At 69.3% G+C, this 112,549-nt stretch carries 117 protein-coding genes and 4 pseudogenes (2 of these 121 only partly in view); 99 read left to right on the top strand and 22 right to left on the bottom strand.

Annotated elements, in window-relative coordinates; genetic code table 11:
- Both ACIBK0_RS27795 and ACIBK0_RS27790 read left to right on the top strand, forming a co-directional pair.
- Nucleotides 1-155, top strand: the 3' end of a protein-coding gene (locus tag ACIBK0_RS27795) for a hypothetical protein (protein ID WP_399085546.1). Its footprint begins 457 nt before the window's first position; only the last 155 of its 612 coding nucleotides appear in the window; the start codon falls outside the window, past its left edge; it ends in the stop codon at nt 153-155.
- Nucleotides 152-457: a hypothetical protein gene (locus ACIBK0_RS27790; protein WP_399085543.1), complete on the top strand. Its 306-nt coding sequence runs from the start codon at nt 152-154 to the stop codon at nt 455-457. The genes ACIBK0_RS27795 and ACIBK0_RS27790 overlap by 4 nt, the downstream gene beginning before the upstream one ends.
- A 48-nt stretch (nt 458-505) precedes the next feature.
- Here ACIBK0_RS27790 and ACIBK0_RS27785 read toward each other — a convergent pair whose 3' ends face one another.
- The 4 genes from ACIBK0_RS27785 to ACIBK0_RS27770 form a co-directional block, all read right to left on the bottom strand.
- Nucleotides 506-751, bottom strand: coding sequence for a hypothetical protein (locus tag ACIBK0_RS27785; protein ID WP_399085540.1), 246 nt, complete (start codon nt 749-751; stop codon nt 506-508).
- Between the two features lie 381 nt (nt 752-1,132).
- Nucleotides 1,133-1,525, bottom strand: a complete 393-nt coding sequence (locus ACIBK0_RS27780; protein WP_399085537.1) for a hypothetical protein — start codon at nt 1,523-1,525, stop codon at nt 1,133-1,135.
- Between the two features lie 66 nt (nt 1,526-1,591).
- Nucleotides 1,592-2,203 carry a GIY-YIG nuclease family protein gene (locus ACIBK0_RS27775; RefSeq protein ID WP_399085534.1) on the bottom strand — a complete coding sequence of 204 codons (612 nt, stop codon included), beginning with the start codon at nt 2,201-2,203 and terminating at the stop codon, nt 1,592-1,594.
- Nucleotides 2,204-2,283: 80 nt separating this feature from the next.
- The gene (locus ACIBK0_RS27770; protein ID WP_399085531.1) at nt 2,284-3,012 is read right to left on the bottom strand and encodes a GntR family transcriptional regulator; all 729 of its coding nucleotides are present in this window, start codon (nt 3,010-3,012) and stop codon (nt 2,284-2,286) included.
- Nucleotides 3,013-3,222: 210 nt separating this feature from the next.
- Here ACIBK0_RS27770 and ACIBK0_RS27765 point away from each other — a divergent pair, with 210 nt between their 5' ends.
- From ACIBK0_RS27765 to ACIBK0_RS27515, 51 genes are all read left to right on the top strand, one after another.
- The gene (locus ACIBK0_RS27765) at nt 3,223-3,657 is read left to right on the top strand and encodes a DUF6907 domain-containing protein (protein ID WP_399085528.1); all 435 of its coding nucleotides are present in this window, start codon (nt 3,223-3,225) and stop codon (nt 3,655-3,657) included.
- Nucleotides 3,657-3,824 (top strand): hypothetical protein, encoded by a 168-nt coding sequence (locus tag ACIBK0_RS27760; RefSeq protein ID WP_399085525.1) that lies wholly within the window; start codon nt 3,657-3,659, stop codon nt 3,822-3,824. Before ACIBK0_RS27765 ends, ACIBK0_RS27760 begins: the two co-directional genes overlap by 1 nt.
- On the top strand, nt 3,821-4,012 hold the full coding sequence (locus ACIBK0_RS27755; protein ID WP_399085522.1) for a hypothetical protein: 192 nt from the start codon (nt 3,821-3,823) through the stop codon (nt 4,010-4,012). Before ACIBK0_RS27760 ends, ACIBK0_RS27755 begins: the two co-directional genes overlap by 4 nt.
- 172 nt (nt 4,013-4,184) lie before the next feature.
- Nucleotides 4,185-4,397 carry a hypothetical protein gene (locus ACIBK0_RS27750; RefSeq protein ID WP_399085519.1) on the top strand — a complete coding sequence of 71 codons (213 nt, stop codon included), beginning with the start codon at nt 4,185-4,187 and terminating at the stop codon, nt 4,395-4,397.
- A 49-nt stretch (nt 4,398-4,446) separates the two neighbouring features.
- Nucleotides 4,447-4,650, top strand: coding sequence for a hypothetical protein (locus ACIBK0_RS27745; RefSeq protein ID WP_399085516.1), 204 nt, complete (start codon nt 4,447-4,449; stop codon nt 4,648-4,650).
- A gap of 40 nt (nt 4,651-4,690) precedes the next feature.
- Nucleotides 4,691-4,942: a hypothetical protein gene (locus tag ACIBK0_RS27740; RefSeq protein ID WP_399085513.1), complete on the top strand. Its 252-nt coding sequence runs from the start codon at nt 4,691-4,693 to the stop codon at nt 4,940-4,942.
- A gap of 100 nt (nt 4,943-5,042) precedes the next feature.
- On the top strand, nt 5,043-5,531 hold the full coding sequence (locus ACIBK0_RS27735) for an NUMOD4 motif-containing HNH endonuclease (RefSeq protein ID WP_399085510.1): 489 nt from the start codon (nt 5,043-5,045) through the stop codon (nt 5,529-5,531).
- Nucleotides 5,532-5,572: 41 nt separating this feature from the next.
- Nucleotides 5,573-5,719 (top strand): hypothetical protein, encoded by a 147-nt coding sequence (locus tag ACIBK0_RS27730; protein WP_399085507.1) that lies wholly within the window; start codon nt 5,573-5,575, stop codon nt 5,717-5,719.
- An 87-nt stretch (nt 5,720-5,806) separates the two neighbouring features.
- The gene (locus ACIBK0_RS27725; protein WP_399085504.1) at nt 5,807-6,013 is read left to right on the top strand and encodes a hypothetical protein; all 207 of its coding nucleotides are present in this window, start codon (nt 5,807-5,809) and stop codon (nt 6,011-6,013) included.
- 21 nt (nt 6,014-6,034) lie between these two features.
- Nucleotides 6,035-7,333, top strand: a complete 1,299-nt coding sequence (locus ACIBK0_RS27720; protein WP_399085501.1) for a hypothetical protein — start codon at nt 6,035-6,037, stop codon at nt 7,331-7,333.
- Nucleotides 7,334-7,342: 9 nt separating this feature from the next.
- Nucleotides 7,343-9,415 (top strand): hypothetical protein, encoded by a 2,073-nt coding sequence (locus tag ACIBK0_RS27715; protein WP_399085498.1) that lies wholly within the window; start codon nt 7,343-7,345, stop codon nt 9,413-9,415.
- 216 nt (nt 9,416-9,631) lie between these two features.
- Complete coding sequence (locus tag ACIBK0_RS27710; RefSeq protein ID WP_399085495.1) at nt 9,632-10,288, top strand: GIY-YIG nuclease family protein; 657 nt, start codon at nt 9,632-9,634, stop codon at nt 10,286-10,288.
- A gap of 6 nt (nt 10,289-10,294) precedes the next feature.
- Entirely contained in the window at nt 10,295-10,897 is a 603-nt protein-coding gene (locus ACIBK0_RS27705) for a hypothetical protein (RefSeq protein ID WP_399085492.1), read from the top strand.
- Nucleotides 10,898-10,912: 15 nt separating this feature from the next.
- Nucleotides 10,913-11,326 (top strand): hypothetical protein, encoded by a 414-nt coding sequence (locus ACIBK0_RS27700; RefSeq protein WP_399085489.1) that lies wholly within the window; start codon nt 10,913-10,915, stop codon nt 11,324-11,326.
- Nucleotides 11,327-11,452: 126 nt separating this feature from the next.
- Complete coding sequence (locus tag ACIBK0_RS27695) at nt 11,453-11,749, top strand: hypothetical protein (RefSeq protein WP_399085486.1); 297 nt, start codon at nt 11,453-11,455, stop codon at nt 11,747-11,749.
- Nucleotides 11,750-11,896: 147 nt separating this feature from the next.
- Nucleotides 11,897-12,136: a helix-turn-helix domain-containing protein gene (locus tag ACIBK0_RS27690; protein WP_399085483.1), complete on the top strand. Its 240-nt coding sequence runs from the start codon at nt 11,897-11,899 to the stop codon at nt 12,134-12,136.
- Nucleotides 12,137-12,242: 106 nt separating this feature from the next.
- Nucleotides 12,243-12,626: a hypothetical protein gene (locus ACIBK0_RS27685; protein ID WP_399085480.1), complete on the top strand. Its 384-nt coding sequence runs from the start codon at nt 12,243-12,245 to the stop codon at nt 12,624-12,626.
- A 10-nt stretch (nt 12,627-12,636) separates the two neighbouring features.
- A complete protein-coding gene (locus ACIBK0_RS27680; protein ID WP_399085477.1) occupies nt 12,637-13,752 on the top strand; it encodes a hypothetical protein in 1,116 nt (371 codons plus the stop codon).
- Nucleotides 13,749-15,761: a glycosyl hydrolase family 28-related protein gene (locus ACIBK0_RS27675; RefSeq protein WP_399085474.1), complete on the top strand. Its 2,013-nt coding sequence runs from the start codon at nt 13,749-13,751 to the stop codon at nt 15,759-15,761. Before ACIBK0_RS27680 ends, ACIBK0_RS27675 begins: the two co-directional genes overlap by 4 nt.
- Nucleotides 15,762-15,770: 9 nt before the next feature.
- On the top strand, nt 15,771-16,103 hold the full coding sequence (locus ACIBK0_RS27670; RefSeq protein ID WP_399085471.1) for a hypothetical protein: 333 nt from the start codon (nt 15,771-15,773) through the stop codon (nt 16,101-16,103).
- A 634-nt stretch (nt 16,104-16,737) separates the two neighbouring features.
- On the top strand, nt 16,738-16,923 hold the full coding sequence (locus ACIBK0_RS27665) for a hypothetical protein (protein ID WP_399085468.1): 186 nt from the start codon (nt 16,738-16,740) through the stop codon (nt 16,921-16,923).
- Between the two features lie 137 nt (nt 16,924-17,060).
- Nucleotides 17,061-17,651, top strand: coding sequence for a phage terminase small subunit P27 family (locus ACIBK0_RS27660; protein ID WP_399085465.1), 591 nt, complete (start codon nt 17,061-17,063; stop codon nt 17,649-17,651).
- Nucleotides 17,652-17,718: 67 nt separating this feature from the next.
- Nucleotides 17,719-19,362: a terminase large subunit gene (locus ACIBK0_RS27655; protein ID WP_399085462.1), complete on the top strand. Its 1,644-nt coding sequence runs from the start codon at nt 17,719-17,721 to the stop codon at nt 19,360-19,362.
- Between the two features lie 15 nt (nt 19,363-19,377).
- A complete protein-coding gene (locus tag ACIBK0_RS27650) occupies nt 19,378-20,817 on the top strand; it encodes a phage portal protein (RefSeq protein WP_399085459.1) in 1,440 nt (479 codons plus the stop codon).
- Nucleotides 20,786-21,811: a hypothetical protein gene (locus ACIBK0_RS27645; protein WP_399085456.1), complete on the top strand. Its 1,026-nt coding sequence runs from the start codon at nt 20,786-20,788 to the stop codon at nt 21,809-21,811. Before ACIBK0_RS27650 ends, ACIBK0_RS27645 begins: the two co-directional genes overlap by 32 nt.
- 53 nt (nt 21,812-21,864) lie before the next feature.
- Nucleotides 21,865-22,386 carry a hypothetical protein gene (locus tag ACIBK0_RS27640; protein ID WP_399085453.1) on the top strand — a complete coding sequence of 174 codons (522 nt, stop codon included), beginning with the start codon at nt 21,865-21,867 and terminating at the stop codon, nt 22,384-22,386.
- A gap of 56 nt (nt 22,387-22,442) precedes the next feature.
- Entirely contained in the window at nt 22,443-23,387 is a 945-nt protein-coding gene (locus ACIBK0_RS27635) for a phage major capsid protein (RefSeq protein ID WP_399085450.1), read from the top strand.
- 595 nt (nt 23,388-23,982) lie between these two features.
- Nucleotides 23,983-24,390, top strand: a complete 408-nt coding sequence (locus ACIBK0_RS27630) for a hypothetical protein (RefSeq protein ID WP_399085447.1) — start codon at nt 23,983-23,985, stop codon at nt 24,388-24,390.
- Nucleotides 24,391-24,401: 11 nt separating this feature from the next.
- Nucleotides 24,402-24,632 (top strand): hypothetical protein, encoded by a 231-nt coding sequence (locus ACIBK0_RS27625; RefSeq protein WP_399085444.1) that lies wholly within the window; start codon nt 24,402-24,404, stop codon nt 24,630-24,632.
- 15 nt (nt 24,633-24,647) lie between these two features.
- Nucleotides 24,648-25,259 (top strand): hypothetical protein, encoded by a 612-nt coding sequence (locus ACIBK0_RS27620; RefSeq protein ID WP_399085442.1) that lies wholly within the window; start codon nt 24,648-24,650, stop codon nt 25,257-25,259.
- Nucleotides 25,259-25,597: a hypothetical protein gene (locus ACIBK0_RS27615; RefSeq protein ID WP_399085439.1), complete on the top strand. Its 339-nt coding sequence runs from the start codon at nt 25,259-25,261 to the stop codon at nt 25,595-25,597. The genes ACIBK0_RS27620 and ACIBK0_RS27615 overlap by 1 nt, the downstream gene beginning before the upstream one ends.
- Nucleotides 25,597-25,974, top strand: coding sequence for a hypothetical protein (locus ACIBK0_RS27610; RefSeq protein ID WP_399085437.1), 378 nt, complete (start codon nt 25,597-25,599; stop codon nt 25,972-25,974). The genes ACIBK0_RS27615 and ACIBK0_RS27610 overlap by 1 nt, the downstream gene beginning before the upstream one ends.
- Nucleotides 25,974-26,174 (top strand): hypothetical protein, encoded by a 201-nt coding sequence (locus tag ACIBK0_RS27605; protein WP_399085434.1) that lies wholly within the window; start codon nt 25,974-25,976, stop codon nt 26,172-26,174. Before ACIBK0_RS27610 ends, ACIBK0_RS27605 begins: the two co-directional genes overlap by 1 nt.
- On the top strand, nt 26,171-26,593 hold the full coding sequence (locus ACIBK0_RS27600) for a hypothetical protein (protein ID WP_399085431.1): 423 nt from the start codon (nt 26,171-26,173) through the stop codon (nt 26,591-26,593). Before ACIBK0_RS27605 ends, ACIBK0_RS27600 begins: the two co-directional genes overlap by 4 nt.
- 80 nt (nt 26,594-26,673) lie before the next feature.
- The gene (locus ACIBK0_RS27595) at nt 26,674-27,234 is read left to right on the top strand and encodes a hypothetical protein (protein WP_399085428.1); all 561 of its coding nucleotides are present in this window, start codon (nt 26,674-26,676) and stop codon (nt 27,232-27,234) included.
- Between the two features lie 75 nt (nt 27,235-27,309).
- Nucleotides 27,310-27,639, top strand: coding sequence for a hypothetical protein (locus tag ACIBK0_RS27590; RefSeq protein WP_399085425.1), 330 nt, complete (start codon nt 27,310-27,312; stop codon nt 27,637-27,639).
- 29 nt (nt 27,640-27,668) lie between these two features.
- Entirely contained in the window at nt 27,669-28,055 is a 387-nt protein-coding gene (locus tag ACIBK0_RS27585; RefSeq protein ID WP_399085423.1) for a hypothetical protein, read from the top strand.
- Nucleotides 28,056-28,068: 13 nt separating this feature from the next.
- Complete coding sequence (locus tag ACIBK0_RS27580; protein ID WP_399085420.1) at nt 28,069-32,580, top strand: transglycosylase SLT domain-containing protein; 4,512 nt, start codon at nt 28,069-28,071, stop codon at nt 32,578-32,580.
- Between the two features lie 10 nt (nt 32,581-32,590).
- Nucleotides 32,591-34,813, top strand: coding sequence for a hypothetical protein (locus ACIBK0_RS27575; RefSeq protein ID WP_399085417.1), 2,223 nt, complete (start codon nt 32,591-32,593; stop codon nt 34,811-34,813).
- Nucleotides 34,810-35,907 (top strand): DUF5047 domain-containing protein, encoded by a 1,098-nt coding sequence (locus ACIBK0_RS27570; RefSeq protein ID WP_399085414.1) that lies wholly within the window; start codon nt 34,810-34,812, stop codon nt 35,905-35,907. The genes ACIBK0_RS27575 and ACIBK0_RS27570 overlap by 4 nt, the downstream gene beginning before the upstream one ends.
- Nucleotides 35,904-36,533, top strand: coding sequence for a hypothetical protein (locus tag ACIBK0_RS27565; protein ID WP_399085411.1), 630 nt, complete (start codon nt 35,904-35,906; stop codon nt 36,531-36,533). Before ACIBK0_RS27570 ends, ACIBK0_RS27565 begins: the two co-directional genes overlap by 4 nt.
- A gap of 6 nt (nt 36,534-36,539) precedes the next feature.
- Nucleotides 36,540-37,160 (top strand): hypothetical protein, encoded by a 621-nt coding sequence (locus tag ACIBK0_RS27560; protein ID WP_399085408.1) that lies wholly within the window; start codon nt 36,540-36,542, stop codon nt 37,158-37,160.
- 64 nt (nt 37,161-37,224) lie between these two features.
- A complete protein-coding gene (locus ACIBK0_RS27555) occupies nt 37,225-38,070 on the top strand; it encodes a peptidoglycan-binding protein (RefSeq protein ID WP_399085405.1) in 846 nt (281 codons plus the stop codon).
- A 26-nt stretch (nt 38,071-38,096) separates the two neighbouring features.
- On the top strand, nt 38,097-38,459 hold the full coding sequence (locus ACIBK0_RS27550; RefSeq protein ID WP_399085402.1) for a hypothetical protein: 363 nt from the start codon (nt 38,097-38,099) through the stop codon (nt 38,457-38,459).
- The gene (locus ACIBK0_RS27545; protein ID WP_399085399.1) at nt 38,460-38,888 is read left to right on the top strand and encodes a hypothetical protein; all 429 of its coding nucleotides are present in this window, start codon (nt 38,460-38,462) and stop codon (nt 38,886-38,888) included.
- Nucleotides 38,885-39,238, top strand: coding sequence for a hypothetical protein (locus ACIBK0_RS27540; RefSeq protein WP_399085396.1), 354 nt, complete (start codon nt 38,885-38,887; stop codon nt 39,236-39,238). Before ACIBK0_RS27545 ends, ACIBK0_RS27540 begins: the two co-directional genes overlap by 4 nt.
- A gap of 14 nt (nt 39,239-39,252) precedes the next feature.
- Nucleotides 39,253-39,420, top strand: a complete 168-nt coding sequence (locus ACIBK0_RS27535; RefSeq protein ID WP_399085393.1) for a hypothetical protein — start codon at nt 39,253-39,255, stop codon at nt 39,418-39,420.
- 82 nt (nt 39,421-39,502) lie between these two features.
- Nucleotides 39,503-40,333 carry a recombinase family protein gene (locus tag ACIBK0_RS27530; protein ID WP_399085389.1) on the top strand — a complete coding sequence of 277 codons (831 nt, stop codon included), beginning with the start codon at nt 39,503-39,505 and terminating at the stop codon, nt 40,331-40,333.
- 58 nt (nt 40,334-40,391) lie between these two features.
- Nucleotides 40,392-40,616, top strand: coding sequence for a LexA family protein (locus tag ACIBK0_RS27525; protein ID WP_399085386.1), 225 nt, complete (start codon nt 40,392-40,394; stop codon nt 40,614-40,616).
- Entirely contained in the window at nt 40,613-40,810 is a 198-nt protein-coding gene (locus tag ACIBK0_RS27520) for a hypothetical protein (protein WP_399085383.1), read from the top strand. Before ACIBK0_RS27525 ends, ACIBK0_RS27520 begins: the two co-directional genes overlap by 4 nt.
- 20 nt (nt 40,811-40,830) lie before the next feature.
- A complete protein-coding gene (locus tag ACIBK0_RS27515; RefSeq protein ID WP_399085380.1) occupies nt 40,831-41,133 on the top strand; it encodes a hypothetical protein in 303 nt (100 codons plus the stop codon).
- Between the two features lie 161 nt (nt 41,134-41,294).
- Here ACIBK0_RS27515 and ACIBK0_RS27510 read toward each other — a convergent pair whose 3' ends face one another.
- Nucleotides 41,295-41,474 carry a hypothetical protein gene (locus ACIBK0_RS27510; protein ID WP_399085377.1) on the bottom strand — a complete coding sequence of 60 codons (180 nt, stop codon included), beginning with the start codon at nt 41,472-41,474 and terminating at the stop codon, nt 41,295-41,297.
- 34 nt (nt 41,475-41,508) lie between these two features.
- Nucleotides 41,509-41,754 (bottom strand): winged helix-turn-helix domain-containing protein, encoded by a 246-nt coding sequence (locus ACIBK0_RS27505; RefSeq protein ID WP_399085374.1) that lies wholly within the window; start codon nt 41,752-41,754, stop codon nt 41,509-41,511.
- A gap of 157 nt (nt 41,755-41,911) precedes the next feature.
- Between ACIBK0_RS27505 and ACIBK0_RS27500 the strand changes: the two genes are divergently transcribed.
- Entirely contained in the window at nt 41,912-42,244 is a 333-nt protein-coding gene (locus ACIBK0_RS27500) for a DUF6415 family natural product biosynthesis protein (protein ID WP_399085371.1), read from the top strand.
- Between the two features lie 166 nt (nt 42,245-42,410).
- Here ACIBK0_RS27500 and ACIBK0_RS27495 read toward each other — a convergent pair whose 3' ends face one another.
- Nucleotides 42,411-42,653, bottom strand: a complete 243-nt coding sequence (locus ACIBK0_RS27495; protein ID WP_399085367.1) for a helix-turn-helix domain-containing protein — start codon at nt 42,651-42,653, stop codon at nt 42,411-42,413.
- Between the two features lie 451 nt (nt 42,654-43,104).
- Here ACIBK0_RS27495 and ACIBK0_RS27490 point away from each other — a divergent pair.
- Nucleotides 43,105-43,209: pseudogene (locus ACIBK0_RS27490) on the top strand (acyl-CoA dehydrogenase family protein); the annotation flags it as partial.
- A 114-nt stretch (nt 43,210-43,323) separates the two neighbouring features.
- On the opposite strand, the gene ACIBK0_RS27485 reads toward ACIBK0_RS27490, so the two are convergent.
- Genes ACIBK0_RS27485 through ACIBK0_RS27475 form a run of 3 tightly spaced genes read right to left on the bottom strand, consistent with a single transcriptional unit; the run spans nt 43,324 to nt 46,137 of the window.
- A complete protein-coding gene (locus tag ACIBK0_RS27485; RefSeq protein ID WP_399085364.1) occupies nt 43,324-43,845 on the bottom strand; it encodes a cupin domain-containing protein in 522 nt (173 codons plus the stop codon).
- Nucleotides 43,846-43,852: 7 nt separating this feature from the next.
- Nucleotides 43,853-45,067, bottom strand: coding sequence for a cytochrome P450 (locus ACIBK0_RS27480; protein ID WP_399085360.1), 1,215 nt, complete (start codon nt 45,065-45,067; stop codon nt 43,853-43,855).
- A 5-nt stretch (nt 45,068-45,072) separates the two neighbouring features.
- Complete coding sequence (locus ACIBK0_RS27475) at nt 45,073-46,137, bottom strand: type III polyketide synthase (RefSeq protein ID WP_399085357.1); 1,065 nt, start codon at nt 46,135-46,137, stop codon at nt 45,073-45,075.
- Nucleotides 46,138-46,309: 172 nt separating this feature from the next.
- Between ACIBK0_RS27475 and ACIBK0_RS27470 the strand changes: the two genes are divergently transcribed.
- The gene (locus tag ACIBK0_RS27470; RefSeq protein WP_399085354.1) at nt 46,310-47,005 is read left to right on the top strand and encodes a transcriptional regulator; all 696 of its coding nucleotides are present in this window, start codon (nt 46,310-46,312) and stop codon (nt 47,003-47,005) included.
- A 7-nt stretch (nt 47,006-47,012) separates the two neighbouring features.
- Here the strand turns inward: ACIBK0_RS27470 and ACIBK0_RS27465 are convergent, their stop codons facing one another.
- From ACIBK0_RS27465 to ACIBK0_RS27445, 5 genes are all read right to left on the bottom strand, one after another.
- On the bottom strand, nt 47,013-47,252 hold the full coding sequence (locus ACIBK0_RS27465) for a DUF6213 family protein (RefSeq protein WP_362014975.1): 240 nt from the start codon (nt 47,250-47,252) through the stop codon (nt 47,013-47,015).
- 25 nt (nt 47,253-47,277) lie between these two features.
- A complete protein-coding gene (locus tag ACIBK0_RS27460) occupies nt 47,278-48,672 on the bottom strand; it encodes an NADP-dependent succinic semialdehyde dehydrogenase (RefSeq protein WP_399085350.1) in 1,395 nt (464 codons plus the stop codon).
- A 125-nt stretch (nt 48,673-48,797) separates the two neighbouring features.
- A complete protein-coding gene (locus tag ACIBK0_RS27455) occupies nt 48,798-49,262 on the bottom strand; it encodes an NUDIX domain-containing protein (RefSeq protein ID WP_399085347.1) in 465 nt (154 codons plus the stop codon).
- On the bottom strand, nt 49,259-50,797 hold the full coding sequence (locus tag ACIBK0_RS27450) for an ATP-dependent DNA ligase (protein ID WP_399085343.1): 1,539 nt from the start codon (nt 50,795-50,797) through the stop codon (nt 49,259-49,261). Before ACIBK0_RS27450 ends, ACIBK0_RS27455 begins: the two co-directional genes overlap by 4 nt.
- A gap of 243 nt (nt 50,798-51,040) precedes the next feature.
- The gene (locus tag ACIBK0_RS27445) at nt 51,041-52,000 is read right to left on the bottom strand and encodes an NAD(P)/FAD-dependent oxidoreductase (protein WP_399085340.1); all 960 of its coding nucleotides are present in this window, start codon (nt 51,998-52,000) and stop codon (nt 51,041-51,043) included.
- Nucleotides 52,001-52,062: 62 nt separating this feature from the next.
- On the opposite strand from ACIBK0_RS27445, the gene ACIBK0_RS27440 reads away from it, so the two are divergent.
- From ACIBK0_RS27440 to ACIBK0_RS27415, 6 genes are all read left to right on the top strand, one after another.
- Nucleotides 52,063-52,656: a helix-turn-helix domain-containing protein gene (locus tag ACIBK0_RS27440; protein ID WP_399085337.1), complete on the top strand. Its 594-nt coding sequence runs from the start codon at nt 52,063-52,065 to the stop codon at nt 52,654-52,656.
- Nucleotides 52,657-52,762: 106 nt separating this feature from the next.
- The gene (locus tag ACIBK0_RS27435) at nt 52,763-53,740 is read left to right on the top strand and encodes an NADPH:quinone oxidoreductase family protein (protein ID WP_399085334.1); all 978 of its coding nucleotides are present in this window, start codon (nt 52,763-52,765) and stop codon (nt 53,738-53,740) included.
- The gene (locus ACIBK0_RS27430; protein ID WP_399085331.1) at nt 53,737-54,918 is read left to right on the top strand and encodes an acyl-CoA dehydrogenase family protein; all 1,182 of its coding nucleotides are present in this window, start codon (nt 53,737-53,739) and stop codon (nt 54,916-54,918) included. The genes ACIBK0_RS27435 and ACIBK0_RS27430 overlap by 4 nt, the downstream gene beginning before the upstream one ends.
- A complete protein-coding gene (locus ACIBK0_RS27425; RefSeq protein WP_399085328.1) occupies nt 54,915-56,009 on the top strand; it encodes an acyl-CoA dehydrogenase family protein in 1,095 nt (364 codons plus the stop codon). Before ACIBK0_RS27430 ends, ACIBK0_RS27425 begins: the two co-directional genes overlap by 4 nt.
- A gap of 175 nt (nt 56,010-56,184) precedes the next feature.
- Entirely contained in the window at nt 56,185-57,051 is an 867-nt protein-coding gene (locus ACIBK0_RS27420) for a phosphatidylinositol-specific phospholipase C/glycerophosphodiester phosphodiesterase family protein (protein WP_399085325.1), read from the top strand.
- Between the two features lie 112 nt (nt 57,052-57,163).
- Entirely contained in the window at nt 57,164-57,358 is a 195-nt protein-coding gene (locus ACIBK0_RS27415; protein ID WP_369244896.1) for a hypothetical protein, read from the top strand.
- Nucleotides 57,359-57,390: 32 nt separating this feature from the next.
- Here the strand turns inward: ACIBK0_RS27415 and ACIBK0_RS27410 are convergent, their stop codons facing one another.
- Together ACIBK0_RS27410 and ACIBK0_RS27405 are read right to left on the bottom strand one after the other, a co-directional pair.
- Nucleotides 57,391-58,626: a phosphodiester glycosidase family protein gene (locus ACIBK0_RS27410; protein WP_399085322.1), complete on the bottom strand. Its 1,236-nt coding sequence runs from the start codon at nt 58,624-58,626 to the stop codon at nt 57,391-57,393.
- 75 nt (nt 58,627-58,701) lie between these two features.
- Complete coding sequence (locus ACIBK0_RS27405) at nt 58,702-59,061, bottom strand: DUF779 domain-containing protein (RefSeq protein ID WP_399085319.1); 360 nt, start codon at nt 59,059-59,061, stop codon at nt 58,702-58,704.
- Between the two features lie 1,088 nt (nt 59,062-60,149).
- On the opposite strand from ACIBK0_RS27405, the gene ACIBK0_RS27400 reads away from it, so the two are divergent.
- Nucleotides 60,150-61,295 (top strand): glycoside hydrolase family 3 N-terminal domain-containing protein, encoded by a 1,146-nt coding sequence (locus ACIBK0_RS27400; RefSeq protein WP_399085757.1) that lies wholly within the window; start codon nt 60,150-60,152, stop codon nt 61,293-61,295.
- A gap of 317 nt (nt 61,296-61,612) precedes the next feature.
- Here ACIBK0_RS27400 and ACIBK0_RS27395 read toward each other — a convergent pair whose 3' ends face one another.
- A complete protein-coding gene (locus ACIBK0_RS27395; RefSeq protein WP_399085315.1) occupies nt 61,613-63,337 on the bottom strand; it encodes a dolichyl-phosphate-mannose--protein mannosyltransferase in 1,725 nt (574 codons plus the stop codon).
- A 209-nt stretch (nt 63,338-63,546) separates the two neighbouring features.
- Here ACIBK0_RS27395 and ACIBK0_RS27390 point away from each other — a divergent pair.
- A pseudogene (locus ACIBK0_RS27390) lies at nt 63,547-64,701 on the top strand (2Fe-2S iron-sulfur cluster-binding protein); the annotation flags it as partial.
- Nucleotides 64,699-65,259, top strand: a pseudogene (locus ACIBK0_RS27385) (formyltetrahydrofolate deformylase); the annotation flags it as partial. The pseudogenes ACIBK0_RS27390 and ACIBK0_RS27385, both read left to right, overlap by 3 nt.
- Nucleotides 65,260-65,339: 80 nt before the next feature.
- Here ACIBK0_RS27385 and ACIBK0_RS27380 read toward each other — a convergent pair.
- Nucleotides 65,340-65,570 (bottom strand): hypothetical protein, encoded by a 231-nt coding sequence (locus ACIBK0_RS27380; protein WP_399085312.1) that lies wholly within the window; start codon nt 65,568-65,570, stop codon nt 65,340-65,342.
- A 969-nt stretch (nt 65,571-66,539) separates the two neighbouring features.
- Between ACIBK0_RS27380 and ACIBK0_RS27375 the strand changes: the two genes are divergently transcribed.
- From ACIBK0_RS27375 to ACIBK0_RS27275, 21 genes are all read left to right on the top strand, one after another.
- Nucleotides 66,540-68,018, top strand: coding sequence for a sugar transferase (locus ACIBK0_RS27375; RefSeq protein ID WP_399085309.1), 1,479 nt, complete (start codon nt 66,540-66,542; stop codon nt 68,016-68,018).
- 100 nt (nt 68,019-68,118) lie between these two features.
- Complete coding sequence (locus ACIBK0_RS27370) at nt 68,119-69,435, top strand: nucleotide sugar dehydrogenase (protein WP_399085306.1); 1,317 nt, start codon at nt 68,119-68,121, stop codon at nt 69,433-69,435.
- Complete coding sequence (locus ACIBK0_RS27365) at nt 69,425-70,693, top strand: glycosyltransferase family 4 protein (RefSeq protein ID WP_399085303.1); 1,269 nt, start codon at nt 69,425-69,427, stop codon at nt 70,691-70,693. Before ACIBK0_RS27370 ends, ACIBK0_RS27365 begins: the two co-directional genes overlap by 11 nt.
- Nucleotides 70,690-72,060 carry a Wzz/FepE/Etk N-terminal domain-containing protein gene (locus ACIBK0_RS27360; protein WP_399085300.1) on the top strand — a complete coding sequence of 457 codons (1,371 nt, stop codon included), beginning with the start codon at nt 70,690-70,692 and terminating at the stop codon, nt 72,058-72,060. The genes ACIBK0_RS27365 and ACIBK0_RS27360 overlap by 4 nt, the downstream gene beginning before the upstream one ends.
- The gene (locus ACIBK0_RS27355; protein WP_399085297.1) at nt 72,057-73,577 is read left to right on the top strand and encodes a Wzz/FepE/Etk N-terminal domain-containing protein; all 1,521 of its coding nucleotides are present in this window, start codon (nt 72,057-72,059) and stop codon (nt 73,575-73,577) included. Before ACIBK0_RS27360 ends, ACIBK0_RS27355 begins: the two co-directional genes overlap by 4 nt.
- 3 nt (nt 73,578-73,580) lie before the next feature.
- Nucleotides 73,581-75,515 carry an asparagine synthase (glutamine-hydrolyzing) gene (gene asnB / locus ACIBK0_RS27350; RefSeq protein WP_399085294.1) on the top strand — a complete coding sequence of 645 codons (1,935 nt, stop codon included), beginning with the start codon at nt 73,581-73,583 and terminating at the stop codon, nt 75,513-75,515.
- Between the two features lie 16 nt (nt 75,516-75,531).
- Nucleotides 75,532-77,712 carry a bi-domain-containing oxidoreductase gene (locus ACIBK0_RS27345; RefSeq protein ID WP_399085291.1) on the top strand — a complete coding sequence of 727 codons (2,181 nt, stop codon included), beginning with the start codon at nt 75,532-75,534 and terminating at the stop codon, nt 77,710-77,712.
- Nucleotides 77,709-79,652: an alginate lyase family protein gene (locus ACIBK0_RS27340; RefSeq protein ID WP_399085288.1), complete on the top strand. Its 1,944-nt coding sequence runs from the start codon at nt 77,709-77,711 to the stop codon at nt 79,650-79,652. Before ACIBK0_RS27345 ends, ACIBK0_RS27340 begins: the two co-directional genes overlap by 4 nt.
- Before the next feature lie 8 nt (nt 79,653-79,660).
- Complete coding sequence (locus tag ACIBK0_RS27335; protein ID WP_399085285.1) at nt 79,661-81,202, top strand: right-handed parallel beta-helix repeat-containing protein; 1,542 nt, start codon at nt 79,661-79,663, stop codon at nt 81,200-81,202.
- 1 nt (nt 81,203) lies between these two features.
- Nucleotides 81,204-82,436 (top strand): O-antigen ligase domain-containing protein, encoded by a 1,233-nt coding sequence (locus ACIBK0_RS27330; protein ID WP_399085754.1) that lies wholly within the window; start codon nt 81,204-81,206, stop codon nt 82,434-82,436.
- 2 nt (nt 82,437-82,438) lie between these two features.
- Nucleotides 82,439-83,680, top strand: a complete 1,242-nt coding sequence (locus ACIBK0_RS27325; protein WP_399085751.1) for a glycosyltransferase — start codon at nt 82,439-82,441, stop codon at nt 83,678-83,680.
- Nucleotides 83,677-84,927, top strand: coding sequence for a class I SAM-dependent methyltransferase (locus ACIBK0_RS27320; RefSeq protein ID WP_399085283.1), 1,251 nt, complete (start codon nt 83,677-83,679; stop codon nt 84,925-84,927). The genes ACIBK0_RS27325 and ACIBK0_RS27320 overlap by 4 nt, the downstream gene beginning before the upstream one ends.
- Entirely contained in the window at nt 84,924-85,718 is a 795-nt protein-coding gene (locus ACIBK0_RS27315) for a sugar phosphate nucleotidyltransferase (protein ID WP_399085280.1), read from the top strand. Before ACIBK0_RS27320 ends, ACIBK0_RS27315 begins: the two co-directional genes overlap by 4 nt.
- Nucleotides 85,715-86,362, top strand: coding sequence for a PIG-L deacetylase family protein (locus ACIBK0_RS27310; protein ID WP_399085277.1), 648 nt, complete (start codon nt 85,715-85,717; stop codon nt 86,360-86,362). Before ACIBK0_RS27315 ends, ACIBK0_RS27310 begins: the two co-directional genes overlap by 4 nt.
- Nucleotides 86,363-86,365: 3 nt before the next feature.
- Complete coding sequence (locus tag ACIBK0_RS27305) at nt 86,366-87,391, top strand: NAD-dependent epimerase/dehydratase family protein (RefSeq protein WP_399085274.1); 1,026 nt, start codon at nt 86,366-86,368, stop codon at nt 87,389-87,391.
- The gene (locus tag ACIBK0_RS27300; RefSeq protein WP_399085271.1) at nt 87,379-88,662 is read left to right on the top strand and encodes a DUF4910 domain-containing protein; all 1,284 of its coding nucleotides are present in this window, start codon (nt 87,379-87,381) and stop codon (nt 88,660-88,662) included. The genes ACIBK0_RS27305 and ACIBK0_RS27300 overlap by 13 nt, the downstream gene beginning before the upstream one ends.
- Nucleotides 88,659-89,966, top strand: a complete 1,308-nt coding sequence (locus ACIBK0_RS27295) for a hypothetical protein (protein WP_399085268.1) — start codon at nt 88,659-88,661, stop codon at nt 89,964-89,966. The genes ACIBK0_RS27300 and ACIBK0_RS27295 overlap by 4 nt, the downstream gene beginning before the upstream one ends.
- Nucleotides 89,963-90,910, top strand: coding sequence for a glycosyltransferase family 2 protein (locus ACIBK0_RS27290; RefSeq protein ID WP_399085265.1), 948 nt, complete (start codon nt 89,963-89,965; stop codon nt 90,908-90,910). The genes ACIBK0_RS27295 and ACIBK0_RS27290 overlap by 4 nt, the downstream gene beginning before the upstream one ends.
- On the top strand, nt 90,907-92,136 hold the full coding sequence (locus ACIBK0_RS27285; RefSeq protein WP_399085262.1) for a polysaccharide pyruvyl transferase family protein: 1,230 nt from the start codon (nt 90,907-90,909) through the stop codon (nt 92,134-92,136). The genes ACIBK0_RS27290 and ACIBK0_RS27285 overlap by 4 nt, the downstream gene beginning before the upstream one ends.
- Nucleotides 92,133-92,684, top strand: coding sequence for a dTDP-4-dehydrorhamnose 3,5-epimerase (rfbC, locus tag ACIBK0_RS27280; protein ID WP_399085259.1), 552 nt, complete (start codon nt 92,133-92,135; stop codon nt 92,682-92,684). The genes ACIBK0_RS27285 and rfbC overlap by 4 nt, the downstream gene beginning before the upstream one ends.
- A 6-nt stretch (nt 92,685-92,690) precedes the next feature.
- Complete coding sequence (locus ACIBK0_RS27275) at nt 92,691-94,034, top strand: glutamate-1-semialdehyde 2,1-aminomutase (protein WP_399085256.1); 1,344 nt, start codon at nt 92,691-92,693, stop codon at nt 94,032-94,034.
- 17 nt (nt 94,035-94,051) lie between these two features.
- Here ACIBK0_RS27275 and ACIBK0_RS27270 read toward each other — a convergent pair whose 3' ends face one another.
- Nucleotides 94,052-94,726, bottom strand: coding sequence for a phosphatase PAP2 family protein (locus tag ACIBK0_RS27270; RefSeq protein ID WP_399085254.1), 675 nt, complete (start codon nt 94,724-94,726; stop codon nt 94,052-94,054).
- Nucleotides 94,727-95,698: 972 nt separating this feature from the next.
- Between ACIBK0_RS27270 and ACIBK0_RS27265 the strand changes: the two are divergent.
- The 6 genes and pseudogenes from ACIBK0_RS27265 to ACIBK0_RS27240 all read left to right on the top strand — a co-directional run.
- A pseudogene (locus ACIBK0_RS27265) lies at nt 95,699-96,103 on the top strand (chorismate-binding protein); the annotation flags it as partial.
- 500 nt (nt 96,104-96,603) lie between these two features.
- The gene (locus tag ACIBK0_RS27260; protein WP_399085251.1) at nt 96,604-97,689 is read left to right on the top strand and encodes an S-(hydroxymethyl)mycothiol dehydrogenase; all 1,086 of its coding nucleotides are present in this window, start codon (nt 96,604-96,606) and stop codon (nt 97,687-97,689) included.
- Entirely contained in the window at nt 97,689-98,318 is a 630-nt protein-coding gene (locus tag ACIBK0_RS27255; RefSeq protein WP_399085248.1) for an MBL fold metallo-hydrolase, read from the top strand. The genes ACIBK0_RS27260 and ACIBK0_RS27255 overlap by 1 nt, the downstream gene beginning before the upstream one ends.
- A 215-nt stretch (nt 98,319-98,533) precedes the next feature.
- A complete protein-coding gene (locus ACIBK0_RS27250) occupies nt 98,534-98,896 on the top strand; it encodes a bifunctional 3-phenylpropionate/cinnamic acid dioxygenase ferredoxin subunit (protein ID WP_399085245.1) in 363 nt (120 codons plus the stop codon).
- Nucleotides 98,893-100,053 (top strand): NAD(P)/FAD-dependent oxidoreductase, encoded by a 1,161-nt coding sequence (locus ACIBK0_RS27245; protein ID WP_399085242.1) that lies wholly within the window; start codon nt 98,893-98,895, stop codon nt 100,051-100,053. Before ACIBK0_RS27250 ends, ACIBK0_RS27245 begins: the two co-directional genes overlap by 4 nt.
- A gap of 151 nt (nt 100,054-100,204) precedes the next feature.
- Nucleotides 100,205-101,335, top strand: coding sequence for an aromatic ring-hydroxylating dioxygenase subunit alpha (locus ACIBK0_RS27240; RefSeq protein ID WP_399085239.1), 1,131 nt, complete (start codon nt 100,205-100,207; stop codon nt 101,333-101,335).
- An 81-nt stretch (nt 101,336-101,416) separates the two neighbouring features.
- Here the strand turns inward: ACIBK0_RS27240 and ACIBK0_RS27235 are convergent, their stop codons facing one another.
- Nucleotides 101,417-102,163 (bottom strand): IclR family transcriptional regulator, encoded by a 747-nt coding sequence (locus ACIBK0_RS27235; RefSeq protein WP_399085748.1) that lies wholly within the window; start codon nt 102,161-102,163, stop codon nt 101,417-101,419.
- A 201-nt stretch (nt 102,164-102,364) separates the two neighbouring features.
- Here ACIBK0_RS27235 and betA point away from each other — a divergent pair, with 201 nt between their 5' ends.
- A complete protein-coding gene (gene betA / locus ACIBK0_RS27230) occupies nt 102,365-104,035 on the top strand; it encodes a choline dehydrogenase (RefSeq protein ID WP_399085236.1) in 1,671 nt (556 codons plus the stop codon).
- A 3-nt stretch (nt 104,036-104,038) separates the two neighbouring features.
- On the top strand, nt 104,039-104,875 hold the full coding sequence (locus tag ACIBK0_RS27225) for a 5,10-methylenetetrahydrofolate reductase (RefSeq protein ID WP_399085233.1): 837 nt from the start codon (nt 104,039-104,041) through the stop codon (nt 104,873-104,875).
- 114 nt (nt 104,876-104,989) lie between these two features.
- Here ACIBK0_RS27225 and purU read toward each other — a convergent pair whose 3' ends face one another.
- The gene (gene purU / locus ACIBK0_RS27220) at nt 104,990-105,862 is read right to left on the bottom strand and encodes a formyltetrahydrofolate deformylase (protein WP_399085230.1); all 873 of its coding nucleotides are present in this window, start codon (nt 105,860-105,862) and stop codon (nt 104,990-104,992) included.
- 220 nt (nt 105,863-106,082) lie between these two features.
- On the opposite strand from purU, the gene ACIBK0_RS27215 reads away from it, so the two are divergent.
- The 5 genes from ACIBK0_RS27215 to ACIBK0_RS27195 form a co-directional block, all read left to right on the top strand.
- Nucleotides 106,083-107,552: an aldehyde dehydrogenase family protein gene (locus ACIBK0_RS27215; RefSeq protein WP_399085227.1), complete on the top strand. Its 1,470-nt coding sequence runs from the start codon at nt 106,083-106,085 to the stop codon at nt 107,550-107,552.
- 20 nt (nt 107,553-107,572) lie between these two features.
- On the top strand, nt 107,573-108,661 hold the full coding sequence (locus ACIBK0_RS27210) for a glycine betaine/L-proline ABC transporter ATP-binding protein (RefSeq protein ID WP_399085224.1): 1,089 nt from the start codon (nt 107,573-107,575) through the stop codon (nt 108,659-108,661).
- Nucleotides 108,661-110,661 carry an ABC transporter permease gene (locus ACIBK0_RS27205; protein WP_399085221.1) on the top strand — a complete coding sequence of 667 codons (2,001 nt, stop codon included), beginning with the start codon at nt 108,661-108,663 and terminating at the stop codon, nt 110,659-110,661. Before ACIBK0_RS27210 ends, ACIBK0_RS27205 begins: the two co-directional genes overlap by 1 nt.
- Nucleotides 110,662-110,676: 15 nt before the next feature.
- Nucleotides 110,677-111,639, top strand: coding sequence for an ABC transporter substrate-binding protein (locus tag ACIBK0_RS27200; protein ID WP_399085218.1), 963 nt, complete (start codon nt 110,677-110,679; stop codon nt 111,637-111,639).
- Between the two features lie 217 nt (nt 111,640-111,856).
- Nucleotides 111,857-112,549 carry the 5' end (the start) of an FAD-dependent oxidoreductase gene (locus ACIBK0_RS27195; protein WP_399085215.1) on the top strand. The gene runs 1,746 nt beyond the window's last position, so 693 of the gene's 2,439 nt are visible here — the first part of the coding sequence; the start codon lies at nt 111,857-111,859; its stop codon lies off the right edge, out of view.

Below are 112,549 nucleotides of genomic sequence, written 5' to 3'. Positions count from 1 at the left end.
AGAAGCCGCCCATCAAAGTCCCCGTCGCCTGCCCCTGCGGCCAGACCCTCCGGATCACCCTCGACAGCCCCGGCGAGCGCTGCCGCAACTGCGGGGCTCAGTACGGGCACACGGAGCTGATGGGGCTGCCGCTCGCGGAACGGCGGGCGGCGTGAGCATTCGACAGACGTTCTGGCACGACCACGAGCTCATCTTTCCCATGGGCATCCGCAAGACCCGCAACCTCGAACAGGCCCTCGCCACTGGCCAGCCGCTGGACGACTGCTGCCCGGTGCACGACTGGCCTGCCCCCAAGGCCGCGACCGAGGAGTGGCGGTCAGACGGCGTCCTCGTGGTCACCTTCCACCCCTGCGGACACCGCGCCTACCCGCAATGGGACCCGGGCCCGCGCCCCAGCCGCTACCTGAACAGCCCCATCGCCCGCGAACCGAGGCGCAGGAGAAGGCGCCGAGCATGACGAAGGCCCCCGCCCGGAACTCCGGAGCGGGGGCCTTCTGCTGTGCGCCTACGCGGCCTCTTCCACCTCCGCCGGTTTCTTCCCGTTGAGCACCTGCCGGATCCAGCTCGGTGTCAGCCGCATGCGCGCCGCCAGCGTCTCCACCGGCACGCCCCGCCGGTGCGCGCCACGGATCGCCGCATCCCGACGAGCTATCTGCCGCTCCCGCGCAACCCGGCCCGCCACCGTGTGGTGCAGGACTACCGCGAAACGCAGCAGTAGTCGGCCGGCTAAGTCGTCGAACTTGCTCGCCATGAAACCCCCCTGTCGTGGTCCCGCCACCCCGCAGACAGTCCACGGTCAGCGGCGTACACCGCGGCCACAAGGGCGCGAACGTGAAAACCCCGCCCGTGCGAAACGAGCGGGGCTGTGGAGACGTCAGAGCTCGGTCAGACCGCGGGCTGGCCGCTGCCCGGGCACATCTCGCGGCTGCCTTGCGGCTGGTGCGGTGCGCACGGCTCGCCAGGATTCGCGCTGCCGTAAGCCCCGCAGACCGGGCATGAGGCCGAACATTTGCCGGGTTCGAAACGCTGGCCGCTTGCGTGTTGACACACTTCAGTTCTCCCTTGCTCGTGGGGATGGTGCTGTTGTGTGGTGCATTCCGCCGCGCGCCAGCCAGTAGGCCGCGGGGAAATCTCAGATGAGGCGAATGAAGGCCCGCTCGCCGTTGTGGAAGAAGATGGTCAACCCGGGGTCGCTCTTCTTGCCTTCGCGGGTCGACCACACCTCGATGCGTTCGGTGTCTACCGGCTCGGCTGCGCCGATCACCCCGGCCAGCCACGCGTCCGGCGCGCCATCCATCGGCGCCTCCTCGAACGCGGGCGGGCCGGACTCAACCGCCGGCGTCGGCGTGGCGTGCTTCGCCCCCTCGGCAAGCTGGCCGATCACCTGCCAACGCAGCTCACGGCCACCGACTGTCGCGGCCACAGCGAACGGATACTTGCCGCCTTCCAGCACCTCCACCCGCTGCACACCCGGAGTGTTCTTCAGCAGGTCAACGAGGTAGTCGCGGAATTCCAGGGGGCGCATACGTGATCAATTCCTTCCGGGGAATGCGGGCCCGGCCAGACTAGTAGCCGGCTATGACAGGCGGGGTCAGGCGGGGAAGCTGAAGCGCCGGGGCCAGTCGTGGGGGAGTACAGGCCGAGGCTCCTTCGGTACGTAGTAGCCGCCACTGCTGTGCTGAAGTGCTCCGACGTCCGCGAGATCGTCACACGCGCGCTTCACGGTCTCGTAGCTGCAGTTGAACTGCTCGGCGTAGGTGTGAAGTGCTGGTGTCTTGGAGCCAACGGCGATGCTGCCATTCATGATCTGCTGGCGAATGTGTTCCGCCAACGTCTTGTATAGCGGGAGGCTGGACGGTGAGTGGGCGCCAAGGATGGGGGTTCGCGCTGCCGCCGGAATGCCTGCCAGCCGTTTCAGGCTCACCTTGGGTCGAAGCCAGGGCTGATCTTCTACCGCCCATCGCACCAGCCGCACCGGGTCGGCGTGGAACTCGAACCACTCCCCGTGTGACCGCAGGTTCTTGAAGTGCTTGTGGAGGTTCATCTCCAGCTCGCGCCCGCCAGGGTGGCTCCAGAGAATCGCAAGCGGGAGAGGGGACATGCGCTGGATGTCCCTGAGACGTCTATCGGGTTGGTTGGTGGTGCCTATCTTGACGACGTTCACCCCCGGTGTCCCGATGACATAGACGCACTCCTCGGTCATTCGTTCTCCTGATCGATAGGTGGCCTGAGAAGATCTGAAGCGGGGCCCGCTCACCTCATCTGAACGGGCCCCGCAGCTCGCTACTCGTCGTCGACCTGCCAGACGCCCGGTGCATAGACGTCCTCCCAGACTTCCAGCGGACCGTCGTCGTCGAGGAAGACGTTCATCAGGATCAGCACGGGTACAGCTGCGCTGGGTGGCGCTACGACGCCCAGCGCGTCCAGCTCGCTTCGTGCAGCGAGACGTGCGCCGCGCCGTTCCGGCAGGCGTGTGACCTCGCGGCCAGTGCGCTCGGTGTAGAACTCCTGCCAGAACCGGCCCATCGGCTCGCCGCTGAGAAGCTCGGGTACCGGGCCGAGGGCGCGCGGATGGATGGCGGAGAGCGCCACGACTGACGGCACTCCGTCACGCAGGAAGACCCGCGTCCGCAAGATGATCTCGTCATGCAGCTCGATACCGAGTTGCGTGGCGATGTCGGGATCGGCGCAGGAGCGGAGGGCTGCCGTGTGGTTCACGGACGTCTCCCCAACTGCATATGGCTTGCCGCCTCGCTCGATGCGCCGCAGTCGCGCGGCGCCAGTTGAGGCGATCTTGGGGCGAACGGCCACCACTGTGCCGACGCCGGGCTTGGCCAGGGTGAGCCCCTCGGCCTTGAGCATCCTGTAGGCCTTGTTGACCGTCGTGACGGTGATGCCGAACTGCTCGGCCGTAGCGGCCATCGACGGCATTTGGTCGCCAGGGCGCAATGTTCCGTCGTCGATCAGCTGCCTGAAGTGCGCAGCGATCTCTGGGAAGCGCTTTTCTGCCATCTACCTGGGCCTCGCTCTCTCACGTGTAGTACTTCACGAAGTCTCCCACCCCCCTTCGATGAAGGCGCCGGTGAGTCGGTCCATCGGGCTTGCGTAGTACTAAGCATAGTGCTTTACTCGGATCACGGCAACGAAAGAGCCCCGCCCGGCGGTAGCGCGCCAGAACGGGGCTTACGAACTCGACTCCTCTAGCCCAGGGAGACCGAATCCATGACGACCACCGTACAGTCCCCGGCAACGCCGGAACCCGCCGACCAGGCGGCCCCACTGACCGACAAGCACATCGTCCCCGCACTGGTGGACGGGCAGTACGTGTTCCTGGAATGTCCGACGTGGTGCGTCATCGACCACGTCCGCGAGAACCAGAAGTTCCTCGCCGACGTCTGGCACTCCGGCCCGTTCGCGGACCTGGAAGCGCCCCGCCGGGCCGACACCCCGCTGCTCTTCGCCTACGCCCGTCTCGGGATCGACCCGTTCAGCAGCGACGACGAGATGCGCCGGCCGTTCCTCTTCGTCGAGGACGGCGTCAGCGCCGAAGGCTCCTACATGGACGCCGAGCACGCCGAGCAGTTCGCGGACAACCTCGTCGCCTTCGCTGAGAAGATCCGCACGATGGGTCGCGCCCTGAAGGCTGAGGTGGCGTGATGAGCACCGCAACCCCGACTCAGCCGGCCGCCCCGATGTCCGAGGCTGACCGCGCCGCGCATGAGGCCGCGTCTTACGTCCGCCGCCCGGAGCCGACTCCGGACCTTCCGCCGCTGCCCGTCGAGCCGGCTGCCCGCCGCCGCGCCCTGAAGATTCGGGGCTGGTGACCGTGGCCTCCCGCATCGCCCTGGACGAAGCAGACCGCGGGTCTGTGGAGCGTGTCCGCTGGACGCTCGCCGATTCGGGGCGGGTCGATGTCGCGGCAGCGTCCACGACGGAACTGCTGTCGCTGATCGGCGGCCTGCAGGGCGCGCTCGACATCCTCCTCCGCGTCATCGACGGGGGTGCGTCGTGACCGACGTCGAGCGCGAGGCGATGCTCCGCAAGCTGCGCGAGAAGAACAAGGCCAGCGAGAACCGGCCCCGCTAGACCCCCCAAGCCACCGCGGGGTGGCGGATGTCCACGGCTCCCCTCCGTCCCGCCACCCCGCGGTGTTCCACCCCATCCCCTCTTCCCCTGGAGTTTTCATGCCTCGCTACACCCAGCAGCAGCGTTCCGCTATCGCCGCCGACCACGACCGATGGGCCGACGAGAAGCAGAAGATCGCCGACCGCCTGACCGCCGAGGGCAAGACCGTCGCCGCAGGCACCCTGCAGCGCGCTGCTGACGAGCGCCGCGAGGTTGCCGCCGCCGCACGCGAATCCAGCGACGCCCTCAACGACCTGCTCGACCCGCTCTGACCAACCCACCCCCATCCCAGCCCCACCTGACCAGTGAGGAACCACCGTCATGCCTCTGTACCTGATTGCCGACGCTTTGGACGCCTACGAGGCCGCGCAGGCTGCCCGTCTGGACCTGCAGTCCCGCTACGAGATCGCCCTCGACGCCGGTGACCGCCTCGGCGTGCGGCGCATCAAGCGGCTCGCCGCCGACTACGACCTGCGGCACCCCGACGAGCCGCCCGTCCTCGACGACCTCACCCCCGCCGCCTGACCGGCACCACCCCACCCCACACAACCGAGAGGAGCCCGTCATGGGCCGCAAGTTCAGGGACATGGAGACCGCGGAGCAGAAGTTCGCCCGCGAGTCCGCGCAGCGCCCGCACCGCCCGGCCTCACGTGAGGGGGGAGTACCCCGCGGCGAGTGGCGGTCCATGGACGTCCACGAGCAGGCCGCCTACCTGGCCCGCCAGTTGGGTGATGAGGAGAGCGCCCGTCAGCACGAGAGGGAGCGGGCCGAGCGCATCGACCCGCCTGCGAAGAAGAAGGGCGGCTGGTTCTGGTAGCCCGCCCCCCCATCAGCCCCGGCATCCAGCCGTGAGGGCGCGGGAGCGAATCCCGCCCGGGGCACGCACCGCACCATCCACCGACCGAGAGGAGCCCGTCATGGGTCGTAACGCCCACACCACCGAGCAATGGCTGCCAGTTGTCGGCTTCGAGGGTAAGTACGAGGTCTCGGATCTCGGCCGGGTGTGGGCATTGAAGCGGGAAGTTGCGCTCACGGGGTCTGCCGACAAGGACGGCTATCGAGTCGTCTCTTTGGTCGACCTTTCGGGAGCCAGGAAGGCTCGCAAAGTCCACACGTTGGTACTTGAAGCGTTCATCGGCCCAAGGCCCCCAGGTCACGTCTCTCGCCACCTCGATGGCGACCCGGCGAATAACGAGCTCCCCAACCTCGCTTGGGGGACTCAGGCCCAGAACGTGGCCGACGCCATCCGGCATGGGACGCACGCGGGCCTCGCGAAAGTCAGCTGCCCGCGAGGCCACCCCTACGACGAAGTCAACACGTACAAGCGGCCAGACGGCGGCCGGGACTGCAGGACGTGCCACCGCGATCGAGCCAAAGAAGCCCACAGGGATGCCAAGCGCCGCTAACCGGCAGCCCCCACCCAGCACCACCAACCGAGAGGAAAGCCATGGCCATTTTCCGCAAGTCCACCGAGGAGAAGGAAGCGCACCGAGGCAGGGACTTCCGGTACCTGCTCAAGGAGGAGACGAAGCGTCGCCAGAAGGAAGACGCCGCGGCCGAGGCTGCTCGCGCGAACGGTGACACCAAGCGCTGACCAGCTGTCCGATCCGCCCGGCACGTCCGGGCGGTGAGGAGAACTGGCGCAGCACCACCCCACCCCAACTGCCTGAGAGAGGCCGTCATGCGTCGTCACCCCATCCTCTGGCTGCTCGCCGGAACCTACCTGCTGATCGTGGGTCTGTGGCCCGCGGCTGCGACCCCGGTCGAGCTGGCCGCGACGGGCGCGTTCACCGTTCTGGCGCAGCCGGCCGTGCTGCTGCTCGCCGCAGTCGTCGGCCTGATCGCGTCCGCCCGCCGCCGTCCCGCCCACGCCACACGCCGCCACTGACCCCTGAAGGGATTGATCCACGTGACCGCCACATCCGTCGAGAAGGTCAACGGCCGCGCCGTGGCCTCGCCCGAGCCGCGGTTCGACCCGCGAGCGCTGGCCGAGGCGGAGGCGATCCGTACCCGAGCCGCCGCCGAAGCCGACGCTGTCCGCGCCAAGGCCGAGGGTGAGGCGAAGGCCGCCGAGATCCTCGCCGTCGAGCAGGCCGAGAAGGACCGCATCGCCAACGAGCGCGCCCGCATGCGCCTGGAGAAAGAGCAGGCCGACCACAAGGCGCACCTCGCGAAGAAGGCCGCCGAGGCCGCCAAGTCCAAGGCGGATGAGGAGAAGGCGAAGAAGGCTGACGCCGAGCGGGACGCCGCCGAAGCGAAGCGGGACGCTGAGCAGCAGCGGTCCGAGCGTTGGTGGAAGTGGGGCGCCCGCAGCATCTACGCCGTCGGCCTGATCATCGCCGCCCCGGTGCAGTTCATGCACTTCTGGGACCGCGAGCGCCCGTTCCTGCTCGCCGCGCCCGCGCTGCTGGAGGGCTTCGCCCTGGTCCTCGCGTTCGGTGCCGCGTGGGCGGTCGCCCACCGCCGGGATGTCGCCCCCTACCGGGTCGGCATCATGCTCGGCGCCGCGATCGCCGCCGGGATCAACATGTACGGCGGCCTGTCCGACGCCCGGATCGGCTTCAACGCCGGCCTGATCGGCGCCATCGCCTCGCTTGGCGGCCCGATCGTGCTGATGGCCTACGAGCACGGCATCGCGCAGAAAGCCGACGGCATCCCGTCCTTCCGTGAGCGGCGGGCAGCGGAGAAGAAGGCCGCCGCGGAGAAGAAGGCGCGGGAGTCCGCGCGGGCTGAGAAGCAGGCCGCCGAGGCGACGGCTGCAGCCGACAAGGCGGCCCGCGAGAAGGCCGCCGCGGAGGAGCAGGCTCGCCGCGACGCCGACCGCCGTGGCGATCACGACGACGTGTGGGCGGTCGCCGATGCGCTCCGCTCGGCCCGCGGTTCGCAGTACGTCACCGAGCAGATCTGGGCCGAAGCCTGGTACCGCGTGACGGGCTGCAAGACGGTCGGCATCCGCCCCGAAATCGAGGAGCTGTCGCAGGCCGCACAGTTCCGCATGCGGGCCGTCACCGAGGCGCCCATAAAGGGCGAGTTTTCGCTGATCGAATCCCAAAAGGGTCCTCGCTCGAAGCGCGACCCGAACGCCCCCGACGGACGCGCCAGCAATGGCGGCACTCCGCCCGTCCGCAGGGCCGGCGACACCGCCCCGTACACCGCCGGCGCGAAGAAGCAGGCACGCCTTGAGCAGACCACCGAGAAGAAGGACTGAGGACCCGCCATGGCCACCCCGCTGAGCGACGAGCGCACCCCGCTGACGCTCGTCAAGGACGTCCCCGAGACGGCCGACCTGTTCGTCGTCGAGAAGCGTCCCCGCCCGGCCTGGATGCTGTCCGGCACCGAGCTGCGCCGCCGACTCGTCTACATCCGCGACAACGGCATCGACTTCGCGATCCACCACTCGATGCACTCGCTCCACTACCTCGGCTGGTCGATCCGCGGATACCGGCGACTGTGCCTGCTCTGGTGGAAGGCGCACGAGGACAACTACCGGCAGCAGATCAAGTCGGCGAAGCAGATGCTTCGGGCGGCGAAGGGCAAGCCGGCCGACGAGGCGAAGTTCAAGGCTCTGGTCGACGTCCGTCGCGCCGAGTACAAGCAGCACAAGAAGGTCCACTGGATAAAGACCGGCATCAGCGGGCTCATCTTCTTCGCCGGGACCACGGTCGCCGTCGCCGTCGGCAGCTGGTGGGTTCAGCTTCTCCTCGCCCTCGCCTTCATCATCACCGGCGCCTACTTCGGCCGGCCCGACGGACCGACCGTCGCCCCTGTGCAGGCCCCCACTCGCACCTCGCACCTCGGCGAGGAGACCATGCGGCGCATCCTCGTCGAGGCCGGCGTCGTACCGGAGAAGCGGGCCGCGGAGATCCGCGGCGTCGGACTGCCCCACACTGAGGGCCCCGGCATCGCCTACGCCGTCGACCTACCGTCCGGCATGCCCGCCGTGCTCGCCCTCGGTAAGAAGAAGGAGATCGCATCAGCGCTCGCCGTCCACAGTGACTGGCTTGACCTCAGTGTTGGCCGCGGAGCTGGTAGCAGCGAGTCCCGACTGGAGATCTGGGTCTCCCGCGAGGATCCGTTCGCCAGCGCCCACGCCTCCCCGCTCATTGGTCACAAGGGCAAGCTCGACCTGTGGAACGACGGCGCACCGCTCGCCTTCGGAAAGCGAGGGAACACCGTGCTCGTCCGGGTCCGCGACACGATGATGCTCGTCGGCGGCGCCACCCGACGCGGCAAGGGCGTCTTCCTGGCCAACCTCAACCTCGGCGCGGCAAAGGACGTGCGGCTCAACCTGCGCCTCTTCGACGGCAAGGCATCCGGCGAGCACAACGCGTTCTCCGGACTGCTGGCCACGTTCGTCAAGAAGAACCCCGAACGGCTCACCCTGTTCCTGCGGGCCGTCCTGGAAGATCTGGACCGGCGGGCGGACTTCCTCGACGAGCGCGGCAAGGCCAAGCTGACCGAAGACCTCATCGAGGCGATCGGCGGCATCGAGCTCATCGACATCGACGAGCTGGCCACGTACACGGCCAAGGGAACCAGTCCCTACGTCGATGAGATCGTCGAGAGTCTCGCCCAGATCGGCGCCGTCGGTGCCGGCCTCGGCGTGCTCCTGGTGGCAGCGACCCAGGTCCCGGAAGTCGACGTCGTCCGCGGCCGGCTTCGCCAGAACCTGATCTCTCGTGCCGCCATGAACACCGAGTCCCCGAACGCCTCCAACACGATCCTCGGTGACGGCATGGCCGGGCAGGGCTACGACGCGTCGGTGATCCCGCTCGACCAGCCGGGCCGGTTCTGGTTCAAGTCGCCTGACCTCGGCACCGTTTCGCTGCGCTCGTTCTTCATCGACGACGACGACAAGGCGCCGATCATCGCCGACGCCTACGAGATGCGGAAGGCTGCGGGCCGGCTGCCCGGCCAGTGGCACGACCCGATCGAAGCCAAGCTCACCGCCTGGACCGGCATCTCCTCGGCGGCCGGCGGCCCGAAGGGGAACGGTCGCATCGTCCGCGAGGTCAAGCCAACTCTGCTGGACCACCTCGTCGATGCGGTGGGCAGCACTCGGCGCGCCGAGGCAACGCGCGCCGAGGTGTTCGCCTACCTCGCGACTGTCGACGAGCAGTACGAACGCCGAGCCGCCGAGAGTGACGCCCAGTACAGCGCCCGGGTCGGGAAGATCCTCGCCGCCGCGATGACCGCCGAGGGCCTCGACGTCAAGGCTGTGAAGGTCGCGACGGCCGAGGGCAGGGAGTCCCGCGGATTCCGGCTCGACGACCTGACGAGTGCCCGATAGACCCAGTTTGCACCCTGTCTGGACCCTGCCTCGCGCAGAGAACGCCCAGCTCACAGCGTTGAGGACCTTGCCTCGACAGTGTCGCCGCTCGGGCAGGGTCCGGGAGGGCGAAGACCTCCCCAGGCAAGGTCCGGGCAGGCCATGACCTGCACAAACGCAAGGTCGGGACAGTCTCCCGGCACGGTCAATTCCACAGAACGACGATTGAGGGAAAGCATGAGCAGCAACCACTCGGGCCGCTGGGTCTACCTGATCGGATCAGCTCTGAGTCGGCCGGTGAAGATCGGCGTAGCAGGCAACGTTCAGAGCCGACTCGACGAGCTCCGCACCGGCTCTCCAGTGCCGCTGCACGTCATGTGGAAGACGCGAGGCGATCGCGATCTGGAGTACAGCCTTCACGAGTACTTCGCTCCGTATCGCATCCACGGCGAGTGGTTCGACTTCGACAACGAAGACCCTGCCGCACTCGTTGCAACCGCCGCCGTGCTCATGGGGCACCTGACTCATCCGCAACGCGTCACCGAGCAGAGCCGGCTCCGGGTCGTCCACCACATCCTGAAGTCGGATGAGACCACCTTGATCGGCCACCTGATCGACGCCGCGTCCGCCACCGGCCGCGATGTCGTGACCAAGGCCGAAGCGTTCGCCTACCTCGCCACCGTCGTTCCTGGCTACACGCGATCTGACGAGGAGAGCTACATCCAATACGGCAGCCGCGTTGGCGCGCGGCTCGCCAGAGCACTCAAGGCCGAACGGATCGACGTGCCCTCGGTAAAGGTGCCAACGGCGGAGGGAGGGCGGGCCATGGGATACCGACTGGCCGACCTGAGGAACGCCTTTGCCGCCCGCTATGAGCGCCGCGGTAGGAGGTGATCACAGATGCTCACCCTGAAGATTCAGCAGATGACGATCGACGGGCACCCCAACCTGTGCCCCGAGTGCGCCTCCGAGGCCTTCACTCTCGACGGCACCGGCTTCATCGACGCGTTCCCCGTCTACGGCAACTGCTGGAACGGCCACAGCTGGCCCGACGCCCTGATCACCCTCGGCGTGCTCAAGCAGATCCAGGCCGCCAGCACCGGCCGTGAACGCGCCGAGGACGACGACACCTTCCGGGTCGTCATCGGCGGCGCCGTCCTCGAAGGCGTCCTGCACCCCGAGCTCGTCCTCGACGACCTGAAGAAACTCAGCAGCGCCGCCTGGACGCGGATCATCAAGCCCGCCGCCCGCCGCAAGAAGCGCGCCGCCTTCCGCGCCGCCAAGCGGCCCGTCTCCAACGCGGTTGCTGCGGCCAAAGCAGCAGCCATCGGCGCCGCCTGGGGCCTCCAAGCCGGCGGCCACGAAGCCGACCCCGACTACAAGCCCGACCCCGCAAACGCCTGCGCCGCATGCGAAGGCGCAGGCAGCTTCCTCCTCCGCTCCCACGTCCACCACCAAACCCGCGTCCGCTGCTCCGTGTGCTCCGGCACCGGCGAACTCTAAGGGGAACTCACCGTCATGAACCCGCTGTCGCCCGACCGGCTGCCCGATCAGATTGTCGGGCAGCAGCCGGTCCCCGCCCACCACCGCCCGCCGAACGTTGTTTACGACGAGTACGGGCGTCCCGTCCACGTCGTCCTCGGCCAGCCCACCCAGCAGCCGATCATCGTGCAGATGCCCGAACAGCCGCAGCAGCAGGGCCTGGACCCCGCCCTGTTCAGGCTCATCGTCATCACGTTCCTGATCCTCGCCGTGATCGTCGTCTGCACCGCCTGCGTCTGCGCCGTCGTCGTCCTCATGGGCGGCACGTTGATCGGGATCATCGGGGCCGTCGGCCAGAACCTCACCATGCTCGCCGTCTGCCTCGTCGGCGTCATCGTCGCCTGCGGATGGGCCGCATCCAAGATGAAGCCCGCAGGCAAGAAGCGCTAGCCGCCACGGAAGGCCCCGCGGTCTACGGGCCCGGGGCCTTCGCCATGTCACAACCCAGGCACTTCGCCTTCACGGCGTCCACACGCGGACGCATCATGCACAAGCACACCGTTCCAGGGGGGAACCATGAGCCGCAGAACCATCCTGATCGCCGTATCCGCCATCGTCGCCGCACTCGCCATCACCGCGACCATCCTGTGGATGAACGGCGAGCCGTACAGCGAGACCGTCAGCAAGTGCCAGAAGGCCCTCGTCGCGCAGACGAAGGCGGGCGGGGAGGGTAAGCCGGACGCGTGCAAGGACGTGAAGCAGGACGACTACGACGAGATCGTGGTGTCCAACGTGATCGACGGCATGTCGAAGAAGGACCGGGACATGCTCGACTACTACGACAACGGCACGATCGACGGCAGCATCGGCTGACCAAGCGCCGCGAGGACGCTGATCCTGGATCTACTTGCCATACCCGCTGACCTGCTGTAACACTAAGAGCGCGCAGCACAAGTGCGCCCAGAAACCACACGAGCCCCCGTCGCAACTGGCGGGGGTTTTCGCATGTCAGGGGGTGTGATGAGCCGCCTCTACAGCCTGTACGCGAAGAACCTCCTCACGCCGGCGCAAGCCGCCGCCTACGCCGAGGTCGCCGAATCGACGATCCGGCAATGGGTCCACCGCGGGCTCCTCCAAGCCGCGTTGCCCAGCCAAGGCCGCGGCATCCCGGCGCTGTACAACAAGCCCGACCTCGACGAGGTCAAGCGGAAGCTCGCCGAAGCAGAGGCCGAACGGCAAGCGGCCTGGAGCGCCGCCTGAGCTGGGGCGGTCCGCTCATGCCGCCCCGACCCGCCGTCCGCAACGCCCCCGTCGCGGACGGCGGGGCCAATCCCGCGCCGCGCGGCGCACAGCCTAAGGAGGCCGCGTGGCCGACAACTTGACCAACACGGGCGAGAACAGGGCCCTCGACTGGATAAACGGCCTGACAGCCACCGCGCCCACCACGCCGCTGAAGGTGGCGCTGGTGACCGCGGCTGGCGATGACGCGACGGCGGGCACGGAGGTGACGGGCGGCTCCTACGCCCGCAAGAACCTCACCGTCGGCGCGGCCGTCAGCGGGGCCACCACCAACTCGGCGGACCTGTCGTGGACCGGCATGCCGGCGTGCACGATCGTCGGCTGGGAGATCTGGGACAGCGCGGGTACGCCTGTCCGGCTGTGGTACGGGCCGCTGGACGCCAACAAGACGCTGGCTGCGGGCGACGAGTACAAGATCACCGCCGGGAATCTGTCGCTGTCGCTGAGTTGATGGAGGCCGCATGCCGTCCCTCTCGGCGCTCACCGACAACTTCAACGACGGCACCATCGGGGCCGACTGGGGCAACGCCTACGGCGGCGTGTCCGAGACCGGCGGCAAAGCCCACGTCCCCTGCGGCACCGGGTACGCGGGCTACCAGACCGCCTACAGCTGGACCATGGCCGGCGCCGCCTTCTACATCGCCGTCACCACGGTTCCCGCGGCATCCACCGCCACTGAGGCCTACGCCAGCGTCTTCGTCAACGCGCCCGACATTGCGACCTCCGGCACGCGCGTCGGGTTCGTCATCAACACCGTCACCGGGCTGCTGAAGTTCTCGTCCGAGACCGGCTACTACGATCCGGCGGCCGTCACCGTCACCTACAGCGCGGTCACGCACAAGTTCCTGCGGCTGCGTGAGGACGGCACCAACGTCTACTGGGACACCAGCCCAGACGGCAGCACGTGGACGAACCGGCGCACGCTCGCCACTCCGGCCTGGGTGACGTCGTCGATCGACACGTGCGCCCTGGACCTGTCCGCGCACCGCGACGCCGGAACCGCTGACGAAGCTGCCTACGATCTGTTCAACACTCTGTCCGACGGCGCCGTCTACACCGGCAGCGCCACCGGCAGCTCCCAGTCATCGGCCACGGCCACCGGCATCCGTACCGTCGTCGGGGCGGCCACCGGTAGCGCCCAGTCCACGGCGTCCGTGACCGGGGCTGCCGTCTATCACGGCACGGCGGCAGGCAGCGCCCAGTCCAACGCGTTCGCAGTCTCAGCGGGCGACGAGTTCCCGGAGGTGGCCGAGTTGTCCGCGGGAACCCTGGACCTGGTCATCGAGCAGGGCAGCACATACGTGCAGACGTACACGGTCACCGACGCTGGTTTCACGTGGTCGGGCTGGTCGGCTCGTGCGCAGATCCGTTCCGCGGCGTCTGCGAATGGTGAGCTCCTCCTCGACCTCACCCCGTACCTGACCATCATCGGTGCCGCGGTGCGGCTCGCCATCCCTGCCACTGTCACTGAGATCCTTGACCGCAACGGTGTGTGGGACTTGGAGATGTATCAGGGATCCACTGTGGTGCGGATCTTGCAGGGCAAGGTCACTGCATCCCTGGAGGTGACCCGGTGAGGATCCAGGTCACGGGTGAGACCGAGCCGGATGGGATCGAGGTGTCCGGTGGCCAGCCGGCCACCGTCATCGAGGTCGCTGCGGGGCTCGTCTCCGCCGTCAACGGGCGTACTGGCGGCGTTACGCTCGATGCTGCCGCTGTCGGCGCCGACCCGGAAGGTGCAGCAGACGCGGCTCAGGCCGCTGCTGTCAGTGCTGCCGCGGGCGATGCGACGGCGAAGGTTGCCGCCCATGCGGCTGCCGTCGACCCGCACGGCGACCGCGCCTACGCGAACAACCTGGTATCCGTCGACTGGATCAATGTCACCAAGGCGCCCTACGGCGCAGATTCCACCGGGACCGTCGACGCCAGTGCAGCCATCCAGGCCGCGATCACCGCGTTGGGCTCACGGGGCGGCACTGTCTACCTTCCGCCTGGCGACTTCCTGTTGAACGGCTCCAGCCCGATCAACCTCGGCGCGCCGATCACCATCCAGGGCGCCGGTCATGGGGCGACGACGATCCGTATCGGGTCGTCGTTCACCGGCTCCAGCGCGATCACGGTCAGCTCGGATGACTGCATGATCCAGGGCATCCAGATCCGGGGCGCCTCGACCACGACCACGTCCAACCCGGCCTGCCACGGCATCACGTTGACTGGTGCGCAGGAGTTCCGGGTCTTCAACACCACTTTCCAGTGGATCAACGGCTATGCCATCCGGCTCTTCGGCACTGCGGCCACCACGTTGCACGGCACTCAGATCAACATGATCAAGGTTCAGTCGTGTGCCGGTGGTATCCACATCAAGTCGGACCCCGCGGCCCCCGCTGCCAACGTCCAGCTCGGCAACATTTTCACCCGCTTCCTTGGCGTCAACTCCGGTGCCAACGCGAACTTGGACGGCATTCGCATCGAGGACTCGTGGGACGTCCTCGCGCAGAACGTGATGCCGTGGATGCAGGCCACCCTCGGCGGAACCGGGGCGGCCTTCCGGGTGATCGGAAACTGTGCCGCGATCTTCGTGCAGAACCTCGACGCGCTCGGCCCCCAGACCGGAGTGGCCAACGTCGTCATCGAGTCCGGCACCAACGGTGACCCGCAGAACGTGCAGATCCAGGGCGGCGTCATCCAGCAGGGCATCGTCGGCATCCTGATTGCCGGCGCCTCCAACCAGGTCAGGGTCCGCAACATGAGGATCTTGAACAACCAGACGCACAACGTCTCGGTCACCTCTAGCGGCTTCGGGATCTACTTCGACGAGTGCCTGATCTCGCAGGGCGGCCAAGGGGCCACCGGCACCAACTACGACATCAGCTGGAGCGGCAGCGCGGAAGGCTTCATAACAGACTGCCGGTTCGGTACACCCGTGGTAGCCACCGGCACGGCAGGCGTTCAGGGCATCATCAACATCGCCACCGCCGTGGTCCGCGTCCTGGGCGTGAACTTCACCGGCTCGGGAAGCGCCTCCACCAACTGGTATCCGACCGCTCAGCCTCAACTGGCGAGCCGAGTGGACGGCTCGAACTTCGAGTTCTTCGGGAACATCGACTACCGGTTCGCGTCCGGGCAGCGTCACTCCTGGCGCCCCTCAGCCTCGGGCAACCATGTTGCCGCGATCAACGTGGCCGGCACGGACGTCAATGACCGGCTGCGGATCTACGCGGACAGGGTCGAGATCGGTCCCGGCGCCTCTGCCCGCGACACCACCTGGGGCCGTCAGGGAACAGCGCAGATCGGCACCACCGACTCCGACGTCATCATCGGCCTCGCCGGCAAAGGGCTGCGAGTCAAAGAGGGCACCAACGCCAAGATGGGCACGGCCACCCTCAACGGCACCACCGCGGTGGTGATCTCAACCACGGCGGTAACGGCAACCAGCAGGATCTTCCTGACCATTCAAACGCCGAACGCTGGCACAGCAGCAAGCCCCTACGTCTCGGCGCGTACCGCTGGCACCTCGTTCAGCGTCAAGTCCACGGCGGCCGGAGACGCATCGACCGTCGCTTGGATGATCATCGAACCTGCATAAGGAGCCCTCATGCCCCGCACTTCCCTCACCGCAACGCAGGCTTCGCGTGCCGGTACGACGCTTCCGGCCGCGACTGCGGGCGACGCCGTCAACGGCAACAGCGTCGCCAACGACGGCCGCGTCATCCTCATCGTCAAGAACACCAACGCCGCGAGCACGGCCCGCACGGTGACCTTCGCGACGGTCCGCTCCATCGACGGCCTCGTCGCGCCCACGCGCAGCGAGACCCTCCCCGCGGGCGAGACGCAGGTGTTCGGGCCGTGGCCGCCCACCGACTACGGCAGCGTCCTCGCCGTCAACGTCGACAACGCAGAGCTGACCATCCAGGTCGTGCGCGTCTAGTCCTGGAACGAGCCGTCACGCCGCCTCTGATGGCGGCCCATCATGTGCTTGCACTGAGGGCAGTTCCGCAGGAACACAGGCTTGATCAGCCAAGCCATCGTGAACAGATACAGCGTGCTGCGGCCGAGCCTCGCAATCCAGCTCATCGTGCACGTGCGGCAATCACGGCAACCAGTGGCCATCTGAAAGACCCCCTTGCTTCTGGAACCCCCCTGGTTCCGGATGGGCAGGTTAGTGCAGGGCAGGTGATCCGTATGCCCTCACGGCTCAAGCCTCCATGTTCCAAGCCTGGTTGTGACCAGACCAAGCCATGCCCGATGCACGGACGTGACAACAGGGTCAGAGGTACAGCAAGGCAGAGGGGCTACGGCAAGAGGCATGAGGACAGGTTCAGGCGAGGTGTACTGGATGCCCAGCCTGTATGCGTACTGTGCCGACGTGCACCAGCCACTGAGGCAGACCACTGGCCACGCTCACGCCAACAGCTAGAGCAGCAAGGCCTGGATGCTGATGATCCGCAGTACGGACGCGGACTGTGCAAGCCATGCCACAGCAGCCAGACAGCAGCCACGCCTGAGCAGCGAGGCGGATGGCATGCCGAGCAGCAAGCCACACGACGACAGAGGTGATCGCCATGCCGAAGGGCAAGGGCGGACACGTGCGAGGCATCACGGCCGGCCGAGTCAAGGCCTACGAGGCGATGAAGCCGACGATGGGTAAGACGCGAGCCGCGAAGATCGCCAACGCGGGAAAGACTCACGAAGATCGAGTTCGGATGGCGAAGAAGGCCGCTCGAACTCGCAAGAAGCGCGGCGAATGATCATTCCGATTCGATGATTTCAAGATCCTCGCGCGCACGGGTGGGGGCGCACCCGCACGCGCGCCCGCGGGGGACCGCCGGGGAGGGAAATTCGTGACGGCGCAGTTCAGAGCCTTCTGATCTGGGGGTGATCTTGCATGGCCGTGCCTGGCCGCAAGCCGAAGCCCCCGCTCCAGGTCGTCCGCGAGGGCAACCCAGGCCGCCGGCCCGTCCGCGAGGGCGTCAAGCTCCCGCCGGCCGTACTGGTCGAGCCGGAGTGGTCGACGTTCTTCCCCGAGTCGCGTCTGCCGGACAAGCCACGGGCTCCGCGAGGGGCGGACGACGAGGAGCTGAAGGAGTACCGCCGCGAGGTAGCGATCTGGCAGCGGCTGAAGCTGGCCGTCGAGGCGGCTGCGTTCGGCCGCGAGGTCGCCAGCCGTGAGTGGCAGCGGGTGATTCCGGTGCTGCAGCACATGGCGGGTCTGTCGTCGGTGGATCGGTCGACGGCGGTGGACTACTGCGTGTGCGTGGCCCGTCTGGAGTGGTGTGAGCGGCAGCTCTCCATCGAGGGTCTGATCACGATGGGGCAGCGGGGTCCGTGCCGGAATCCGTTGACGACGATTGCGGCGCAGTACCGGACGCAGTTGAAGACCTATATCGGGGAGTTGGGGCTGTCGCCGTCTGCTCGCGGCCGGCTGACGCCGCCGGAGGGTGGCGACGATGGCGACGACGACGATCCCTTCGACTGAGCAGCTCAGTGCGGCCGATCGTGAGGAAGGTCTGCCGGTTCCTCGGGCGGCTCTGCATGAGTTGGGCATGTCGGATGAGGAGATCGCCGACGCGCTCCTGTCCCGGCCTCTCGTGTCTGCGTTCCAGATGCCGGAGCAGGATGGCGCCTGGTTCGATGTGGCCGCGGCGCGGCGTGCGGTGAAGGCGATCGAGTCGTTCAAGCACACGAAGGGCCGTTGGGGCGGGAGCTTTCTGCGGCTGGCGCCGTGGCAGCGGCTGTGGGTGATCCTGCCGGTCTTCGGCTGGCTGTGGCATGACCCGGAGCTTGAGCGGGATGTCCGCGTGGTGCGCGCGGTGTGGATCGAAGTGCCGCGTAAGAACGGCAAGTCGACATTGTCGTCGGGCATCGGCCTGGCGCTGCTGCTGGCGGATCGGGAGACGGGTGCCGAGGTGTATGCGGCGGCCGGCTCGCTGGAGCAGGCGAAGCGTGTGTTCGATGATGCGAAGCGGATGGCGCAGACGTCGAAGGCGGTGAAGGGCCGCGCCGAGGTGCTCACCTCGGTGATCCGGGTGCCGCGGACGGGCGGCGTCTTCCGGGCGCTGTCGAGGATCGCGGAGACGGCGCACGGTCTGAACGTCTCCGGCGCGGTGATCGACGAGGTCCACGTCCATAAGTCGCGGGATCTGATCGATGCGATCGAGACGGGTACGGGCGCGCGCGATCAGCCGTTGATCGTGTTCATCACGACGGCGGATGACGCGCAAGAGGGCTCGATCTATGACGAGAAGCACGCGTACACCCGCAAGGTCGCCGAGAACGTCGTCCAGGATCCCGCGCACTACGGCGTGATCTGGGCCGCGGATGAGACCGACGACCCGTTCGACGAGAAGACGTGGCGGCGCGCGAACCCTGGCCTGGGAACGTCGCCGACGCTGGCGTATCTGCGGCGCGAGGCGAACAAGGCGCAGGCCACGCCCAGCTATTACCCGACGTTCCTGCGGCTGTCGCTGAACATCCGTGAGAAGGCGTCCACGCGGTGGATCGACGTCCGGTCGTGGGATCGAGTGGCCGGGATGGTTGACGAGGCTGCGTTGAAGGGCCGCCGGGCGTGGGGCGGCCTCGACCTCTCGGCGGTGTCGGACCTTTCGGCGTGGGTCCTGGTGGTGGAGTCGAAGCAGCCGGGTGTCGAGGTGGAACTGGTGTCCCGGTTCTGGCTGCCGTCGGAGCGCCTCGAGGATCTGCAGCGGCAGTTGCAGGTGCCGCTTGCGCAGTGGGTGCGGGAGGGCTTCCTGAAGCTGACCGAGGGTGATGCGGTCGACTACGACACGATCGAGAAGCAGGTGCTGTCAGACTGCAAGCACTTCGATGTGCAGTGGATCGGCTACGACCGCATGTTCGCGGGTCAGCTGGTGCAGAACGTGGACCGGGAGACGAAGCGCGGTGTGAAGGTGACGCCGATCTCGCAGACGTTCCTCGGGCTGGGGCCGGCTTCGAAGGAGTTGGACCGGCTGCTCGCGACGAACGCGTTCCGGCATGGCGGGCATCCGGTGCTGCGGTGGATGGCCGGGTGCGTGGAGACGATCGCGGACGGCAACGACAACTACCGGCCGACGAAGCCGGACCGGAAGAAGTCGCAGGCCCGCATCGACGGGATCGCGGCGACGGTGATGGGCCTGGACGGATACCTGCGCAGGCCGAAGGCGAAGTCGAAGAAGGCCGTCGGATTCTGACGCGAGGGGGTGCTTGTGGCGCTCGCGCAGAAGCCGGAGCCGGGGGAGCCGTTGTGGTGGCTGGACAAGCTGTGGGGGGAGTTGGAGGAGCGGCGTAAGTATGCGGAGACGATGCGCTGCTACTACGCGGGCGATCCGCCGCTATCTCAGATCGCAGAGAAGGCGCGGGATGCGTTCAGGCGCCTGCTGAGGCAGGCCCGCAGCAACTACACGGGCCTCGTCGTCGATGCGACCGCGGAGCGCATCCAGGTGGACGGGGTGCGGATCGGCGAGGAGAAGGTCGGCGACGCGGAAGCGTGGCGGATCTGGCAGGCCAACAACCTGGACGCCGACTCCGACCTGCTGATCACCGAGGCTGTGAAGGTGGGCCGGGCGTTCGTCCTCGTCGCCCCTAACCCGAAGGATGCCTCTACGCCGATCGTGACGGCGGAGGATTGCACGCAGGCGATCGTCGCCTACGCCCCGGGCAGCCGCCGCGAGCGTGCTGCCGGGCTGAAGGTGTGGGAAGACGACTGGACGGGCGACCTGATGGCGACCGTCTACCTGCCGGACGCCCTGTACAAGTACCAGGCACCGAAGCCGACGCAGGGCATGCAGGGCAAGCCCCAGTGGGTGGCGCGCGAAGTCCGCAAGGAGGCCTGGCCGGCGCCGAACGCGCTGGGTGTGGTGCCGCTGATCGAGATGCAGAACCGCCCGGATCTGCTTGGCGGCTGCATGTCGGAGATCGAGGACGTCCTCGATATCCAGGACCGCATCAACAAGACCCTGATCGACCGGATGATGGCGCAGGAGTTCGCGGCGTTCCGGCAGCGGTGGATGACCGGCTACGAGGTGCCGACGGACGACAACGGGCAGCCGGTCGAGCCGTTCAAGGCGGCCGTCGACCGGCTGTGGGTGATCGAGGACGAGAACGTCAAGCTCGGCGAGTTCCAGGCCACCGACATCGGCCCGTACCTGAGTGCGGTCGAGTCGGACGTGAAGGACATGGCCGCCCGCACCCGCACGCCCAGCCAGTACCTGCTGGGCTCGATGGTCAACATCAGCGGCGACGCACTGAAGGCCGCGGAGTCGGGTCTGGTGTCGAAGGTCCGGCAGCGGATCCGCCCGTTCGGTGAGGCGATCGAGGACGTTGTGCGCCTGTATCTGCAGGCGGCGGGCGACAGCCGGGATCTCAGCGCGATCGAGGTGATCTGGCACAACCCGGAGTTCCGTACCGAGGGTGAGCTGGTCGACGCGCTGCTGAAGATGTCCACGCTGGGTGTGCCGCGGGAGGCTCTGTGGGAGCGCTGGGGTGCCTCGCAGACAGAGATCGCACAGTGGCGTGAGCAAGCCGACCAGCAGGCCGCCCGGATCCTGGGTGGGGATCCGGCGAGCCTGTACGGGCCGAAACCGGACCCGACGGTGACGGACCCTGCGTCGGCGGATGCGGCGGCTGTCGATGGCAACGCCGGCTGAGTTGGGCCGTACCCGCTATCAGCAGGTGACGACGGTGGTCCGGTCGGTTGTCGAGCGGGTGCAGGAGCTTTGGAAGGGCATGTCTGCGGCGTCGGTCGAAGGCGACCTGGAAGGCCCGGCGGGCGCTGCGATTGTGGCTGCTGTCGCCGAGGGCCAGTTGACGGTGGCGGATGCGGCGCAGGCGTACATCGCGGTGCAGATGGCCGCTCAGGGTGGTTCGGCTCTCGCCGAAGCGACGCTCGTCGCCGCGGCGTTCGCGGGGATCGCCCCGGATGGCGGTCCGCTGGAGACGCTGCTGTTCCTGCCCGCGATCGGTGTACGGCGACGCCTCGCGGCCGGACTGGCACCGGATGAGGCAATGCTGGGCGGCCTCGCGGACATGGCCCGGTATGCGTCGACGGCCATCGCGGATACGGCTCGCTCGGCGGACCAGGTGGGCATGACGGCGAACCCGAACTGCGTGGCCTACGTGCGGGTGGTGCAGCTGCCCGCGTGCGCGCGGTGCATCATCCTGTCCGGCCAGATGTACAGCCGCTCGGAGGGCTTCCTGCGGCATCCGAACTGCGACTGCCAGACGCTGCCCCTGCGGGAGAAGGACTGGCCGTCGGTTCCGACGCCGCAGCAGCTGTTCGACCGGATGCCGGCCGCGGAGCAGCGGCGGGTGTTCACGGTGGCGGGCGCGCGTGCGATCGGCGACGGCGCTGACGTGGGCCAGGTCGTGAACGCGCGGCGCGGCATGTCAACGGCCCACGTCTTCGGCCGCGATCTGCAGGTCACGTCGGAGGGCACGACGAAGCGCGGCCTGTACGGCGGCCGGTTGCGGCGCGCGGGCGGCGAGTTCGCGAAGTTCCCCGGCCAGCGGTACGGCCGGGCCACGTCAACTCGCTACACGCGCGCGACGACGCCCCGCCTGATGCCAGAGGAGATCTTCAGGATCTCTGACGACCGCGCCGAGCAGCTGAGGCTGCTGCGCCGATACGGCTACATCGTCTAGCCGCATGAGTGTCCCTGCCGCGAGGGCGGGGTGATGGGAAGGAGTCGGCCGCGATGGCTGACGACAACAGCACCACAACCGACGTCACCGACGACGCGGGGTCCGCGACGGACACCGGACAGCACGACGACGTCACCGCCGGTCTCGGCGAGGCCGGACAGAAGGCGCTCGCCGCCGAACGCAAGGCGCGCACCACTGCGGAGCGGACGGCGAAGACCAATCAGAAGCAGATCGAGGATCTCAGCAGGCAGCTGCAGGAGTTCCACGACCGCGACAAAACCGAAGCGCAGAAGCTCGCCGAAGCCAAGACGGCGGCAGAGCAGCGCGCCACATCTGCGGAGCAGCAGCTGCTCCGCTTCAAGGTGGCCGCTGCCAAGAACCTGCCCGCGAACCTCGCAACCCGTCTGCAAGGTGCGACCGAGGAGGAGATGGCCGCCGACGCGGACTCTCTCCTGGAGGTTCTTGGCACCCAGCAGCAGCGCAATACCCCGAACTACGACGGCGGCGTGCGCAAGTCCGCGTCCGCCCCCACCGACATGAACTCCCTGATCCGCCAGAAGGCCGGTCTGGGCTGAGTAGTCCCCGGCACGGCGAGGTCCGGCCGGCTGACCAGAAATGAGGAGGCCGGACCATGGCCTACACCAACGTGACCTCGCGGACGGACGCTGCGGCGCTCATCCCGGAAGAGGTTTCCAAGGAGATGCTCGGCAAGGCGCTGGAGCAGTCCGCCACGCTGAGTCTGTTCCGCCGCGTGCCGGTGGGGCGTGCGCAGGTCCGGTTCCCGGTCCTGTCGGCGCTGCCGACCGCGTACTTCGTGTCGGGTGACACCGGCCTGAAGCAGACGACCGAGGTCAACTGGACGAACAAGTACCTCAACATCGAAGAGATCGCGGCGATCATGCCGGTCCCGGACAACGTCCTGGCCGACGTCGACGCCAACGTCTGGGACGAGGCGATGCCTCTCCTGACGGAGGCGTTCGGCCGCACCCTCGACGCCGCGGTGTTCTTCGGAACCAACGCGCCGTCCTCGTGGCCGACGAACGTCGCCTCTGCGGCGACCGCCGCCGGCAACAACGTCACCGCCAACTCGGCGGCGACCGCGGGCGCGTTCTACGGCGACATCGACAACGCCTACGGGCTGGTTGAGGCCGACGGCTACGAGGTGACCGGCTTCGTCGGTGCCACCTCGGTGAAGTCGAAGCTGCGCAAGGCCCGCGACAGCCAGGGCCGCAAGCTCGACGAGACCCGGGTCGCGGGCAACCTGTCGTCCATCGACGGCATGCCCATCGTCTACCCGATGCGGGGCCTGTTCGGCACCACGACCGGCTCGCCGACGCTGTTCATGGGCGACTGGAGCCAGTTCGTCATCGGTGTCCGCCAGGACATCACGATGAAGATCCTGACCGAGGCGGTCATCCAGGACAACACTGGGGCGATTGTTTACAATCTCGCCCAGCAAGACATGACTGCAATCCGCCTCACCTTCCGAATCGGCTGGCAGGTCGCCAACACGATCAACAACGACCAGCCCACCGAAGCCAGTCGGTACCCGGTCGCGCGAATCGACCTGCCGTAACCGCCTGACCGGTAGAATCGGTCACGGCGGAGGCTAGGGTAGCTCCCGAAAAGCGTTCCCTGAGCGCCTGCCTCCGTCCTTGTCATTCAGGGACTCGCCTTCAGGGAGCGAGCAGTGAAAACGTGCAGGGATTGCGGGCTAGAGCTTCCATTCTCGGAGTTCTACAAGAACCGCAACGTCCGCGACGGCCACCTCAACCAGTGCAAGAAGTGCACGGTCGCGAGGTACGGGCCAGGGCGGTCGACTCGGGCCAAGCGGGACCGACTCTACTTCCAGAGGATCAAGCTCGAACGCGGGTGCACCGACTGCGGATATAACGTCAACGCGGTAGCACTCGACTTCGATCATCTGCCTGGGTCGGTGAAGTTGTACCGAGTCTGCACAATGGCAGGGATGAGCCGAAGGCTGATAGACGCAGAGATCGCTAAGTGCGAGGTCGTTTGCGCCAACTGTCATCGGATCAGGACAGCAAACCGCCTGAACGAGGCGGGTGAGGACTCCACGGTGAGCCTTCCCGTCTGACGATCCTTGCCTAAGCGGCGTCCAATTCATTGGGCGCCGTTTGGCATATTCGGGAATTCATCAAGGAGATCTCATGCCCGACACCGCACCCCTGCAGCGGATCCTGGAACAGGACGTGGCCCCCGTCGCCACGGCCGGCAACGACCTGGACAGCGTCGTTTCGCAGGCCCCGTTCGACTGCACCGTCACCAAGGTCGAGTTCGTGCCCGTCGGCGCGATCACCGGCGCCAACACCAACACCCGGTCCGTGACCCTCTTCAACAAGGGCCAGGCCGGCGCCGGAACCACGACGGTCGCCACCCTCCAGTTCGACTCGGGCGTGAACGCGTCCGCGAACGACGAGAAGGCCATCACCCTGTCCGGCACCGCGGCGAACCTCGACCTGTCGGCCGGGGACACGCTGCTGTGGCGGTCCCTGCACGTCGGTACCGGCATCGCCGACCCGGGCGGCCTCGTCCGCGTCACCGTCACCCGCCGCTGAGGAGCAGACCCATGGCAGAGCGTAAGACCACCCAGCCGCCGCAGGACGCGGCGCAGAAGGAAGTCCAGAAGGCCGTCGACGCCGCCGAGGAGAAGGGTTACCTCGGTGTCGAGGTCGACCCGACGCCGGATGCGCATTACACCGTGGCGGGCGTCCTGGCGGGCAAGCCGACGCCGGAGACGGACGGCGACCACGCGCGCGAGGTCCGGCAGCAGCTGGACGACGCGGCCCGGCAGCGCTGACGGAGGGGGGCCACCGTGGCTGTGCTTCCTTCGCTGGTGACGGTGGCCGACTTCGCCGCGCGACTGGGGCGGACCTTCACGCCCGAGCAGGAGCTGCAGGCGCAGGCGCTCCTCGATGACGCATCCAGCGTCGTGCGCGCCTACGTCCGCCAGGACATCACTCAGGTGGAGACCACGGACACGTTCACGATGCGGCGAGCGGATCCGGTCCTGCACCGGTGCGGGGGCATGGTGACGCTGCCGCAGCGGCCGGTCGTCGACATCGCCTCGGTGAGCATCAACGGCACGGTGACCTACGACTGGTGGCAGGACGGCAACGAGGTCGCGCTGCGCGACTGGCCTTGGGTCCGCCCACCGGCCGCGCATCGCCCGCCGCAGGTCACGGTCACGTACACGCACGGCTGGGACCCGGTCCCGGGCGACATCACGGCGATCGTGATGCAGGCCGCGAACCGGGTGATGGTCAACCCCAGCGGGATCCGCTCGGAGACGGTGGGCGGCGAGTCCGTCACCTACCTGATCCCAGCCACCGGCGAGAACCTGGGCGTGCTGCTGTCGCGGACCGAGCAGAAGGTGCTCGACCGGTACCGGCGCACGGCCGGCACCGTGCAGGTACGGAACCGCTGATGCTGTACCTGCAGTCCATCGTCATCGTCCGGCCCGGAACCACCGAGGACGAGTACGGCAACGAACAGGACGACTGGGGCACGGGAGCCACCCGCAGCCCGGTGTCCGGCGTCAACGTGCAGCCGTCGGGCGGGTCGACGGAGGACACCGACGATAAGCAGCTCACGGTGACGGGCTGGCGTTTGTACACGCCGCGCGGCATGGACCTAGACCTGCTGGAGACCGACCGCGTCGAGGCCGAGGGCACGACAATGCAGGTCGTCGGCAAGGTGGCCCGCTGGCCCGCCCCGGGCGGGGGAGTGCACCACGTGGAAGCCGATTTGAGGGAGGTCGCCTGATGGCCCGCACCTCATTCCGGTACGTACCCAACCCCCGCATGTTCCGGGAGTTGGCCCGCTCGCCGGGGATGCGGGACGCCCTGAAGGGCCCCGCAGACCGCGGCGCGGATGTGGCCCGCGCGATCGCACCGAAGTACTCGGGCCCCACCTACGATCCGGCGGTGCAGCGGCACGGCGAGTACGCGGCCAGCATCTACTCCGCGGCGAGCATGCATCCCAACGGCTGGCGGGCCGAGTTCGGGGCGACCGCGGACTGGTGGGGGCAGGTCGAGTTCGGCTCCGGACGCCCGGCCACAACCCGCGACCGCCCGCAGTCGGGCTGGTCGCCGAAGACGCGCACGCTCGGGCGTGCCCTGGACACACTGAGGAGTACCTGATGCCCCGCATCAAGCTCGCGAACTGGTACGGGGACAAGGCCCCTGGCGAGGAGCTCGACGTCGACGACGTGACGCTGAAGGCGTTGAGCCGTGACGGCCTTGTCGCCGAGGTCGTCGAGACACCCCAGGAGAAGCCCGCTGCCGCGCCGGCCGCCGAGGAGCCTGCCGCGCAGCCCGAGACGGGTCGCAGGAAGCGGTGAGCGGCGGCCTGCAGGCGACGGTCATGCCGGACGTCGAGCAGGTCACCGTCGCCTACCTCAAAAGCGTCCTGCCAGCCGGTACGACCGTCGGCACTGAGTGGCCCGCGGACCTTGCGTCGAAGCTTGCCGCTGGCGTGGCGTCGGTGACGTTGGGCGGTGGCGGTTCCCGGCAGAAGGCTGTGACGGCCGACCGGACCATCGATATCGACGTCCTCGGTGCGACGAAGAAGCAGGCCCGCGACCTCGCGGCCGCCGTGTCGGCGCAGATGATTGCCGCGTCCGGCACGGTGCAGGGTGCGGCCTGCATCTATGGCGTGGACGAGACCAGCGTGATCTGGCTGCCCTATCAGGCGTCCACTGAGACCGACACGATCCCGCGGTACGTGCTCGTGATGAGCGCGGTGATCCGCCCCGCATAGCTCGACCAACCCGCACCCCTTGACCATTTCACCCGTCGGCGTGTGGCCGTGCGGGTCCTCGCTATGCCTGGAGGCATCCCGTGGCAAACGACGCCGACAACGTGCGCGTTGGTCTCAACGGTTCCGTGTACATCGCCCCGAAGGGCACGACCGCCCCCGTCGACCTCGACGCCGCGTGGGGTACGGGCTGGGTGGATCTCGGCTACCTGTCTGACGACGGGGTCGAGATGAACTACAGCACGGACACGCAGGACATCAACGCCTGGCAGTCCCTCTCCCCGGTCCGCAAGGTGCTCACCAGCGTCGACATGACGCTCGGCTTCACCGCGATCGAGCTGAAGACGTCGACGATGACGCTGTACTTCCCGAGCGCGACGATGACGGACGTGTCCGGCACCGTCCACAAGCTCGCCATCCCGGCCGCTCCCTCGCCGGACGAGCGGGCGTTCGGCCTGGAGTGGATCGACGGCACGGTCAAGAACCGGCTCATCATCGCGCGCGGCGAGGTCACCGACCGGGGCGCGGTCACCGTCGGCCGGTCGGACGCGGTCGGCTTGCAGATGACCGTGTCCGCCTACGCCGACACCGCCCCCGAGATCGCGGTGTGGCTGTCGAACGACCCGGCCTGGTCCGCGGCGTAACGAAACTCCCCGGCAGGCACGTCAGCGGGTCGTCGCCTGCCGGGGTTCAACCCGCTCACCCGCGAGGAGAACCGCATGCCCAGCAAGACAGTCGGCGCCGAGGTCGTCGACCTCAACTCGCTCGCCCAGCAGCGCCGCGACGCGCTCCCGAAGGCGACCACCTACAACCTGTTCGACGTTGAGTTCACCCTGCCGCCCATCAAGGCCCTGCCGTTCGAGCTGCAGGAGCGCGTCGGCGACCTCGACAACACCGTGGCTATCCTGAAGGACCTCCTCGGTGCGGACAAGGTCAAGGAGATGTACGCGGCCGGGTTCACCTTCGGTGACCTGGAGCTCATTGCGCAGGAGTGGCAGAGGCGCTCCGGTGTCGAGCCGGGGGAATCTCCGGCCTCCGCCGTCTCCTAGAGGAGTACGGGGAGGCCGTCGAGTGGGATATGGCCCGCTACTGGCCGGGCCGGTCGCTGCTGGAGCTGTACCGCGGGGAGATGTCGTGGCGTGAGCTGCGCGTGTTCCTGCGGTATCTGCCCACCGACTCGGCCACGGCCAGGGCGGTACGCGGGTCCACGGCCGAAGAGGACGCCTGGACGCTGGACCGCCAGCTCTTGGCGAGCGTGGTGGATGCGATGCGGGAGAACACGTTCGCCACGGTCAAGCTGCACGGCGACCCGAAGCGCACCGGCCGCCTGAAACCGCCGGACCCGATCCCGCGTCCGGGTGTGAAGCCGCCGCAGAAGACGAACGTCATCCGCTTCGGAGGCCGTCACGGCTCCGGGGCTGCCCAGCTTGCGCAGGTCTTCGGGAGACCCGCCGCGAACCAGTAACAGGGGGTGCGCGGTGGCTTCAGGCGGTGTCCTCGTCGGACGCGGATACGTCTCCATCCGGCCCGAGTTCGAAGGCGACTGGTCCCGCTCCGTCAACTCCCGCGCATCCAGCGCGGGCCGCAGCGGGGCGGGCGCCTTCTCGAAGGCCTTCGGTGCAGGCCTCAAAGGAATCGGCGCCCTGGCTGGGGTGGCGATCGCGGCGAACCTGTCGTCGGCCGCCGCCGGCGCCGCCGCCCTCGCGCCCGCGCTCGCGACCGCGGGCGCCGCTGCGGGCGCGCTGAAGCTGGGGCTCAGCGGCGTGGGCGACGCCTTCAAAGCAGCCTTCGCCGACAGCAGCTCGCAGGCGTCATCCGCAGCCTCCGCGACGAAGGCCGTCGAGTCCGCGCAGCGCGGGCTGGCAAACGCGCAGCGCGCCCTCGCGGACGCGCGCGTACAGGCCGCCCAGCGGGTCGCGGACGCACAGAAGCAGGTCGAATCCGCGGAGCGGGACCTGTCGGACGCGCAGCGCAACGCCAGCGACGTCCAGAAGGAACTGAACGGCGCCCGCGAGGAAGCCTCCAGGGCGCTGGAGGACATGAACACGCGGCTCAAGGAGTCGCAGCTCGACGAGCGGGACGCGGCGATCCGGCTCACCGAAGCACAGAAGGCGCTGGCCGTCGCGCGCGCCAACCCGGGCACGACGCCGGAGCAGTTGGCCAAGCTGCAGCTGGCCTACGACCGTGCCACGCTCAACCTGCAGGAACAGCAGACCGAGACGAAGCGGCTGTCCGAGGACACCAAGAAGGCCAACAAGGCGGGCATCGAAGGCTCGCAGCAGGTCTTGCAGGTCAAGGACAGGATTGCCCAGGCGAACCAGGACGTCGCCGACAAGGAGCGCGCCCTCGCGGACGCGCAAGCGGGCGTCGCCCAGGCCCGCCAGGACGGAGCGCGGCAGATCGCCGACGCCCAGCGCGCCGTCGCCGATGCTGCTGCTGCGGTCGCTGACGCGCAGGCAGCTGCCGCCGCGCAGACGTCGAAGCTCGATCAGGCGATGGCGAAGCTCGCGCCGAACGCGAGATCGTTCGTCAACTCTGTGCGGGGCCTCGCGCCCGCATGGACGGACATGCGCCTGTCCGTACAAAACGAGCTGTTCAAGGGCCTGGACTCCACCGTCACCTCGCTCGGGCGGACGACGATCCCGATCCTGAAGCGGCAGCTCACCGCGACGGCCGGCGTGTGGAACGCGATCGCGAAGAACGCCGCCTCGGGTATCTCCGAGATGGCCAAGTCGGGGATGCTCGACAAGATCCTGTCAGGGGCGACAAAGAACCTCGCCGTCTTCAAAGACACCCCCAAGCAGATCATCACAGCGTTCGGGCAACTGTCGGTTGCCGCCCAGCCCGCCTTCAACAAGCTGCTCACGCAGTTCGCCGGCGCCATCAAGTCGTTCACCGACGGCATCGCCAAGAGCTTCGAGTCGGGCGGCCTCCAGCAGGCCATCGACACGGCGTTCAAGATCCTCTCCCAGTTCGGCACCCTGCTCGGCAACGCATTCGGCGTCGTCGTCCAGATCTTCAAGGCCGCCTCGGATGCGGGCGGCCAGATCGTCGGCGTGCTCGGATCCGTCTTCGGCGAGCTCAAGAAGATCCTCGCCAGCGACGAAATGCAGGCCAGTCTGCGCAGCCTGTTCAAGGCGGTGGCGCAGATCGTGTCCGCGATCGTCCCGGTCATCGGGTCGGTCGTGCAGGCCGTGGTGCCGCTGATGGCGGCAATCGCCCAGCCGATCGCACAACTGGCGACCGTCCTGGGGCCGGTACTTCAGCAGCTGGCGACAACCCTGGGCGCGGTACTGACGCCGATCGTGAAGGCCTTGGGTCCGGTCCTCGTGACTGTCGGCACCGCAATCGTGCAACTCGTCCAGGCGGTAATGCCACTGCTGGAACCCATCGCCGCACTGATCACCGCAGTAATCGACTCGCTGACACCTGCACTAACACCGATCATCTCCGTGGTCAGCTCACTCGTCGACGTGCTGATCGGACCGCTGTACAGCGTCGTGCGGGCACTGACCCCTGCACTGGTCATGGTCGGCGAGATCATCGCCAGCGTCTTCACGGCACTGGAGCCGCTCCTCGCGCCACTTGTCACGCTGATCGGACAGGTCGCCAAGCTGGTAGCCGATGTGTTCGCGGCGGCCCTGACTCAGCTGATGAGCGCCCTCCAGCCGCTCATCCCGGTGGGCATGCAGCTCATCACTACCGTCCTCGGCGCCCTGCAACCCCTGCTGCCGGTGATCGGCGAGGCGTTCAAGGCGATCGGCGACGCCCTGCTCACCATGCTTCCGGCGTGGGGAGGATTCGCTGACGCCGGCGTCGCGCTCGTGAAGGGACTGGCGCCGCTCATCCCGGTGGGCGTGCAGCTCGTCACCACTGTTCTCGATGCGCTGTTGCCCGTCCTGCCGACGGTCGCGGACGCCTTCGTGGGCATCGCGACCGCACTGGCTGGGATCGCCGGCCCGATGGCGGAGATGGCGTCGTCCATCGCCCAGCAGTTCGCGCCGATCCTCGCGGACATCGCCCCCATCCTGGGGGACTTCGTCACCATGCTCGCGGACACCCTCGCGCAGGTGCTGCCGCCGCTGACGACCGCGCTGCTCACCCTGGTGACGGCGTTCACGCCGCTGCTCCCGGTGATCGCCCAACTGGCGGGGATGATCCTGGAGATGGCGGCCGGGGTCCTGGTGCAGCTCCTGCCGTCGATTCTGCAGTTGGTGCAGGCGGGCGTGGACCTCGCGGTGGCACTGCTGCCGCTCGTTCCTCCGCTCGCCCAACTCGTAGTGCTGGTACTGGATTTGGCGATCAACGTGCTGTCGTGGCTGCTGCCGCCGCTGCTGAGCCTCGCGGACTTCCTGATCGGCGGGCTGGCGTCGGCTCTGTCCACGGTCATCGGCTGGATCTCCGGCATGGTCACCGCGATCGCCGGGCTGGTCTCCTGGATTACGAAGAATCTCGTACCCGCCTTCCAGCGGCTGAGGGACAAGGGCATCGAGGCTTGGAACAAGCTGAAGAGCGGCCTCTCCACAGCTTGGGGCGCGATCAAGACCTACGTCCTGTATCCGATCCGGGACTTCTTCACGAAGACGGTTCCCGGCTGGGCCACCACCTTGAAGAACAAGGTGGTCGGCGCGTTCAACGGGGCACGCGACGGCCTCGGCACCGCCTGGGGCGCGATCAAGCGCAACGTCCTTTATCCGATCCGAGACTTCTTCACCAAGACGATCCCCGGCTGGGGAACGACCCTGAAGAACGGGATGGTTGGCGCGTTCGACGCTGCCCGCAAGGGCATCAAGATTGCTTGGGACAAGCTCAAGGACATTGCCAAGGTGCCTGTCGCGTTCGTCGTGAACACGGTATATAACGACGGTTTGCGAAAAGTCTGGAATCTTGTAACCGACGCGTTCGGCGGCAAGCACCTCGACCCGATCAGGGGTTTCGCGACGGGCGGCATCATGCCTGGCTACACCCCGGGCCGCGACGTGCACCTGGTGCCGTCGACCGCGGGCCCCGTCGCCCTGTCCGGCGGCGAGGCCATCATGCGGCCCGAGTGGACCCGCGCGGTCGGCCCCGGCTACGTGGAAGCCATGAACGCCGCAGCCCGCCAGGGTGGCGTCGGCGGCGTCCGTGGTGCGCTCGGCTTCAAGGACGGCGGGATCTTCTCCGGTATCGGCGATGCTCTCGGCGGTGCCTGGGACAAGGTGAAGTCCGGCTACAACTGGCTGAAGGACACGTTCGGCGGCGCCGTGAAGGCTGGCGTGAAGCACGTCGTCTACCCGCTCATCGACGCCATCCCCGGCGGGAAGATCGGGTTCGTTGGCATGCTCAAGGACGCCATGAAGAACCTGGCGCTCAAGCTCGTCGGCGCGGGCGAGGAAGGCGACAAGCGGTCCACACCGAACGTGAAGTACACCCCGTCGAAGGGTGTCGAGCAGTGGCGGCCCGTCGTCCTCAAGGCACTGCACGAGGTCGGACAGCCTGTCGGTCTCGCGCAGTCCACGCTGCGCCGTATGCAGCAGGAATCCGGCGGCAACCCGAACATCGTCAACAAGTGGGACTCCAACTGGCAGGCCGGGCACCCGTCGGTGGGCCTCATGCAGGTCATCCGCGGCACGTTCCAGCACTACGCCGGGAAATACCGCAAAAAGGGGCCGTTCTCCTACGGCGTGTCCGTCGACCCGCTCGCGAACATCTACAGCTCCATGAAGTACGCGCTCGGCGCCTACGGGTCGCTGTCGAGGGCGTATGACCGGCCCGGCGGATACGACTCCGGCGGCTGGCTCGGCCCGGGGCAGAGCGGCGTGAACAACTTGCGCCAGCCCGAAGCCGTCCTCACCCCGGCTCAGTGGAGCACGATGACCACCCTCGCCGCACAGGCGAGCGATCCGGTGGTCGTCGAAATCCACACCCGAGACCGGGCGCTCGCCGACTTCATCGACGTGCGGGTGCACCGCAACAACGAGGATCTGCTGGCCGTCATCAACGCGAGCTGAGGGAGGTCTTGTGGCAATCCCCGGGAACTTCCTCAGCTCGACAACCGAGTCGATCGACCCGAACACCTCGGGCTGGACGAGCAAACTCAACTGCACGATCACGCAGGGCGTTGGCGGCCGGAACGGCAACGGCTGCCTCGCCGTCAAGAGCGTCGCGGCGGGCGAGATGCAGGCTCAGACCGTCTCCTCCTACCCGGTCACCGCCGGAACCGTGTACTACGCGTTCTCCGACACGGCCGGGGTGGTGGGGGAGCGGATCGGGATCCGCTGGAAGAACTGGCAACAGGTCGAACTGGGCATCACCTGGTCAGTGACGACGACCGGCTCCTCGTCCGGATGGCACCGCGTGAGTGTCGCCGGCGCTGCTCCCGCCGGGGCCATGTTCGCGCAGGTACTGCTGTCGTCGACGGAGACCGGCGCCAACATCAACCACTTCTGGGAGAACGTCTACCTCGGCCTGCCGATCCGCACGCAGGGCAACCTGCTGCCCTTCGGTACCGAGAGCAGCGAGATCGACGCCACCGGCTGGGCGGCCGTCGTCAACGCCACCGTCACCCGGCAAGTCCCCGTGATGGCATGGGCCGTCGATAACTACACCGCGGGCGGACACACGCTGGCGATGACCGCGGTCGCCGCAGGCAACGCGAGCATCCTCGCCGTGGACCGGCCGACAGTCACGCCGGGCGTCGAGTATCTCGCCTACGCCTACCTGCAGCCGCCCGTGCTGTCGGCGACGGCATGGATCGAGCTGCGGTTCTACGACAGCGTCGGCAACCAGGTCGGCGCCCAGCGCAGCACACTCGCGGCGCCGGGCACGGGCATGTACCGGCAGCGGGCCTCCATGGTCGCCCCCGCCAATGCCGCATCGTGCTCGGTCGCGGCAGGCCTGGACACGGCATCGGCAGGGCAGGTGCTGCGGCTGGAGACGGTCGTCGTCACTGTGGCGCCGAAATTGCAGGCTGGCAGCGTGCTGTCCTATGCGGACTCCAGCTTCGAGCAGGGCATCGGCGGATGGGCGACCACGGCCGGGGTCGCCACGCTCGCCCGCACCACACCGTGGGGCAACAGCTTCTTTGAAGGCTCCTACGCGCTCGCCGTCACCTCCACCACGGCAACAGCATCCACCATCCGGTCCGCAAAGTTCGGCGGCATCACCGCCGGGCTGAACTTCCGGGCACAGATCATGGCCCATCCGGCGGCAGGCACCTGGCCGAGCGTGTCCGTCCGGATTCGCTGGTACAGCGCCGCCAACGCCGACCTGGGGGCCTCCGGAGTCGCCTGGGTCATCAGCGGCTCCGGCTGGGCAACGCTGCCGGCGGACGCAGTCGCGCCAGCGGGGGCGACACAGGCCGCTGTCGAGCTGGCCTGTACAGCATCGGCAACCAACAGCGTCCTGCACGTCGACCAGGTTGTTCTGTGGCAAGTCCTGCCGCAGACAGAGGCCGTGCCCGTCGACGACGGCGGATACATCAACCTCACCCTCCGCGAGCTCACCGTCGACTACGAACTGTCCGTGTACCGGGAAACAACGGACGGATCACGCTCTCTAGTGCGCGGCGGCGCGGGCCTGGTGGACCATCAGCCCATCACCAGCGACCTCGTCGTCATCGAGGACCATGAGGCGCCGCTCAACACGACCGTCCACTACCTCATCGAGCAGAACCCGCCCGGCTCCATGCCGACATCTCAGCGCACCAGCGGCTACGTGAAGGTCACCCTCGCCGACGGCAATACGTGCTGGCTGAAAGACCCGGGCAACCCGCAGCGCAACTTGCGGGTACTGGTGGCGAAGGCACCGGACTGGCAGCGGCCCATCGAGCAGGCGTCGTTCGTGGTCCGCGGACGCCGCAACAAAGTTGTTCTCAGCGGGGTGCGTCAGGGCCGCGAGGGCGATCTGGCCATCCTGACCCGCTCCGACGAGGAACGCGTCGCACTGCACCTGCTCCTCGACTCGGGCAACACCCTGCTGTGGCAGGCAGCCCCGGGCGCGGGCGTTGACGACATGTACGTCAACGTCGCCCAGGTCACCGAGGCACGCACCGGAGGCTCGGCGCAGGAGCCATGGCGTACCTGGACGTTGCCGCTCACCGAGGCCGACATGCCCGTCACGACCGTCGTCAACGGAGCAGCAGGCAGAACCTGGCAGGACATTTTGACGGAGTTCGCCACCTGGCAGGACGTGCGCGACACGTATGCCACCTGGGAGGACGTCCTCCTCGACAGGCGGAGGTGACGTTGTATCCCGTCTCCGACCGGTTCCTGGCCCGCCTCGCGGAATCCCACGCTGTCGCCACGCAGGTGCAGCTCTTCCTCACCGACGGTCGGGTCATCGAACTGCCCCACACGGGCGGCAGCGTGACAGTGGACCGCGGCAACGCCATCCGCCGCACTTGCAGCGTCACCGTCGCCGACCCGACGGTCATCCCGCGCACACCATCCGACCAGCTCGCCACCTACGGGGCCCGGCTGCGGATCGCTCGTGGCGTCTCCTACGGCGACGGCACCCAAGAGCTCGTACCGATCGGCGTATTCCGCCTCGACAGCGTCGACGGCAACGTCTCCGAAGGGCCCGCAACCCTGCAGGGAAAAGCCCTCGAATGCATCGTCGCCGACGACAAGTTCACCTCGCCGTACATCGCCACCGGCACTGTGGTCGGCGCGGTCGCCGCGGTCATTCAGCGCAGCATCCCGGGCGCCGACGTCATCAGCCTCATCACCGACACCCCCATCGGCTCCCGCACCTTCGACATCGAGGCGGACCCGTGGGCGGGCGCCCAGGAAATCGCGGCGGCCGCAGGTGCGGAGGTGTACACGAACGCCGACGGGGTGTTCGTCATCGCCTCCCTGCCGGACCTCCTCACCACCGACCCGGTGTGGGCGGTAGAGGCGGCCGAGGGCGGCGTCTACATCTCCGGCAACCGGGCCATGACCAGCGACGACGTGTACAACGGCATCCTCGCACGCGGCGAGAACACCGCCGACAACGTGCCCCCCGTGCAGTACCTGGCCGTCGACAACGACCCGAACTCGCCGACGTACTGGAGCGGGCCGTTCGGGCGCCGCCCCGATTTCTACAGCTCGTCCACGCTGACCACGCTGGCCGCCTGCCAGCAGGCCGCCAACCTGAAGCTCGCCGCAGCGCGGGCACCCAACGCGTCCGGCGACATCAGCTCCCTGCCCAACCCCGCGTTGGAGCCCGGCGACGTGCTGCGCGTCATGCACGAGGACGGCAGCCGCGAACTCCACCAGGTCGCCTCGTTCTCCGTCCCGCTCGACGAGGGCGGCGACTTTCCCATCGCCACGATCTCCGCCAAGGAGGACGCGTGAAATCCGGGCACGCCACCAAACGCGAACTGGCGGCCGGCCTACGACGCCAGGCCGTCCGCAGCGGCGAACAGGCGCCCTCGGTACGCGGATCCGACTGGCGCCTCGCCGTCGTCACCGCCGTCAACGCCGACGGCACGGTCACCGCCGACGGCCTGACCATCCGACGCGAAGAGACCTACCAGGCGCCCACCGTCGGCGACGTCATCGCCATCAGCCAGTCCAGCAGCGGCAACCTGCTCGCCCGGGGCCGCATGGCAGGAACCACCGCGCCCACCGGGGCATGGACGAACATCCCGCTCGCCTCCGGGTTCACGAGCACCCACACGGTGTTCGGGCCCGCCCAGTACCGCATCGTCACCGCCTACGGCAGCACGCGGGTGGAGCTGCGCGGGACTGTCGACGCCACCAGCTCGGTGACTACTCAGACCTCCTTCAGCACGGCACTGCCGACGGCAGCCCGCCCGTCGGTACAGCGCACATGGGTGGGGCGCCGCAACTACTCGGCGGACACCGTGGGCGCGATCGCCATGGAGATATCGACTGCGGGCGTCCTGTCCGTCTTCGGCTCCGCCAGCCCGGCGCAGACCGACTGGTTCGCCCTCGACGGCTGCTACTACGACCTGTGAGGACAGATGCCCACCACGGACAACTACGGGCAGGGCGTCAACATCGCCTCCCTGACAGATGCCCCGGACGCGGACAAGCTGGCGACGGACATCGTCAACGCGATCGCCCAACGCAGCATCATGCGGTTCGCTTCGGCATCCGCCCGTGGCGCGACGCTGTCCGGCTCGCTCGCCCCCGTCGAGGGCATGCTGACGTGGCTGCAGGACGTCGACCGCCTCGACCTGTACGACGGCAGCGCCTGGGTGACGGTGTCGGTCGGCAACCGGACCTGGACGACGATCAACCTGGCCAGCGGCTTCACCCAGAACGGCAACAGCAACGGCACGCTCCAGTACCGGCTGCTGAACTTCGCCGGCGAGGACAGCTTGCAGTTCCGGGGTGCCGTGAACCGGACCTCGTATCCGAGCAGCCCGCCGTTCAGCTACGTCATCAACTCGACCGCCCTGCCGTCCTCTGTGCGGCCGTCGACACTGCGCACCGTGCTGATCCCCTGCTCGGATACGAACAGCGACCGCATCGCCCTGAAGCTGGACGTACAGACCGACGGATACCTGCAGGTCTTCGGGTTCGCCAGCAGCATCAAACCTCCGTGGATCGGCTTCAACGGCGTCACCGTCAGCCTGTAGCCCACCCGCACCAACCCGCCCGCGCCCCCGATGGCGCCTTTTTTCATGCCCAGAAAGGGGCCTCATGCCTGACCTGTGGATGCCGGGAGCCGCCCGGCGTGCCGTCGGCAACACCGGAGCGATGACCGGCGGCCCTGCACGGGCCGTCTGGCACATCACGAGTAACGCCAAGGACTGGACGTTCAAGAACGAGCTCGGCTGGTTCGTCGGCGGCGGCAAGGATGTCGCCCCCCACCTGCTGTGGGAGCCGTTCACCGGGGAGATCGCCCAGTTCTTCCCGGCAGACTCCCGCTCCCTGTCGCTGCAGAACGCGGGCAACGTAAGGACCAACCGCACTGGTAAGTACTGCATTCAGGTCGAGACCGTCTTCACGGCGAACGAGACGGTGAACGGCAAGCGGTACGCCACTGTCCGGGACACCCCGTGCAAGGGCCTCGCCGGCATCGTGGCGTGGCTGCGCAGCCTCGGCATCCCGGACGCGTGGCCCGGCGGCGCTCCCACCGCGTTCGCCCGCGACAGCGTGTCCCTCGACACGTGGCAGCACGTGGGCGGGCATTACGGCCACAACCAGATCCCTGGCAACAGTCACGTCGACCCCGGCCCGATGCCGAACCTGTTCGGCACCGCGCCCACCCCGGCCGCGCCGAAGCCTGCCGTGAAGTACGAGCCGTTCCCCGGGGCGAGCTTCTTCGTGACCGGCCGCCGCTCGCCGATCATCGCCGCAATGCACGACCGGCTCGTCGCCGTCGGCTGCAACCAGTACCAGAGCACCACGAACAAGAACGTCTGGGGCTCGGGAGACAAGCGCTCCTACGCCGCGTGGCAGCGCAAGCTCGGCTACGCCGGAACCTCCGCCGACGGCATCCCCGGCCCGACCTCGTGGGCCGCACTCCACGTCCCCAACGTCTGATCCCCTCGCACAGAATCGAGACTCCCATGCGCATCCTCGGCAGAGAACCCGCGGTGGTTCTCGGCGTCGTATCGGGCGCCCTGTCCCTGCTCGTCACCTTCGGCGTCGGGCTGTCCACGGAGCAGGCGGGCGCGCTCGTCGCCGTCATCTCCGCCGTATTCGCCGCAATCACCGCCTGGGCCACCCGGCCCATCGTCCCGTCCGCGTTCACCGGCCTCGTCGCCGCAGTCGTCGCCCTCCTCGCAGCCTTCCACTTCAACGTGGCACCCGAGACCGTCGGCTCCCTCAACGCCCTCGTCCTCGCGCTCCTCGTGTTCATCACCCGCGGCCAGGTGTCGCCGTCGAAGCCTGACGCGCCGGCCTCGGCAGGCACGTCGCAGGCGGTGTAGGTGCCGCGCCGTATCGTCCGGCGGCTGTCCCGCCTGCTCGGCCGCCGGGGCGCGATCCTCCTCTGCTACGGCGTCGTGTGGGCCATCATCGGCTACGGGCAGATCACCGCCCCCGCACCCGACCTGCGCGGACTGAGGCTGCTGCTGCAGACGATGCCGCTCTACGTGTGGGGCTGGCTGTGGGTGGCGTCCGGGCTCATCGCGATCGTCTCCGCATGGCTGCCGCCGGAGAGGGACTGGCCTGGGTTTCTGGCGCTGCCGCTGATGGTGCTGCCGTGGACAGCGTCGTACCTCATCGCGTGGATCATCGGCGATTTCCCGCGCGGCTGGCTGGCGTCGGTGGTGTGGGGGGCGATCGCCGCACCGGTACTGGTTGTTGCCGGATGGCGCGAGCCCGCCCGGCCCAAGAGACTTGAGAGCTACAGATGACGGTGGACACCTGGATTCAGGCCGGGCTGGCGCTGATAGGGACGGGGGGCGGCGTCGTGGCCGCCCGCTCGGCGCGCAGAACGAAACGCCAGGAGAGCCGGGACGACTTCCTCGCCGTGACGACCCAGCAAGGCAAGGCCATCGAACGCCTCGAAGCACGCATCCAGCGCCAGGAGACCGAAGCCGACAAGCAGCGGGAACGCATCGGCGAACAGGACGAGGCCATCGGCTGGCTGCTCCACCGACTGCGCGGCCTCGTCTCCTACGTCAAGAAGGCCGGCCTTGAGCCGCCGCCCGCTGAGCCGATGACGGAGCGGGCCGCACGCTACCTCCGCAACATCGACGTGTGAGAACTGGAGTGCGTATGCCTGACCCCATTCCCCGCCTGCCGCGCCGGGATGACAGTGCGGCGGACGCCCGGTCGCTCGAGCAGCTGGGCCGCCTCGACCCGCAGCCGGTGCCGGCGCCGAGCGTGCAGCCGTTCCTCGAACCCGACCTGCCGCCACCGCTGCTCGACGACGAACCTGAGTGACAGACGCCCCCTCCTTCGGGAGGGGGCGTCCCCCTTTACCTGCAGCGTTACATCTATGCCTATAGACGCGTACAATTGGGGGATGGTGACACCGCGAACTCCCGTACTGCGCTTGATCCTTGTGCGCCGCGTCTCGACAGCCGTCCAAGCGGTCGACGGCTATGGGCTTCCCGCGCAGGAACACGACTGCCGCGCGTGGACGAAGAAGCAATCCGCCCACCGCATCCGCATCGTCCACATGGTCACCGACGGGGACGGCAAGGGCGGAACATCCGGCAAGAGCACACTCGACGAACGGCCCGGCCTCATGGACGCGGTCGCCTGGATCGCCGACGGCCGCGCCGACGGCATCCTCGCGCCGAACCTCGACCGGCTCGCCCGTGAACTCACCGTGCAGGAGGCCGTCCTCAGCTACGTGTGGGCCATGAACGGCCGCGTCTTCACCGCCGACCACGGCGAGCACCTCGAAGACGATGCGTCCGACCCGATGCGCACCGCCATGAGGCAGATGCGTGGCGTCTTCCACCAGCTCGACCGCGGACTCATCGTCAAGCGCCTCACCGAAGGCCGCACCGCCAAGGGCGAGCAGGGCGGATACGCCTACGGCGCACCCCGGTACGGACAACGGTCCGTCGACAAGACCCTGACCGTCGACGAGCAGGAAGAGCAGCACATCCGGCAGATGGAGCGGTGGCGCGACGAGGAGCACCTGAGCATCCGCGCCATCACCGCGAGGCTCAACGAGCAGGGCATCCCGAGCAAGCGTGGTGGGAAGTGGCACCCGACCACCGTCGCCCGACTGCTCTCCCCAGAGGCCCGCGAAAAAGCGCGCCAGCAGTCCGAGCGCGCACGCCTAGCCCGCAAGGAACAGCAGCGCCGCGACCGCGCCGCGCGCCTCCTCAAGCAGCACTGACGCGTCAGCTCAGCCCGCCGACTTGCCCCAATATTCGAACACGCGCTCTAATCGCTGTATGGCCAGACACCGCGTCGAGCACCTCACCGACATCCAGGAGCGCATCCTCCGCATCATCCGCGAAGCCATCGTCGACCGCGGGGAAGCCCCCACCGTGGTGGAGATCGGCGCGGCCGTCGGCATGACCAGCCGCTCCTCCGTCCACTACCAGCTGCGCGAGCTGGAGGCGAAAGGCGCCATCGTCGTCGAGAGTCGCCGGCCGCGCGGGATCCGGCTCACGTGACCGCCGGCCGCTTCCACCTCACGCTGCACGCCGGCGCCCGGCCCGTCATGCACGGCTGGTGGGGCAAGCGCGCGACGGCCGACGACAAGTTCCGGCGCTGGATCGGCGAGCACGGCAGCGTCGACGGCGCCCGCATCACCCTCATCGACGAGCAGGAGCAGCAGCTGCTCAAGACCTGGCCCGACGAGTCGTAGCCGTCTGCGATCCTGGCGGCATGAGCAATGAGGCCGTGCAGCGCCTGACCAGCCAGCAGGTCGCCGACCTGCGCCGCCAGTTCCACGAGCGGGACGAGCATCTCGCCAAGGTCGGGCCGACCGAGATCCCGACCGCCCCGCTGCCGCCCTGTCCGGCGTGCGGCGCGGAGACGGAGCGCATCGACCAGCGGATGGAAGACCCGGAGTTCGGCGTCGACGGGACGGCGCTGCGGCTTCGCTGGCTGCCGTGTGATCACCGGTTCCGCGCCGTAGTTGACCTGGACGCGCCGCCCGTCGACGAGTACCGCATGTCGACCCGCTGACCCTGCCACACTGATCCTGCCCTCCGCCGCAATCCCCCGTCGGCGGAGGGCGCCTCGTTGTCAGTGCGGCCTCGTACAGTGGAACGCAACATCCCAGCTATCCAGTCGGGTTGTTGCTGATGCCCCGCCCGGAGTGATGCCCGGTGCGGGGCTCGCTGCTGTCAGGCCGCGGTCGTCACGTCCCCGCGTTCGACCTGCCGCAGCTCGGCGAGCAGCAGCCGGTATTCCTCCCGCTGCTCATCCGTCAGCCGCACATCCCGATGCGTGAACAGCGCGCGGATGCGCTCGTTCAACGCCGCAGCCGAGCGCGCGGGGCCCGGGTCCGGGGGAGTGGGGGGCATAGATCAAAGCCTAGACGGAGCCACTGACAGGCGGCTACGAGTTCGGCGCCTCGGGCAGCGGGCTCGCGAACGTCCCGATCCCCGGCTCCATGTAGGCGAGCCCGGCCTGCCGCAGCTCCGTCAGCACGCGCTTCGCGGTCACCTGCGAGATCCCGAACTCGTCGCAGATCGCCATCGCGGACGGGAGTCGCTCGCCCGGTGGGTAGGTGCCGTCGACGACCCGCTCCGACATCACGGCGTACACCTGCTTCCAGCGCGGAATCTCCGGCTCCCACTTCATGATCCAGACGCTAGGTGGACCTAGCCCGACAGGCGAGACGAGTCGACCTAGTCGGGCTATACCGCCTATACCGCAGGGGTAAGGTGGCAGGCCAGAACTTAAGCGCCCCTGGGACGCGGTGCAGCATCCCAGGGGCAGCCGACGAGAGAGCGTCGACATGAACCAGCCTACGGATCAGCCCGCCACAGACCAGACCCTCGCCGACCTCATCGACGAAGCAATCGGCGCGAAGCAGGTACTGCTCCCATACGCGCGCTGCCAGGAACTCGACGAGGCGCTGCGGGCCGCCATCGCGGCGATCCTGCCCGCCGTCCAGCAGGAGCTCGGCGGGCTGAAGAAGTACAGCCGCGACTGGTACCAGGTCACCCACGTCCTCGCCGACACCGACGAGGTGCTCGCCGAGGGCTTGGGCTCCGGGCTGCTGTCCGCGGCGATACAGGTCGGCCGGCTCGCGGAGCAGTGCCGGTTCCTGGCGGCGGAAGTCCGCTGACCCGAGAGGCAACGGCGGACCGCTGCTCGTTGCCGCTCAGGCAAACCGCTGGCCAGCGATTTTGCACAGGGTAAGGATTTCGCACCCGGTGTACATGGCGTGCGCAGATATTTTCACGGGACACGCTTGTGGGAACGCTCGTTAACTGCTGTCATTTGAATCCCGTTCAACCCCGGAGGAGGTCGGTGACGTGGACGCGCAGCGCGTGAGCAATGAGCAGCAGGTCCGAGAACTGCGGATCCCGGACGGCGTTCTCGTACCGCTGGATGCTGCGGCGATCCATGCCGGCGAGCTCGGCGAGCTGCTCCTGCGATAAGTCCGCCTGCCGCCGCAGGTCGGCGATGCGGTGACCGAGGGCTCTTCGGCGGTCGAGGACCCAGTCGGGTCGGGGATTGCGGCGGGCTGGCACCCGTGACACGCTTCGGCGTCAATGATCTTGTGTCAGTACCCAAATGGTCGCCACATGAAAAAGATGGGGTTCTGCGCGACGGACCGCCCGGACGCCCCCGTAGAGCAAGCAGAGGCACCGGCGCCCTGCGGTATGGCATATGCCGCAGGGCTCCGTGTAGTGTCCAGGAATCGAACGAGTGTTCGCTCGAAAGAGTGAACAACGGCGTCGACCTGCACTCGTTGGGCACTACGGAAGGTCGAGGGACACAGACGTGCCGACCCCATGACAGGGCGGCCCCCGTTGTGGGAGTCGGCGCGAGCGCGCCCCCAGCTCAGGCTGGGGGCGCGTGCTCGTTTCTGGGAGACGCTTTGGGAGACGATCTTGCACTCGCAACACGGAGGAACACCCAACCAACCCAGAGCAACACGGTTAGAACTCCGTGATACGCAGGTCAATCGACACCCAACCGCAGGCCATGCACCGGGACGCGGCCATCTACACGATCTTCGAGGGTACGAGTGAGGTCCAGCGGCTGGTGATTGCCCGCACGTTGTCCGGGATGCCGATCCGCTGAGCGGCCTCGGGGGCGTGCCTCACTTCCCCGAGGCCGCTCAGAGGTCCCACTCGGGCCGCGGGCCGGATGTGGCCGGCCGCGCAGTTCCCCGCGAGTCTGTTGGGATGTTCCTGGTCACCTGAGCTTCAAGGGTGTCAGCTGCTCGATGTCGTACCTTGCCCGCAGCTCCTCGATCGCCGCCTGGTCGGGTGGGCCCCCCGACCCGAGGATCTCCAACAGCTCGTCGAAGTACCGCTCGTGGTCCGGCGGTGGTGACGCCTGGAAGAACATCTTCGCCGGGGTCTCGGTGGGGTTGGAGAAGGCGTGCGGGCAGCCCGGGGGCACGACGATGACCGTGCCGGGGGTCGCCCGGACCACCCGGCTGCCCGAGCTGGACTCCCACTTCTGCCAGTTGTCGGGGGTCCGTATCCGCGGCTCGAAGGCGAGCACGTCCAGCTCGCCTTCGAGCACATAGAACAACTCCTCGCTGCGGGTGTGCACATGGGCGCCGACGTCGAAGCCGGGCGGCACGCGCACCTCGAAGGTGGACGCCGTACGCGAGTGCGAGCCGGTCACCTTGAACGTCACGTGCTGCGCGGGCGTCTGCACCACGCGCCCGTGACCCGGCGGCACGAGCAGCCCTTCGCTCGTTGTCATCGGCCGCTCACCACGTCACGGGCAGGGCCTCGGGGCCACGGATCAACGCACCCTTCCTGAAGGGGACTTGATCCGCGGGCACGGCGAGCCGCAGTCCCGGGATCCGGTCGAGCAGCACGTCGACCATGAGCTCGGACTCCAGCCTGGCCAGCATCCCGCCCGGGCAGTAGTGCGGGCCGAAGCCGAACGCCGCATGCGGGTTGGGGTTGCGCGCGAAGTCGATGGTCTCCGGGTCCGGGAAGACCTCGGGGTCGCGGTTCGCGGCCAGGTACGACACATAGATCGCGTCGCCCGCCCGGATCCGTACACCTCTGATCTCCACGTCCTCCAATGCGATCCGCGACAGCCCGACCGCATTGCGGTGCGGGATGTAGCGGAGCAGCTCGTCGATGGCCCGGGGGCGGATCTCCGGCTCGGCCCGCAGCTGTTCGGCCAGGTCCGGGCGGGTCAACAGGATGTAGAACAGCTGGCCGCTGTTGTTGGTGACCGCCTCGCCGCCGATCTGGAGGAGCACGGCGAGCCCCACGGCCTCGTCGAGCGTGATCCCGTCCCTGCCCACGGCGGCGCCCAGCAGCGAGGTGACGTCCTCGCCGATGCTGTCGCGCCGATCGCCGATGAGCCTCGCGAAGTACGCGCTCATCTCCTCCTTGGCCTTCTCGCTGACCTCGGCGCCGTGCGACGAGGACAGGATCAGCTGAGTCCAGGTGTGCATGCCCTGCCGATCGATGGCCGGGACGCCCATCAGCTCGCAGATGACGGCGATGGGGAAGGGGCTCAGGACCGTCGCGGTGAGGTCGGCGGGTGGCCCGTCCTGGAGCAGCTCGTCGACCAGCTCGTCGAGCATCCGCCGGGACTTCTCCCGCACCCGCTCCACGCCGCGCGCCGTGAAGGCGGCGGCCACCGCCCGGCGCAGCCGCGTGTGGTCTGGCGGATCCAGGAAGCCCACCGCGCCCCGGGCCGGGATGAAGTGCGGGGCGAGCCGGGTCACCGGCTGGTTCATGACCGCCTCACGGCTGAACCGGGCGTCGTTGGCCACCATGCGCACGTCCTCGTACCGCGTCACCAGCCACGCCCAGCCCTCACCGTTGGGTAGTTGGATCCGGGTGACCGGGCCCTCCCGTATCAGCGTGGCGAGGACCGGGTCGAAGTCCACGCCGGTCAGGTCGACGGCCGGCCAGGGACGGACGGGTGGCAGTGCTTCGGTGAGGGTGTCTTCGCTCATGCCCGTCACGCCGTCTCGTCGCTCGCGTTGTGCCAGCTGCCCAGCGCCATCTCCGCGGTGATGCCGGGGCCGAAGCCCGCGAGCAGACCGCGCGCGTCGTTCTCGGCGCCGCCCTCCTCGAACAGCCGGCGCAGCGCGTCCAGGACGACGGCGCTGGCGATGTTCCCGTACTCGGTGAGGGTGGCCCGACTGAACCGGAAGGCCTCCGGGGGTACCTCGAGGAATTTGCTGAGGTCGTCGAGGATTCTGGGGCCACCCGCGTGGATGATGTAGAAATCCAGGTCGGAGGCGTCCCAGCCGTGTCGGCGCGCGAGGGCGTGGAGCGCGGGGGCGAGGGGTTCCATCGTCCCGGGCACCCGCTTGTCCAGCAGGAAGTGGAAGCCCGTGGCCCGTACGTCGTACATGATCCACTCTTCGGTCTTGGGGATCAGGTACGAGCCGTTGCGCTCCAGCTTGATGCCGGTGCCACCCTTGCCGCGGACGACCGCGGCGGCTATGCCGTCGCCGAAGAGTCCGTTGGAGAGCAGCGAGCCGACGCCGAGGTCGGTCGGCTGGTAGCAGAGCGAGCAGAACTCGCAGGCCACGATGAGCGCGTTGGCGTCGGGGTACGCCGTGCAAAAATCATGCGCCCGGTTGATCGCGGCACCACCGGCCGCACAGCCCAGCTGGGCTATGGGTATCTGCCGGGTGTCGCTGCCGAAGTCCATCGAGTTGATCAGCCAGGCCGTGAGCGAGGGCATCATGAACCCCGTGCACGACACGTAGATGATCACGTCGATGTCAGTGGTGAGCAGCTCGGCGTCGTCCAGCGCCCGCTGCACCACCGCGGGGACGCGGGCCTTGGCCTCGCTCTCGTAGACCTTGTTCCGGTCCTCGAAGCCCGGGTGCTTCAACGTCTCCTCGATGGGCTGCACGATGTGCCGGGTGACGACGCCCGTGTTCTCGATCAGGCGTAGCGCCAGTGGCAGTTGTGGGTGATCGGCGTGACGGGAGCGGCACAGCTCCAGCGTCTCCTCCATCGTGATGACATGTTCCGGAACCGAGACCGAGGGTCTGCACAAAGTCGCCATGGAGCACGCCTTCTTTCCGCCTTCCGGGGAACTCTTCGTCCCCCGGTGGTCCACCCACGATCACCCGGCTGCGCGCGGATATCTCGTCGGATTACTCCATTCCAGGGATCTTTGGAATGGAGTGGGACCCTGGTGGAAAGGGCCCCGGGACCGTCGAACCGAAGGAGTGGCGATGACGCGGACGGCCAGGGAACTGCTGGAGAGCACGACCGGGAAGCTCGCTCCGGACCCGCACGCCAACCGGCTTCTGCCCCTGATCGCCCGGGGTGCGGCGCGGCGCTCGACCCTCGCGGCGCTCGCCCTCGAACAGCGCCATGTGGTCGCCGCGGACCGCCGGGCGTTCCTGCATCTGGCCGAACGGTCGGCGGCCGGCACCGAGACGTCGGCCGCCGCGCCGGAGAGCGCCGCCTTCTTTGCGATGCTCGCGGAGGGTGAAGCCCTGGCTCAGGATCGGCTCGGTGCGTACGTCGCCGCGGTCGGGGTCGACGAGGCGCAGGAGGCCGCGTACCAGCCGCTCGCGGACTGCCAGACCTATCCCGCGTACGTCGCCTGGCTCGCCCTGAACGGTTCACCGGCCGACGTCGTACTCGCGCTGAGCGCCAACTTCGCCGCGTGGGGCGGCTATTGCGCGACGATCGCCCAGGCCCTGCGCCGCCGTTACGGCTTCGCCGACGAGGCCTGCGGCTTCTTCGACTTCTTCGCCGAGCCCGCTGCGGACCTGGAGCAGAAGGCGCTGGCAGCGGTGCAGGCGGGACTCGACACCGGACAGGTCTCGGAAGACGCGGTGCAGCACTACGGGCGGCTGCTCCAGGCCTACGAGGCGAAGTTCTGGCACGCCCTGTGGGAGTGGGACCAGCGGGTGGCCTGACGCACGGTCAGTCGGCCGTCGTGCCGCTGCTGTGCGCGATGCAGGCCACGTCGATGCGGTCGGCGAGCTTCGCGAGTTCGATCGTGAGCGCCGCCACCGTGTCCTCGTCGAGCCCGTCCTGGCCGGCCTCCACCAGATGCAGCCACCGGCCGCCCACCGTGCGCAGCAGCTTGCTGACGTCGGCGGCCGCCACCTGCAACGTGCCGCGGTCGTCGACGATCAGAGGCAGGGTCACTTCGCGGTTCACACAGGGGATCGTAACTGCGGAACGCTCACGCTCCGTGCCATACGGTGGTGATGTTGCAGAACTCGCGGATTCCGTGCTCGGACAGCTCACGCCCGTAGCCGGAACGCTTCACCCCGCCGAACGGGAAGGCCGGGTGGGACGCCGTCATCCCGTTGACGTACACGCTGCCCGCCTCCAGATCGCGGACGAACCGGTCCACCTCGGACCCGTCGCGCGTCCAGACGTTCGAACTGAGCCCGAACGGGGTGTCGTTGGCGAGGGCCACCGCCGCGTCCAGGTCGGCCGCGCGGTAGAGCGTGGCGACGGGCCCGAAGGCCTCCTCCTGGTGGATGCGCATCTCGGGGGTGATGTCGGCGAGGACGGTCGGCGCGTAGAACCAGCCGCGGTCCCGGAAGCCCTCGGGGCGCTCGCCGCCGCACAGGACGGTCGCGCCGTTCTCCACCGCGTCGTCGACCAGCTCCTCCAGGTCGCTGCGACCCTGTTCGGTGGAGAGCGGACCGACGTCCGTGTCCTCGTCCAGCGGGTCGCCCACCTTCAGGGCCCGCATGCCCGCCGCGAACCGCTCGGCGAAGGCGTCGAACACATCGGTGTGCACGATGAACCGCTTGGCGGCGATGCACGACTGCCCGTTGTTCTGCACACGCGCCGTCACGGCGACCTTCGCGGCCCGGTCGAGGTCGGCGGACGGCATGACGACATAAGGGTCGCTGCCGCCCAGCTCCAGGACCGTCTTCTTGACCTCGTCCCCGGCGACCGAGGCGACCGCCCGGCCCGCCGGTTCACTCCCGGTGAGGGTGGCCGCCCTGACGCGCGGGTCGCGCAGGACGCCCTCGACGGCGCCCGAGCCGATCAGCAGCGTCTGGAAGCAGCCCTCGGGGAAGCCCGCCCGGCGGAACAGGTCCTCCAGGTAGAGGGCGGTCTGCGGCACGTTCGAGGCGTGCTTGAGCAGCCCCACATTGCCCGCCATCAGCGCGGGCGCGGCGAACCTGATCACCTGCCAGAGCGGGAAGTTCCACGGCATGACGGCCAGGACCGGGCCCAGTGGCCGGTAGCGCACCAGGACGCGGGAGGCGCCGGAGTCCTTGACGTCGGAGTCCGCCGGCTCCTCGTCGGCGAGCAGCCCCTGGGCATGGTCGGCGTACCAGCGCATCGCCTTCGCGCACTTGGCGGCCTCGGCACGCGCCTGCTTGACCGGCTTGCCCATCTCCGTGGTCATCACCCGGCCGATGTCCTGCTGGTCCTCGTCGAGCAGGTCGGCGGCCCGGTGCAGCAGCCGAGCCCGCTCGGCGAAGGACGTGGTGCGATGGGTGAGAAACGCGGCTTCGGCGGCCGCGAGCCTGCGCTCGATCTCCTCGGCGCCCAGGGCGTCGTACGTCTTGAGTGTCTCGCCGTTCGCCGGGTTCACCGTTGCGATGGGCATGGCCGACCTCCTGAATGCGGGCTGTGCTTCGACCCTCCCGCGCGGCGCGGTGCGGCGCAACGCGGAGGGTACTCCCTCCGGGGCGGGACGCTCGGGTGGGTGACCCGGACGCGCGACCCGGTCTCTCAGCCCGAGTGATCCGCGAGCCGGTCGACAAACTCCGCCTGCGCCTTCACGATCACCGAACGGGCCCGGTCCAGGTCGAACCACTCCACCCGGTCCAGCTCGGGGAACTCCTGCCGCCGTCCCGACTTCGGCGGCCACTCCATCTCGAAGGTGCCAAGGACCACGGTCGCCGGGTCGAGGTCGGCCTCGACCGCCCAGGCCGTGACGACCTTGCCATTGGTCTGCGTGACCTCGCCCAGCGGGACGGCCTCGCCGTCGGGCGGCGGCAGCCCCAGCTCCTCCCGGAACTCGCGGCGCGCCGCGTCCCAGGCGGTCTCGTCGGGCTCGTACTCGCCCTTGGGCACGGTCCAGGCCCCGGCGTCGCGCCGCGCGAAGAACGGCCCGCCCATATGGCCGAGCAATACCTCCATACCGAGGTCGGTGTGTCGGAACAACAACAGTCCCGCGCTCCGCTTCCCGCTCAAGGGGTGACCTCCGGGTGTGCGGCGAGCAGCGTCCCGACGGTATCGGCCTCGGCCGGGGTCTTGTCCTCGCGATAGCGCACGACACGGGCGAAGCGGAGGGTGACGCCGGCCGGGTAGCGGGTGGACTTCTGGAGACCGTCGTACGCGATCTCGACGACGAGTTCCGGTCGTACGGTCACCACGTGGCCGTTGTCCTCGACGGCCAGCTCCTGGAGGCGCTCGGTCTGCCAGCTGAGCATCGCGTCGGTCATGCCCTTGAACGTCTTGCCGAGCATCGCGAAGGACCCGTGCGCGTCGCGCGCGCCGAGGTGCAGATTGGACAGCTTGCCCGTGCGCCTCCCGTGGCCCCATTCGGCAGCCAGGACCACCAGGTCGAGGGTGTGCACGGGCTTGACCTTCAGCCAGGAGGCACCGCGCCGGCCCGCGCTGTAGGGCGCGTCGAGGGCCTTCACCACGACGCCTTCATGGCCGCGTTCCAGGGTGTCGGCGAGGAACCGCTCCGCCGCGGGGAGATCCGCGGGGCCGTGCACGAGCGTGCGTCGCACCCGCATCGGCTCGGGGACCAGCCGCGCCAGCTCCGTGTGCCGCTCGGTGAACGGCAGATCGAGCAGATCCTGGCCGTCGACGGACAGCGCGTCGAAGAAGACGGGGGAGACGGGCACGGCCTTCGCGGCCGTCGCCACGTCCACGCGCGAGCCCACGCGCCCGGCCGTCTCCTGGAAGGAGCGCGGCCGGCCGTCCTCGTCCAGCGCGATCACCTCGCCGTCCAGGATGAACCGCTCGCCCTTCAACACCATTGCTGCGGAAGTGAGTTCGGGCAGCCGATCGGTGATGTCGTCGAGCGTGCGGGTGTAGATCCGTACGTCGTCGCCGTCGCGGTGGAGTTGCACGCGGATGCCGTCCAGCTTCTCCTCGACGGCGCACACGCCCAGCTTCTCGACCGCGTCGGAGACGGACCCCGCCGTGTGCGCCAGCATCGGCAGCACCGGCCGGCCCACGGTGAGCCGGAAGCCGTCGAGGGCCTCCGGGCCGTGGGACAGCAGTGCCTCTGCCACCGTCTGCAGCGAACCGGCGAGCATCACCGCCCGTCGTACGTCCGCGGCGGGCGCACCGGTCGCCTCGGCGAGCCCCTCGACGGCGACCGCGTCCAGCGCGCCTTGCCGTACCTCGCCGCTGATGAGACCGAACAGGAAGCGCTGCTCGGCCTCGGTGGCCGCCGCCATCAACCCGCCCACCAGGCGCGCCCGCTCAGCCTGGGACCCGGTGCCGGTGACGGCACCGAGCTCGGTCAGCCGGGCGTCCACTTCCCGCACCGTGAGCGAGGGGTCCGACGCCGGAGGGACCGGCCGGCTGAGGATCTTCCAGCCGATGCCGAGCCGCCCCTGCGGCAGGCGGCCCGCCAGATACGGGATGACGATCGGCACGTCGTCCGCCTCCGCGCCCCGGAACAGCTCGGCGAGCAGCGCGATCTTCCGGGACCGCGCCGAGGTGGCGGCGACCTCCTGGGACACATGAGCGAGCCGGCTCAGCAGCATGCAGCCATGGTGCAACGCGGAGGCCGGGTCCACACCCGTACGGGTACGGAACGGCACCTCATGCGTGCGGGTACGCAGTGGGGCCTCATCCGTCCGGGCATGAATCGGGTCCCCGGTCGTGGGGCATGGACCGGGCCAACGGTCGCTGGGTCGCGGACCGGGGCAACGGTCGTGCGGTCCCGGACCGGATCCAGGTCCGTAGGGGCACGGCTCGGGTCCCCGCGCGTACGGGCACGGAGATGGCTAGCCGCGCCCCCGTGCGACGGCCGCGTCGAGGTCCGCGAAGAGCAGCTCCCCGTTGAGCGTGGCCGCCGCCCGGTACCCGCCGGCCGCCGCGTTCACGACCTGCTCCGCGAAGCCGATCGCGTTTCCCGCCGCCCAGACGCCGGGCACCGTCGTCAGCCCCGTCTCGTCGATCACCGGATATGTGCCGAACGGCGTCTCCCGCAGCTCGGCGCCCAGCCGTTCGAACAGACCGCTGCGCGGGACGGCGCGGGGTGCGACGAACAGCACCGAGCGGTCGTGTGACGTGCCGTCCCCGAGGCGCACCCCGGTCAGCCGGTCGTCGTCGATCACCAGTCCCGCGACCTCGCCGGGCACCACGGCGACCCCGGCCGCGGCGAGCCTGCGCAGATCCTCGTCCGACAACTCGTCCTTGCCGACGGTGTGCAGGAACAGCGTCACGTCCTTCGACCACTGGCTGACCATCAGCGCCTGGTGCACGCTCATCGGCGTGGTGGCCAGCACGCCGAAGGCCTCGTCGCGGACCTCCCAGCCGTGGCAGTACGGGCAGTGCAGCACGTCCCGCCCGAAGCGCTCGGCGACCCCCGGCACCGGCGGCAGTTCATCGGCCAGGCCGGTGGTGACGATCACTCGGCGCGCATGCACCACGGGCCCGGTGGCCAAGGTGACGTCGAACTCCCCGGCGCCGTCCCGGACCACGTCCACCGCACGGTCCCGGACGAGCTCGACCCCGTACCCCTCGATCTCCCGCCGCCCCTCGGCGAGGAACGCGGCCGGCGGCATGCCGTCCCGGGTCAGATAGCCCTGCATGTGCGCGGCGGGCGCGTTGCGCGGTTCGCCCGCGTCGACGACGAGCGTGCGACGCCGGGCGCGCCCCAGGACGAGCGCGGCCGACAGCCCTGCCGCGCCGCCGCCGATGACTACCGCTTCGTATGTCTCGGTCAAGGTGACCACCTCCACGGAAAAGGTCGCCTGCCCCTGGCCGGATTGACAAATGGCTTTGCCGATTCTGCAATATGGGCATGAGTGGCGACGCGGAGACCGATCAGATGGATGAGGTGCTGGCCGAGGTCGGCCCGCGGCTGCGGCGGATCCGCAAGGAGCGCGGCGCCACGCTCGCGGGGTTGTCCGAGGCGACCGGCATCTCCGTGAGCACGCTGTCGCGTCTGGAGTCCGGGCTGCGCAAGCCCAGCCTGGAGCTGCTGCTGCCGATCGCCCGTGCCCACCAGGTGCCCCTCGACGAGCTGGTCGGGGCGCCTGAGGTGGGTGATCCGCGGGTGCGGTCCAAGCCGATCGTGCGGTACGGCCGTACGCACTGGCCGCTCACCCGGCAGCCCGGCGGACTCCAGGCGTTCAAGGTGCTGGAACCGCAAAGGTCGATGGCCCCGGAACCGCGCACGCACGAGGGGTACGAGTGGCTTTACGTGCTCTCGGGCAGGCTGCGGCTCGTGCTCGGCGACCACGATGTGGTGCTCGGTCCCGGGGAGGCCGCCGAGTTCGACACCCGCGTACCGCACTGGTTCGGGTCGACGGGGGAGGGGCCCGTGGAGTTCCTGAGCCTGTTCGGGCCGCAGGGCGAGCGGATGCACGTGCGGGCCCGCCCCGCCCGGTCGTAGCGGGCCTGGTCGTCACGTGACGGACACGACTGTTCCCTGATGGGCAAGCGACCGCTTAGTATGCTGTCGAGCCCGGTCAGACAGAGCAGTCCCGTGGAGGCCCCGCATGCAGGCATGGCAAGTGCACGAGCTCGGCGAGCCGAGTGAGGTGATGCAGCTCCAGGACGTGGAGCGTCCGCAGCCCGGCGAGGGCCAGGTCCTGCTCAAGGTACGCGCGGCGAACGTCAACTTCCCGGACGCGCTGATGTGCCGGGGGCACTACCAGGTCAGGCCCCCGCTGCCGTTCACGCCCGGCGTGGAGATCTGCGGCGAGACCGAGGACGGGCGCCGTGTGCTCGGCAATCCCGCGCTGCCGTACGGCGGATTCGCCGAGTACGCCGTCGCGGACGCCGCCGCGCTGCTTCCCGCGCCCGACGCCCTCGACGACGCCGAGGCGGCCGCGCTGCACATCGGCTACCAGACGGGATGGTTCGGTCTGCACCGGCGCGCCGCGCTGGAAGCCGGCGAGACGCTGCTCGTCCACGCTGCCGCCGGAGGGGTCGGCAGCGCGGCCGTGCAGCTGGGCAAGGCGGCAGGCGCCACGGTCATCGGCGTCGTGGGCGGCGCCGACAAGGCCGCGGTCGCCCGCGAGCTGGGCTGCGACGTGGTGATCGACCGGCGGAGCGACGATGTCGTCGCCGCGGTGAAGGAGGCCACCGGCGGCCGCGGTGCCGACGTGATCTACGACCCGGTCGGCGGCGAGGCCTACACGCAGTCCGCCAAGGTCGTCGCCTTCGAGGGCCGGATCGTGGTCGTGGGCTTCGCCAGCGGCACCATCCCCAGCCCGGGACTCAACCACGCCCTGGTGAAGAACTACTCGATCCTCGGCCTGCACTGGGGCCTGTACAACACCAAGAACCCGAAGCTGGTCCAGCACTGCCATGAGCAGCTCACCGAGCTGGCCGCCCGGGGCGCGATCAAGCCGCTGGTGAGTGAGCGCGTGCCGCTGGACGGGGCCGCGGCCGCCGTGCAGCGGGTCGCCGACGGCGTCACCACCGGCCGGGTCGCGGTCGTACCGTCGCTGGAGAATGGAGCCGCCGCATGACCGACGCAGCCGAACTCAAGCGCCGTACGGCCGAGTTGCTGGCGGCTCACCCGCCGGCGACCACCGGCCGTGCGGACTTCCTGAAGGCCCGTTTCGACGCGGGCCTCGCCTGGGTGCACTACCCGGAGGGCCTCGGCGGCCTCGGTGCCCCGCGCTCTCTCCAGGCCGTCGTGGACACCGAACTGGAGGCCGCGGGCGCCCCCGACAACGACCCGCGGCGCATTGGCATCGGCCTCGGCATGGCGGCGCCGACGATCCTGCGCTACGGCACCGAGGAGCAGAAGCAGCAGTACCTCAGGCCCCTGTGGACGGGCGAGGAGGTCTGGTGCCAGCTGTTCAGCGAGCCGGGCGCCGGGTCCGACCTGGCCGCGCTCGGTACCCGCGCGGTCCGCGAAGGCGACGGCTGGGTGGTCAACGGGCAGAAGGTGTGGACCTCCAGCGCCCACGTCGCCCGCTGGGCCATCCTCATCGCCCGCACCGACCCGGACGTGCCCAAGCACGCCGGCATCACGTACTTCATCTGCGACATGACCGACCCCGGCGTCGAGGTCCGTCCGCTGCGGCAGATCACCGGCGAGGCCGAGTTCAACGAGGTCTTCCTCACGGACGTCCGCATCCCCGACTCCCGCCGCCTCGGCGAGGTCGGTGACGGCTGGCGGGTCGCGCAGACCACGCTGAACAACGAACGCGTCGCCATCGGCGGCATGCGGCTGCCCCGCGAGGGCGGCATGATCGGCCCGGTCTCCAAGACCTGGCGCGAGCGCCCGGAGCTGCGCACCCACGACCTGCATCAGCGCCTGCTCAAGCTGTGGGTCGAGGCCGAGGTCGCCCGGCTCACCGGCGAACGCCTGCGCCAGCAGCTCACCGTCGGCCAGCCCGGCCCCGAGGGATCCGGCATGAAGCTCGCGTTCGCCCGTCTCAACCAGGAGATCAGCGGCCTGGAGGTCGAACTCCTCGGGGAGGAGGGCCTGCTGTACGAGGACTGGACGATGCGCCGTCCGGAACTGGTGGACTTCACCGGCCGCGACGCCGGCTACCGCTACCTCCGCTCCAAGGGCAACAGCATCGAGGGCGGGACCAGCGAGGTCCTGCTCAACATCGTCGCCGAACGCGTCCTGGGACTGCCGTCCGAGCCGCGCACCGACAAGGACGTCGCCTGGAAGGACCTGGCTCGATGACCGATCTGCTCTACACCGAGGAGGAAGAGGCGCTGCGCGCCGCCGTCCGCGACCTTCTCACCGACCACTGCGACGCGCCGGGCGTCATCGCCCGCACGGAATCCGGCACACCGCACGACCCCGGGCTGTGGAAGTCGCTCTCGGCCGAGATGGGCCTGGCGGGTCTGCTGGTGCCCGAGGCGCGGGGCGGCCAGGGCGCCACGCACCGCGAAGTCGCCGTGGTCTTGGAGGAGTTGGGGCGCGCTGTCGCGCCCGTGCCGTATCTGACGAGCGCCGTCGTCGCGACGGAGGCACTGCTTGCGTGCGAGGGCGAGGAGTCCGCCCGGCTGCTGACGGCGCTCGCCTCCGGCCGCACGGTCGGGGCGCTCGCCGTCTCCTTCGCGACCGCCCCCGGCGCGCCGTTCAAGGCGGTACGCCATGAAGGCGGCGCCCTGCACGGGGAGTTGACCGGCATTGCGGATGCGGCGGCAGCCGATGTGCTGCTGGTTCCGGCGGAGGACGGAGCACTGTACGCGGTGGACGCGGGTGCGGTGACGGTCACTCCGCAGGTGTCCCTGGACCTGACCCGGCCGGTCGCGACGGTCACCTTCGACGGGGCGCCTGCGCGGCGAGTGACCTCCGACGCCCCGGCGGCCGTACGACGTGCCCTGCGCGCCGGTGCCGGTCTCCTGGCCTCCGAGCAACTCGGCCTGGCCGACTGGACGTTGACGGAGACGGTCCGCTATCTGAAGGAGCGCAAGCAGTTCAACCGGCCCGTCGGCGGCTTCCAGGCGCTCAAGCACCGGCTGGCCCAGCTGTGGCTGGAGGTCGTCAACACGCGCGCCGCGGCCCGCAACGCGGCAGACGCGCTCGCCACCGGCAACGAGGACGCCGATGTGGCGGTCGCCGTTGCCCAGGCGTACGCGGCACCGGTCGCCGTCCATGCCGCCGAGGAGGCGCTCCAGTTGCACGCCGGGATCGGCATGACATGGGAGCACCCCGTGCACCTGTACCTGAAGCGGGCGAAGGCCGACTCGATCGCCTACGGCACGGCGGGCGCCCACCGCGAGGCGCTGGCCGCACTGGTCGACCTCCAGGCGCCCACCCGCTGACGCACACCCGTGAGAAGCCCGCCCCGACCGGGGCGGGCTTTTCCGTGTGAACTGCTCCGCCGAAGTGAACGCACAGCGGCAGTCCGGCCAACTCCCCGCACGCCACTGCTCCTTGAGCCCGTTCGGAACGCATACTCGCTGAGGTTTCCGTACGGCACTTCCAGGGAGGCAGAGCATGGCCCTTACCACCCGCCGCAGAGCACTCACCACCCTCGGCGCCGCGCTCGCGGGCTCCGTCGCGCTGCCCGCCGCGTACGCGCGGGCGGGCGAGCAAAAGCACGGCCCGCGCCCGCTGTGGCGCGCCCACGCGCACAACGACTACGAGCACCCGCGCCCCTTGTTCGACGCCCTCGACCACCGCTTCGGCAGCGTCGAGGCCGACATCTACCTGGTCGGCGACCAGCTCCTCGTCGCCCACGACCCCGTCGAACTCGACCCGACCCGCACGCTCGAATCCCTCTACCTCGAACCCCTCGCCGCCCGCGTGAAGGCCAACCACGGTGCGGTGTACCGGGGTTACCGCACGCCGCTGCAACTCCTCATCGACATCAAGACCGAGGGGTCGTCGACCTACCTCGAACTCGACCGCCATCTGCGCTGCTACCGGCATCTGTTCACGACGTACGCGCACGGTCGCGTGTACCCCGGGCCGATCACGGCCGTGATCTCGGGCGACCGGGCCGCCCGTACGCCCATGGAGGCGCAGCGTGTGCGTCGTGCCTTCTACGACGGTCGGCTCGCCGACCTCGGCAGCGCGGCGCCCGCCTCCTTCGTCCCGCTGATCTCCGACAACTGGACGCTCAACTTCACCTGGCTGGGCGACGGCCCGTTCCCCGACGCCGAGCGCGAGAAGCTGCGCGGCATCATCGCGGCGGCTCACGCGCGCCGCCAGAAGGTCCGGTTCTGGGCGACGCCCGACGTGGCGGGCCCGGCCCGTGACGCGCTGTGGGGCGAACTGCTTGCCGCCGGCGTCGACTACCTCAACACCGACGACCTCGCGGGCCTCGAAGCGTTCCTCGACGCCCACGAACGAACGTACTAGCCGGCGCAGACACCACACGTTCGGAGGACACGTCAGCCGCCCGGACGGACCCTCCGCTACGCGACACTTGCGGCCGAAAGCCGCGATGTGGGCGTGGCGGAGGAGGTTGACGATGGCCATTTCCATCTCTGTGGTGCTGTTGCTCCTGATCCTGGCAGTGGTGTTCCTGCGCAACGGCGCATTGAAGATCTCGCACGCTTTGGTCTGCGTACTGCTCGGCTTCTATCTGGCGAGCACGAGCATGGCGCCGACCATCCACGAAGGGCTCACCGCGACGGCGAACATCGTGAGCAGCCTGCGACCGTGACGTGCGAGGCCGTCATGCGCCATGCCGTGCCGTCACGGTCGTGAGAACACGCCGATGCCGTTCGGAACGGGGCGTTCGGCGCCCCCGCTGGGGTGGTTGAGAACGCTGACGGCGGCCGCCCCCGGCTGCCGGGCGACCATCGTGGTTGAGCCTCCGCCGTCGAGGCTGAAGGCATCGTCCGCGCCCAACTCCCGCATGGCCCACGCCACTTCGGCAATGGTGAGTCCGTTGCGGAACTCGGGCGCGCCGTCGAGGGCGAGGAGCAGCAGGCGTCGCCCGTGGTGCGAGATGCCCACGGCGGTCCGCACGGCCGAGGCCGTGTTGTCCAGGCCGGGAAGTGGCGAGCCGTGGACGAGCATCGGGTAGCCGCCGAGCGCGAAGCGGTACGGGATCCTGGTGGTCTTCGCCACCAGACGGTGCCGCACTGTGACCGGTTCGCCCACCGGCAGTTTCCGCAACTGCTGGGCGCCTGCTTCGCGGCCCACCAGCACCGTGGTGCCGGGAGCGATGGGACCGCCGCCGGGAGTGTCGGCCGCTGACACGACCCGACCGTGGTCGACCGTCACCTCATAGGTGTCGGTACTGCACGGCGCGGCCCGGTCGATGTCCGTGCCGCAGGTGGCGCGCACCCGGGAGACGCCGCCCCAGTCCGAGGTGAACGCGCCGATCGAACCCTCCGGCAGCGCGTACTGGTTGAGGCCGCCGAGCGGCCACCGCCCCTCGTCACTGCGTACGGAGCCTTCGAGGGCCATGCTGTCGAGCCGGGCCCTGCGGTCGACGCCCACGCCGAGCACGTCCTCGGTGGTCGTGCCGGGCGGCAGAGCGGGTCCGAAGCGCTGGCCGTTCGGCACCGCCGCCTTGAGCTCGTGGCCGCTCGCGATCGCCGGGCCCACCGTCGCGCCCGTCGCCTCGACCCCCGGATGCTGGGTCTCCGTGATGTTGAAGAAGTCGCCGTTGACACCCGCGACGGCGCCCCGGGAGTCGGCCAGCTGGGAGACGGGCGCCCGGGACGCCACGGCTCCGGGATGCAGAAGGTCGACCCGCACCCGTGGATTGCGCAGATCGACCGTCAGCACATGTGCGTGCGCCACACCCTTGGCGGCCGGGATGTCCAACTGCGTGTATTTGACGCCGGGGGCGAGGGCAGTGCCCTTGGCCTCCTCCGCGCCGCTGGCCGGTGCCGCCCCCATCAGGGCGGTACCGGCCAGCGCACTCCATGCCGTGACAGCGGTCAGTGCCGTTCTGAAACGTCCGTTACGACGCGTCACCGTGCCCCCTGATGTCTCGTCAACTCTCCCAGGACTCAAGGGAAGTGCACCAGATGGCGGCGACCGTGTCGGTGGCTAGACACCGACAACGCGCGAACGGATGAGAAAACGCACTCCTTCGGGTGCCTCGAGAGAGAAGCCACTGCCGCGGCCCGGCACCACATCGACGATCAGCCGGGTGTGGCTCCACACCTCGTACTGACTCCTCGACATCCAGAACGTCACCGGCTCCTCGACGCCCTCGACCGTCAACTCGGCGAGCAGTACGTCGGAGCCGCCGGTACGGAACTCGCCTTCGGGGTAGCACATGGGCGCGCTGCCGTCGCAGCAGCCGCCGGACTGGTGGAACATCAACGGTCCGTGGACCGCCCGCAGTCGCCGCAGCAGGTCGGCGGCGGCGGGGGTCAATTCCACGCGCGGGACTTCCTCGTTCACGCCAACCACCCCAAGCAAGCCGGTTCTTGGTCACCGGATCGTCGTCGGTCCGGTGACTCAGTGAACATCGCGCGAGGTTGCGAGAGGGTTGCGTACGACGGGCCCTGTCACCCACATCCGGCTTTGCCGGCCGGGCCCTGCGCGGCCCTTTGCCCCGAACTCGGTCCTGTCGGCCTGGCAGCGGTACGGCGGTGGAGCGGTGGGTGCTTCAGATCCAGGTGTCGAGCCACGCGCACGGTCGGAGCCGGCTGAGCTGGTTGCCGGCACAGGGGGGAGCGCCGTCTTGGCGTCGCGTCGTCGTTGAGGTGGGCACGGGCGGCTTCGGTGAACGCATGCGCCGCGTTCAGCAGGTCCAGATGGTGGTTGCGGTACTCATCGGGAGCAAGGTCGCCATCGGGCAGGACGAAGAAGGTGTGAGGGACCTCGCCCCAGAGAGCGCCGACATGCACGTTGTGGACAGCGTTGTCGATGCGCCCCGCGATCTCGCGGGTAGGAGATGCCCAATCGGTCACAGGCTTGTAGCGAGCACTCCTCGACTCATTCGGAGCACCCCTTGGACGACATGCGGACGGCGAGAGCAATGAACCGTGGCCCTATGGCCGTCCATGCAGGTCAGGCGGGATGTTCCAAGACGATGTTCGGGGGACTGTAAGGATGCCGGTCGGTGTGACGAAGGCGGGGTCGTGCCGCATCAGGGCGGGCCTGCGGGAGGTGTCGTAGTCGTCTGGTCGACGTAGTCCCTGATCCCCTCTCCTCACTTGGCCGAACTGGACATTCGCCGGATGGTCACTCGTTGAAGGGGTCCCGATCGCCCCGACCGAGTTTCCGGCCGGCTCAGGAGGCGAGATTCTGGTAGTACGCCGACCGAGGAGCTTCGAACAAAAGCGGGCTGAAGCACATCTCATGCTCCGTAGAGCCCTCCTCAGGCTTCTACGGCCCTCAGCGCGACGGGCACCGTCGCGACTTCCCGAAGGAGGCAGACGATGGAACTCCCGTCGTACCGTGCCCACAGAAACGCGACAGCACCGCCGCGGCTCCACGGCCGGGCCAGGAACGCAAGAAGACTGAGCGCTGCCGCCGTGGCGGCGATGCTTCTGGCGGGCTGCGGTGCGTCCGCCCCCAAAGCGTCCGCGCACTCCAGTGGCCCCGCCGCGCCTGCCCGCTTCCCTGCGTCCTTCGCTCCGGACGGCGCCGCAGTCGCCACCGCGTGCACCAACAGCACGAAGCTGGCCGGGTGGTCGAACCGCCGGCTGGCCATGCTGACCATCGCCGTCCCGGTGTCGGAGACCTCGGTATCCGACGTCACTTCCGAGGTGAGCGCCGGTGCGGGCGGTGTGCTGCTGTTCGGCAGCAAGGCGCCGTCCGACCTCGGCTCCCTGCTGACCGCCCTGAAGAGCCACGTACCGGGCCACCTGGGCCTGCTGGTGATGACCGACGAGGAGGGCGGCGGCATCCAGCGCATGGCGAACCTCGTCGGATCCCTGCCCTGGGCCGCGTACATGGGCACGCACTGGACCCCGGCCCAGATCCAGCAGAACGTCACCAAGGTCGCGACCAAGATGTCGGCCGCCCAGGTGAACATGGACCTCGCGCCGGTGGTCGACGTCGATGGCAGGAACGAGGCCCCCAGCCGGACCAACCCCGACGGATGGCGGTCCTTCAGCGGCAGCACCTCGGTGGTCTCCCAGGACGGTGTCGCGTACATGAACGGGTTGCGCGCCGGAAACGTGATACCTGTCGTCAAGCACTTCCCGGGCCTCGGCGGCTCCAGCTACAACTCCGACTTCGGCCCCGCCCGCACCCTGCCCTGGTCCACCCTGCAAAAGGTGGCCATCCCGCCGTTCACAGCGGCCATCAAGGCCGGTGCCCCGGCCATCATGGTCTCCAACAACATCGTGCCGGGCCTGGGCACCAATCCGGCGAGCCTGTCACCCACCGACATCACCTCCGAGCTGCGCGGCAAGCTGGGCTTCAAGGGACTGGTGATCACCGACTCACTCAGCGCCAAGGCGATCTCCGCCGTCGGCTTCACCGTCCCCGCCGCCGCCGTCCAGGCCCTGCGCTCCGGCGCCGACATGGTCCTGTTCGACCTGGGGAGCAACGTCAGCTCCCAGACGTCCTCGATCGCCACGGCGATCACCAATGCGGTGGCCGGCGGACACCTCGCCCGCAGCCGCCTCATCGACGCGGCGGGGCACGTCCTGGCCGTCCGGCACGTGAATCTCTGCTCCTGAGCGCGAGTGGACGGAGCCTTCGGCCAGCCAAGCCGACCACGCCTCTCAACGCCCACAGGCATAGCGGTACTGCAAGCCGCTCACTGGTATGCCTCTGATGTTGAGGCGGCTCATGGGGCTTTTATCGGGCAGTAGCGTGCCTGGAAGCGTAAAAGGCCAGGTCAATGCGTGATCATCGCGTGGCCTGTAAATCTGCCGGGGTGGAGAACCGGGGCCGTCCTGGGGCCGTCCGAGGGCGACCAGCAACAGCCGCCAATGACCACCAACGACAAAGGGGGCGCGGCAGTCTGGCGCGCCCCTTCGCTACGTCTGCCCAGCTAAACCCACGTATCCAGCCACATCCGGGATCTCCACTGGTCGATCGGGATCGCGGTGCCCGTGTACAGCGGCCAGAAATAGATGAAGTTCCAGATGATGAGCAACACAAGAGCGCCTGCGGCCACCGCACCCCGTATGCGGCGTTTTCCCCTCGCCCCCGGCGGACCCAGCAGCGCGCCCACCATCATCGCCAAGGCCAGGCACAGGTACGGCACGAAGACGACAGCGTAGAAGGAGAAGATCGTTCGGTCCTGGTACAGAAACCAGGGGAGACAGCCGGCACCCACCGCACACAGGACGCCGCCCGCGCGCCAGTCGCGGCGCAGCGCCCACCGGTAGAGCAGATACACAAGCGCGCAGCATGCCGACCACCACAGCAGCGGCGTCCCCAGGGCGAGTATCTCCTGCGAGCAGCCGGACGCCGCGTGGCAGCCGTCCTGTCCGGCTTTCGGCGACTCATAGGAGAACAGCACAGGACGGCCGAGGACCAGCCAGCTCCACGGGTTGGACTCGTACCGGTGCGCGGTGTGCAGCCCCACATTGAACTGATAGACCCCGTACTCGTAGTGCCACAGGCTGCGGAGCGGAGCCGGGATCCACGACCATGTGCCACCGCGGCCGTCCGCCCAGTGGCGTCCGTAGCCGTGGTCGGACAGGAACCAGCCGGTCCACGTCGCCAGATAGGTCACCACGGCCACCGGAACGACGGACAGCACCGACCAGCCGAGGTCCCTGCGCAGCAGCGCGCGGTACGGGTGGCGTGCCCCTGCGACGCGGCGGGCGCCGACGTCCCACAGCACGGTCAGGACCATGAAAAAGGCCAGGACATACACCCCGTTCCACTTGCTCGAGGCCGCCAGTCCCAGGAAGACGCCGGCCGCGAGCCGCCATGGACGCAGCCCCGTTCCGGCGCGGTTGCCGGTGTCCTGGTCTGGGCCCACGTGGCCATCCCCGCCCACCGGCAGGGCTGACGCGAGCCGGGCCCGCGCCCTGTCCCGGTCGATCAGCAGGGATCCGAACGCCGCCAGTACGAAGAACATCACGACGAGGTCGAGCAGAGCGGAGCGGCTCATCACGTAGTGCAGGCCGTCCAGCGCCATCAGCGCGCCGGCCACGCAGCCCAGCGCCGTCGACCGGAACAGGCGGCGTCCTATTCGGCACAGCATCAGCACCGACAGCGTGCCCAGGACCGCCGTCATGAAGCGCCAGCCGAACGGGTTGAGCCCGAACATCCACTCGCCGAGCGCGATCACCCACTTACCCGTCGGTGGGTGCGCGACAAAGGCCCCGGTGTCGGAGAGCGGGATCACCTGAGGGTGCGCCAGGATCTGCGGGTCGGAGATCTTGCGGTCCGGCCACGTGCCCTCGTAGCCGAGCCGCAGCAGGGCCCAGGCGTCCTTGGCGTAGTAGGTCTCATCGAAGATGATGTTCTGCGGCCGATCGAGGTGCCAGAAGCGGATCGCTCCGGCTGTGACGGCAACGAGCACCGGCCCGAGCCAGCCCATCGCTTTCGCGAGGCGGTACGCCGGTACCGGGCGGAGACCCATGAACTCCCAGACGCGGGTCCCCGGCTCCGGGAAGGGCGGAACCAGGCGTTCGCGGATGTCGGTACGAGGGCGTCCGGCGTAGCCGAACAGGCGCAGACGGTCCTTCCACTCGCCGGGTGCCGTCGTGGGACGGGTGTCGTCGAGGACATGGGGACGCGTCGCGTCGGTACTCGTCACCGGATGACCCTAGTGCCCCAGCAGGCAACGTTCGCCCCGTCGCGACGCCCGGCACGCCCTCTCGCCGCACCGGCCGAAAGCCCAAGTACGTCCAGTACGAGGACTTCCGGCCGGCACACCGAGAGCACACACCGGACGCCGCTCCTTGACGGGCAAACGTTGCCTGCCGCGGCACTCGTACTCGAGGGCAACCTGGCCGCCGGCCAGTCGTGGACGCGCGAGACGGACGGGAACTGACCGGGCATCCCGGTGACACCGTCGCCTCGGCGATGCTGGCGAACGGGCTCGTCGAGGTCGCCCCGTCGCTCTACCGCGGCCGCCCGCGCGGCATCGTCGCGGCGGGTGTCGAGGAACCCAACGCCCTGGTGCAGCTCGACGGTTCGTGCTCGCAGGGCATGCTCCCCGGCGACCACGGTGGAGCTGTACGACGGCCTGTCCGCCACCACGCTGCCCGGGATGGGCAGGCTCGACCCGACCCCCGACTCCGCCGTCTACGACAAGAAGTACGCGCACACCGACGTCCTGGTCGTCGGCGCCGGACCGGCCGGGCTCGCCGCTGCCGCCGGCTCCGGCGCCCGCGTGATCCTCCTCGACGACCAGCCCGAGCCCCGGCGGTTCGCTGCTCTGGGGACGCACCGAAAGGGCCGGTGCACAGACCGCCCTGGAGTGGGTCGCCGAGGTCCGCGCGGCACTCGACGCCGCCCCCGAGGTCGTGGTCCTGCAGCGCACCACGGCGTTCGGCAGTTACGACGACAACTACGTGCTGGCCCTGCAACGGCGCACCGACCACCTCGGAGTCGACGCCCCCGAACCGTCCGAGGGCGTCTCGCGCCAGCGACTGTGGCACGTACGGGCCCGCCAGGTGGTCCTGGCGACCGGCGCGCACGAGCGTCCGCTGGTCTTCGCCGGCAACGACCGGCCCCGGGGTGATGCTCGCCGCAGCCGTGCGCTCATACGTCAACCGTTACGCCGTGGCCCCGGACTCGCGGGCCGTGGTGAGCATGACCAACGACAGGGCCTATGACACGATCGCCGACCTCCACGCTGCCGGGGTCGACATCGCCGCCGTCGTGGACGCTCCCCGCGCTGTCCCACCGGGCCGCCGAGGTCGCTGCGACGACCGGGGTGCGGGTACTGACGGGCAGTGCGGTGGTCGACACCGAGGGCGGCCGGCTCACCGGCGTCACCGTCAGGCCCCCGACGAGTACGGTCAACTCACCGGTGCCCCCAAGTCGTTCGACTGCGACCTGCTCGTCGTCTCGGGCGGCTGGAGCCCGGTGGTGCACCTGCACAGCCAGCGCCAGGGCCGGCTGCGCCGGGACGAGGACCTGGTCGCCTTCGTCCCCGACGGCACCGTACGGAACTGCCTCAACGACCTGCTTTTCCGCACCCGCAGCGGGGACCTGCCCATCGACGTCGTCGCGGTGGTCTCCAACCACCGTGACCACGAGGCACTCGTCACGTGACACCACATCACGTTCTTCCACGTGCCGGTCACGGCCGCGGCCAAGCCCGAGGCCGAATCCCAACTCCTGGAGATCATCGACTCGTTCGCCGTCGACCTGGTCGTGCTCGCCCGCTACATGCAGGTGCTCTCCGACGACCTGTGCACCCGACTGGCCGGCCGGGTGATCAACATCCATCACTCGTTCCTGCCGAGCTTCAAGGGCGCCAAGCCCTACCACCAGGCACACGACCGCGGCGTCAAGCTCGTCGGCGCGACAGCCCACTACGTCACCGCCGACCTCGACGAAGGCCCGATCATCGCCCAGGAGGTCATCGGCGCCGACCACAGTCACACCCCCGACGACCTGGCCGCCATCGGCCGTGACGCAGAGTCGGCAGCCCTGCCCCGAGCCGTCCGGTGGCACTGCGAAGGCCGGGTGTTCGTCCAGGGCCGGCGCACGGTGGTCCTTCGCTGACGGTCGGACCTTTCCTTCAGGACATCCGCCGTATGAGGCGGAGAGTCGCGCTGCAGAGCCAGGAAGGATCGGCTGGATGGTCAGGCTGCTGCGGTGCGCGCCGACAAGGGCGCCTGCCGGGCATCTGGCCTGGGCAGGCGCCTTTCTTCGGTGTCTGGAAGAAGCCCAGCTTCTTCGGCGAGGTTGCGGTCTGTCGGAGCAAGTGGCCAGGCCACGCCACTGCTTGGCTTGTTGATGCACACCTCGACCGTGCTGCGCTGCTTGTAGATTCCACGGCCGAAGGCCAGGCGGCCGGCCACCGGATCTGCCACGGCGTTTGCATGTGGCGATCTGATGGGCCGGTTGCGGCACCACTGCACGAATGCCCCGCCCGCTGAGGTGAGTTCGCATGGCTCGCGAGGAGGGATGTCTTGTCGGCCAGGACCGCGTCTGGCGTCGTGCGGGGGCGTCCGAGGGCGTGGTCATGCGGCTCGCCGGCCGGGGCCCGTTCGGCCGGGCTCCGGCGGCGTGCTGGTGAGCGTGCACGATCGTGGAGTCGACGGCGACGACCCGGTCGAGGTCGCCCTCGGCGTCTGCCTGCGCGAGCAGAGCGGTGAAGATCCGTTCCCGCGTGCTGTCGATCGTCCACATCCGCAACCGCCGCCCCGTGCTCACCGGCGAGAATCCGCCGAACTGGCCCTGGATGCAGCCCAGTCGGCGGTGCCGGGACGCCCGGGGGTTGCCGGTGCCGGCCTCCCGTTACCGCAGGTCACAGGGCACGTCTTCGTCGTCGAGGCAGCTGTGGCGGTTACCGGGCCGTGGATCCAGCTTCAAATGTTGAGCACAATTTCCACACATCACTCTCTCCAGGAGGGTCCCGATGGTCTAGATTGACCTTGCTTCGCATGCTGGGACACGAGGCGACAAATGATGATCTATAGGTCCGGCGTTACGGACAGCCATTAACGGCGTCTCCGGCGCCAGACGTGGGGGTGATCAATTCTTGGAGCCCGAGAGGGGCTTTGGGTGCGGGGAGCACCCGAGGTTTCGACGGGTTCCCGCGCACCTCGAGAGTCCGGCAGGACATGCGAGCTTGCTGCCGCCAGGGCGGGTGTTCAAGTAGCCCTGAAGCAGCCGGGGTTGTCATGCGCCGGGGGCGAGGGCCTCCCACGGGGAGGAACAGCGCGGCGCGGGGGGCGGGGGCCTCCCGAGGGGAGGAAGCGTGCGGGGGGCGGGGGCCTCCCGGGGGGAGGGACAGTGTTGGGCGAACACGTCGTACCACTGGGGACCGGGGGGTTTCTGTGCGGCAGGGGGGAATAGTCGACCCTTTTTCGTCGGCGCGCGGGCGTCTGGCGAATGAGGCGATCAGCCGGCCCGCGAGCGACTGGGAGCAGCGGTACCGCCGTACCGTGATCAGCAGCGACACCGTGGTCACCGCCTTTGTGGTGGCGGCGATCGGCGAATTCTTCGGGGCCCGGGACGCGGCCAACTGGCATGAGAAGTGGGGAATTCTCGCATTCGGCACCGAGCTGCTGGTGCTGGGAGCGCTTGCGGTGAGCCGGGCGTGGGCTCCGGCCGTGCTCGGCCAGGGTGCCGAGGAATTCCGTCGGCTCGGACGCTCACTGTTCACGGCGACCGTCGTACTCGCGCTCGGCGGGATCGCTCTCACCTCGCGCAACATCAAGCTCTGGATCTTTGTCGCGATCCCCGCGATCGCGCTCGTCACCATGACCGCGCGGTATCTGCTCCGCCTCTCGCTGCACAAACAGCGGAAGGAAGGGCGGTGCCTGAGACCGGTGCTCGCTGCCGGGAGCCCGGCCACCGTGCGCGACCTGATCAGCCGAACCCGCAAGCTCCCGCACCTCGGATGGCGGGTGGACGGAGTGTGCACGACGGACGGTCGCGGGCTCGACGGTGACCAACTGGACGGAGTGCCGGTCGTCGGCCAGCTGACGGACGTCGCCAAGCACGTCGAGCACGACGGCTACCGTGTCGTCGCGGTCACACCGGACCCGCACTGGACACCGGACCGGCTGCAGCGGCTGGCCTGGAACCTCGAAGGCAGCGACGCCGAGATGGTCGTGGCCCCCGTGCTGATGGAGGTGGCCGGCCCGCGGCTGCACGTCGACGCGGTGCTCGGGATCCCGCTGCTGCGGGTCAGCATGCCGACCTTCACCGGGGGGCGCCGGGCGATCAAAGGGGTCGTCGATCGGGTGGGCGCGGCGGTCCTGCTGGTGCTGTTCGCGCCGCTGATGGTCCTCGTCGGGCTGCTCGTGGTGGTGAACAGCCGGGGCGGGGCGTTCTACCGCCAGCGCAGGGTCGGCAAGGACGGCCGCGAGTTCACCATCCTCAAGTTCCGCACCATGGCTGCCGGGGCCCACGGGGCACGTGCCGAGCTGGCCGACCGCAACGAGGGCGCAGGGCTGCTGTTCAAGCTCCGCCGGGATCCGCGGGTGACCAGGGTGGGAGCAGTGCTGCGCCGGTACTCGCTCGACGAACTCCCGCAGCTTTTCAACGTGCTCACCGGATCGATGTCGCTCGTCGGTCCGCGGCCTCCGTTGCCGGAGGAGTCCGCCGCCTACGGCCCGGACATCCGGCGGCGGCTGCTGGTCAAGCCCGGACTCACCGGCCTGTGGCAGATCAGCGGACGCAGCGACCTGCCGTGGGAGGAGGCGGTCCGCCTCGACCTGCGGTACGTGGAGGACTGGTCGCTCGCCCTGGACACAGTGATCTTGTGGAAGACGCTGCGTGCGGTGCTCCACGGGCAGGGGGCCTACTGATGCGCGAGGGTCGTCCGACCCAAGCGCGGACCGCAGGCCACAAGGGCCTGCATTGGGGGACCGCAGGCCACAAGGGTCTGCCTGGGGGGAGAGGCGGGGCATGAGAGTCAGCGTTTTCGGGCTCGGCTACGTGGGCTGCGTGTCGGCCGCGTGCCTGGCCAGCATGGGCCACGAGGTCATCGGCGTGGACGTCAACCAGGTGAAGGTCGACCTGGTCAACGACGGCAAGGCCCCGGTGGTCGAGGAGCGGATCGGCGAGCTCATCGCCGAGGTCGTGCGAACCGGAGCGTTGCGCGCCACCGGCGACGTCCGCGAGGCGATCATGGACAGCGAGGTGTCGCTGATCTGCGTGGGCACGCCGTCGGAGCCCAACGGCAGCCTGTGCACCACGTACTTGGAGCGGGTCACCGAGCAGATCGGCGCCGCGCTCGCCGAGCGGGGTGGGCGGCACACCGTCGTGTTCCGCAGCACCATGCTCCCGGGCACCTGCCTGAACCTGCTGGTACCGATCCTGGAGAAGTACGTCGGCGGCACGGCCGGGGTGGACATCGGGGTCGCGGTCAACCCGGAGTTCCTGCGCGAGGGCACGAGCGTGCGGGACTTCTTCGATCCGCCCAAGACCGTCATCGGCGAGCTCGACCCGGCAAGCGGCGACGCGGTGGCGGCGCTGTACGAGGGCCTGCCCGGCGAGGTGTTCCGGGTGCCGGTCCCGACGGCCGAGGCGATCAAGTACGCGGACAACGCGTTCCACGGCCTCAAGATCGGCTTCGCGAACGAGCTGGGCGCGGTGTACCAGGCGCTCGGGGTGGACTCGCACCAGGTGATGGACGTGTTCCTGGCCGACCGCAAGCTGAACATCAGCCCCGCCTATCTGCGGCCCGGCTTCGCCTTCGGCGGCTCCTGCCTGCCCAAGGACCTGCGCAGCCTGGTCCATGCGGCGCAGCGGGCCGACGTCTCGGTGCCCATCCTCTCCCACGTGCTGCCCTCCAACTCCGACCATCTGCAGCGCGCGGTGGAGCTGGTCGAGCGCACCGGAAAGCGCCGGGTGGGCCTGTTCGGGCTGTCCTTCAAACCCGGCACCGACGACCTCCGCGAGAGCCCGCTCGTCGAACTGGCGGAGAGGCTCCACGGCAAGGGGTACGACCTGCGGATCCACGACGCCAACGTGAGCCTCTCCCGGCTGATCGGCGCGAACCGCGAATACATCGAGACACGGCTGCCGCACCTCGCGCAGCTGCTCGCGGATTCCGTCGAGGAAGTGCTCGACCATGCCGAGGTGTGCCTGGTGGGGACCAAAGACCCGGCTGTCCTCGCGGCCCTGCCTCATGGCGGCGGCCCGGTGATCGTCGACCTCATCCGCCTTCCCGACGCCGAGGCGCGCCGGGCCGAACCGGGGTACATAGGCCTTGCTTGGTAATGCAATCAGCGGTGACGGGTCAAGCCGGCGCGCGCTGATCCTGGTGGAGAACCTGTCGGTGCCGTTCGACCGGCGGGTGTGGCAGGAGTGCACGACCCTGCGCGAGGCAGGCTGGGAGGTGCACGTCATCTGCCCCCGGGGGGAGAAGCGAGACACGGAACCGGAGGCGTTGATCGACGGGGTGCGGATCCACCGCTACCCGTTGCGCGCCGCCACCGGAGGACCGGCCGGCTACCTGCGGGAGTACGGAACGGCGTTGTGGCACACGGCCCGGCTGGCCCGCAAGGTCGGCCCGGTCCACGTGGTCCACGCCTGCAACCCGCCCGACCTGCTGTTCCTGTCGGCCCGGTGGCTGAAGCGGCGCGGCGCGCGGTTCGTCTTCGACCAGCACGACCTGGTGCCCGAGCTGTACCTCTCCCGGTTCGACCGCGGCAAGGACCTGCTCTACCGCGCCGTGTGCGCGCTGGAACGGCGGACCTACCGGGCCGCGGACGTCGTGCTCGCCACGAACGAGAGCTACCGGGACGTCGCGGTGAGCCGTGGCGGTCGGCGCCCCGAGGACGTTTTCGTGGTGCGCAGCGCGCCCCAGATCGATCGGTTCCAACCGGTGCCGCCCGAGCCGGAGTTGAAGCGCGGCAAACCCCATCTGCTGTGTTACCTCGGCGTCATGGGCCCGCAGGACGGTGTCGACTACGCCTTGCGGGCCCTGGCGAAGCTGCGCGACGAGTTCGGGCGGACCGACTGGCATGCGGTGTTCGTCGGCTCAGGCGACGCCTTCGACGCGATGGTGGAGCTGTCCCGGCAGCTCGGGCTCACGGAGCAGGTGCAGTTCACCGGGCGCATTCCCGACGCCGACCTGGTGCGCTACCTGTCCACTGCGGACGTGTGCCTTTCCCCCGACCCGCGGAATCCGCTCAACGACGTGTCGACCATGAACAAGGTCCTGGAGTACATGGCGATGGGCCGGCCGATCGTCTCGTTCGACCTGAAGGAGGCGCGCGTCTCCGCCGGTGACGCCGCCGTCTACGCGTCGGCCAACGACGAGGCCCAATTCGCCAAGCTCATCACGGTGTTGCTGGACGATCCCGAGAAGCGGGCCCGGATGGGCAAGATCGGCCAGGAGCGAATCGGCGGGCAGCTTTCCTGGAGCAACTCGCAGGCATCGCTGCTCGCCGCCTACGCCGCTGCCTGCCGGGACCGCACTGCGGTGTCGGCAGGCGACCCGGTGCGCACAAGGAAGAAGAGGCAGCGCAGTTGAACGAAGACACCATCCGCCTCGTCACGATCGGGCGGATACTCCGTCGGCGGTGGCGGCTTCTCGCCGCCCTCGCCGTGGTGGGCGCACTCGTCGGTTTCGGCACCTCGGTGCTGGTGTTCCCGCCGCGATACACCGCGTCGGCACCGGTACTGCTGCCAGGGGTCTGGGAGGAGCGCGAACTGCTCACCCAGGTGGACATCGCCACCAGTTCGGCAGTGGTCGACCGCGCGGCCGCCGCTCTCCACTGGACCGGCGTCAGCGACACCGAGCTGCAGAAGAACGTGAGCGCCAAGGCCGCTGACGGGAACATCATCACGATCTCGGGTACGGCCGACACCCCGGAGCGCGCGCAGCGGCTCGCCGACCGGGTGGCCCAGCAATTCGTGCAGTTCACCGCGCAGATCGCGGGCGGCGGCACCGACGCCGGAGCGACCACGGAGACCAAGGCGCTGCGGAAGCAGGTGACGGAGACCAACCGCCGCATCAGCGACCTGGCCAAGGCGGCCGATCCGGGGCAGACCGTGGAGAGCGTGCAGGCCCGCACCGCGCTCGAGAACCTGCGCACCTCGCTGGAGGACGCCATGAAGAAGCTGGCCGAGGCCAACCCGGCGACCAGCAAGGCAGGCATGGTCGTCATGGGCCCGGCCGCCCGGCCGACCGGCGAGGCGTCGCCGACGAGGATTCAGCTCATCGTCGGCGGGGCGCTGCTGTTCCTCCTGCTCGCAGTCATCGGCCATCTCGTCGCCGCACGGATGAACCGCCGACTGCGCACCGAACCGGAGATCGCCGCGGCACTGGGCTCGACGCTCCTCGGCACCGTCGACGTACCCGGTGAACGGAACGCGCAGCGGCCGGAAGGCGCGGGCCCACGCGCCCGGATCAGCCGACTCCTCGGCACCGACACCCGGTGGGACGTACCGGCCCCGCAGAAGTCCGGCGACGATGCCGGCCGACGGCTCCGCTACCGGCGGGTGTGCGCTCGCCTCCGGGAGCAGTTGCCGGCTCCCCGGCGGCTGCTGGTCGTCGTACCGGGCGGCGACGAGATCGCCCGCCGGGCCGCCGGGCAGCTCGTCGCCGAGGCCAAGGGCGATCCGCTGCTGCGGGTGATGGAAGTGTCGGTGGACCGGCCGATGGTGCCGGACCGCGACACCGAGTCCGGCGCCCTGGTGGTCCTCAGCGCGAGCAGCTGGACCGCGGAGGAGCTCACCGGCATCGCCGAGGCGTGCGCGGACGGCGGGCACGAGGTCGTCGGCATCGTCCTCGCCGGCACGGTCGAGGCTCGCCCCGCGCGGTCTGCCGACCAGCTTCCGGACGACGCCACTCTGACGTTCGCGGTGCCCGGCCACGTGAGGGGAGGCTCAGCGTGACGACGAGCACGACTACGGAGTCGCCGACCGCCACCCCGCTCCTCGACCTGCAGGCACTGGTGGTCGCGGTGCGCAGGCGCCGCCGCCTGTGGAGCGCCATGGCGCTCCTCGGCCTGTTGGTCGGCGCGGCGGTGGCGGTCCTGATGCCGCCGCCGCCGAGCGCGATGACCAAGGTGCTGGTCGCGCACGCGGAGGACCAGCCGAACGACACCGGAACGCTGATCCGTACCGACGTCGCGGTGCTGCAGACCACCCGGGTCGCCGACATGGCCCTGAAGTCCCTCAAGTCCCCGGAAAAACCCGAGGACTTCATGCGGGACTACCGGGGTACCGGCCTGACCAACAACCTGCTGCAGATCGATGTGACCGGCGACAGCGACGCGGAAGCGGTGGCCCGGGCCAAGGCGCTGGCCGACGCGTTCGTCACGGACCACGTGACGCGGATGCAGGAAACCGCGAAGGCCGAGGCCAAGGCCCTGCTCGACCAGCGTGACCGCACGCGTGACGAGCTCGCCCAGGTCAACAAGGAGATCGGAGACCGATCGCCGGACAGCGACCCGACAGCGTCGGCGAGCATCGAGTCGCTCTTCGCCCGCCGGGCCGAACTCAACTCGCGGATCGCCGATTTCGACCAGCGCGCCGCGGATGCGCGTACCGGCACGCCCAGCGTCATCGCCGGCACGCAGGTCGTGGACGCCCCGCGCGCGGTAGGGCACTCCCTGCCCAAGGCCGCGGTCACCGACGCCGCGATCGGGCTCGTCCTCGGACTCGTCCTCGGGCTCGCGCTGGCCGCGGTGGGCGTGGTGGTGGCGGATCGCCCCGTGCTGCGCCGGGACATCGCGGCGAACCTGGGTGCCTCGGTCATCGCGGAGCTGCCCCGCCGGTCGGGCAGGCCGTGGCAGCGCCGACGGACCCGGGTGGCACGCGAACGGCTCACCGCGTCCCTGGCCCGCACCGTACGCGGCTCCGCGGAACCGGTGTCGCTGCTGGAACTGGGCTGTGCGCGCAGCACGAGCGTGATCGCGCTGAACGTCGCCAGGGCGCTGGCAGAGGAGGGACCGGTGGCCGTCATCGACGGTCTGCCCGGCCCGCAGCTCGCAGGCCGCCGCCCGAAGCCGGGAGATCCCACCGTGGTCAGCGGCGAGCAGGCCGCCGCCATGCCGGATCAGGGACACCTGCTCGGCGTCGGCTCGGTCGCACCCGGCACCGCGTGGACCGACCTCCAGTACCTCGGCACCCAGACCGTGCTCGTCGTGCGTGCCGGGCACGGCAGCGCGGCATGGCTGCACACCGTGGCCCGGCAGCTCGCGGACCAGAGCATTCCGGTGATCGGTGTAGTGCTGATCGACCCCGATCCGCGGGACCGGACCGACGGCACGCTGTGGGACGGGCTGCACATCGCGCTGCGCGGCCAGAACGAGCGGCTGGCCCGGCGGAACGGGACGGGCCGGCGGCGGACGGAGCGGCTGCCGATGTGGGCAGCACGGGTCCCGGACAGCAACGAGGAGGTGCGGTAGCACATGTGTGGCATCGCAGGCACTTACCGATGGCCCGACGGGAAGGTCGTGACCGACCGGCTCACCGACACCCTCGCCCACCGCGGTCCGGACGGGGCGGGCCGGTACAGCCACCCCGTCGGTGACGGCGAAGTGCACCTCGGGCACCGCCGGCTGTCCATCATCGACCTGTCCGAGACCGGCGCCCAGCCGATGGTCAAGGACGGCCTCGTCCTGACGTACAACGGCGAGCTGTACAACGCGCCGGAGCTGCGGGCCGAGCTGGCGGCCGCCGGGGTGGGCTTCCGCGGTACCTCCGACACCGAGGTGCTGCTCGAGGCCTGGCGGCGCTGGGGCACGGACTGCCTGCCCCGGCTGCGCGGCATGTTCGCGTTCGGCATCTTCGACGAGCGCACCGGTGAACTGGTGCTGGTCCGCGACCAGTTGGGCATCAAACCGCTGTTCCTGCTCCAGCGTGGCGAGGGCCTGGTGTTCGCCTCCGAGCTCAAGGCGCTCGCCACCGCGACCGGCGGCAAGCTGGAGGTGGACCACGCGGCACTGGTGGCCTCGCTGCTCTACTACTGGGTGCCGGACTCGCGGTGCGCCTTCCGCGAGGCGGAGAAGCTGCCGCCGGGGAGCTGGCTGCGGTGCCGGCCCGACGGCCGGGTGGAGCGCGGCCGGTTCTGGAACCTCAAGGACGTCGCCGCCGAGGGCCGGGAGCGGGCCCGGAGCGGCGAACTGCCGGACCTGGCAGCCATCGTCGAGGAGTCGACCCGGCAGCACCTGCTCTCCGACGTACCCGTGGCGACCTTCCTGTCCGGCGGGCTGGACTCCAGCTACCTGACCGCGCTGGCGGCCCGCGACCGACCCGGGATCTCCGCCTACACGATCGGATTCCGCGCCGAGGACGCCAAGTTCGAGGCCATGCCCGACGACCTGCGCTACGCCCGGCAGGTCGCCGAGCGGTTCGGCGTCGACCTCCACGAGATCGAGATCGCCCCGAACGTACTTGACCTGCTGCCGCAGATGACGTACCACCTGGACGAGCCGATCGGCGACCCCGCAGCGATCAACACCTTCCTGATCTGCTCGGCCGCCCGGGAGGCCGGCGTCAAGGTGATGCTCTCGGGGATGGGCGCAGACGAGCTGTTCGCCGGGTACCGCAAGCACCTGGCCAACCTCCTTGCCCTGCGCTACCAGCGCGTCCCGCGGCCGCTGCGGCGCGGGGTGTCCGCGGCCGTGGACCGGCTGCCGGTCGCCACCTCCCGCCGGGGATTCCGGTCGGTGCGGTTCGCGAAGCGGTTCCTCTCTTTCGCCGACCTGCCGGAGGAGACCGCGTTCCGGCGCAGCTACACCATGTACGACCAGGACGAGCTGCTCGCCCTGGTCGATCCGGACCTGGCCGGGACGGTCGACGACGTGCTCACCGAACATGCGGACATCTACCAGGACAACGACCTCGACGACTTCGTCAACCGCATGTGCCTGGGCGACGCCCGGATGTTCCTGCCGGGCCTGAACCTCGCCTACACGGACCGCTCCAGCATGGCCGCGTCGACCGAGGTGCGGGTGCCGTACGTGGACGTCGAGGTGGTCAAGGCGGCGTTCGCCGTGCCCGGCGATCGCAAGATCGCCGGACGGCAGGGCAAGGCCGTTCTCAAGGAGGCGGCCACCTCGATCCTGCCCCGGGAGATCGTGTACCGGCCCAAGGGCCTGTTCAGCGCCCCGCTGCGCGCCTGGATGAGCCGGGATCTGGCACCGCTGGTGCGCGAGGTGGTCAACGACGGCGAGCTCGTCCGCTCCGGGATCCTGCGCCGCGACGCGCTGGCGCGGATGGTCGCCGAGGACGCCGCCGGGCAGCAGGACTTCTCCAAGCATCTGTGGCACGTGCTGACCCTCGAGTACTGGTATCGCGACGCGACCTCCGGGTCCGGCAAGAACTCCCCCGTGACGGCGTAGAAACAAGAGGACTTCGGTGAAACAGGTCGTACAGAACTACAAGAGCGGCGAGCTGGCGGTGCTCGACGTTCCGGTGCCGGGGTGCAAGCCGGGCGGTGTGCTGGTCCGCACCGCCTACTCGCTGATCTCCACCGGCACCGAGCTCATGAAGGTGTCCGAGGCCGGCATGTCGATGCTGGGCAAGGCCCGCTCCCGGCCCGACCAGGTGGCCAAGGTCATGCAGAGCGTGGCCACCAACGGAGTGCCCGCCACCTACCGCAAGGTGATGGGCAAGCTGGACTCCTACACGCCGCTGGGCTACTCGCTGTGCGGGGTGGTCGAGCAGGTCGGCGCCGGGATCGACGACGTGAAGGTCGGCGACCTCGTGGCCTGCGCCGGCAACGAGCACGCGTTGCACGCCGAGCTGAACTGGGTGCCCAAGAACCTCTACACCCCGGTCCCGGACGGCCTCGCGCCGCGGCACGCGGCCTTCGGCACCGTCGGGTCGATCGCGATGCAGGGCGTCCGCCAGGGCGAGCCGCAGCTCGGCGAAGTGGCACTCGTCATCGGCCTCGGCCTGATCGGGCAGCTGGTGGTGCAGCTCCTCACCGCCTCGGGAGTGCGCGTCGTCGGCGCCGACCCCGACCCGGCGCGCTGCGAACTCGCCGAGCGCCTCGGCGCCGCGACCTGCGGCGATCCCGGGTCCGCCGCCGTGGAGACCGCCGTCGCTGAACTCACCGACGGCCACGGCGTGGACCAGGTGTACCTGGCCGCCGGCGGCGGCAGCAACCAGCCCGTCGAGCTGGCCGCCCGGCTCTGCCGGGACCGCGGCCGGGTCGTCGACATCGGCAAGTGCCGCCTGGACCTGCCGTGGAACGCGTACTACGAGAAGGAACTCGACGTCCGGTTCTCCCGCAGCTACGGCCCCGGGCGCTACGACCCCTCGTACGAGCTGGAGGGGCGCGACTACCCGATCGGCTACGTGCGTTGGACCGAGCGCCGCAACCTGGCGTGCTTCCTCGATCTCATGGCCCGCGGGCGCGTCGACGTGGAACCCCTGATCTCCCACGTCGCCGACTTCGAGGACGCAGTCGAGACGTACCAGCGCCTGAAGGACGGCGAACTGAAGGCCGTGGCCGTGCTGTTCCGGTACCCCGAACAGGAGGCCGAGAAGGCCGAGTCGGAGGCCCCGGCGGTGGCCGTGCCCGCGGTGACTGTGAAGCCGAGTCCGGCTCGGGCCGCCAGTTCGCCGGTGCGTCTGGCCTTCATCGGCGCGGGGAACTACGCGACGTCGATGCTGCTGCCGCACCTGGCACAGCGCGAAGGCGTGAAGCTGTCGACGGTCGTCACCACGACGGCGCTGTCCGCGGCCAACGCGCAGCGGAAGTTCGGCTTCGAAGAGGCGACCACCGATCTCGACGCCGTGCTCGGCGACAAGTCCGTCGACGCGGTGTTCGTAGTAACCCGGCACAGCTCGCACGCCGAACTGACCCGGAAGGCACTGCTGGCCGGGAAGACCGTGTTCGTCGAGAAGCCCCTGGCTCTCACCGAGGACGAGCTGGCCGGTGTGCTCGCGGCGGTGGAGGAGTCCGGCAACGACCGGCTGCAGGTGGGCTTCAACCGCCGGTTCGCGCCGCTGCTCCAGGAGGCCAAGAACAGGTTCGGCGCCCGGACCGGTCCGGCGAACCTCCGCTACCTGGTGAACGCGGGCCGACTGCAGCATGGCAGCTGGTACCTCCAACAGGGCACCGAGGGCTCACGATTCGCCGGCGAGGGCGGCCACTTCATCGACACGGCGAGCTGGCTGCTCGACGCGGACCCGGTCTCGGTGTACGCGACCGCCACGTCCGGCAACGAGGACCTGCAGGTCGTGCTGCGCTACCCGGACGGGTCAACCGCCACCATCAGTTACGTCACCACCGGCCCGTCCGGCTTCCCCAAGGAGACCCTGGACCTGGTCGCGGACGGCCGCGCACTGCGGCTCGACGACTTCGTGCGTGCCTCGGTGTACGGCCGTAAGAAGTGGGTCAGTTCGCGGCTGCCCAAGGCCCGGGACAAGGGTCAGAACGCCGAACTGGCCGCGTTCATCAAGGCAGTTCGGACCGGCGGGCGGATGCCGGTGCCGCTGGAGTCGCTGGTCGCCACTACGGCGGCCACCCTCGCCGTGCAGGCCGGCCTGCCCGGTGGCGCGCCGGTGACGTTGGCGAGGTCCCGATGACCATGAGCGCGGGCTGGTACCTCCGGCGGCTGTCCCGGATGGGACCGCAGGAGGTCGCGGGCCGGGTGGGCGACGCGGTGCGCAGGCGGCGCTGGCGGTCGGCGCAGCCCGACTGCCCGAGCGTGACCGGCGCCCGGTTCACCGCGGTCCTGCCCGCGGGCACGATCGCCGCCGTAGCTCCGGACGCCGCGAAGCGTCTCGTCGCCGAGGCGGACCGGCTGATGGACGGGCTCGGCGAGTTCTTCGGGGTGGACCGCGACGACCTGGCCGACCCGGACTGGTCGTACGACCCGAAGACCGGGCGCCGGGCTCCGCAGGTGTACGCCTTCGACGTGCCGTACCGCGACGAGGGCACGGTCGGGGACATCAAGCAGATCTGGGAGCCGTCCCGACACCAGTACCTGACCGTGCTCGCCGCCGCCTACGCGATCACCGGGAACGAACGGTACGCCGAGCGCGTGGCCGAGCACCTGCGGTCGTGGTGGGCGGCCAACCCACCCCTGCGCGGCGTCCATTGGGTCAGCGGCATCGAGCTGGGTATCCGGTTGCTGTCCTGGGTGTGGATCCGCCGGCTGCTCGAGGGCTGGCCGGGCGCGGCCGGGCTGTTCGAGGACAACCCGGTGGCGCTGAACCAGATCTGGCACCACCAGCGCTGGCTGGCCGCCTTCCCCAGCCGGGGCTCTTCGGCGAACAACCACGTCATCGCCGAGGATGCCGGGCAGTTGGCCGCGGCCTGCGCGTTCGACTGGTTCCCCTCCTCGGCGCGCTGGCGGGCCGGCGCGCTGCGGTCGCTGGAGCGGCAACTGCGCAGCAACACCTACGTCTCCGGCCTCAACCGCGAGCTGGCCACCGAGTATCACGGACTGGTGCTGGAACTCGGTCTGGCCGCGGTGGCCGAGGCAGATGCCGCCGGAGTGCCGGTCCCCGCCTCCGTCCGGCTGGTACTGCTGCGGATGACCGACGCGCTCGCGGCCGTCGTGGACAACCGGCTCCGGCCGCCGCGTCAGGGGGACGCGGACGACGGGCACGGTCTGATCGTGGACGGCGCGGGCACCGACCGCTGGGGCTCGCTGCTGGCCACCGGGGACGCCGTGTTCGGCCGGCTCGACTGGTGGCCGGCGGTGACCGGTAGTGATGTGCGCACACCGCTGCTGGCCGCGCTCATCAAACCCACCGAACTGTCCGTGACCCGCCCGGCGAGCCGACCGGCACACTTCGCCGACGCGGGCATGACGATCCTGCGCGGCCCGGAAGAGATCTGGTGCCGCTGCGACGGCGGCCCGCACGGTTTCCTGTCCATCGCCGCGCATGCCCACGCGGACGCGCTGTCCGTGGAGGTCCGGCACGACGGGGTCGACGTGCTCGCCGACCCGGGGACGTACTGCTATCACGGGCAGCCCGAATGGCGGCAGTACTTCCGGTCGACCCTCGGCCACAACACCCTGCAGCTGGACGGCGGTGACCAGTCCGTCTCCGGCGGCCCGTTCCTGTGGACCCGGCATGCCCAGACCCGTGTCCTGGTCGCGGACACATCCGGCGAGCGGGTGGCCCGCTGGTCCGCCGAACACGACGGCTACCAGGGCTCCGTGCATCGCCGCCGGGTGGAACTGACGGCCGAGAGCCAGGAGTTGAGGCTGGTCGACGAGGTGAGCGGCCTGCGCCGGACCGTGAACCTGGCCTTCCACCTCGGCCCGGCGATCACCGCGGACCTGGTGGAGAACCGGGCACAACTCACCTGGACCCGGGACGGCGAGGACCGCTCCGCCGTACTCGACCTGCCCGCTCAACTGTCCTGGCAGGCGCATCGCGGCGAGAGCGAGCCGCCGCTGGGCTGGTACTCCGCCGGCTTCGGGCGCAAGGAACCCGCCACCACCCTGATCGGCACCGGCTCCACCGACGGCACGGAGGGTTTCACCACCGTGCTCAGGTTCCGCGGCTAGGGGGGCACGTGGGGATCAAGAGGCGGCCTTGGGCGTTGGCGGTGGCACCGCTGACGCTGGCCCTGCTGGCGGCGACCGGCTGTGACGGCAGCACGCCGGAAGCCAGTGCGAACCCGACCGCCGTGCCGACCACGTCCGGGGCGCGGTCCACGTCCCTGGCCCGGGTGTGCGCCAACCCCGCGGCCGGGCCGACCAAGGCCCCGGCGGGCGCGGTGACGGTCGACCCCGCGAAGGTCGGTGACCTGGCGGCGAAGACCAAGAGCAACCCCCCGAACACCACGTTCTGGCTTCGGCCGGGCAAGCATCGTCTCGACCCGGACCGCTACGCCCAGGTCGTTCCCAAGAAGGGGGACCGCTACCTCGGTGCGCCGGGCGCGGTGCTCGACGGCGGGAAGAAGAACCAGTACGCGTTCAGCGGCAGTGCCCGCGACGTCACCATCCGCTATCTGACCGTCCAGCATTTCGTGGCCCCGATGGACGAAGGCGTGGTCAACCACGACTCGGCCGACGGGTGGATGATCGAGGACTCGACGATCCGGGACAACTCCGGTGCCGGACTGATGGCCGGTGCCCGTCAGCAGGTCCGCGCCAACTGCCTGCGCGACAACGGCCAGTACGGCATGAACGCGTACAAGGGCAAGGGCCGTATCACCGGCCTGGTGGTCGAGGGTAACGAGATCGTGGGCAACAACACCGGCGACTGGGAGCGGCGCAAACCGGGCTGCGGCTGCACCGGTGGCATCAAGTTCTGGGCCGTCGACGGCGCCGACGTGCGCGGCAACTGGGTGCACGACAACCGCGGAACAGGGTTGTGGGCGGACACCAACAACAACGACTTCCTCATCGAGAACAACGTGCTGGAGGCCAACGACGGTGCCGCGCTGATCTACGAGATCAGCTACAACGCGATCATCCGGAACAACACGATCCGGCGGAACAACTGGGTGGAGGGCCGCAAGGCGGCCGACAGCGGCGACAGTTTCCCGTTCGCGACCATCTACCTGTCCGAGTCGGGCGGCGAACCCCGGATCAAGGCCCGCACCGACAAGATCGAGATCTACCGGAACGTACTGGAGAACAACTGGTCCGGGATCACCCTGTGGGAGAACGCCGACCGGTTCTGCAACAGCCCGGCCAACACCTCGTCCGGTGACTGCACGTTGCTGGTGAAGAAGACCGCCAGCTGCGCGAAGTCGGCGATCGCGAAGGCGCCGCTCTACGCCGACTGCCGGTGGAAGACCCAGCGGGTGGACATCCACGACAACCGCTTCGTGCTGGACAAGTCCGTCGTCAAGTGCACGGCGAAGTGCGACCGCATGGCGGTGCTGTCCAACTACGGCACCTATCCGGACTGGTCGCCGTACAAGGGCGAGAAGGTGGCCGACGCGATCACCCAGAAGCAGCACAACCGCTGGCACGACAACGTCTACGTCGGACCGTGGAAGTTCGTCGCCCACGACCCGAGCCGGGTGCTCGACTTCGAGAGCTGGCAGGGCATGCCCTACCAGCAGGACGCGGGCAGCACCCTCGACCCACGGGCCGGTGGTTGAGATGGAGGCGGAGCGCACGCCGAAGATCGTCGGAGTGGTCTGGGGGCTGCTGGTCCTCAACACGCTCGGCTCGGCCGGGGCGAAGACCATCGTCCCGCTGCCCCGTTCCCTCATCCAGCTGGTCACCATGGGTGCGCTGGTCGCCGCGTTCACGCTGGCGCTCGCGGTCAATCTCCGACTGCGCATCCGAGCCAGTGCGTACGTGCTCCTGCTCACCCTGCTGCTGGTGACGAGCCTGATCTCCAGCGTGCAACTGGAGTCCGGGTTCGGTGCGCTGTTCCGCTGCTTCCGGCTGACTCTCTTCGTCTGCACGCTGTGGCTGCTCAGCCGCTGGTGGGACGGCAGCCTGACGTTCGTACGGCACCACATCCGGATGTACTTCGCGGTGCTCGGGTCGGTGGCCGCCGGCCTGGTCGTCTCACCCAGCGCGGCTCTGCCCGACCTCTACGGCGGACGCCTGGTCGGCGCGTTGTGGCCGCTCACCCCGCCGCAGATCGGCCAGTACGCCGCGGTGATCATCGGGCTCACCGTGCTGCTCCTCCTGGGCCGCCGGACCGACAGGACCAGTGCGGCGGTGGTCATCGTGCCGTCACTCGTCCTGCTCGCGCTGACCCATACCCGGACGGCCACGCTCGGCCTGATGCTCGGGCTGGTGTTGGCGATCGGCTCGCTCCTGCTCACCAGCGCCGCGGCCCGCCGCTTCTTCACCTGGGCGGTGGTGTGCGCCACGGTGGCCGCGGTGGGGTTCGCCTCCATGCTGCAGGCGTGGTTCCTGCGCGGACAGAGCAAGGAGAACTTCTCCAGCCTCACCGGTCGGGCCAAGGTCTGGGACGCCCTGCTGGCCGCGCCCCGGTCGACCGGGGAGAAGTTGTTCGGCGTGGGCCTGGGCGACAAGTCGTTCGGCGGGCTGCCGATCGACAACAGCTGGCTGGCCGTCTACAACGAGCAGGGTCTGATCGGCGTCACCCTCGTCGCGGCGATCATCATCGTGCTGGGCGGCGTCGCGTTGCTGCGGCCACCGTCGCTGCAGAGGGCCTGCGCGATCTTCCTGATCAGCTACTGCGCGATCGCGTCGTACACCGAGGCCGGTCTCGGCGACGCCTCGCCGTATCTTCTGCATCTCGCCCTGGCCGCCTCGCTGTTGGCGGCACCAGCCTCGGCCACACCCCTCGCGACGCCCGACGTCGCTCGACGACACGTCCCGCGCTGGGCCCAGAGATCGGAGGCGAGGTGAGCATGTACATCCTCGTGGTGCACAACCGCTACGCCTCGGCGCAGCCGAGCGGCGAGAACAAGGTCGTCGACCAGGAGGTGGAGCTGCTGCGCGCGGCCGGCCACCGGGTCGAGGTCTTCGAGCGGCGCAGCGACGACATCGCCGCCATGTCCCTCCTCGCCAAGGCCGCGGTGCCACTGCGGGTGCCGTGGAACCCGGCGGTCCGCACGGAACTCGCCGCCCGGCTGGGCACCGAGCGGCCGGACGTGGTCCACGTCCACAACGTTTTCCCACTCCTGTCGCCCGCGGTGCTTGCCGCCTGCGCCGACGCCGGCGTGCCCGCCGTCGCCACGCTGCACAACTACACCCAGGTCTGCCCGCCCGGCACGCTGCAGCGGGACGGCCGGCCGTGCACCGAGTGCGTCGGGTCGACGCCGCTGCCCGCCGTCCGGCACGGCTGCTACCGGAACTCCCGCCTCGCGACGGTGCCGCTCGCGGTCAGCCTGTCGGCCAACCGGCGGCGCTGGTGGTCCGGCGTGGAGCGGTTCCTCTGCATCTCCGCGGCGCAGCGCGACGTCCTGGTACGGGCCGGCATGCCGGCCGAACGGCTGGCGGTGAAGCACAACTTCGTGCCCGACCCGGATGCCCTCCGATCAGGCGCCGGAGAACATCTGCTCTATCTCGGCCGGCTCGCGGAGGCCAAGGGCGTACGGCTGCTCATGGCCGCGTGGGACGAGATCGCGGCGAGCGGCGGGGTGGGCGTACCGCTCGTGATCGCCGGCACCGGACCACTGGACGCAGAGGTCACCGCCTGGGCGGCGGGCCGGGACGACGTGCAGTACGTCGGCCTGTACGACACGGCGGAGTGCCAGAAGGCCATCGCGCGGTCGGTCGCCGTGGTGGCTCCCTCGACGTGGCTTGAGGCGTTCGGCCTGGTGGTGGTAGAGGCGATGGCGGCCGGGGTCCCGGTCGTCGCGGCCCGCCACGGCGCCTTCGTCGAACTCGTCGAGGACGGCGTGACCGGGCTGTTGCACCGGCCGGGCGAGCCCGCCTCGCTCGCGTCCTGCATACGCGGGATCGCGGCCGCGTCGGCCCGCAACCGGGAGATGGGCCAGGCGGCCCGGCTCCGTTACGAACAGGGTTTCAGCCCGGAAGTCGGGCTGGAGCGCCTGCTGGAGGAGTACCGCACCGCGATCGCGGGTCGGTCAGCACAGACTCGCGGCGGAGACACCCGCGCGAGCAGGGGGGATGGGAACAGCAGATGACACGATGCCGACTCTGCGGCTCGGCGACACTGGCGAGCGTCGTCGATCTTGGGGCGACCCCGCCGTGTGAGAGCTTTCTCGCCGCGGACCAACTGGACCAGCCGGAACCGGCGTACCCGCTGCACCTGCGGGTCTGCACCGACTGCTGGCTGGCGCAGATCCCGCCGCTGATCACGCCGGAGGAGACGTTCAAGGAGTACGCGTACTTCTCCTCCTTCTCGACCTCCTGGGTGGAGCACGCGCGCACGTTCGTCGCCGACGCCGTGGAGCGCGTGGGTCTCGGCGCCGACGCCTTCGTGGTCGAGGTCGCGAGCAACGACGGGTACCTGCTGCGGCATGTGGTGGACCGGGGGATCCGCTGCCTCGGCATCGAGCCCTCGGTGAACGTCGGGGCAGCGGCGCGGGACGCCGGTGTGCCCACGCTCACGGAGTTCCTGAGCCCGGACACCGGCTCGAACGTCCGCGCCGAACACGGCCCGGCGGACCTGGTCGTGGCCAACAACGTGTACGCGCACATCCCCGACGTGGTCGGGTTCACCCAGGGGCTGCGCGCCCTGGTCGCCGACGACGGCTGGGTCTCCATCGAGGTGCAGCACCTGCTGACCCTGATCGAGGAGAACCAGTACGACACGATCTACCACGAGCACTTCCAGTACTACACGGTCGCGTCCGCGATCCGTGCCCTTGCCAGCGGCGGACTCACACTTGTGGACGTCGAGTTGCTGCCCACGCACGGCGGCTCCATCCGGCTGTGGGCCCGTCCGGCCGAGGTGGCCGGCGAGCCGACGCAGCGGGTGGCCGACGTACTGGCACGGGAGAAGGCCGCCGGGCTGCAGGAGCTGTCCGGATACACCGAGTTCTCCGACCGCGTGGCCAAGGTGCGCCGGGACCTCCTCAAGTTCCTCATCGAGGCGGCCGAGCGCGGCGAGACGGTCGTCGGCTACGGCGCGCCGGGCAAGGGCAACACCCTGCTCAACCACTGCGGCATCCGGCCCGACCTGCTGGCGTACACGGTGGACCGCAACCCCTACAAGCACGGCAGGTTCACCCCGGGCACCCGCATCCCGATCCTGCCGCCCGAGCAGATAGCCGCCGACAAGCCGGACTACGTGCTCATCCTCCCGTGGAACCTGCGGGCCGAGCTGGTCGAGCAGCTGTCCTTCGTGCACGACTGGGGCGGCCGGCTCGTCTTTCCCATCCCGGAACTGAGCATTGTCGAGGTCGCGTCTCGAAAGGTCACAGCATGAAGGTCGTTCTGTTCTGCGGCGGTTACGGGATGCGGATGCGCAACGGAACCTCCGACGACGTACCCAAGCCGATGGCGATGGTCGGCCCCAGGCCGCTGATCTGGCACGTCATGCGCTACTACGCGCACTTCGGTCACACGGAGTTCATCCTGTGCCTCGGGTACGGGGCCCACCACATCAAGGACTTCTTCCTCAACTACGAGGAGACGACGTCCAACGACTTCGTGCTGCGCGGCGGCCGCACCGAGCTGCTGTCCACCGACATCTCGGACTGGACGATCACCTTCGCGCAGACCGGCATCGAGTCACCGATCGGGGAGCGGCTGCGCCGGGTGCGCCACCACCTGGACGGCGACGAGATGTTCCTCGCCAACTACGCCGACGTCCTCACCGACGCCCCGCTGCCGGAGATGATCGACCGGTTCGCCCAGCGCGACGCCGGTGCGTCGATGATGGTCGTGCCGCCTCAATCCTCCTTCCACTGCGTGGAGTTGGGTGAGGACGGCCTGGTGGGCGGCATCACCGCGGTGAGCGAACTGCCGCTGTGGGAGAACGGCGGCTACTTCGTGCTCCGCCAGGAGGTCTTCGACCACATACCGGAGAACGGGGACCTGGTCGCCGACGGATGCGCCCAACTGGCCAAGCGCGGCCGGCTGGTGGCGCACCAGCACCGTGGCTTCTGGAAGCCGACCGACACCGTGAAGGAGCGGGCCGCGCTCGACGAGGCCTACGCCCGGGGCGAGCGCCCGTGGGCCGTGTGGGAACGGGACAACGCCGGGGTGGGCGCGTGATCGGGCTCGGGGCCGGGCGTCCGGACGGGATTGTCGCGGTGGGCGCGCACTGCGACGACATCGCCATCGGCGCCGGCGGCACGCTGCTCGCCATGTGCCTCGCGCGCCCCGGTCTCCGGGTCGACGCGCTGGTGCTCTCCGGCGGCGGCAGCGAACGCGAGCAGGAGGAGCGGGCCGCGCTCGCCGCCTTCTGTCCGGGCGCCGACCTGCGGCTGACCGTGCTCAAACTGCCGGACGGCCGCATGCCCGTGCACTGGGACGAGGCCAAGGCCGCCGTCGAGGAACTGCGTGGACAGACCGACCCGGACCTGATCCTGGCGCCGCGCACCGATGACGCGCACCAGGACCACCGCGGCCTGGCGCAGCTGATACCCACCGCCTTCCGCGACCACCTCGTGCTCGGCTACGAGATCGTCAAGTGGGACGGCGACCTCGGCCGTATGGCGGCGTACCAGCCACTGTCGTCGGAGATCGCCGAGCAGAAGGTGCGGCTGCTGCAGGAGCACTACCCCTCGCAGCGGCACCGGCCCTGGTACGACCGGGAGGCCTTCCTCGGCCTCGCACGGATCCGCGGCATCGAATGCCACGAGCGATACGCCGAAGCGTTCGCCGTCACCAAACTCAAGCTCAACCTGGGGGGTTGAACCATGCGCGTACTGCTGACCGGACACCAGGGATACCTGGGAACCGTCATGGCCCCGGTCCTTGCCGCCGCCGGGCACGAGGTCGTCGGCCTCGACGCCGGCCTGTTCGCCGACTGTGTGTTGGGCCCGGTGCCCGCGGACCCGCCGGGGCACCGGGTGGACCTGCGCGACGTCACGGTCGAACACGTCGCCGGGGTCGACGCCGTGATCCACCTGGCCGCTCTCTCCAACGACCCGCTGGGATCGCTGGCGCCGGAGCTCACGTACGACATCAACCACCACGCGTCCGTACGCCTTGCCCAGTTGGCCCGCGACGCCGGAGTGCGGCGCTTCCTGTACGCGTCGACGTGCTCGGTCTACGGCGCCGCCGGCGGCGACGACCTGGTGGCCGAGGACGCCCCGCTGCGCCCGGTGACGCCGTACGCGGAGTCCAAGGTGCGGGTCGAGGACGACCTGCACGAACTGGCCGACGGCGACTTCACCCCGGTGTTCATGCGCAACGCCACCGCCTTCGGCTACTCGCCCCGGCTGCGTGCCGACATCGTGCTGAACAACCTGGTGGGCCACGCGCTGTTGTCCGGCGAGGTGCTGGTGCTCTCCGACGGCACCCCCTGGCGCCCGCTGGTGCACGCCGTCGACATCGCACGGGCCTTCACGGCCGCGCTGACCGCGCCGCGGGAAGCGGTGCACGACCGGGCGTTCAACATCGGCAGCGAGATCAACAACGTCACGGTCGCCGAGATCGCCGAGCAGGTCGCCGAGGCGGTGGCCGGCGCGAAGGTGAACATCACCGGGGAGAACGGTGCCGATCCGCGGTCGTACCGGGTCGACTTCTCCCGGTTCCGCACGGCGATCCCCGGCTTCGACTGCGAGTGGACGGTGAAGCAGGGCGCGCTCGACCTCGCCGACGCCTACCGCAAACACGGGCTGACCCGGGAGGACTTCGAGCAGCGCTTCACCCGCCTCGCCGTGCTGCGCGCGGCGTCCGACGCGGGCACCGTCGACGACACCCTGCGGTGGCGCCGGTGACCGGGCACGGCGATGAGATGTACGCACTGGTGGAGCGGCTGTACCCGCTCTGCCGGAGCATCACCGGCGACGGTGTGCGCGCCACCCTGGACATCGTCGGCGAGTACATCCCGCTGCAGGTGCACGAGGTGCCGACCGGGACGCAAGTGCTCGACTGGACGGTGCCGCAGGAGTGGAACATCCGGGACGCGTACATCGCCGACCCCGCCGGCAACCGGGTCGTCGACTTCGCCGCGTCCAGCCTGCACGTGCTCGGCTACAGCGTGCCGGTGTCGGCGACCATGCCGCTGTCCGAGCTGCGCGGACACCTGCACACCCTGCCGGACCAGCCGTCCTGGGTGCCGTACCGCACCAGCTACTACAAGCCGGAGTGGGGGTTCTGCCTGGCCCAGGAGACCTTGGACGCGATGCCGGACGGCGAGTACGAGGTGCGCATCGACTCCACGCTCGCCGACGGCCACCTCACCTACGCCGAGCACGTGGTTCCCGGGCAGGTCGCCGACGAGGTGATCGTCTCCTGCCACGTCTGCCACCCGTCGCTGGCCAACGACAACATGGCCGGCGTCGCGGTGGCGACGTACCTGGCCCGGGCGCTGGCCGAGGAAACGCCGTACTACACCTACCGGTTCATCTTCGCGCCCGGCACCATCGGGGCGATCACCTGGCTGGCCCGCAACGCGGAGCGGGTGGAGCGGGTCAAGCACGGGGTGGTGCTGGCCTGCGCCGGCGACCCGGGCTCGTTGACGTACAAGCAGAGCAGGCGCGGCGACGCGGAGATCGACCGGGTGATGCGGCACGTGCTGGCCGCATCCGAACGCCCGCACCAGGTCCACGAGTTCACTCCGTACGGCTACGACGAGCGGCAGTACTGCTCGCCCGGGTTCAATCTGGGCGTCGGCTCGCTCACCCGGACCCCGTACGCGGGCTACCCCGAGTACCACACCTCGGCGGACAACCTGGATTTCGTCTCCCCGGAGGCGATGGCGGACACCCTCGCCGTCTGCCGCGAGGCGTTCGCCGTCCTGGACCGCAACCGTCAGTACGTCAACCTCAGCCCGTACGGCGAACCACAGCTGGGCCGACGCGGGTTGTACGACGCGCTCGGCGGCCGCAGCGACACCAAGCAGGCCCAGATGGCCATGCTCTGGGTGCTCAACCTCTCCGACGGCGAGCACAGTCTGCTGGACGTCGCCGAGCGGTCCGGACTGCCGTTCGACACCGTCGCCGACGCGGCCGGTGCCCTGCACGAGGCCGGGCTGATCAAGACATGACGTCGATGCCCGTCGAGGGGGAGAATCCGCAGACAGTGGCGCCACCGGCCGGATCCGCCAAGCGGGCCCTCGTCGGCCGGCTGTCGTGGGGACTGGCCGACCAGGCGGCCTCCAGCATCAGCAACTTCGCGGTGGGCATCTACGTGGCCCGCTCGCTGGGGGTGACCGCCTTCGGCGTGTTCAGCCTGGCCTGGGTGACCTACGGCGTGGTGCTCAACGTCTCCCGCGGGCTGGCCACCGACCCTCTCACGGTGCGCTTCAGCGGCGTGTCGGACGCGTCCTGGCGCGGGGCGGTGGCCCGCTCGACGGGTACCGCACTCGGCGTGGGCGCAGCCATCGGCGTGGTGTGTCTGGTGGGCGGGCTCGGTCTCGGCGGCCGCGTGGGGCCCGCGTTCGCCTGTCTCGGTGTCCTGCTGCCGGGGCTGCTGCTGCAGGACGCCTGGCGGTTCTCGTTCTTCGCCGCCGGCATCGGACGCAAGGCGTTCGTCAACGACCTCGTGTGGTGCGTCGCGCTCGTCCCCGCCATGGTCGTGGCGGCCCGCGTGGGCAGCGTGGCCGCTTTCGTGCTCGCCTGGGGCGCGTCCGCCACGGTGGCGGCGGGGTACGGCTACCTCCAGTCCGGCATCCGGCCCCGGGTGACCGAGGCGCGCGGGTGGCTTCGCGAGCAGCGCGATCTCGGCTACCGGTACCTGGTCGAGAACACCTGCCTCAGCGGCGCGAGCCAGCTGCGGGCGTACGGGCTCGGCGCGATCGTCGGGCTCGGCGCGGTGGGTGCGGTGCGGGGCGCCGAGCTTCTGATGGGCCCCTTCCTCGCCGTGCTCATGGGTCTCTCGCTGGTTACGGTCCCGGAAGCGGCACGCGTGCTGCGGCAGGCCCCGCACCGCCTCGGCAGGTTCTGCCTCCTCCTCGGTGGCGGCCAGGCCGGTGCCGCGCTGCTGTGGGGCGCGGCGCTACTGCTGATGCCGGACCGGCTCGGCGAACTCGTACTCGGCGACGTCTGGCACTCCGCCTCGCAGCTCATCGCGCCGATCACGCTCGGCGTCGCCGGCGCCGGCCTCGGCACCGGCGCGGCGGCCGGGCTGCGAGCGCTCGGCGCCGCGCGGCGCAGCCTGCGCTCCCAGCTGTTCGCCTCCGCCTGCTACGTCAGCGGCGGGCTCGGCGGGGCGGCCGTCGCCGGAACGGTCGGCTCGGCCTGGGGCGTCGCCACCGCGACCGTCAGCGGCTCGGCCGTGTGGTGGCTGCAACTGCGGTCCGCTCTGCGCGAGCACCGCCACGATTCCATCCGCGAAGTGAGGACCTCATGACCGCCCAACCCAGGCTGACCATCGGCCTGCCCGTGTACAACGGCGAGGAGTACCTGGCGGAATCCCTCGACGCGCTGCTCGGCCAGACCTACGAGGACTTCGAGCTGGTCATCTCCGACAACGCCTCGACCGACGGGACCGAGGACATCTGCCGCAAGTACGCCGCGCAGGACGCGCGCATCCGGTACCTCCGGCTGCCCCGGAACGTCGGCGCCACGCCGAACCACAACCGGGTGTTCGCCGAGTGCCGCGGCGAGCTGTTCAAGTGGGCCTCGCACGACGACCTTTACGCCCGCGATCTGCTGCGGCGCTGCGTCCAGGCGCTGGACGAGCGGCCGGACGTGATCCTCGCGCACGCCGATCAGGCGGTCATCGACGGCGACGGCCAGGTGAAGGTCCCGTACGAGTACACGCTCGCCACCGGCTCACCGCACGCGCCGGAGCGCTTCCGCAGCATGTTGTTCGAACCCGGTGGTGACGACTTCTACGGGGTGATCCGGGCCGACGCGCTGCGCCGGGTGAAGCCGATGGACAGCTACCACCACGCAGACCGCACGTTCGTCGCCGAGATCGCCCTGCACGGGCGCTTCCACCAGGTGCCGGAACTCCTGTACTTCCGCCGCGACCACCCCACCCGCGCCGAGCGGGCCAACCCGTCCAAGCGCTCCCGGTGCGTCAACCTGGACCCGCGCCGGGCGGGCCTGTTGCACCCGACGCCCCGGCTTCTCGCCGAGTACGTCTGGGGCTTCGCCTCGGCGATCCGGCGGGCCCCGTTGTCCGCGGCCGACCGGCGTGCGTGCTACCGCCATATGGCCGCCTGGATGACCAGCCGGGTCCGGCCGGGCGCCGGTGAGCGGGTCGAGGACCGCGCCCCGGTCGACCCGGCCAAGCTGACCGTCTCCGTCGACGCCCTCGTCGCCGGACGTGAGGGGAGGCGGGCGTGACCTCAGCTGAAACGCCGGTGCGCGTCGGAGTGTTCGGCCTGCTCGGCTCCGGCAACCTCGGCAACGACGGGTCACTCGAGGCCGTCCTCGGATACCTCCGCGCCGAGCACCCGGAGGCGGTCGTGGACGCGCTGTGCGGCGGGCCCGAGGCGGTGACGGCGAAGTTCGGGATCCCCGCGACACGGCTGCACTGGTACCGCGGGGAGTACCGGACCGCGTCGCGTGCGGGCGCGATCGCGGGCAAGGGTCTGGGCAAACTCGTCGACGTCTTCCGCACCGCCGCCTGGGTGCGCCGGCACGACGTGGTGATCGTGCCGGGCATGGGCGTCCTGGAGGCCACCCTGCCGCTGCGGCCGTGGGGCTTCCCGTACTCGCTGTTCCTGCTCTGCGCGAGCGGACGGCTGATGCGCACCCGGGTCGCGCTGGTCAGCGTCGGCGCCGCCGAGATCCGCAACCGCCCGACCCGGGCCCTGGTGCGCTGGTCGGCGCGGCTGGCCGCGTACCGGTCCTACCGGGACGCCTCGTCCCGCGACGCGATGCGGGCGATGGGCGTGGACACCGCGCGCGACGAGGTCTACCCCGACCTCGCGTTCTCCCTGCCGACACCACGGGTGAGCGCGCCCGCAGGCTCGCCGGGGCTCGTCTGCCTGGGTGTCATGGACTTCCACGGAGGCAACGACGACCGCGCCCGGGCCGAGGAGATCCACCGGCGCTACCTCGACGGGACGATCCGGTTCGTCCGCACGCTGGTCGAGGAGGGCAGGCCGGTCCGGCTGCTCACCGGCGACCAGTGCGACGAGTCGGTGGTCGCCGCGATCCTCGACGCGGTCGACTCACCGCTGGTCACCGCGGCGGAACCGGCCTCACTGGCCGACCTGATGAACGAGATGGCGGCCGCCGACACCGTGGTGGCCGTCCGCTACCACAACCTGATCTGCGCCCTGAAGACCGGAACGCCCGTACTCGCCCTCTGCTATGCGGCGAAGAGCGACGCGCTCATGGACCGGATGGGCCTCGGCGCGTACTGCCACCCGGCACGCGAGGTCGACGCCGACCGGCTGCTCGAACAGTTCCGGGACCTGGAGAAACACGCGGCGGAGCTACGGCAGACCCTCACCGAGCGAAACGGGGTCGCCGCTCAGCAACTCGCGCAGCAGTTCACCGACTTGACCACGACCCTGTTCCCGGCGAACGACCACGCCCACGCACCACGGAAGGCTCCATGAAAGCGACCGAAGTCCCGGAGATCGCCGGCGCATACCTGTTCGAGCCGACACCGTACGCCGACGAACGCGGATTCTTCTGCCGCACCTTCGACGCCGACGTGATCCGCTCGGTGGGCCTCGACCCGCACGCCTTCGTCCAGGACAGCGTGTCCCGCTCGGTCCGGGGCGTACTGCGCGGCCTGCACCTGCGCTCCGGCGCCGGCGAGGCCAAGCTGGTGCGATGCTCGTACGGGCAGATCTTCGACGTCGTCGTGGACCTGCGCCCGGACTCGCCGACCTACCGCAACCGGGCCTTCTTCGAACTGTCCGGCGAGACGCAGAAGACCGTGTACATCCCGGCGGGATGCGCGCACGGCTTCCAGGCTCTTACCGAAACCGCGGACATCTCTTACCGTATCGACCGTCAGCACGATCCGTCCGAGGACGTGACGATCGCCTTCGACGACCCGGAACTCGCCATTCCCTGGCCACTGCCGGTCACGTCGATGTCCCAACGGGACCGGGAGGCGCCGAGCCTCGCCGAGGTCCTGAAGCACAAGGAAGGGTGAAGTCGGTTGACCACCGAACACACCGAACAGACCGCGGAGTTCGTTCTGCCCCGGTCGCGGACGGCGAACGAGCGGCTGCACGCCATGATCCCCGGGGGAGCGCACACCTACGCCAAGGGCGACGACCAGTACCCCGAGGACCTGGCCCCGGTCATCTCCCGCGGCCGCGGTGCCCACGTGTGGGACGTCGACGGCAACCGCTACATCGAGTACGGGTCCGGCCTGCGGTCGGTCAGCCTCGGCCACGCCCACCCACGTGTGACCGAGGCGGTGCGGCGGGAGATCGACCGCGGCAGCAACTTCGTCCGGCCGTCCATCGTGGAGGTCGAGGCCGCGGAACGCTTCCTGGCCACCGTGCCGACCGCCGAGATGGTGAAGTTCGCGAAGAACGGCTCCGACGCCACCACCGCCGCGGTGCGCCTCGCCCGCGCCGCCACCGGGCGCCCGCGGGTCGCCCTCTGCGCCGACCATCCGTTCTTCTCCACCGACGACTGGTTCATCGGCACCACGCCGATGTCCGCCGGCATTCCGGCGGCGACCAACGAGCTCACCGTGGCGTTCCCTTACGGGGACCTGGCCGCCACGGAGGAGCTGCTCACCCGGTACCAGGACGAGGTCGCCTGCCTGATCCTCGAACCCGCCACCCACACCGAGCCGCCGCCCGGGTACCTCGCCGGCCTGCGCGAGCTGGCCGACCGGCACGGCTGCGTACTGATCTTCGATGAGATGATCACCGGCTTCCGCTGGTCCGAGGCGGGCGCCCAGGGCCTGTACGGCGTCGTCCCCGACCTCTCCACGTTCGGCAAGGCGCTGGGCAACGGATTCGCCGTCTCCGCGCTGGCCGGGCGCCGCGATCTGATGGAGCGGGGCGGGCTGCGTCACTCCGGCGAGCGGGTGTTCCTGCTGTCCACCACGCACGGTGCGGAAACGCACTCGCTGGCCGCCGCGATGGCCGTGCAGACCATCTACGCCGAGGAGGGCGTCACCGCGCGGCTGCACGCCCTCGGCGAACGGTTGGCCGCCGGTGTCCGCGATGCCGCGGCCGGCATGGGCGTCGGCGAGCACATCGTCGTCCGGGGCCGGGCCAGCAACCTGGTCTTCGCCACCCTCGACGAGAACGGGCAGCCGTCCCAGGAGTACCGCACCCTGTTCCTGCGCCGGCTCCTCGCGGGCGGGGTGCTGGCCCCGTCGTTCGTGGTGAGCAGCGCGCTCAGCGACGCCGACATCGATCACACCGTCGACGTGGTGGCCCAGGCATGTGTGGTGTACCGGAAGGCACTGGATGCCGCCGACCCCACCCCCTGGCTGGGCGGACGACCGGTGAAACCCGTATTCCGCCGCTTGGCGTGACGTGACGTGACGTGGCGTCAGCGACGCTCCCGCCGACCGGCGTCGGCCATCCGGTCGGCCATCCGATCGACCAGCCACGCGGTCGCCGGAATCACCGCCAGCGCGGTGCACCAGCCGCCGAGGACGTCGGTCGGATAGTGCGCGCCCAGGGCGACCTGCGCCCATCCCATCGCGGCGCCGGCCAGGAGCGCCGCGGCGAGCACGAGCGACACGCCGGCCGCCCTGCCGAGGCCGAGCCGGCCGGTCGCGAGCAGCGCCGCGACGAGGGCGAGTGCGGTGAAGAAGGCGGTGTGCCCGCTCGGATAGGACAGGTTGCCGGCGCCGTGGATGGTGCGTCCCACCAGATGCTTCAGGAGCGTCGCCGTCCCCACGCTCACGGCGGCGCCGACAACGAAGAGTACCGCCGCGCGGGGACGCCGAAGCAGCAGGCAGCAGGCCACGATGACCGCGACCAGTAGCGCCGATCCGGCGGGTTCCCCCAAGAAGTCCAGGGCCAGAGCGACGCTCCTCCAGGGCGGCCGCACACTGTCCGCCGTCGGCCGGATGATCCACCTGTCCACCGTGCCGGGCTTGTCGTGGCCGGCGTACAGGACCCCGAGCACGACGACCACCAGCGCGGCAAGGGCCGCAATCAGCCCGAGCCGCACGCGCAGCGATGGGGCCGGCACCGCGGGCGCCGACCGGCCGGTCACACGCCCACCGCGTCCGGTCGACCTGCGGTAGTGACCTTCTTGTCTGCCGTGGGCAGCGTCGGGCGTTGCGGGATTACGTCGCCGTCCTGCCGGCGCCGCGGAACCGCAACAAGCCGCTGACCGCGTTGGCGGAGCTGGTGACCGCGTCCCACGACGGCTGGGCCCGCTCCTGCCAGGCGATCCAACGCGAGCCCCCCGTCGTGTCCGACTCACCATCCAGCGACCATAACTGCCCCGCGGACACCCGTGCTTGGCCTGTACGATTCCGCGGGAGCCGTCAGCCCGTGCAGCCCCGAACTCGCCAGCCTGGCCATCGCCTTGGCCAAGGGGCATCGGGATCAGCCTCTGCTTGTCACCCTAACCAACAATCCGGTCGTGGCAAACCGACATCGGAGTCACGGAGTGTGAGACGCGCCCTGTTTCGTAGCGTCCCTGAAGCCAGATCCATCATTTGGGCGTACGGAGACATACGAGCAGTGCCAAAACAACTCCGCAAGGAAGTAGCGGAGTTAAAGCGGGTAAACAAGATCTTGAAGGCCGCTTTGGTGTTTCTTGCCCACGAGATCGACCGTAGGCGATGTCGCGGGGCAGAAGGAGCGTCCGGCCAGGGCCGTCTTGCGGAACAGGTGCCACCACCTCTCTTGCAAGTTGAGCCGGCAAGCGCCGACAGGGATGTACGCGTGGTGGATGCGCGGACAGGTTGTCGGCGGCGATCCGGATCGTCCCGGTGGGATTGGCCTTCTCGACTCGCTTGAGGGCGACGGCGTGGTGCACCAAGTGCACTCGCTGAAGCGCCGCGCGGCTATCGCGACGCGGCCCGGTCCCATCCCGCCGCAGTTCGCGCGTGCTCATCGAGGAATCCATGCAGAGGTGGGAGCGCGTCAGCCGCAACCAGGGGGCTGCGCGGTGAGCCGGGATTTTGGTCCCTGACCGGGTCCGGAAGAGCTGGTCAGGGATGGGAGAGCCGTGGGAGGAAGTCCGTCGCCGTACGTCGGCATGGTGCGCACTTCCGCGCATGGTGTGGAGATCGCCACGGCCCCGCCCGAGCTCTTCCTCCGCCGTGTCGGCCGTACGGTCGAGTCCGGCCCCGTCAAGGGCACCAGCCGCACCGCCGCGGACCTCCTCGATAAGGACCACGCCGAGAACATCATGATCGTGGACCTGGTCCGCAACGACCTGGGACGCGTCTGCGCCACCGGATCCGTGACCGTCCCCGACCCGTGCGCCGTCGCGCAACACCCCGGCCTGGTGTACCTGGTGTCCACCGTGCGTGGCGAGCTCGCCGAACGCGCCGGATCGCCGGAGCTGCTCGCCGGAACCTTCCCACCCGGGTCCGTCACCGGCGCTCCCAAGTCCAGCGCGCTGCGCGTCACCGGACTGCAGAACCTCGCCATTCTCGCCGCGGCCCCGTTCACCCTGATGATGGTCGGCCTGTGTATCGCGCTCACCCGTGATCTGCGCCAGGACCCGCTCATCATCCTCGGGCGCAAGGGCAAGGAAGCCATCGAAACGGCCGTCATCGCCGGCCACGAGACGTGCGACGGCGACTTCGAACTCCGCATCGGCCCCGACACGTCCACCGACGACGCGGAGTCCACGCAGTCCCAGCAGTCGACGCAACCCGCGCAGTCCACATCCTCCTCCGCCTGCTGAGACCGGCGCCCACGCGCGCCCGGCGGGGGTGTGGAACCGACATGTTCGGCCACGACCCCGCCGGTCGTTCGTGCTGCCGCGCCGGGATCCAGCACCAGCTGAGGGAACCCTCGTCGAGCTCCTTGACCCCCCGTCGGCACTCAACGATGCTGTGTTGCGACACGTGAGATGTGTGCCGTAATGAGCAACATCTGATTCAAGTCTCGAACATCCGAGGAGTGGCCATGACGCACCAGGTCCGTGCTGTCGTTGCGCGGGGCAAGGGCGCCCCCGTCAGCCTGGAAACGATCATCGTGCCCGACCCGGGACCGGGCGAGGTGCTGGTGAAGATCGAGGCCTGCGGGGTCTGCCACACCGATCTGCACTATCGCGAGGGCGGCATCAACGACGACTTCCCGTTCCTGCTGGGCCACGAGGCCGCGGGTGTCGTGGAGTCGGTGGGGGAGGGGGTCACCGACGTGGCCCCCGGAGACTTCGTCATCCTCAACTGGCGTGCGGTGTGCGGTCAGTGCCGGGCGTGTCTGCGTGGACGACCGCAGTACTGCTTCAACACCCGCAACGCGAAGCAGAAGATGACCTTGACCGACGGCACCGAGCTCTCGCCGGCCCTGGGAATCGGCGCGTTCGCGGAGAAGACGCTGGTCGCGGCCGGGCAGTGCACGAAGGTGGATCAGACCGCGTCGGCGGCCGCCGCCGGACTGCTCGGCTGCGGCGTGATGGCGGGTATCGGCGCGGCCATCAACACCGGCAATGTCGGACGGGGCGACTCGGTCGCCGTCATCGGTTGCGGCGGTGTCGGGGCCGCGGCGATCGCCGGGGCGAACCTGGCGGGTGCTGCGAAGGTCATCGCGGTGGACATCGACGACCGCAAGCTGGCGACCGCGCAGAAGCTGGGCGCGACCCACACCGTCAACTCCAAGAGCGATGACGCCGTGGAGGCGATCCGCGAGCTGACCGGCGGCTTCGGCGCCGACGTGGTCATCGAGGCGGTCGGCCGCCCGGAGACGTACAAGCAGGCGTTCTACGCCCGCGACCTCGCCGGCACCGTCGTCCTCGTCGGTGTGCCCACCCCGGAGATGAAGCTGGAGTTGCCGCTGCTGGACGTCTTCGGCCGTGGCGGGGCGCTGAAGTCCTCCTGGTACGGCGACTGCCTGCCGAGCAGGGACTTCCCGACGCTCATCGACCTGTATCTGCAGGGTCGGCTCGACCTGGACGCCTTCGTCACGGAGACCATCGCGCTCGACGAGGTCGAGAAGGCCTTCGAGCGGATGCACCACGGCGACGTGCTGCGCTCTGTGGTGGTCCTCTGATGTCCGCCCGCATCGAACACCTCGTCACCTCGGGGACTTTCTCGCTGGACGGCGGCACCTGGGACGTCGACAACAACGTGTGGATCGTCGGCGACGACCACGAGGCGATCGTCATCGACGCCGCGCACGACGCCGAGGCGATCGCCCAAGCGGTCGGCGGGCGCACCCTGCGGGCCATCGTGTGCACGCACGCGCACAACGACCACATCGACGCCGCGCCCGAACTCGCGGCGCGCACGGGTGCCCCGATCCTCCTCCACCCGGACGACCTGCCGCTGTGGAAGCAGACCCACCCCGACAAGGCGCCGGACGCCGAACTGACTGACGGCCAGGGCCTCGCGGTGGCCGGCATCGAGCTGACCGTGCTGCACACGCCCGGCCACGCCCCCGGCGCGGTCTGCCTGCATGCGCCGGCCCTGACGGCCCTCTTCAGTGGTGACACGCTGTTCGCCGGTGGGCCGGGGGCGACAGGAAGGTCGTACAGCCACTTCCCGACCATCATCGACTCGATCCGGGACCGGCTGCTGACGCTGCCGGGCGACACCGTCGTGCACACCGGACACGGGGAGACGACCGCCATCGGCGCCGAGGCGCCGCACCTCCAGGAGTGGATCGACCGCGGTTTCTGACGCCTCCCGGCGATCTCCACAGCCCGCCGTATCGGCTCGCGACGACCGCGAGCCGATACGGCGGCCTTCATGTTGCTCTATGTGAATCCTGTTTTATGTAGCGCAACATGAAACAAGGTCGGAGTGCCTTCTGGATGCCTTGACAAGGGTTCGAGGCGACCTCAGACTTATGTTGCGCGTTCCGCAATCCGTTTCGCTATACGCACCGAGGTGTCATGATGATTCCCGCGTGCCGTCTCGAGGATCTCCTCCGAGGCGAGGCCCACCGGCTCAACATCGATCCGCCGGTTTCGGTGTTCCACACCGATGACGGCGAACTCTTCGCCATCGACGACACCTGCACCCACCAGGACGCCTCGCTCGCCGACGGCTGGCTGGAGGGCTGCGAGGTGGAATGCCCGCTGCATGCTTCGAAGTTCGACCTCCGGACCGGTGCGGTCGACGCCCCCCCGGCCAAGCTCCCGGTCCGGACGCACGAGGTCCTCGTCGAGGACGGCATGATCTACGTCCGGCTCTCCACGGAGGCGCCGAACCTGCCGCCCTGTGTTGCCGCCCGCCTCGCCGGTGGTCCCGCGTGAGGACCGTGGCCGTGGTCGGCGCCTCACTGGCCGGGCTCTCGGCAGCGCGCTCACTGCGCAAGCAGGGCTACGACGGGCGGCTGCTCGTCATCGGCGAGGAGCTCCACCGGCCGTACGACCGGCCGCCGCTGTCCAAGGAGTTCCTGGCCGGCGCCCTCGTCGAGGCCGACCTGGCGCTGGAGACGGACGACGAGAACCTGAGCGCGGAGTGGCTGCTCGGCACCCGTGCCACCGGACTCGACCGCACGCACCGCGCGGTGCGGCTCGCCGACGGACAGGAGATCCGCGCCGACGGCATCGTCATCGCGACCGGCGCCGCGGCCCGTGCCCTCCCCGGCTCCGAGGGCCTGGACGGAGTGCACACCCTGCGCACCCTGGACGATGCCCGTGCGCTGCGGGACGAACTGGGCCGCGGCGGACGACTGGTGGTGATCGGCGGCGGCTTCATCGGCGCCGAGGTCGCCTCCACCGCCTACGCTCTCGGCCTCGAGGCCACCGTCGTCGAGGTGGCTCCGACGCCGCTCGCCGGGCCGCTCGGCGAGACCATGGGCTCCATCGTCTCCGGGCTCCACGCGGACCACGGCGTACGGCTGCTGTGCGGCGTGGGCGTGAAGGGCCTGAGCGGGGAGCGGCAGGTGAACGCCGTCCTGCTCGAGGACGGCCGCAGCCTCCCCGCCGACATCGTCGTCGTCGGTGTGGGCGCAAGCCCGTGCGTCGACTGGCTGGAGGGTTCCGGCATCGCGCTCGACAACGGCGTGAAGTGCGGCGCGGACGGCCGGACCAGCCTGGCCGGCGTGGTCGCGGTCGGTGACTGCGCCAACTGGTACGACCCGCGCGCGGGCCGCCATCGCCGCGTCGAGCACTGGACCGGTGCGCGCGAGCGTCCCGACGCCGCGATCGCCACGCTGCTGGCGGGAGGCGCGGTGGAACCGGGTGTGCCCCGGCCGCCGTACTTCTGGTCGGACCAGTACGGCGTGAAGATCCAGTTCGCCGGGAACGCGGCCCGCGCCGACAGCGTGACCATCGAGGAGGGTGCTGCGGACGACCGCAACGTGCTGGCCGTTTACCGGCGGGCCGGCGATCCGGTCGCCGTGCTCGGCATGAACCAGCCTCGGCTGTTCATGCGCTGGCGCAAGCAGCTCGCCGCCACATCTTGACACCGCCCCGGCGGCATCCCATGCTGCCTGCGGTTGCATATCGCACGCAACGTTGCTCAATGCACAACAATGCTTTTTGTACAACACCGTCCGGAGTCGCTCTTCCCGGCGCGTGAATGACCCCTCCACGACGTTTCCCGAGGAGTGCACCGTGACCTCGACCAGCCTGCCGGACAGCCTGATCGCCACCCTCCCCGGCTCCTCCTACACGGATCCGGCGATCTTCGCCCAGGAGCAGGAGCGCATATTCGAGACCATGTGGTTCTGCGTCGCGCGCTCCTCGGAACTGGCCAAGCCCGGCGCCTTCCGCACCGTCGACGTGGGCCGCGAGAGCATCCTCGTCACCCGGGCGAGGGACAACGGCATCCGCGCCTACTTCAACGTCTGCCGGCACCGCGGCGCCAAGCTCTGCACCGAGGAGACCGGCGAGGTCAAGCGGGCCTTCCAGTGCCCGTACCACGCCTGGACGTACGACCTGAACGGCAAGCTGGTCGCGGCGCCGAACCTCACCAAGATGCCCGACGTCGGCCGCACCGAGTACGGCCTGGTGAGCGTGGCCGTCCGCGAATGGCTCGGCTACGTCTGGGTGTGCCTCGCGGAGAACCCGCCCTCCTTCGAGGACGAGGTCAAGGGCGAAGTCGTCGCGCGCCTCGGCGACGTGGAGTCGATCGAGCACTACGACATCGCCAATCTCTCCGTCGGCAAGCGGATCGTCTACGACGTCAAGGCGAACTGGAAGCTCATCATCGAGAACTTCATGGAGTGCTACCACTGCGCCACGATCCACCCCGAACTCACCGAAGTGCTGCCGGAGTTCGCGGACGGTTACGCGGCCCAGTACTACGTCGGGCACGGCGCCGAGTTCGGCGAGGAGGTGCAGGGCTTCACCGTCGACGGCTCCGAGGGCCTCGACCGCATCCCCGGCGTCGCCGACGACCAGGACCGCCGGTACTACGCGATCACCGTCCGGCCGCAGGTCTTCATCAACCTCGTGCCCGACCACGTGATCTTCCACCGGATGTACCCGGTGGCCGTCGACCGCACGATCGTCGAGTGCGACTGGCTCTACCTCCCGCACGTCGTCGAGAGCGGCAAGGACGTCAGCCGGTCCGTGGAGCTCTTCGACCGGGTCAATCGCCAGGACTTCGACGCCTGCGAGCGCACGCAGCCCGGAATGAGCTCCCGGCTGTACGCCAAGGGCGGCGTGCTGGTCCCCAGCGAGCACCACATCGGTGCTTTCCATGACTGGGTCAATGAACGATTGGGCACGGCAGCGCCCTAAGGGGCGCGGGGAACTGCGCGACCAGCCACGACGGCGCCGCACACGACTGACAGCACAAGTGCGACACTTTCAGCCGGCGGCTCAGCCCAGGTAGCCCATCCGGTGGCTGATCTCCTCGGCGCCCTTGATCAGCACCGGGGCGAGCTCGCGCATCCGCTCCTCCGTGAACCGGTACGAGGGCCCGGAAGCCGTGACCGCCGCGATGACCTCGCCGTCCCGGTCGAGGACCGGCGCGGCCATGGCGTGCAGGCCGATCTCCAGCTCCTCCTTGGTCCAGGCGTAGCCGGCCTCCCGCACCTCGGCGAGGTTCTTCTCGAGCTTCGCCTTCGAGGTGTAGGTGTGCGGCGTGACCTTCTTCAGGCCGGCCTCGGCCAGCAGCGCGGCGCGCTCCTTGGTGGGCAGGTGCGCCAGCAGGACCTTGCCGCTCGACGTCGCGTGCAGCGGGGTCAACTGTCCGACCCAGTTGTGCGCGGTGACCGCTCCAGGGCCGCGCACTTGGTAGAGGTTGATCGCGTAGTGCTCCTGCAGCACCGCGATGTTGACCGTCTCGCCGATCTCCTCGGCGAGCCGCTCGCAGACCGGGCGGCCCTGCTGCGTGATGTCGATGCGTCCGGTCACCGCTCCGGCCAGGCGTACGATGCCGAAGCCGAGCCGGTACTTGCCGCGCTCTCCCGCCTGCTCCACCAGGCCACGCGCCTCCAGGGCGCCGAGCAGGCGGAAGGCCGTGGACTTGTGGACGTCGATCTCGGCGGCCACCTCGCTGACGCCTGCCTCGCCGCGCTGGGCCAGGATCTCGAGGACGCTGATGGCTCGGTCGACCGACTGCACTCCGCCGGCCTGCGAATTTGACGTTTCGGTGTCTCGGCTTTGGTTGCTCACAGCGAAACTATACGCGCAGTAAACAACAACGCTGCAAGTGACGGCCCGAAGCGAAGACCTGACAAGTTGCGTTGCTCGCAACCTGGTGCGTATAGCGATACTGGTATTAGCATGCGTCGCGTATCTACGGCGCGAGCGAGACGAGGCACCATGGCTCCCCTGCAGTACGACTTCGTCATCGTCGGCGGCGGTTCGGCCGGCAGCGCACTGGCGAACAGACTCTCCGCGGACCCGGCGAACAAGGTCCTGGTCCTGGAGGCCGGCCGGTCCGACTACCCGTGGGACGTCTTCATCCACATGCCGGCGGCGCTGACGTATCCCATCGGCAGCCGGTTCTACGACTGGAAGTACGAGTCCGAGCCCGAGCCGCACATGGGCGGTCGGCGCATCTACCACGCGCGCGGCAAGGTGCTGGGCGGTTCCAGCAGCATCAACGGCATGATCTTCCAGCGCGGCAACCCCATGGACTACGAGCGCTGGGCGGCCGAGCCCGGCATGGAGACCTGGGACTACGCGCACTGCCTGCCCTACTTCCGGCGGATGGAGAACTGCCTGGCGGCCGACCCGGACGACGAGTTCCGCGGCCACGACGGCCCCCTCGTCCTCGAACGCGGCCCGGCCACAAACCCCCTCTTCAGCGCCTTCCTCAAGGCCACCCAGGAGGCGGGCTACGCGCCGACGGACGACGTCAACGGCTACCGGCAGGAGGGCTTCGCCAAGTTCGACCGCAACGTCCACCGCGGACGCCGCCTGTCGGCCTCGAAGGCGTACCTCAAGCCCGCCAAGAAGCGCCCCAACCTCACGGTCACCACCCGCGCCCTGGTCACCCGCGTCCTCTTCGAGGGCAAGAAGGCGGTCGGCGTCGAGTACCAGCGCGGCAAGGGCGCCTTCCAGCAGGTGCGCGCCACGGAGGTCATCCTCTGCGGCGGCGCGATCAACTCCCCGCAGCTGCTCCAGCTCTCCGGCGTCGGCAACGCCGAGGAACTGAGCGCCCTCGGCATCGACGTCGTCCACGACCTCCCAGGCGTCGGCGAGAACATGCAGGACCACCTGGAGGTGTACATCCAGTACGCCTGCAAGCAGCCCGTCTCCATGCAGCCGTACCTGGCGAAGTGGCGCGCCCCCTTCATCGGCCTGCAGTGGCTATTCCGTAAGGGCCCGGCCGCCACCAATCACTTCGAGGCCGGCGGCTTCGCCCGCAGCAACGAGGACGTGGACTACCCCAACCTGATGTTCCACTTCCTGCCCATCGCGGTCCGCTACGACGGCTCCGTGCCGGCCGGCGGCCACGGCTACCAGGTGCACGTCGGGCCCATGTACTCCGACGCCATCGGCTCGGTGAAGATCAAGAGCAAGGACCCGCGCGAGCACCCGGCCCTGCGCTTCAACTACCTCTCCACCGAACAGGACCGCCGCGAGTGGGTCGAGTCGATCCGCGTCGCCCGCAAGCTCCTCAACCAGCCCGCGCTCGCCCCCTACAACGACGGGGAGGTCTCGCCCGGACCGTCCGTCGAGACCGACGAGGAGATCCTCGCCTGGGTCGCCAAGGACGGCGAGACCGCCCTGCACCCGTCCTGCACCTGCAAGATGGGCACCGACGAGATGTCCGTTGTCGACCCCACCAGCATGCGGGTGCACGGCGTGGAGGGTCTGCGTGTGGTGGACGCGTCGGTGATGCCCTACGTCACCAACGGCAACATCTACGCACCGGTGATGATGGTCGCCGAGAAGGCCGCCGACCTGATTCTCGGCAAGGAGCCGCTGACCCCGTCCAAGGCCGCGTACTACCGCCACCGTGACGCCCAGCAGCAGGCCGGGTAGACGTTGGCGGCCAAGGGACTGCGGGCACTGCTGGAGCACGTCCGCTACGAGGTCCTGCCCGCGAAGGCGACCGAGGACAAGGTCCTCGCCCATGTGCCGCGCGACGTCGTCGTCACGGTGACGGCGTCGCCGGCCAAGGGCCTGGAGCCGACTCTCGATCTCGCCGCCCGGCTCGCGGTGCACGGTTTCCGCGTCGTCCCGCACGTGCCCGCGCGGCTGTTGCGGGACGACGCGCACCTCAAGGACGTCGTCGACCGGCTCCTCGAGGCCGGCGTGGGCGACGTCTTCGTTCCGGCGGGCGACGCGGACCCGCCGGCCGGGGCCTACGACGGCGCGCTGCCGGTGCTGCGCAGGCTCAGCGGGCTGGGCAGCCCCTTCACCCGCGTCGGCGTCACCGGCTACCCCGAGAGCCATCCGCTCATCCACGACGACGTCACCATCCAGGCGATGTGGGACAAGCGCGAGCACGCCACGTACATCGTGAGCAACCTCTGCTTCGACCCGCGCGTACTGGGGGAGTGGATCGCCCGGATACGGCGCCGGGACGTGACGCTGCCCGTCCATGTCGGCGTCGCGGGGCCCGTACAGCGGACGAAGCTGCTGGCCATGGCGACGAAGATCGGGGTGGGGGAGTCGACGCGTTTTCTGACCAAGCACGCCTCCTGGTTCCTGCGGTTCGCGGCGCCCGGGGGCTACTCACCCGACAGGCTGCTGGAACGCGGCGAGGAGGCGCTCACGGCGCCGACGGCCGGGGTGGCAGGCGTGCACCTGTTCACCTTCAACCAGATCGCCGAGACGGAACGCTGGCGCCGCGCTGTGCTTGAGCGGCTTGGGGGCTGAGTGCCGTTTCTGGGGGCTGCCGCCCCCAGACCCCCGCTTCGGCCCTGAACGGGCCTCGTCCTCAAACGCCGGACGGGCGGAGTCGGCCTGTCCGGCGTTCGTATACAGAGGAACTCAGCGGAAGACCACCGTACGGTGGCCGTCCACCATGACGCGGCTCTCGCTGTGCCACTTCACCGCGTGCGCGAGCACCTGCGCCTCCACGTCCCGGCCGACCGTGACCAGCTCGCCGGGGTCGAGGGAGTGGTCCACGCGGACCACGTCCTGCTCGATGATCTGTCCCTCGTCCAGGTCCGGGGTCACATAGTGCGCGGTCGCCCCAACCAGCTTCACTCCGCGGTTGTAGGCCTGGTCGTAGGGCTTCGCGCCCTTGAAGCTGGGGAGGAAGGAGTGGTGGATGTTGATGGCGCGACCCTCGAGCTGCTTGCACAGGTCGTCGGAGAGGATCTGCATGTACCGGGCCAGCACCACCAGGTCGACGTCCAGCTCCCGCACCAGCTCCAGCAGCCGCGCCTCGGCCTCGGCCTTGGTGTCCCTGGTGACCGGGACGTGGTGGAAGGGGACGCCGTAGGTCTCGGCCAGTCCCTCGAAGTCCCGGTGGTTGGAGACGATCGCCGGGATCTCGATGTTGAGGGCGCCGGTGCGGCGGCGGAAGAGCAGGTCGTTCAGGCAGTGCCCGAACTTGGACACCATGATGAGCGTCCGGGTGGGGGTGGAGGCGTCCTGCAGGGTCCAGGAGATCCGGTAGGCCTCGGCGACCGGACCGAACCGGTAACGCAGAGTTTGCAGATCCGCGTTCGGATCCGAAACGTCGAAGTGGACCCTCATGAAGAAACGGCCCTGAAGCCGATCATCGAACTGCTGGCTCTCCAGGATGTTGCCGGAGTTCCTGACGAGAAATCCGCTCACGGCGTGGACCAGTCCCGCGCTGTCGGGACACGACAGAGTGAGGACGTACTCACGGCCAGGTTGCGGTCGAGGGGACATAAGCGGCCTCCGCTGATGCGTATTGCACAACAAGGTGAGCGATACGCAACATGGTCGGCTCGTTGCCCGCTCGCGGTCAAGGGGTGGCCAGGCAACTGCTCCCACAGTCAAATCGTCATCCACCAACCACTTGACGTCTGTCTGGACATTCGCCAGGGTGTTCCACCACAAGCAATTGAATGCACGATGCGCAACGAATTTCAGTTGAAAGGCTTGGCGCGTGGCAGACCTGTATGTGGACGGAGAGTGGCGGGAGCCGGTGGCCGGTGGTCACCGCGAAATCCGCTGTCCCGCTGACGGCACGCTCTCAGCGACCGTATCCGAAGGGACGCGTCCCGACACGGAGGCGGCGATCGCCGCGGCCCGCCGAGCCTTCGACGAGGGGCCCTGGCCCCGCACCGCCGAGCGCGAGCGCGGCGCGCTGCTGCTGCGCACCGCCGACATCCTCGAGCGGGACGCCAAGGAATTCGCCCGCGCCGAGTCGCTCGACACCGGCAAGCGTCTGGTGGAGAGCGAGTACGACATCGCGGACGTCGTCTCCTGCTTCCGCTACTACGGCGGGATCGGCGGCACCGACGCCGGCCGTGTGATCGACACCGGTCGTGACGATGCCGTCAGCCGCGTCGTGTACGAGCCGATCGGCGTGTGCGGACTGATCACGCCCTGGAACTACCCGCTGCTGCAAGCCAGTTGGAAGGTCGCCCCGGCGCTTCTCGCGGGCAACACGGTCGTCCTCAAGCCGAGCGAGCTCACCCCCTCCACCTCGATCCTGCTGATGAAGGCACTCGAGGAGGCCGGGCTCCCGGCCGGCGCTGCCAACCTCGTGCTGGGCACCGGCCCCGAGGTGGGCGCCCCGCTCTCCGAGGGCCCCGCCGTGGACATGGTCTCCTTCACCGGAGGCCTGGAGACCGGCAAGCGCATCATGGCCACCGCCGCCGCCACTGTGAAGAAGGTGGCGCTGGAGCTCGGCGGCAAGAACCCCAACGTCGTCTTCGCCGACGCCGACTTCGAGACGGCCGTGGACCTCGCTCTCACGGCCGTCTTCCTGCATTCGGGCCAGGTCTGCTCGGCCGGCGCCCGGCTGATCGTCGAGGACTCGCTGCACGACCGCTTCGTCGACGAGGTCGTCCGCCGCGCGCGGCAGATCCGCTTGGGCGGCCCCTTCGACCCCGAGGCCGAGACCGGGGCACTGATCTCCGCCCAGCACCTGGCGAAGGTCGAGGCGTATGTCGCGGCCGGTCTTGCCGAGGGCGCCGTACTGCGCTGCGGCGGCGAACGGCCGGGCGATGCGGCCCTCGCGAACGGCCACTACTACCCGCCGACCGTGCTCGACGAGTGCACGCAGGACATGCGGGTGGTGCACGAGGAGTCCTTCGGACCCGTGCTGACCATCGAACGCTTCACCGACGAGGACGATGCCGTACGCATCGCCAACGACACCGAGTACGGCCTCGCCGGCGCCGTCTGGACACAGGACGCCGGCAAGGCCCAGCGGGTCGCCCGGCGACTGCGCCACGGCACGGTGTGGATCAACGACTACCACCCCTACGTGCCCCAAGCCGAATGGGGAGGCTTCGGGCACTCCGGCGTGGGCCGGGAACTGGGACCGTCCGGCCTGGACGAATACCGAGAGCCCAAACACATCTGGCAGAACATCCAACCCCGGCCGCAGCGCTGGTTCCGCGGCTGAACGCCGAAATGAGGTCGATCGTGACCCCCACACAGACCGAGGTGGCGCAGCGGCGCGGCACGCCCCAGGACTCGGACAACAATGCGGTCATATCCGTGCGCAATCTGTGGAAGGTGTTCGGGCCGAAGGCCGACCGGGTGCCGGGATCGGAGGAGCTGTGCGGTCTCACGCGCCGTGAGCTGATGGATCGCACCGGATGCACCGCCGCCGTACGCGACGTGAACTTCGACGTCGCGCCGGGCGAGGTGTTCGTCGTCATGGGCCTGTCCGGCTCCGGCAAGTCCACCCTGGTGCGATGTCTGACGCGGCTGATCGAACCCACCGCCGGGGAGGTCGTCTTCGAGGGTCAGGACATCCGCCAGGCGGACGCGGCCCGCCTGCGCGACCTGCGCCGCCGCAAGTTCTCCATGGTCTTCCAGCACTTCGGGCTGCTGCCCCACCGCCGGGTCGTGGAGAACGTGGGCTTCGGCCTGGAGATCCGTGGCATGGGCAGGGCCGAGCGCACCAAGCGGGCCCTGGAGGTCGTCGAACTGGTCGGCCTCGCCGGCTACGAGAACTCTTACCCCGACCAGCTCTCCGGCGGTATGCAGCAGCGCGTGGGTCTCGCCCGCGCCCTGGCCGGCGACCCGGACGTGCTCTTCTTCGACGAGCCGTTCTCGGCGCTAGACCCGCTGATCCGCCGCGACATGCAGAACGAGGTCATCCGGCTCCACCACGAGGTCGGCAAGACGATGGTGTTCATCACCCACGACCTCTCCGAGGCGCTCAAGCTGGGCGACCGCATCCTCATCATGCGCGACGGCAAAATGGTCCAGTGCGGCACCGGCGACGAACTCGTCGGCGCCCCCGCCGACGACTACGTCCGTGAGTTCGTCAAGGACGTGCCCCGCGGTGACGTCCTCACCCTGCGCTGGATCATGCGCGGGCTCGAGGACGGCGACGACCTGGACGGCCCCGAGCTCGGTCCGGACGTCGTCGTACGGGAAGCCACCCGGGTCGTCCTCGCGGCCGAGAAGCCGGTCAAGGTCGTCGAGGACGGCAAGCTGCTCGGCATAGTCGGCGACGAGGAGATCCTCGCGGTGGTCGCCGGGCAGGAAGGCGGCGCGTGATGACCGTCGCCATCGAGAAACCCGAGAAGACGGATGCAGTCGAGCCGGCTGCTCCCCTCAAAGCGGCGCGTAAGGTCAGCCGGCCCATGGTGGTCGGTGCCATCCTGGTCGTCTGGCTGGTGCTGTTCGCCCTGCTGAAGGGCAAGCAGACCCTGTCCCTGGCGGCGGCCGACCTCACCGATCTGCACCGGTGGATCAACGACCTCAACGACTCCATCGGGGCCAACCGCAACTCCAACCCGCTGTTCCTGTACTTCTTCAACGAGATCCGGCTGGTCATCGACAACCTGGTGACCTTCATCCAGCACCTGATCTCCCAGCAGTCCGGCGCCCGCCCCGTCCCGCAGATCGGCTGGCTGGGTGTCGTCGGCATCGCCGGCTACGTCTCCTGGGCCGCGGGCAACTGGCGGGTCGCGCTGCTGGCCGTGGCCGGGTTCACCTTCATGGGGCTGCAGGGCCTGTGGCAGCCGAGCATGGACACGCTGGCGCTGACCCTTTCCGCGGTCTTCGTGGCGCTGCTGTTCGCGATCCCGCTGGGTGTGTGGGCGGGGCTGTCAGACCGGTTCAACCGGATCATGACGCCGTTCCTGGACTTCATGCAGACGATGCCGACTTTCGTCTACCTGGCCCCGCTGACCTTGATCTTCCTCATCGGCGGTGCCTCCGCCACCATCGCCACCGTCATCTACGCGGCCCCGCCGACGATCCGCATCACCGCGCACGCCATCCGCAACGTGTCGAAGACGACGGTCGAGGCGGCCGACTCACTGGGCGCCACACGCCGGCAGTCGCTGCTGAAGGTGCTGCTGCCGATGTCCAAGCGGACCGTGGTGATGGGCGTCAACCAGACCATCATGGCCGCCCTGGCCATGGTGACCATTGCGGCCCTGATCAACGCGCCCGGCCTCGGCCCGATCGTCATCCAGTCGCTGCAGTCGCTCGACGTCGGCACGGCCTTCAACGCGGGCCTCGCCATCGTCGTCATGGCGATCGTCCTGGACCGGGTCACGACCGCGGCCGCCGCACGCGAGGAGAACGCACGGCGTTCCAGCGACCGCTTCGCGCGGTGGCGCCGCCCGCTGCTGGGCGCCGGCGCCGTGGTCACGGCGGTCCTGGTCTACCTGTCGCACACCTATTTGTGGGCGGCCGACTTCCCCGGTGACGGCACCGTCGGCAGCCACATCGCGAGCGCGGCGGACACGGCGACCAATTGGGCGCAGGACAGTCTGTCGGGCCTGACCAACGCCATCCGCGACGTCATCACCAACGGTCTGCTCAACCCGTTCCAGACGCTGGTCACCGACTCCCCGTGGTGGCTCGTCGGCGCGGTGCTGGTCGCACTGGCCGTGGTGCTCGGCGGCTGGAGGTCCGGGCTCACCACGGCCGTGTGCGTGGGCCTGCTGGTCGGCACCGGTCTGTGGTCGGACGCCATGACCACGCTGGCCTCGACACTCGTCGCCACGGTGCTGGTGATGATCCTCGGCATTGTCTTCGGCGTGTGGATGGGCCGCAGCATGATGGTGGACCGGCTGATCAGGCCGACCCTGGACGCGGCCCAGGTCATGCCGCCCTTCGTCTACCTAGTGCCGTTCCTCGCGCTCTTCGGCCCCTCGCGCTTCACGGCCATCGTCGCCGCGATCGTCTATGGGGCTCCCGTCGCGATGAAGATCATCGCGGACGGGATCCGGGCCGTGCCCGAGACCACCGTGGAAGCGGCCACGTCCGCCGGGTGCAACACCTGGCAGATCATCACCAAGGTTCAACTGCCGATGTCACGCAGCGCCCTCACGCTCGCTACCAACCAGGGCCTGATCTACGTGCTGTCGATGGTTGTTGTGGGCGGCCTGGTAGGAGCAGGCGCTCTCGGCTACGACGTCGTGGCCGGATTCTCACAGGGGCAGCTGTACGGGAAGGGGCTCGCCGCGGGCCTGGCCATCGTCCTTCTCGGAGTCATGTTCGACCGGATCACTCAGGCAGCGGCGCGACGCGCGAGCGCTTAGAAGGAGCAGGACACCATGGCAAGACACTGGCGTGCCGGCGCGGCCGGCCTGGCCGTCCTCGGCCTCACCCTCACCGCGTGCGGCGGGGCGAAGGTCGGCGACAGCTCCTCCGCGGGCTCGGGAAGCTCGGGCAAGTGCGGCACCTTCAACCTGGCCGTCAACCCGTGGGTGGGCTACGAGGCGGACGCGGCGGTCGTCGCGTACGTCGCCCAGCACAATCTCGGCTGCACGGTCAACAAGAAGAACCTCAAGGAGGAGATCGCCTGGCAGGGCTTCGGGACGGGCGAGGTCGACGCCGTCCTGGAGAACTGGGGTCACGACGACCTGAAGAAGAAGTACATCACCCAGCAGAAGACCGCCGTCGACGCCGGCGCGACCGGCAACAAAGGCGTCATCGGCTGGTATGTGCCGCCGTGGCTGGCCAAGGCGCACCCCGACATCCTCGAGTGGAAGAACCTCAACAAGTACGCGGCGAAGTTCAAGACCTCCGAGTCGGGCGGCAAGGGCCAGCTCCTCGACGGCGACCCGTCGTACGTCACCAACGACGAGGCGCTGGTGAAGAACCTGAAGCTGAACTTCAAGGTGGTGTACGCGGGCAGTGAGACGGCGCTGATCCAGGCCTTCCGCACCGCCGAGAAGAACAAGCAGTGGGTGATCGGCTACTTCTACGAGCCGCAGTGGTTCATGTCCGAGGTTCCGCTGAAGAAGGTCAGCCTGCCCGCGTACAAGACGGGCTGTGACGCGGATGCGGCGAAGGTCGCCTGCGACTATCCCGTGTACAACCTGAACAAGATCGTCAGCGCGAAGTTCGCCAAGTCGGGCAGCCCCGCCTACAACCTGGTGAAGAACTTCAACTGGACGAACGACGACCAGAACGAGGTCGCCAAGTACATCGCCCAGGACAAGATGACGGACGACGCAGCGGCCAAGAAGTGGGTCGAGGCCAACAAGGACAAGGTCGACGCCTGGATCAAGTAGCCCGGAGTCGATCGTCGGTCGAACACGCCCGGCGGGCGGTACGCACAGGTGCGTACCGCCCGCCGGGCGTCGCCGTGTCCGGGGCCGTGTTCCGGCTCGTTTTCCGACGTCACGGACCTCTTGACACCCCCTCCCCGGGACAGGCACATTGAGTTGCGCAACCTGAAGCACGTTGCGTAGAAAGCAACTCGATCGGTTTTCAATCGGAGGTGCGGCGATGGCGGGACCCCGAGTGGTCATCATCGGAGCGGGGGTCGTGGGAGCGGCTCTCGCGGACGAGATCTCCGCGCGAGGCTGGACCGAAGTGACCGTGGTCGACCAGGGTCCGCTCCCGGCGACCGGGGGTTCCACTTCGCACGCCCCGGGCCTGGTCTTCCAGACGAACTCCTCCAAAACCATGACGGAGCTGGCCCGCTACACCGTCGAGAAGTTCTGCTCGCTCGACGTCGACGGCAAGCCCTGCTTCCTGCAGGTCGGCGGCCTCGAGGTGGCGACCACCCCCGAGCGCCTGACCGAGATCCAGCGCCGGTACGGCTGGATCACCGCGTGGGGCATCGAGGCCCGGCTGCTGAGCCCCGAGGAGTGCCTCGAGCAGCACCCGCTGGTCAACTCGGACAGGGTCCTCGGCGGCCTCCTGGTCCCGACCGACGGACTCGCGAAGGCCGTCCTCGCGGTCGAGGCGCAGATCCGCCGGGCCACCGAGCGCGGTGTGCGCTTCCTGGCCCGCCACGAGGTTCTGGACGTGCTCCAGGCCGACGGCGAGGTGACAGGCGTCCGCACCGACCAGGGCGATCTGGAAGCCGACATCGTCGTGTGCTGCGCCGGCATCTGGGGCCCGAAGATCGCCCGCATGGCCGGCATGAACCTCCCGCTGACCCCGCTGGCCCACCAGCTCGCCTGGACCGGCCCG

The sequence above is a fragment of the Streptomyces sp. NPDC050564 genome (assembly GCF_044457265.1).
Lineage (GTDB): Bacteria > Actinomycetota > Actinomycetes > Streptomycetales > Streptomycetaceae > Streptomyces.
The sequence above is the reverse complement of the archived record's forward strand: the minus strand, read 5'-3'. Positions and strand labels throughout refer to the sequence as shown.

What these genes read in the sequence shown, in the direction of transcription:
- ACIBK0_RS27785 (WP_399085540.1), bottom strand. Translation starts at nt 751, where the DNA reads ATGGCGAGCAAGTTCGACGACTTAGCCGGCCGACTACTGCTGCGTTTC.
- ACIBK0_RS27780 (WP_399085537.1), bottom strand. Translation starts at nt 1,525, where the DNA reads ATGCGCCCCCTGGAATTCCGCGACTACCTCGTTGACCTGCTGAAGAAC.
- ACIBK0_RS27775 (WP_399085534.1), bottom strand. Translation starts at nt 2,203, where the DNA reads ATGACCGAGGAGTGCGTCTATGTCATCGGGACACCGGGGGTGAACGTC.
- ACIBK0_RS27770 (WP_399085531.1), bottom strand. Translation starts at nt 3,012, where the DNA reads ATGGCAGAAAAGCGCTTCCCAGAGATCGCTGCGCACTTCAGGCAGCTG.
- ACIBK0_RS27765 (WP_399085528.1), top strand. Translation starts at nt 3,223, where the DNA reads ATGACGACCACCGTACAGTCCCCGGCAACGCCGGAACCCGCCGACCAG.
- ACIBK0_RS27760 (WP_399085525.1), top strand. Translation starts at nt 3,657, where the DNA reads ATGAGCACCGCAACCCCGACTCAGCCGGCCGCCCCGATGTCCGAGGCT.
- ACIBK0_RS27750 (WP_399085519.1), top strand. Translation starts at nt 4,185, where the DNA reads ATGCCTCGCTACACCCAGCAGCAGCGTTCCGCTATCGCCGCCGACCAC.
- ACIBK0_RS27745 (WP_399085516.1), top strand. Translation starts at nt 4,447, where the DNA reads ATGCCTCTGTACCTGATTGCCGACGCTTTGGACGCCTACGAGGCCGCG.
- ACIBK0_RS27740 (WP_399085513.1), top strand. Translation starts at nt 4,691, where the DNA reads ATGGGCCGCAAGTTCAGGGACATGGAGACCGCGGAGCAGAAGTTCGCC.
- ACIBK0_RS27735 (WP_399085510.1), top strand. Translation starts at nt 5,043, where the DNA reads ATGGGTCGTAACGCCCACACCACCGAGCAATGGCTGCCAGTTGTCGGC.
- ACIBK0_RS27730 (WP_399085507.1), top strand. Translation starts at nt 5,573, where the DNA reads ATGGCCATTTTCCGCAAGTCCACCGAGGAGAAGGAAGCGCACCGAGGC.
- ACIBK0_RS27725 (WP_399085504.1), top strand. Translation starts at nt 5,807, where the DNA reads ATGCGTCGTCACCCCATCCTCTGGCTGCTCGCCGGAACCTACCTGCTG.
- ACIBK0_RS27715 (WP_399085498.1), top strand. Translation starts at nt 7,343, where the DNA reads ATGGCCACCCCGCTGAGCGACGAGCGCACCCCGCTGACGCTCGTCAAG.
- ACIBK0_RS27710 (WP_399085495.1), top strand. Translation starts at nt 9,632, where the DNA reads ATGAGCAGCAACCACTCGGGCCGCTGGGTCTACCTGATCGGATCAGCT.
- ACIBK0_RS27705 (WP_399085492.1), top strand. Translation starts at nt 10,295, where the DNA reads ATGCTCACCCTGAAGATTCAGCAGATGACGATCGACGGGCACCCCAAC.
- ACIBK0_RS27700 (WP_399085489.1), top strand. Translation starts at nt 10,913, where the DNA reads ATGAACCCGCTGTCGCCCGACCGGCTGCCCGATCAGATTGTCGGGCAG.
- ACIBK0_RS27695 (WP_399085486.1), top strand. Translation starts at nt 11,453, where the DNA reads ATGAGCCGCAGAACCATCCTGATCGCCGTATCCGCCATCGTCGCCGCA.
- ACIBK0_RS27690 (WP_399085483.1), top strand. Translation starts at nt 11,897, where the DNA reads ATGAGCCGCCTCTACAGCCTGTACGCGAAGAACCTCCTCACGCCGGCG.
- ACIBK0_RS27680 (WP_399085477.1), top strand. Translation starts at nt 12,637, where the DNA reads ATGCCGTCCCTCTCGGCGCTCACCGACAACTTCAACGACGGCACCATC.
- ACIBK0_RS27670 (WP_399085471.1), top strand. Translation starts at nt 15,771, where the DNA reads ATGCCCCGCACTTCCCTCACCGCAACGCAGGCTTCGCGTGCCGGTACG.
- ACIBK0_RS27665 (WP_399085468.1), top strand. Translation starts at nt 16,738, where the DNA reads ATGCCGAAGGGCAAGGGCGGACACGTGCGAGGCATCACGGCCGGCCGA.
- ACIBK0_RS27660 (WP_399085465.1), top strand. Translation starts at nt 17,061, where the DNA reads ATGGCCGTGCCTGGCCGCAAGCCGAAGCCCCCGCTCCAGGTCGTCCGC.
- ACIBK0_RS27655 (WP_399085462.1), top strand. Translation starts at nt 17,719, where the DNA reads ATGTCGGATGAGGAGATCGCCGACGCGCTCCTGTCCCGGCCTCTCGTG.
- ACIBK0_RS27645 (WP_399085456.1), top strand. Translation starts at nt 20,786, where the DNA reads ATGCGGCGGCTGTCGATGGCAACGCCGGCTGAGTTGGGCCGTACCCGC.
- ACIBK0_RS27640 (WP_399085453.1), top strand. Translation starts at nt 21,865, where the DNA reads ATGGCTGACGACAACAGCACCACAACCGACGTCACCGACGACGCGGGG.
- ACIBK0_RS27635 (WP_399085450.1), top strand. Translation starts at nt 22,443, where the DNA reads ATGGCCTACACCAACGTGACCTCGCGGACGGACGCTGCGGCGCTCATC.
- ACIBK0_RS27630 (WP_399085447.1), top strand. Translation starts at nt 23,983, where the DNA reads ATGCCCGACACCGCACCCCTGCAGCGGATCCTGGAACAGGACGTGGCC.
- ACIBK0_RS27625 (WP_399085444.1), top strand. Translation starts at nt 24,402, where the DNA reads ATGGCAGAGCGTAAGACCACCCAGCCGCCGCAGGACGCGGCGCAGAAG.
- ACIBK0_RS27615 (WP_399085439.1), top strand. Translation starts at nt 25,259, where the DNA reads ATGCTGTACCTGCAGTCCATCGTCATCGTCCGGCCCGGAACCACCGAG.
- ACIBK0_RS27610 (WP_399085437.1), top strand. Translation starts at nt 25,597, where the DNA reads ATGGCCCGCACCTCATTCCGGTACGTACCCAACCCCCGCATGTTCCGG.
- ACIBK0_RS27605 (WP_399085434.1), top strand. Translation starts at nt 25,974, where the DNA reads ATGCCCCGCATCAAGCTCGCGAACTGGTACGGGGACAAGGCCCCTGGC.
- ACIBK0_RS27590 (WP_399085425.1), top strand. Translation starts at nt 27,310, where the DNA reads ATGCCCAGCAAGACAGTCGGCGCCGAGGTCGTCGACCTCAACTCGCTC.
- ACIBK0_RS27585 (WP_399085423.1), top strand. Translation starts at nt 27,669, where the DNA reads ATGGCCCGCTACTGGCCGGGCCGGTCGCTGCTGGAGCTGTACCGCGGG.
- ACIBK0_RS27560 (WP_399085408.1), top strand. Translation starts at nt 36,540, where the DNA reads ATGCCCACCACGGACAACTACGGGCAGGGCGTCAACATCGCCTCCCTG.
- ACIBK0_RS27555 (WP_399085405.1), top strand. Translation starts at nt 37,225, where the DNA reads ATGCCTGACCTGTGGATGCCGGGAGCCGCCCGGCGTGCCGTCGGCAAC.
- ACIBK0_RS27550 (WP_399085402.1), top strand. Translation starts at nt 38,097, where the DNA reads ATGCGCATCCTCGGCAGAGAACCCGCGGTGGTTCTCGGCGTCGTATCG.
- ACIBK0_RS27540 (WP_399085396.1), top strand. Translation starts at nt 38,885, where the DNA reads ATGACGGTGGACACCTGGATTCAGGCCGGGCTGGCGCTGATAGGGACG.
- ACIBK0_RS27535 (WP_399085393.1), top strand. Translation starts at nt 39,253, where the DNA reads ATGCCTGACCCCATTCCCCGCCTGCCGCGCCGGGATGACAGTGCGGCG.
- ACIBK0_RS27530 (WP_399085389.1), top strand. Translation starts at nt 39,503, where the DNA reads ATGGTGACACCGCGAACTCCCGTACTGCGCTTGATCCTTGTGCGCCGC.
- ACIBK0_RS27525 (WP_399085386.1), top strand. Translation starts at nt 40,392, where the DNA reads ATGGCCAGACACCGCGTCGAGCACCTCACCGACATCCAGGAGCGCATC.
- ACIBK0_RS27515 (WP_399085380.1), top strand. Translation starts at nt 40,831, where the DNA reads ATGAGCAATGAGGCCGTGCAGCGCCTGACCAGCCAGCAGGTCGCCGAC.
- ACIBK0_RS27510 (WP_399085377.1), bottom strand. Translation starts at nt 41,474, where the DNA reads ATGCCCCCCACTCCCCCGGACCCGGGCCCCGCGCGCTCGGCTGCGGCG.
- ACIBK0_RS27505 (WP_399085374.1), bottom strand. Translation starts at nt 41,754, where the DNA reads ATGAAGTGGGAGCCGGAGATTCCGCGCTGGAAGCAGGTGTACGCCGTG.
- ACIBK0_RS27500 (WP_399085371.1), top strand. Translation starts at nt 41,912, where the DNA reads ATGAACCAGCCTACGGATCAGCCCGCCACAGACCAGACCCTCGCCGAC.
- ACIBK0_RS27485 (WP_399085364.1), bottom strand. Translation starts at nt 43,845, where the DNA reads ATGACAACGAGCGAAGGGCTGCTCGTGCCGCCGGGTCACGGGCGCGTG.
- ACIBK0_RS27480 (WP_399085360.1), bottom strand. Translation starts at nt 45,067, where the DNA reads ATGAGCGAAGACACCCTCACCGAAGCACTGCCACCCGTCCGTCCCTGG.
- ACIBK0_RS27475 (WP_399085357.1), bottom strand. Translation starts at nt 46,137, where the DNA reads ATGGCGACTTTGTGCAGACCCTCGGTCTCGGTTCCGGAACATGTCATC.
- ACIBK0_RS27470 (WP_399085354.1), top strand. Translation starts at nt 46,310, where the DNA reads ATGACGCGGACGGCCAGGGAACTGCTGGAGAGCACGACCGGGAAGCTC.
- ACIBK0_RS27460 (WP_399085350.1), bottom strand. Translation starts at nt 48,672, where the DNA reads ATGCCCATCGCAACGGTGAACCCGGCGAACGGCGAGACACTCAAGACG.
- ACIBK0_RS27450 (WP_399085343.1), bottom strand. Translation starts at nt 50,797, where the DNA reads ATGCTGCTGAGCCGGCTCGCTCATGTGTCCCAGGAGGTCGCCGCCACC.
- ACIBK0_RS27440 (WP_399085337.1), top strand. Translation starts at nt 52,063, where the DNA reads ATGAGTGGCGACGCGGAGACCGATCAGATGGATGAGGTGCTGGCCGAG.
- ACIBK0_RS27435 (WP_399085334.1), top strand. Translation starts at nt 52,763, where the DNA reads ATGCAGGCATGGCAAGTGCACGAGCTCGGCGAGCCGAGTGAGGTGATG.
- ACIBK0_RS27430 (WP_399085331.1), top strand. Translation starts at nt 53,737, where the DNA reads ATGACCGACGCAGCCGAACTCAAGCGCCGTACGGCCGAGTTGCTGGCG.
- ACIBK0_RS27425 (WP_399085328.1), top strand. Translation starts at nt 54,915, where the DNA reads ATGACCGATCTGCTCTACACCGAGGAGGAAGAGGCGCTGCGCGCCGCC.
- ACIBK0_RS27420 (WP_399085325.1), top strand. Translation starts at nt 56,185, where the DNA reads ATGGCCCTTACCACCCGCCGCAGAGCACTCACCACCCTCGGCGCCGCG.
- ACIBK0_RS27415 (WP_369244896.1), top strand. Translation starts at nt 57,164, where the DNA reads ATGGCCATTTCCATCTCTGTGGTGCTGTTGCTCCTGATCCTGGCAGTG.
- ACIBK0_RS27400 (WP_399085757.1), top strand. Translation starts at nt 60,150, where the DNA reads ATGCTTCTGGCGGGCTGCGGTGCGTCCGCCCCCAAAGCGTCCGCGCAC.
- ACIBK0_RS27370 (WP_399085306.1), top strand. Translation starts at nt 68,119, where the DNA reads ATGAGAGTCAGCGTTTTCGGGCTCGGCTACGTGGGCTGCGTGTCGGCC.
- asnB (WP_399085294.1), top strand. Translation starts at nt 73,581, where the DNA reads ATGTGTGGCATCGCAGGCACTTACCGATGGCCCGACGGGAAGGTCGTG.
- ACIBK0_RS27340 (WP_399085288.1), top strand. Translation starts at nt 77,709, where the DNA reads ATGACCATGAGCGCGGGCTGGTACCTCCGGCGGCTGTCCCGGATGGGA.
- ACIBK0_RS27330 (WP_399085754.1), top strand. Translation starts at nt 81,204, where the DNA reads ATGGAGGCGGAGCGCACGCCGAAGATCGTCGGAGTGGTCTGGGGGCTG.
- ACIBK0_RS27325 (WP_399085751.1), top strand. Translation starts at nt 82,439, where the DNA reads ATGTACATCCTCGTGGTGCACAACCGCTACGCCTCGGCGCAGCCGAGC.
- ACIBK0_RS27320 (WP_399085283.1), top strand. Translation starts at nt 83,677, where the DNA reads ATGACACGATGCCGACTCTGCGGCTCGGCGACACTGGCGAGCGTCGTC.
- ACIBK0_RS27315 (WP_399085280.1), top strand. Translation starts at nt 84,924, where the DNA reads ATGAAGGTCGTTCTGTTCTGCGGCGGTTACGGGATGCGGATGCGCAAC.
- ACIBK0_RS27305 (WP_399085274.1), top strand. Translation starts at nt 86,366, where the DNA reads ATGCGCGTACTGCTGACCGGACACCAGGGATACCTGGGAACCGTCATG.
- ACIBK0_RS27295 (WP_399085268.1), top strand. Translation starts at nt 88,659, where the DNA reads ATGACGTCGATGCCCGTCGAGGGGGAGAATCCGCAGACAGTGGCGCCA.
- ACIBK0_RS27290 (WP_399085265.1), top strand. Translation starts at nt 89,963, where the DNA reads ATGACCGCCCAACCCAGGCTGACCATCGGCCTGCCCGTGTACAACGGC.
- rfbC (WP_399085259.1), top strand. Translation starts at nt 92,133, where the DNA reads ATGAAAGCGACCGAAGTCCCGGAGATCGCCGGCGCATACCTGTTCGAG.
- ACIBK0_RS27260 (WP_399085251.1), top strand. Translation starts at nt 96,604, where the DNA reads ATGACGCACCAGGTCCGTGCTGTCGTTGCGCGGGGCAAGGGCGCCCCC.
- ACIBK0_RS27255 (WP_399085248.1), top strand. Translation starts at nt 97,689, where the DNA reads ATGTCCGCCCGCATCGAACACCTCGTCACCTCGGGGACTTTCTCGCTG.
- ACIBK0_RS27250 (WP_399085245.1), top strand. Translation starts at nt 98,534, where the DNA reads ATGATGATTCCCGCGTGCCGTCTCGAGGATCTCCTCCGAGGCGAGGCC.
- betA (WP_399085236.1), top strand. Translation starts at nt 102,365, where the DNA reads ATGGCTCCCCTGCAGTACGACTTCGTCATCGTCGGCGGCGGTTCGGCC.
- purU (WP_399085230.1), bottom strand. Translation starts at nt 105,862, where the DNA reads ATGTCCCCTCGACCGCAACCTGGCCGTGAGTACGTCCTCACTCTGTCG.
- ACIBK0_RS27205 (WP_399085221.1), top strand. Translation starts at nt 108,661, where the DNA reads ATGACCGTCGCCATCGAGAAACCCGAGAAGACGGATGCAGTCGAGCCG.
- ACIBK0_RS27200 (WP_399085218.1), top strand. Translation starts at nt 110,677, where the DNA reads ATGGCAAGACACTGGCGTGCCGGCGCGGCCGGCCTGGCCGTCCTCGGC.